Below are 115,343 nucleotides of genomic sequence, written 5' to 3' on the forward strand. Positions count from 1 at the left end.
ATTGGACCGCCCTGCGGCCGACGCCAGCCACGACCTGGACCTCGCCTCGCTCCCACGTGATCCGCCAGATACGCCCTGGGCGCTCACCCGACGGCGGTGACGGTCAGGGTGTTCCCGCGCGGGCAGAGCAGATAGCCGGACGCGCCCTGGCAGTTCTGCTCGGCGAGCCGATCGAGGAGGCCGAGGGCGGTCTGCCGGCCGTCGGCCAGGTCGAGGCGGGTCACGGCGGTGCGGTAGTCGGGCGTTCCCGTCGCGCGGAGCAGTATCAGCGAACCGGCCGGGCCGGCTACGAACGCCCCCGGGCCGCCGAGCGGACGGCCGATCGTGCGGCCGGTGCCCGAGTCGACCAGCTCGGTCGTGGCCGAGGCCAGATTGGCGGCAGCCGACAGCAGCAGGCGGTCGGCGCCGAGATCCCACACGAATCGCATGTCGTCGCGCTGCCAGATCAGGCGCCCGGTGGCCGGATCGCGGCCGGCCACTCCGCGCACGCCGGCCGTACAGATCAGCCGGCCGCAGCCGGTGACGGAGCCGATCAGCTCGTCGGACCGCCACAGCAGTCCTAGATCGGCCGCGCGGTGAACGGTGGCCGCGGTCTGGGCGGACGCCCTCCGGATCACCACGAGTTGGGCGCCGACCGCGAAGAACGTCGCGGAATACACCCCGTTCCAGGGGATACGGCCGCGATGACGCGCGGCGCCGTCGTCGTAGCCGTGGACGGTGGCCTCGCCGGTGGCGGTCACCGTGACGACCGAGGTCGGCCGGGCGCCCGCCGGGAGCACGGTCCACTCCTCGGCCGGGGCGATCGACCGTCGCCACACCTGGTGACCGTCCCGGAGCCCGACCAGGCGCAGGCCCGTGGTCGCCCCCGACGCGCCGGTCTCGCCCAGCAGCACCTGGCCGCTGACGGACGACGGCGAGGCGGCGCCGGCCGACTGCCAGAGTCGTGTGCCGGTCGCCGCGTCGAGCGCGACCGTGTGAGGTCCGGGCGAGAACGAGGCCGAGCCGACCGGTGACGGACCGGTGGTCACCAGCACGACACCCCCGACCGGCCGGACGTCGTACGCGTCGCCGGTCGGACTGCTCCAGCGCAGGCGACCGGTGGGCAGGTCGTAGGCGACAACTTCGGCCGGGCCGTCGGGACTGCTGCGATTCAGGTAGACCGCCCGGCCGTCCGTCGCCAGGGCGTCGCTCGGTTGCCACGCCGTCGTCCAGAGCGGCCGCACCAGGGCCGGCGGCGGCGGTGTCGAGGCGGTCATCGTGGCCAGACCCAGTGCGGTCAGAACGGCGAGCGCGAGCCGGCGCAGCCGCGTCAGGTTGACCGGAGCGGTCGGCGACGCGGCGGCAGTTCCAGCGGTATCGAGGTCGATCAGAGTCATCGTCAGCCGGCCACCGTCACCTCGAGTTTCGCATCCTGTAGGCAAGGTAGCTCGGCAACGCCTCGAGGGCGCGCCGACCGCCACGCGAGCACGACCGCTACGCGAGCACGACCGGCTCGCCGAGCCGGCCGCGAAGACCGCCTGTCCTCAAATCTTGTGAGCGCGTTCACGTCCGTCTATGGTCTGTCTAGCGGTTCAATAAGTCCACCAGGCGGACCAATGGTTCGATGGTCGGCAGTGCGGCAGTGCTACCGGCCGGTGATTCCGTCGATGGGCGCCATCGAAGGGACAAATCGAATGCAACGGGAATCCACTCCCCGGCGGGGGTCGCCGGCGTGACCAGTCACTGGCTCAAGACCGTGGCGCCCGTCGCGGCGCTCGCGCTGCTCGCGCCGGCCTCGGCTCTCGCGGTCACGAACGCGTCGAACGGGCAGCACCAGAAGCCCGGCGGCATCGATCCGGTCTACGGCGTTTGCCGTGGCGTCGATCCGGCTTGCTACAGCAACTGGGGCACCGAGCGCGACAACAAGGTGCTCGTCTACTCCCGCACCGCGGGGCCGCGGCACGCCAACCTCGGGCAGGTCCTCGACCCCGACAACGCGAGCCTCGAGGGCCTGGGGCTGCCCCGGCCGTACGTGATCACGCACGACCACAGCGACCCGGCGGCCTGGCCGAGACCGTTGAACAGTTCCAACGTGGCCCAGGCGGGCCTGGTCCGGATTCTGGAGGCCGATGGCATCGAGGTCCACGTCACCGAGGACGTGCAGGCCGTCGAGCGGCTGTCGTCGAGCTACCGGGCCGTGATTTTCATGAGCCCGACCCGTGACGCCCTGTGGAACCACGCCCGCGGCGCCGAGGGCGGCACCCGGCTCGACTGGGCGCGGGAGTCGCTGCGCAAGTACATCCAGGGCGGTGGCGGCTTTGTGGGCGTCCACAACGCCTTCGGCACCGAGTACGGCTGGCCCTGGTACGAGGGCCTGCTGGGCAAGGCCAACTACTACAACCACGGGCGCAACCAGCCGGGCGACGTCGTCGTGGTGAACAACCGTGACGTGTCGACGAAGGATCTGCCGCGCCGGTGGGCCTTCTCCGACGAGTGGTACAACCTCGTGCCCTACCCGACGAACGTGAACTTCCTGGCCACGGTGGACGAGCGGACGCTGGCCGACGGCGCCGGCGGCGAAGGGTCGCACCCGGGCCACGGCGACTTCCACCCGGTCACCTGGTGCCAGTACTACGACGGCGGCCGGTCCTGGGTCACGACGCTCGGGCACGACGCGGCCGCCTTCCAGGCGAACTCGGCCTTCCCCGGCGCCGCCCAGTTCCAGGCGCATCTGCGGCACGGCATCAAGTCGGCCATGGGCCTCGAGCCGTTCTGCACTCCGGCCAAGCGCAAGTAGCCAGGGGAGACCGATGAGACCACGAGTTCTTCTGCCGATCCTGCTCGCCGTCGCGGTCGCCGCCGGGCCGTCGGCCGCGCTGGCCGGGCCCGCCACGGACGGCCCGCAGCCCAACGGGGCCGACATGCCCAACGTCGGCGGCAACCTCGCCAACCAGCACTACTCGGCGCTGACCCAGATCAACCGGCGCAACCTCGACCGGCTCGCCCCGGCCTGGCGTACGCACGTCTCGGCGGTCCCTCCGGCCAGCGCCGACGTGGGCCAGCAGACCACACCCATCGTGGCCGACGGGGTCATCTACCTCGACACCCCGGGCGGCGAGGTGATCGCCGTCGACGGCGCCACCGGGGCGCCCAAGTGGAAGTGGGCGCCGGAGGGTTTCGACACGGCGGACACGCGCCGTGGTGTCTCCATCGGCGACGGCAAGGTCTACACGCTGGCCGGCGGGGATCGGATCGTCGCCCTCGACAAGAACACCGGTGCCCAGGTCTGGGCCGTGCAGCCGGCCGTGTCGGCCGGTGTCGACCTGGGCAGCCTGGACCGGGTGGCGACCGTCTACCACGACGGCATCGTCTATGCCCACGCCGCCAACGGCGACCGCGCCGCGGTCGTGGCCGTCCGAGCTAGTGACGGCGCGTACCTGTGGCATTTCTTCGGCGGTCCGTCCCCCGGCACGATCTACACCGACGTGAACGGCATCGCCGTGGACGCGAGTGCGACGTGGGGCCCCGGCGGCGCCCAGTGCGCAATGGAAGGCGGGGCCACACCGTGGATCCACGGCGCGGTCGACCCCGGCCTCGGCTTCTATTACATGACGTTCGGCAATCCCCGCAGCTGCCGGACGTCGCAGGACGGCTCGCAGCGGCCGGGCGACAACCTGTTCTCGACCACCATGGTCGCGGTCGACATGAAGACCGGCGCCTACAAGTGGCATTACCAGTCGATCCGGCACGACGTCTGGGACATGGACAACGTGCACCCGCCGACGCTGGCCGACATCAAGGTCAAGGGGCAGAAGCGCAAGGTGGTGTTCTACGGCAGCAAGTCCGGCCACCAGTTCGTGCTCGACCGCACCAACGGCAGGCCCGTGCTCCCGGTCGTCGACAAGCCGATGATTCAGGACTCGCGGCAGCACAACGCCGCGACCCAGCCGTTCCCGGCCGAGCGCCTGCTGCCGGAGTGCGTCGTGTGGCAGAAGCTCGACCCGCGTAACGTCCCGGGTGACCCGTGGCGGGCCGTGCCCAACTACAACGGCTACCAGCCGGACGCGAAGGGCAACCTGGTCTTCAACCCGGACAGCTACGTCGCGGCCGACGAGCCTTTCCTGACGTACCCGAAGAACTCCGCGGCCGGCCATCGCCGCGGCTGCATGTACGACCCGCAGTGGGACCTGCCGATCCTGTCGACCACGAGCCAGAACGGCGGCGGGGACTGGTCGAACGACTCCTACAGCCACAGCACGAACCTGGTCTACTTCCCCTACGGCGCCAACCCGGTGGCCCACTGGAACGGCGCCGCCGCCAACGGGCAACGGGCGATCGGGCAGTACCAGACCGGCGGCATCCTCGCCTACGACGCCTCGACCGGCGAGGTGCGCTGGCGCAACCACCTCGGCACCGACATGTCGCACGGCCAGGGCCCGATGACGACCGCCAGCGACCTGCTGTTCGCCGGTCAGATCGACGGTCGTCTGCTGGCGATGGACGCCCGTGACGGAAAGCTGCTGTGGCAGTTCCAGACCGGCTCGGGCATCGCCGGTGCGCCGATCACTTACACCGTGGACGGTCAGCAGTATGTCGCCGTCCTCGCCGCCGGATCCACCAACCCGTACGGCGGATCGGTGACCCAGGGCGACTCGCTGTGGGCGTTCAAGCTCGGCGGTGCCTACACCACCGAGTCGGGCAGCCAGGAGGGCCCGGACACGGCGCCACTGACGATCCGCCGTCCAGTGCAGGGCGATCCGGTCGAGGGCGCGACGGTCGGCAACACCGTGCTGCTGGGACGGGCCGACCGCACCACCGACACCGCCGCCGCCCGCGACAGCACCTCGCAACGCGGCATGGCCCCGACCCACCTGCGAGTGCCGGTGGGCTCGACCGTGACGTTCCTGAACCCGGGCGCGGAGACCTTCCCGAACTTCCCCAACCAGAAGGAGCACTGCGCGACCCAGTTCTTCGAGGGGCTGTTCAACCCTCGGCTGAACCCGGGGGAGCGGTCCACGTTCACCTTCGACCGGGCCGGTGAGTACTACTTCAACGACTGCACCGACCCGCGCCCGACCGGCAAGATCGAGGTGTACCCGACGTCCACGGATCTGCCGGGCGCGTTGCGGTTCCGCCCCTCGACGGTCGACCTCGGCTCGCGCACCGGAACGTTCACCGGAGTGGACGGCGTCGTCCTGGCCACCCTGCAGCTGCCGGCCGGCTATCGGCTCGACGGTGACGTCGTGCTGCGGACGCCGCTGTCGTCCACGCCGGTGAAGGCGCGGTCGGCCACGGTGATCGGCCGTACGCTGACCGTTCTGATCGACCGGGCCCGGCTCGACAACAACGTGCCGGAGGGCGCGGCCGTGCCGCTGACCCTGGTCGGCACCTTCCGCCATGACGGGAAGCAGGAGCAGCTCACCTCGACGGCCACGGTGCGGGTCGTCAAATAGCGAGGTACTTCCGGGTGGCCGTGATGGCCCGGCGGGCGTGCTCCTTGCCGCCCACCTGGGCCACCAGGGTCGCCCGGGGTATCTCCAGCGCGTACGGCAGCCCCGGCGGCAGGGCATCCAGGATCCCGTGCACGTCGATCCCGCCCTCGCCGGGGAAGAGCCGCTCGAAACGGGCGGTGTGGATGAGTCCCTCGTTGGTGGCCGGCACGACCGGTGGCGCGTCGCAGACGTGGGCGAAGTGGAACCACTCGGCCGGCAACTGCCGCAGGTCGGCCAGGCTAGAGCCGGACCGGGCGAAGTGCAGCAGGTCGACCAGGATGCCCGCGTTGGGCTGATCCGCCGCCCGCAGCACCCGGACCGCCGCGTTCAGATCAGGCGTCTCGGTCCACGACGGGAACTCCAGGTCGACGGTGAGGCCGAGCGGCCGGGCCATCTCGCACAGCCGCGCGAACCGGTCGATCTTGCGGTTGCGGTCGGGGTCGGGCAACTGGGCGATGACGTGGCGGGCGCCCAGTTCGGCGCCGACGTCGAGGAACCGTTGCAGGTCGCGCGGGTCGTCGTCCGGGCTGATCCGGGCCAGTTCGATGTCCAGCACTTCGATGCCGGTCGCGGCCAGCCGCAGCTGGGTGGTGCGCAGCAGGGCCGGGTCGGTGGCTAGCGGATAGTGCGGCTCCTGCGGCGTCACCCGGGTCAGGCGCAGACCCACGTAGCGATAGCCGGCCTCGGCCGCCGCGTCGACCAACTCCGGCGGGGACAGGCTGAGCGCGGTCAGGTGGGCGAGCGAGAAATCATGGCGTACGGGCGTCGATGCCGAGCTGTCCCGCAGCGTGACCAACCGGCGTTCGCGGTGGGCGGCCATCCGGACCGGCGCGCTGACCGGTCCGCCGTAGCCGGCGTACCCGTCGACGCGTTGCACCACGGCGAAGAACACCCGCGAGCCGAGCATCTCGGTGTAGAAGTGCAGGTACCCGCCGGTCTCGTCGCGGTCGTAGAGGACGGAGTGCGCGCGCAGGGCCGCGACGAACTCCGGGGCCAGATCGAGGCGTACGGCCAGATCGTCGTAGTAGTTGTCCGGGATCGCCAGCAGGGGGGCGCCGAGTGCCCGCATCGCCGCCGCACAAGCGAGCGCGTCGCCGGTTCGGAAGGCGACGTGTTGCGGGCTGGGAACGGCGGGTGCCCAGTCCCCGCGCCGCAGCGGCGCCGTGTTCAGCGTGATCCGCACCCGGTGACCGGGATCGGCTGCGGCCCGGGTGCGGATCAGCCCGAACGGCGCGGTGATCTCGGTCGTCGCACCGGCCCGCAGACCCAGCACGACCCGGTAGAACAGCGCCGCGTCGTCGAAGTCGTCGACCTCGTCGGTGAGCGACAGGTGGTCCGTCGCGGTGATTCCGGCCGTGCTGCCGTCCGGCGCGGCCACGGGCCGGAAGTCCTGGATCCAGCTCTCCCGCTCCGGCCCGGTGCGGACCAGGAAGACCGCGGTGCCGTCGGGGGCGGCGATGGAGGTCAGCTCGGCCTCCTCCGGCGCGCGCAGCCGGGGCAGCACCGGCGCGAGCAGCTGTTCGGCCCGGCGGGTCGACGCGTCCGGGTCGGCACTCTCCACCGCGAGCGCGCAGATCGACGCGGTGCCCGGGGTTACAGTTCGCTGGGCGGCGAAGTTCAACAGGATCCGGGCCTCGGCCTGCTGCCACAGCTGCACGGATTTCGACCGATGCTGGCCGGTGTGCACGAAGCCGAGCGCGGACAGGGCCCGGGCCACGGCGGGACCGGAGATCTCGTCCACCGCGATCTCGGTGAAGACGATACCGCCGAGTTCGGGCGCCGGCGGCAGGCCGCCCGACCGGAGCCGGGCCCGGGCCGGCGGCGGGGTCACGCCGGCCGCCGTCTCGCGCAGGGCGAGCAGCGACCGCATGCCGTCGATCGCGGTGTGCCGCGGGTCGGCCTGCCGGTAGACGTCGTTGAGCACGTCGAGCGACAGCGGCCCGTCGTAACCGGTGCTCAGCGTGTGCGCCAGGAACGTGGCGAGGTCGAACGAGCCGAGGCCGGGGAACAGCCGGTGGTGGCGGCCGCCCTCGAGCACGTCCATGGTCAGCCGGGGCGCGTCGGCCAGCTGCAGATGGAAGATCTTGTCGCCGGGGATGACCCGGATTCCGGCCGGCTCGTCACGGGCGAGCACGTGAAAACTGTCCAGACAGAGGCCCAGGGCTGGGTGCGCGGCGCGGCGGACGACCCGCCACGCGTGGGCGTACGTGGTCACGAACCGGCCCCAGGCCTGCGGTTCGTAGGCGATGCGCAGCCCGCGGCCGGCGGCTCGGGTGGCCAGCTCGTGCAACTGCTCGGCGGCCAGGTCGTCGTCGTCCACCGCGTCGGCCGCCATCGACGAGCCGACCAGCAGCGTACGGGCGCCGAGCTCTTCCAGGACGTCGAAGGTGCGCTCGGCCCGGCGCAGGTTCGCTGCGAAGATCTGCGGCGGCACCGCCTCCACGTCCGGGAACGGCTGGAAGGCGTCGATGGTCAGGCCGCGCCGGGCGCACTCCTGACGGATCCGGCCGGGGGACCAGGACGCGGCGACCAGGTCGCTCGCGGCGAGCTCGATGCCGTGGAACCGGGCCGCCGCCACCGCCGCCAGCTTGTCCTCGAGGGAGCCCGACAGGCACGACGTGGCGATGGACAGGCGGTAGAAGGAGGCCATGTGCATCACCCCAGATAGGTAGGCCGGATGGCGGGCGGGATCGGTCCCTTGTTGCGGCGGCCCTGCCCGGTCTCCTCCCAGGCGTGGGCGAGGATGCCGACACTGCGGCTGAGCACGAACAGGCCGCGGGCCAGGGGCGCGGGGAAGCCGAGCTCGGCGTAGATGATCGCTGTGGCGCCGTCGATGTTCATCGGGACCGGTGTGCTGCGGCCCCGGTTGAGAGCCGTCTCGACGGCCAGTGCGGCGCGCAGGTGGGCGCCGTCCACGACACCGGCCGCGACGGCCCGGTCGACCAGCGCCACCAGGGGATCCCGCCGCGGGTCACGGGTGTGGAAGCGGTGACCGAAGCCGGGCAGGTAACGGACGCCCCGGGCCCGCCACTCGGCCGTGACCGCGTCGGCCGCCTCGGGCAGCGGCTCGCCGGCCGCCGCCCGCTCGCGGATCTCGTCCAGCAGCAGCACGCATTCCTGGCCGGCGCCGCCGTGCGAGTCGCCGAGCGTGTTGATCGCGCTGGCCATCGCGTTGTTGAGCCCGATGCCGCACGTCGCGGCCATCCGGGCCACCGCGATCGACGGCGCGTGCGGGCCGTGGTCGACCCCGGCGACGAGTGCCGCCTCGAGCAGCGCCGCCTGTTCCGGGCTGGGCCGTTCACCCCGTAGGAGCAGCCAGATCATCGCCCCGAAGCCGATCGTGCCGATGAGCTCCTGCACCGGGGTGCCGCGCAGCTCCACGACGTTCGGCTCGATCCGGGACACCGCCGTGCCCCACCAGTCGGCCGCCAGCGAATCCGTCATGGCGTGACAGTAACTGTCGGTCCACTGTGCGGTCTACTGGTACCGCTCAGTGGTCTTGCTTGACATCGACAGGTCTGAGCGAGGACAACTAACGTACTGGTTCGTACAAACCGGTGGAGGTCAGGATGGCCGGTTCACAGTCGGGCGTCGGCCGCGCGCCAGCGGTGCAGCAGACCGGCCAGCTCCTCGTTGTGCTGGCCGAGCACCGGTGGAGGCGACGGGGGCGTCAGCGGCTCGCCGTCGAAGAGCACTCCGCTGCCGCTGACCCGCAGGGTGTCCCGGCCCGACCGGGCGATCGCGGCCGGCGGCGTCCCGGGCGGGAAGGGCACGTCGCTGAGGAAGCCCCGCCCGGCGATCTGGTCGGCCGCCACTGCCTGGGCGACTGTCAGGATGCGAGCGGCGGGCACCCCGGCGGCCGACAGGATGTGTTCCCATTCGGCGGCCGGGCGGTGCCGCAGCGCCTCGTTCAGCAGCCGGTTCAGCTCGGCCCGGTTCTGTTTGCGGGCCTCCCGGTCGGCGAACCGGGGGTCGTCGATCAGGCCGGCCCGCTCGACCAGGCGGCACAACGTCTCGTACTGCTCCTGGCGGTTGGCCGCGATGTTGAGCGGGCCGTCGGCCGTGTCGAAGGTGCCGGAGGGCGCGGCGGTGGCGTTCTGGTGGCCCATCGGCTGCGGCTCGACCCCGCTGACCAGATAGTTGGAGACGGCCCAGCCCATCGCCGACAGCGAAGCCTCCAGCATGGACACGTCGAGGAAGCGGCCCCGGCCGTCGATCCGGCGCCCGGCCAGGGCGGCGGTGATGGCGAGCGCCGCGCTGAGCCCGCCCACCGTGTCGGCGACCGGGAAGCCGACCCGCAGCGGGGCGGTCTCGGGCGTGCCGGTCACGCTCATCATCCCGGCCAGGCCCTGGATGATCTGGTCGTAGGCCGGGGCCTGGCTCATCGGCCCGGTCTGGCCGAAACCGCTGATGGCGCAGTAGACGAGGCCCGGGTTGAGCCCGCGCAGCCGCTCCCACGGGAAGCCGACCCGGGCCAGCACCCCGGCCCGGTAGTTCTCGACCAGCACGTCGGCGTGCGTTGCGAGGCCGGTGAACGCCGCCCGCCCGGCCTCCGACTTCAGGTCGAGCTCGACCGACTTCTTGCCGGCGTTCTGGGCCAGGAAGGACGCGCCCAGCCCGGACCGGTTGAGTTCCGGGTCGGGGCCGAGCCGCCGGGCCAGGTCGCCGCGGTCGGGCATCTCGACCTTGATCACTTCGGCGCCGAGGAGCATGAGGTGGTACGTGCAGTACGGGCCGGCGAGGACGTTGGTGAGGTCGAGGACGCGGACCCCTTCGAGCGGCCGGTCGGGCATGCGCGTTGCTCCTTTCGACACCGAGCGTCAGAACGACGACCCGAGGGGGTGGTCGAAGCCGCGCTCGTCCAGCTGGGCCGCGGCCGCGAGCAGGGCCTCGGTGAACTCGGTGACCCGGTCGTCGGTGAAGCGCACGGTCGGCCCGCTCAGGGTCAGCGCCGCCACCACCGAGCCGGACCGGCCGGTCAGCGGCACGGCCACGGCGGACAGCCCGGCCTCCCGTTCGCCGTGGCTGACGGCGAAGCCCTGCACGGCGGCCTCGTCGATCCACTCCCGCAGCCGGTCGACGTGCCCCTCGCCCCACGGCGAGGACCGGGCGATCCGGGTCAGCAGCTGGGGCGTGGCGTTGCGCAGCAACACTTTGGCCGAGGCGCCGGCCCACAATGGCAGCTCGTCGCCGACCTGCACGACGTGCCGCAGCGGCTGCGGGCTCTCCTGCTGGGCGATGCAGACCCGGACGGTGTCGCGCACGACGTAGAGGTTGACCGTCTCGCGTTCCCGGGCGGCGAGCTCGCGCATCAGGCGCTGGGTCTCGGGCGGCAGTTCCCAGCTGCGGCGGGCCAGGTGGGCCCAGCGCCACAGGCCGGGCCCGGCCATGTAGCCGGAGCTGGTCGCCCACAGCAGCCCGCTCTGCTCCAGCGTCTGGACGATCCGGATGACCGTCGTCTTGGCCAGGCCGGTCGCGGTGACGATGTCCCGCACGGCGATCAGCGGCCGTTCCTCGCTGAGCAGCGACAGGATGTCGAGCGCGCGCTGGATGCTGCGGACACCCCCGCTGTCGGACGTCTCTTCACCGGTGGCGCTGCGGCTGGTCGCGGATGGCACCGTGACTCACTTCCTCTCCTGGGCGGACACCCAAGATTCTGCCTTCCCGGCGCCGACGTCATCGGCTCGTAACTTTTCGACGTCCACCTATTGCCTTCGCCCGACGGCCAACCGTACGTTACACCAGAGTCCGCAGAGCGGTCCAGAACAACCATATTAGGTCCATTAGACGGACCGTGGGAGGTTGCTAATGCTGAAGGCGATCCTCGGGACGCCGGTCGGTGAGGTGACCCCGGCGCCCGCGCTGCTGGCCGGCTCCTGGATCGACGCGGGCACTCCGGCCGATCGGGTCGGCCCCTTCACCCGTACGGTCGTCAGCCGGGCCTCGACGGCCGGGTCCGGCGACGTCCGCGTCGCCGCCGGGTACGCACGGACGGCGGCCCGCTCGGTGGCGAGGCTGGCCCCGGCCACCCGCGCCACCATCCTCGACCGCGCGGCGGCGCTGGCCGCCGAGCACCGCGACGCGTTCGCCCGGCTCCTCGCGCTCGAACTCGGCAAGCCGGTCCGCGACGGCCGGGGCGAACTCGACCGGGTCGCCGACACCTTCGCCGTGTGCGCGGCCGAAGCCCGGCGGATCGGCGGCGATGTGCTGCCCGTGGCAGGCTGGGAGCGGGGCGTGGGCAACACCGCGCTGACCTATCGCGCCCCGGCCGGCGTGGCCCTGGCCATCACCCCGTTCAACGCCCCCGCCAACCTGCTGGCGCACAAGCTCGGCGCCTCGTTCGCGGCCGGTAACAGCACCATCGTCAAGTCCCCGCCGCAGGCCCCGGCGGTCTCGGCTGCTCTCGTGGCGCTGCTGCTCGAGGCGGGGACGCCGGTCGAGGCGGTGCAGCTGCTGCACGGCGACGGCCAGGTCGGCGCCGCCCTGTGCGCCGCACCCGAGGTGGCCGTCATCAGCTTCACCGGCAGCGCCGAGACCGGCGCGGCGGTGGCCCGCGCGGCCGGGGCCAAACGGCTGGTGCTCGAACTCGGCGGCAACGCGGCCACGATCGTCTGCGATGACGCCGACCTGGCCGAGGCGGCCCGGGTGTGCGCTCGTACGGGATACAGCAATTCCGGGCAGAGCTGCATCTCCGTGCAACGCGTCTACGTCCAGCGCGCCCGGTTCAACGAGTTCGTCGAGCTGTTGACGACTGAGGTCGCGGCCCTGCGGGTGGGCGATCCGCTCGACCCGTCGACCGATGTCGGGTCCATGGTGGACGAACAGGCGGCCGAGCGGGTGCTGGGCTGGGCGACGGCCGCGGTCGACTCGGGCGGGCGGATCACCGTGGGTGGTTCCCGCGACGGCGCCACGCTCACCCCGACCGTCGTGGCCGACCCGCCGGCCGACGCCGCCGTGGTCGTCCAGGAGGTCTTCGGCGCCCTGGTCAGCGTATTGCCGTTCGACGACTTCGACGCCGTTCTGGAGACGTGCAATGCCAGCCGGTTCGGGTTGCAGGCCGGGCTGTTCACCAGCGACATCGGCCGCGTCCTCACCGCCTGGCGCGAGCTCGAGGTCGGCGGCCTGGTGGTCAACGGGTCCTCCAACTTCCGGCTCGACCACGTGCCGTTCGGTGGGGTCAAGGATTCCGGCTTCGGTCGCGAGTCGCCGCGCTTCATGGTCGAGGACTACACGGTCGTCAAGACGCTGATCCTGCGCGGCCTGTCGATCTGGGGAGAAGACTGATGACTACGCCCACCGCTGCCGCCGCGCTCGTCGACCAACTTGTCGACTACGGCGTCGAGTACATCTTCGGCACCTGCGGCCACACCAATATCGCCCTGCTGGACGCGCTGGGTCGCAGCCCGATCGAGTTCGTCATCGCCCGGCACGAGCAGACCGCCGCGCACGCCGCCGACGGCTACGCCCGCGCCACCGGCAAGCCCGGCGTCGTCCTGATGCACGTCGGCCCCGGCATGATGAACGCGGTCACCGGCGTGGCCACCGCCGCCCTCGACTCCGTACCACTCATCGCGATCTCCGGCGACATTCCTTCCTACATGTACGGGCGTCACCCGCACCAAGAGGTCAACCTGCACGCCGACGCCGACCAGACCGCGATCTACCGGCCGTTCGTCAAGCGGGCCTGGCAGGTGCAGCGGGTGGAAGACCTGCCCCGCTTCACCGAGCGCGCGTTCTGGACCGCCACCTCCGGCCGCCCCGGCGCTGTCCTGCTCAACGTGCCGATGGATCTGTTCTCCCGGCCGATGCCGGCAACGGTTCCGGCCTACCCGTTGCCACAGTCGTCATCCCGGCCCGATTTGAGCCCGGCCGACGCCGACCGGATTGCCGCCGCGCTCGTCGTCGCCCAGCGCCCGCTGATCTACCTGGGCGGCGGACTGGGCGGGGCGGACGGCCGGCAGGCGCTGCGCGAGCTGGCCGAGCACCTGGACCTCCCGGTCGCCCACTCGCTGATGGCCAAGGGCGCCCTGCCCGACGACCACCCGCTGGTCATGGGCATGACCGGGTTCTGGGGCCTGGCCGAGACCAACGCCTACACCCGCGACGCCGACCTGGTGCTGGCCATCGGCACCCGGTTCGCCGAGACCGACGCCAGCTCGTGGAACCCGGAGCACACCTGGCGCTTCCCACCGGCCCGGCTGATCCAGATCGACATCGACCCGGCCGAGATCGGCCGCAACTTCCCGGTCGAGATCGGCGTGGTCGCCGACGCCGGTCCGGCCGTACGGAAGATCCTGGAATCCGTACGCCGCCACGAACCCCAGGTCCGGCCGGGGCTGCGCGAGCAGATCCGTACGGCTCGCTCCGAAATGTTCGCGGCCAGTGCCGAACGGGGCCGCAGCGACCAGTTCCCGCTGCGCCCCGAGCGCATCCTGGCCGACCTGCGGGCCGCCCTGCCGGCCGACGCGGTGCTGGTCACCGACGTCGGCTGGAACAAGAACGGGGTGGCTCAGTGCTACCCGCTGCCCGCGAGCGGCCGGTTCATCACCCCCGGCGGCGCCTCGACCATGGGCTTCGGCCCGGCGGCGGCGCTGGGCGTGCAGATCGCCGAGCCGGACCGGGTCGTCGTGGCCCTGATCGGCGACGGCGGAATGAGCGCCCAGCTGCCCGCGCTGCCCATGGCCGTCGAACGCGGCCTGCCCGTGATCTTCCTGGTGATGAACAACCGGGCCCACGGCACGATCTCCGACCTGCAGTCGAGCTTCTTCGGCCGCAGCTACGGGTGCGACTTCGTCGATCCGGACGGCAACCCGTACAGCCCCGACTTCGCCGCCCTCGGCCGCGCCTGCGGGGCCGACGGCTACGTCGTCGCCGAGCCGGGCGAGCTCAGCGCCGCCCTCAAGACAGCCGTCGAACGCCGCCGCCCCGCGGTGATCGACGTGCCGATGGTCAACGAACCGGTACCGACTCCCGGCCACTGGAACATCAAGGACATCTACCAGGGCCTTTTCGACTGATAGAGGTGAGACGCCAATGCTGCGATTCCGCGCCACCGCTGCCATTTTCTCCGTCGCTCTGATCGCTGCCGGATGCAGCGCTCCCGGTTCCGGCAACGAGGACTCGGGAAGCACCGACGGCCCCATCAAGATCGCCCTGGTCGACGCCCAGAGCGGCCAGCTCAGCTCCCTCGGCGCCTGGGAGCTCAAGGGGGCCCGGCTCGCCGTCGACGAGTGGAACGCCCAGGGCGGCGTCAACGGCCGCCAGATCCAGCTCGACGTGTTCGACGACCAGGGCGACCCCACGGTCGGCACCAACCTCGCCCGCAAGATCGACAGTGAGGGCTACATCGCCATGGTCGGCACGGCCGAGAGCGCCGTCACGATCGCCATGGCGCCCCTGCTCAAGCAGGCCGAGATCCCCAACATCACCTCCGGTCAGTCGCCCGGTCTGGTCGCCGTGGGCAGCGATTTCCTGTTCCTGAACGGCCCGACCAGCACCACCTACGACGAGACCCTGGCCAAGCACATCGTGGACGGCCAGGGCATCAAGAGCATCGCGATGATCACCAACAACGGCGGTTACGGCAAGGGTGAGCACGACGCCTTCCTCAAGGCGTTGCAGGCCCGCAACGTGACGCCGCTGGCCGACCAGGTCGTCACCACCGACCAGAAGGACTTCAGCGCGGTGCTCACCGGCATCCGGCAGAAGAACCCCAAGGTCATCTTCCTCGGGGCCGAAGAGGTCGAGTCCGGGCTGATCGTCAAGCAGGCCCGCGACCTGGGCATCACCGCCACCTTCGCCGGCGCTGCGCCGCAGGGCACACCCGTCTTCATCGACACCGCCGGCGCCAGGAACGCTGAGGGCACGATCGTCAGCTCCCCGTATCTGAGCAACGACATCAGCGAGGCGTCGAAGAAGTTCGCTGCCGCCTACAAGGCGAAGTTCAACGAGGAGGCCGAACTGCACGGGGCCAAGGCCTACGACGGCACCCAGATCCTGCTGACCGCGCTCAAGACCAGCAACGTCGCCACCGGCAAGCCGCTGGCCGACGCCATCCGGGCCACCAAGTACGAGGGACTGCTGGGCAGCTTCGCCTTCGACCGGACCGGCGTCGGCATCTTCGAGACGTCGATCGGCACGATCCAGGGCGGCCAGCTCGTCGCCGCCGGCAGCTGACATGCAGGTAACGCTGCAGACGATCATCGGCGGAGTGAGCCTCGGCGCCGTCTACGCCCTCGTGGCGCTGGGGTTCTCCCTGGTCTACCGGACCATGGGACTGGTCAACTTCGCGCACGGCAACGTGGTCACCGTCGGCGCCTACCTGGCGTCCACGTTCTATCTGTCCACCAGGCTGCCGTTCGCCCTGGCCATGATCGTCGCGATCGGCGTCACCGGCCTGATCGGCCTGGTCATCGAGCGGGTGCTGCGCCCGCTCGAGAACCGCGACTTCGACCTCATGCTGATCGGCACGATCGGGTTCGGCATCGTGCTCGACGCGCTGATCATCATGATCTGGGGCGCCACCGGCCGGGCCGTGCCCTCGCCGGTGCCGTCCCCGCCGATCGACCTGTTCGGGCTGCGCATCCGCACGTACGACCTGGTCGTACTGGCCATCGCCGCGGTCGCCACCGTGCTGCTGGTGCTGTTCCTCTCACGCACCAAACAGGGCGCGGCCATGCAGGCGGTGGCGATGGACCACGAGGCCGCCACCGCGGTCGGCATCCACGTCGGGCGCAGCAACGCGACCGCTTTCATGATCGGCGCCGGTCTGGCCGCGCTGGCCGGGGGACTGGTCGGTCCCTTGCTGTACGTCAGTCCGGCGCTCGGCGGCGCGCTCGGCATCAAGGGGTTCGCGGCGGCCATCCTGGGCGGCTTCGGCAGCATTCCCGGCGCGATCGTCGGCGGGCTGGCCATCGGCATCCTCGACTCGTTCACCGCCGGGCACTTCCAGGGCTACTCCGAACTGGTCACCTTCCTGGTCTTCACGGTGATCATCATGATTCGCCCGACCGGCGTCTTCGGCGAGCGGACGGTGAACCGGGCATGAGATACCGCATCGCCCTGATCGCCCTGGCCGGGGTGGCGGCCTGGTTCCTGCCGTACGGGCTCGACTCGTACGCCATCCACGTCGTCAACGTCATCCTCATCTTCGCGATCCTCGCCGTCGGCCTCGGCCTCTGCATGGGCGTCGGTGGCCAGGTCAACCTGGCCCAGGTCGCCTTCTTCGGGGTCGGCGCCTACGCCACCGCCATCCTCACCACCCGCGGCGGTCTCGGCTTCTGGGTGGCGGCGCTGCTGGCCGTCCTGGCCACCGTCGCGATCGGCCTGGTGGTCGGCACGCCCGCGCTGCGGGTGCAGTCGCACTACCTCGGCATCGTCACCCTCGGGCTCGCCCTGGCCTTCACCAACTGGGTCACCAACGCCGAGCTGAGCGGCGGCGCCGAGGGCATCCCCGGCATCCCGGTGCCGACCCTGCCCGGGATCGACCTGTCCAGCGAGTACCTCTACTACTACCTGGAACTGATCGTCTTCGCGGTGTCGCTCGGGTTCGGGCTGTTCGTGGTCCGCACCGGGCTGGGCCGCCGGATGCGGGCGATGCGTGACGACGCGCTGGCCGCGAGCGCGCTCGGGGCCGAGGTGCCGATGCTTCGGATGGTCGCGTTCCTGCTGGCCAGCGTGTACGGCGGGCTGGGCGGGGTGCTGTACGCCGGGCTCATCCGCTACGTCGCCCCGGAGTCGTTCGGCATCGCCAACATGTTCCTGCTGCTCGGCATGGTCATCATCGGCGGCCGGCAGAGCCTGATCGGCTGCGTGGTCGGCGCGGTCGGGCTGTCGCTGGTCCGCGAGACCCTGGTCGACCACCCCACCGTGGCCCAGATCGGCTATGGCGCCGTCGTCGTGCTGGTCGTGGTCTTCGCCCCCACCGGCCTGGCCGGGCTGCCGGCGCGGGTGCGCGCTTCGCCGGCGCGACGCCGCGGCCGGGCCGGCTCGGCGGCCCAGCTACAACCCTTCCACCCGTACGAGGTCGATCCGGCACCCGCGGCGGGCGGCGAGCCGGTGCTCGAGGTCGACCATGTGAGCAAGCAGTTCCGCGGTCTCAAGGCGCTCGACGACGTCAGCCTGACCGTGCCCGAGGGCGAGATCCGCGGCATCGTCGGGCCGAACGGCTCCGGCAAGACCACCCTGTTCAACGTGATCAGCGGCCTCTACCGCCCGACCCGCGGCCGGGTCCGGTTCCGCGGCCGCGACCTGACCGGCCGGGCGCCCTACCGGCTGGCCCGGGCCGGCATGTCCCGCACCTTCCAGAACCTGCGTTTGTTCGGCGACCTCACTGTCGAGGAGAACCTGCTGGTTGCTCTCGACCGCAGCGGCACCTCGCAGAGCTGGCGCTACCTGCTGCGGCCGCTGAGTGTGCTGCGCCGCGACCGCGACCTGCACCGCCGGGCCCGCGCGGTGTTGGAGCGCTACGGTCTGGCCGAGTTCGCCGCGCTTGCTCCCAAGGCGCTGCCGTACGGCATCCAGCGCCGCGTCGAGATCGCCCGCGCGGTCGCCGCCGAGCCGTCGCTGCTGCTGCTCGACGAGCCGGCCGCCGGCCTCAACGGCGAGGAGGTCCGGCAACTCGGCGAGATCGTCCGCTCCATCCGCGACAGCGGCCGCACGGTGATCATCATCGAGCACAACATGGGCCTGGTGATGTCTCTCTGCGAACGGGTCACCGTACTGGCCGGCGGCCGGGTCATCGCCGAGGGCACACCGGCCGAGGTGGCCGTGGCCCCGGCCGTGATCGAGGCCTACCTGGGCGACTCGATGAACGTCGACGATCTGCCGGTCGCCGACTCGCCCGTCGCCCCGCCTGTCGCGGACTCGTCCGTCGGCGGCTTTCCCGTCGGCGACCTTCCGGAGGAGGCGGCCAAGTGACCGGCACTCTCATCGTCGAGAGGCTCACCGTGCACTACGGCGGCGTCTCGGCCGTACGGGATCTGAGCTTCGAGGTCGCGGCGGGCGACGCCGTCGGGGTCATCGGCGCCAACGGGGCCGGCAAGACGTCGACCCTCAAGGCGGTGATGGGCCTGATCCCGCGCAAAGTCGGGGTGCTGCGGTTCGGCGACGTCGACCTGAGCGGGGTCAGCGCCCGCGACATGGTCCGGCACGGCATCGGCTACGTCCCCGAGGGCCGGCACATCTTCGCCGGCCTGCCGGTCGAGAAGAACCTGCTGCTCGGCGCGTACGCCCGCAAGTGGAACGCGGAGACCCGCACCACCCTGGACGAGGTGTACGAGCTGTTCCCGGTGCTGGCCGAGATGCGCGACCGGCTGGCTGGGGCCCTCTCCGGCGGGCAGCAGCAGATGCTCGCCATCGGCCGCGCCCTGATGTCGCGGCCCCAGCTGCTGCTGCTGGACGAGCCGTCCATGGGCCTCTCCCCGAAGCTGGTCGGGGACATCCTCGCGGTGCTGCTGCGGCTGCGCGCCGAGGGCCTCAGCCTGCTGCTGGTCGAACAGAACGCCAAGCTCACGTTCGAGGCGACCAGCAGTTGCCTGGTCGTCGAGAACGGCGAGGTGGCGATGACCGGCGCGTCGGAGCGGCTGCGGCACGACCCGCGGGTCCGCCGCATCTACCTGGGCCTGTGACCGGCCGGCTCGGCACACCGCTGCGCGTGGGCCGGCTCGTGCTGCGCAACCGGGTGGTCAGCGTGGCCCGGCCCGCACCGCACCGTCGTCCTCCCCGCGGCGACCGACGCCGCCGAAGCCATCCGGGTCGATCGGGTTCCTTGACAAAAACGCGGATCTGTCACCCTTCGTGGCCCGGCGCGATGTCCAAGATCACATCGACGCCCATGCGCACGCTCGCTAAGCTGCCAGGCGCTGAACAATCGGCAGATTTCAATGCTCTCCGAAAGCTGCCCCAGCCTGAGGAGCCCCCTGAGCCATGCGCCTCCGCCGCCTTGTCGCCACGTTCGCCCTGCTGCTCGTCGCGGGCACCGCCAACGCCGCCCCGGCCTGGAGCGCGACCGCGCCGGCAGCCTTGGCCGACGCCGCGCCGACGGATCTGCTGGCCCGGCTCGACAGTGGTCAATCCGCCGTCGTCACCCTGCTCGGCGACTCCACCGGCGACGAGGACGACGAGTGGTTCCACGCTCTCGCGGTCTGGTTGGCCCGCCTCAACCCTGGACATCACACCACCTATCAGGCGTGGTCCGACCGCGACAAGGCCTACGGCGACGCGGCCGATCTCGGCGGCAGCGCCGGGAGCGGACCCTCGCTGGCCATCTACAACGGCAGCGTGGCCGGCAAGAGCGCCGACTACGCCCTCGGTCAGCTCGCGAAGCTCACCGAGCAACCCAGCGACCTGTACGTGATCAACTACAGCCACAACAAGGGCGCCGTCGCCACCTACCCGGAGTACGCCACCCTCGCCGGCGAGCTGCGGGCCGAGCACCCCGCCGCCGGCATCGTCCCGGTGCTCCAGAACCCCGAGGACGGACCGGGCAAGACCGAGGAGCAGATCGCCGCGCACGCCCAGCGCATCCAGATCATCCGGACGCTGGCCGGCGACAACCGGTGGCCCGTCATCGACGCCTGGAACGCGTTCCGCGCCGACCCCCGCCCCCTGGACGAGCTGCTGCTCGACGGCATACACCCGACGCCGGCCGGACAATCCATCTGGTTGGCGGTCGCCCAGCGCGTGTTCCTGGACCAGTCGGCGCAGGGCAACTGGACCGACTGCCCGACCGGCACCCCGGCCACCGGCGGCTACCTCTGCCTGTGGGACAACACCAACTACGACAATGGTCATCTGCGGCGCAGCTACGAAACCCTCCGGAACACCCGTACGGCCGGCATTCTCGGCTGCTGGAATCTCACCGGCAGCTCGTACTCGAGCGGCTTTTCGGCCTATGACTCGGCGTCCTCCTGGGCGCTGCGGAAGAACCCGGACAGCGCCACCCGCTATCAGGTGCAGATCTTCGATTGGATCAACTGCAACACCGAAGGCAATTCCCGTACGTACGTCGTCGATCAGGACTACGCGGCGGCCGACCTCAGGACGATCGGCTGGAACAACACGGCCGCGTCCGTCCGGGTCACCCTCGCCCCGTGACAGCGGCGCGAGCTTCGGGCTGAAGTGGTGGCACGTCCTCTGTAGAATCCGGGCATCATGATCGGGTCGGCCTGTACCACCGAGGACTGGAGCCCCATCGGGTCGGCGGCCTCGCACTCGCAGTTGGCGGGGGTGGTCGCGGGTCTGGTGTTCGCGGGCATCGTCGTCATCCTCGAGCGGCAGGCGCCCGCCCAGCGGCGCCCGGCCGAAGCGCTGACGCTCTTCGTGGCCGGCTTCTTCACGTTCGCCCTCGACGCCTTCTTCTTCGGGGTCGTCGCCGGGGAACGGACCTGCGATCGTGCCTGGACCGAGACGATGGTGGCCGCCGGGCTGCTGGGGTTCGGCGCGCTGAGTCTGTTCGTGGGCCTCAGCTGGCTGCTCTACTCCCTGGACCGGACGAGTTCGACACCGTTCCGGGCCACCCGGGTCATCGTCTACGTTCGGCCTGCTGACAGTTGCCGAGACAGACCTCTGGACGCCCCGCACGCCACCGGCCGTCTTCGTCACCGCGACGCTGGTCTCAGTCATGCTGCCCACCGTCGTGGTCGTCGTGCACCTGCTCGCCCTGCCGTGGCCGGAGCCCCGCCGGCGCGCCGTCGCCGTGGAGGCGCCGACACCACCGCCGGTCCCATCGGCCGCCGAACGGCCGCGGGCGGGGAGGCTGGCCGGCGGTATCGCATTGGCGGTGCTCGGCTCCGGCGCGGTCATCGCGGTCCGGCGCCGGCGCCGCCGCGCTCGATGAAGGGCCCGGGACTCGCCTCGACGAGGCACTGAAGACGGCCCGAACGAGCACCGTCCACATCCGACCTTGCGTCCATCGATGGTTGTTGCTTAGATGACCTTCAATTCAGCTCTGAGCCACGGGGGACGCGGTGCTGTCGGACGAACGCGCGGAAATTTTCAGCCGGTGGAATGCCGGTCGGTGGTTGGTGGGGGTCCGGGTCATCTGCCTGGCCCTGATCGTGTTGCTGGTGGTGACCTCCAACGAGCTGCCGGCGGCGGCCGCCGTCACGCCGGTGGCGCAGGCCCCGGCGACGACACCGCGCTGTGTCGAGCATCGCGACGATATCGCGTCGGCCGCCGTCGCGGCGAAGCTGTGTGACGGGCGGGTCGAGGCGATCGGGCAGCGCACCGAGACGACCCAGGTGTTCGTCAATCCGGACGGCACCATCACCCAGGAGCAGGCGCTGGCGCCGGTGCGGGTGAAGTCGGGGGAGCGCTGGGAGGACGTCGATCTCACGCTGATCCCGGCCGCCGACGGGTCGGTCGAACCCCGCGTACACCCGCGCGATTTGAAGTTGACCGGGCCGCGCAGCGCGGCCGGTGAGCACGAGATCGTCAGCCTCGGGGCCGGAGCCCAGCGGACCAGCATCTCGTGGAAGGGCAAGCTGCCCGAGCCCGTGCTGGAGGGCAACACCGCGACCTACCCGGACGTCCTGCCCGGTGTCGACATTCAGGTGCGGGCCCAGACCACCGGGTACGAGCAGTACTTCATCGCCAAGGACCGGGCCGCTCTGCGCCGCATCGCGAAGCTGTCGCTGCCGATGAACACGGGCAAGCTCACCGTCGCGCCCGATCAGGCCGGTGGTCTGACGTTCAAGGACAGCAAGGGCAAGGCCGTCGGGCGGGCCCAGGCGCCGGAGATGTGGGACGCGGAGGTGTCCCCGGTGGCCGGCGTCCACGTGAACCGGGCCCGGGTCGGGCTGCGCACCGTGCCCGCGAAGGCCGGCCGGGCCACGATGGTGCTGACCGCCGACGCCGATTTCATGGCGCGCGACGACCTGAAGTTCCCGGTGACCATCGACCCGCCGGCCTCGCTGCCGGTGGCCTTCGACGCGTTCGTGCAGAACGACTACAGCAGCGACCAGTCGGGCACGAGCGAGCTGCGGCTGGGCCGGATCGTCGACGGCAGCTACGCCGCGACCGCCCGTTCCTACCTGCGGTTCAACACGTCCGGCATCTGGAGCAGCCGGATCATGTCGGCCAAGCTGCGGCTGTGGGGGACGCACTCGTGGTCGTGCGGCGCGGCGTCGTGGGAGGCCTGGCGCACCGACCGGGCCGACGCCTCGACCCGCTGGTCGGCCCAGCCCACGGCCCGCGAGAAGGTCGGCACCTCGACCGAGACCAAGGGCTACAACTCCTCCTGCGCCGACGGTTACGTCTACATCGAGGTCGGCAAGGCGCTGCAGTCGGCCGCCGACGGCAAGTGGAACGACGTCACGGTGATGCTCCGCGGCACCAGCGAGACCGACACCAAGGGCTGGAAGAAGTTCGACTCGTCCGAGGCGGGCCGGCCGCCGGTCGTCACGATCACGTACAACGCGGCGCCGGGCGTCCCGACCGCGCAAGCCGTATCGCCCTGCTACACCTCGTGTTCGGCTGATGCCCGTACGAGCAGCCTGCGCCCGACGCTGTCGGCCAAGCTGGCCGATGCCAACGCCGGGCAGGCCCTGCGCGCGTCGTTCGAGATCCGCAACAAGGCGACCGGCGCCGCCGTCGCCCAGTCCGGGGTGCTGACCGGCAATCCGGGCTGGACCAACGGATCCACCGCGAGCTGGCAGGTCGGCACGAACCTGGTCAACGGCACCGCGTACGAGTGGCGGGTCAACGGGGCCGACCCCTATCTCAGCGGCACGGCGACCGGGTGGACCACGCTGACGGTCGACACCGACAAGCCGGGCGTGCCGTTCGTCTCGGCCGCTCTCTACAAGGACGACGGCCAGCCGCACGGCGGGGCCGGCCAGTCCGACGTCTTCACGTTCAGCCCGGCCAGCGGCGTCACCGACCTGGCGGCGTACGTCTATCGGCTCGACACCGACGCCGCCGCGACCACCGTCGCCGCCACGGGCACGACCACGGTGACCCTGAGCCCGCGGGACGGTCTGCGGACGCTGACCGTGCAGGCCAAGGACCGGGCGGGCAACCTCTCGGCCGCCAACAGCTACGTCTTCTCGGCCGGCAACGCCGCGCTGGCCCAGCCGCTGCCCGGCGCGACCGTGGTCAAGCGGACCAAGCTGCAGATCACCACCCCGGTCGCCGGCTACACGCGGGCCTACTTCGAATACCGGCGCGGGCCGGGCGGGGTGGCGCTGCCGATCCCGTCGGCCAACCTGATGTCGGCCACCGGGGCGCCGATCACGGCCACGGCCGGCATCCCGGTCGCGCTGAACAGCCTGGGCGGGCACGCCATCTGGAACGCGGCCGACACGCTCGGTCTGGTCGGCGGCGTGGTCGAGGTCCGGGCCCGGATCTACACCGCCGGCTCGACCGCTCCCGTCTACGACACCGCGTGGGTGCGGGTCACCGTCGACTCCAACGGCGACGGCAGCGCCACCGAGGCGGCCGGTGTGGGCGAGGTCGACCTGCTCACCGGTGACCTCGGGATGAGCGCCACCGACGTCGACGAGCTCGACCTGTCGGTCACCCGCTCGGCCTCGTCGCGCGGACCGGCCGGTGGCTACCTGGCCATGCCCGAGAAGCTGACCGCCAACCAGCAGCAGGTCTCGGCCGACCTCAGCGGGTTCACCACCCCGGCCACCTCGACCGCGGTGCGCTCGACCGCCCGCGGGCAGGGCGATGTGACGCCGCTCGACTCGATCGAGGTCGGCCCGGCCACCTCGGGCACCAGCGTCGACACGTACGTGGCCCTGGGCGGAGACACCGGGGCCATGCGCCTCGGCATGCAGGCGGGACGGACGTACCGGGTGACCGGGTGGATCTACGTCCCGGCCGCGACCGGGCTGGCCCCGGCCAACGCGGGGCACGGCCTGCGGATCGTCGGCTGGTACAAGAACGGCACGGCCTACACCGCGGTGCCCTCGGCCATGGCCGCCTACACCGACGGCTGGCAGGAACTCTCGGTCGACATGACCGTGCCGACCGGCTCGACCGAGGCCCTGGTGCGGCTCTACAACGGTTTCGCCGCGGGCACCGGCAAGAGGGTCTTCTGGGACAACCTCTCGGTGACCGAGATCGTGGCCCCGTTCGGCCCGTCCTGGAACGGCGGCGCCACCGGCGGGTTCGCCGACACCGACTACACCACGCTCAGTCTGCCCTCGCCGTCGGTGGCTCAGGTCAACCTGATCGGCGGCGGCTGGATGACGTTCTCGCGCAACGCCGACGGCACCAGCTACACGCCCGAGCCCGGGAGTGAGGGACTGGTGCTGTCCAAGCCGGACAGCACGACCTTCCAGCTGACCGATCTCGAGGGCGTCACCGTCCAGTTCAAGCAGCAGAACGGGGTCTGGACGGTCACCTCCAGCTGGACCTCGGAGAACGACTCGACCACCCGCTACGTGTACGACACCACGGGCGGGCGGATGTTGCTCAAGCGCGTGGTCAACCCGGCCGAGCCGGGGGTCGACGACGCCAACGGCTGCACCGGCGCCACCCTGCCCCGCGGCTGCGTCGTCCTTGAGTACGTCTACGCCACCGCCACCACGGCCGGCCTGAGCCAGACGGTGTTCGGTGACCACCTCGACCGGGTCTCGACCGTCAAGGTGTGGAACTGGGACGAGGCGGCCGGCGCGGTCACCGCCGTCGACGTCGTCAAGTACGCGTACGACAACCTGGGCCGCCTGCGGGAGGCCTGGAACCCGCGGATCAGCCCGGTGCTGAAGACCGCGTACGAGTACGACGGCGCCGGCCGCGTGGCCAAGGTGACGCCGGCCGGTGAGCTGCCGTGGGCCTACGACTACGCCAACCCCGACGTGGACGCGGCCGCCCTGCGCTGGAACCTGGACGGCGCCGCCACCGACAGCTCAGGGGCCGGCCGCAACGGCACGGCCACCGGTGTGAGCTGGGGCGAGGCCAACGACCCGGCCAACCCGGGGGACCGGGCGGCCCTGTTCACCGGCAACGCCTCGGCCCAGATCACCGCGTCGGGCACGCCGCTGTCGAACACCTCGTCGTACACGGTGTCGGCCTGGGCCCGCATCACCGACACGTCGATGAACCGTACGGTGGTCTCCAAGGACGGCGCCCGCACCAGCGGCTTCTTCCTGAACTACGTGCAGGCCGAGAACAAGTGGGCCTTCTCGCGGGTGACGGCCGACAACGACAGCGCGACCCCGGTCCGGGCCACCTCGAACGTGCCGCCCGTGCTGGGTCAGTGGACGCACCTGGCCGGCGTCTACGACACCGCCGGCGGCCGGATGAAGTTGTACGTCAACGGCCGTCCGCAGACCACCACGGCCGCCACCGGCGGCTGGAACGCCGGTGGCAACTACGTGGTGGGCCGGGGCAAGTGGGCGGCGGCCAACGCCAACCCGTGGGCCGGCGGCATCGACGACGTCCGGGTCTACGGTTCGGCCCTGGGCGACGCCCAGATCGCCACCCTGGCCGGCGACGAGAACGCGGGCCGGCTGGTCCGGTCCCGCCAGGCCGCGCTCAAGCAGGGCAGCAAGACCGAGACCGACGGCGAGCTGACCACCACCCTGGTCTACAACGTGCCGCTGACCAAGGCGGCCGGCGGCCCGCACGACCTGAACGCGGCCACCATGGCCACCTGGGGTCAGAAGGACCTGCCGACCGACGCCACCGCCGTGTTCGGCCCGCGCGATCTGCCCGCCCGCAACCGGGCCGCGGTCGCCGTGCCCGGCAGCGGCGGCTACACCCACGCGAGCATCCACTACCTCAACGCCAACGGGCAGGAGGTGAACTCGGCCGAGCCCGGCGGATACATCGACACCGAGGAGTACGACCAGTTCGGCAACGTGGTCCGGGCGCTCGACTCGACCGACCGGGCGCTGGCCCTGGGCACCCTGCCCGGCGCCGCGGCCGCCCTCGACGAGCTGGGCCTGGCCGGCACCGACACGGCCAACCGGGCGCAGGCGCTGTCCACCATCAACCGGTACAGCAGCAACGGCCTGCAGCTGCTCGAGACGCTGGCCCCGCTGACCTCGATGGGCCTGACCAACGCGCTGGCCGACCCGGACGGGGCGGGCCCGCTGACCGAGCTCGCGGCCGGGGCGGTCGTGCTCGGGCGCACGCGCACCCTCAACACGTACGACGAGGGCAAGCCGGACGGCGCGGCCTATCAACTGCTGACCACGGAGCGGCAGGGCGTGCAGGTCGACGGCTACCCGCTGGCCGACGTGCGGGTCGAGAAGACCGGGTACGCGGCCGAGCACGGTGGCGCCTCGGGCTGGGTGCTGAAGGCGCCGACCAAGAGCGTCACCGACGTGGGCGGGCTCGACCAGACCACGTACACCGTGCACGACCAGGCGGGCCGGGTCACCAAGACGTGGGCTGTGTCCGCGGCCTCGGATGCTGTCGCAACCGAGAACGTCTACTACACGGCCGGCGCCAACTCGCTCGACGCCCAGTGCGGCAACCGGCCGGAATGGGCCGGGCGGATGTGCGTCTCGCGGCCCGGCGGCGCGGTCACCGGTCACGACGCCGACCGGATGGCCTCCGTGCTGCCCAGCCGCCGGATCACCGCGTACAGCCGGTTCGGCTCCGAGACCGAGGTGAGAGAAACAGTGGCCGGTAAGACCCGGACCATCACCACCGAGTACGACCTGGCCGGCCGTGAGACGTCGCAGGCCATCACCTCGGACCTGGGTAAGGCGGTGCCGGCCGTCGTCACCACGTACGACCCGGCCAACGGCAAGGCGGCCACGACCACGGCCGGCGGCGCCACGATCACCCGGGAGTACGACCGCCTGGGCCGGATCGCCCGCTACGTCGACGCCGACGGCGGAGCCACCGTCTACGAGTTCGACCGTTTCGGCAAGCCGTCCAAGACCACCGACCCCAGTGGTACGAGCACCTACTCGTTCGACCGGGCCGTGGACCCGCGCGAGATGCTGACCAGCGTCACCGACAGCGCGGCCGGCACGTTCACGGCCGAGTACGGTCCGGACGAGCAGCTCACCAAGCTCAAGTACCCGGGCGGGCTGACCCGGATCGACCGGCTCGACGCCAACCAGGACCCGGTCGAGCGGACCTACGTGCGGGACTCCGACGGCGAGGTCATCCACGGCGAGTCGATCGTGCAGAACAGTGCCGGCCAGTGGGTCGAGCACGAGTACACGGGCGGCAGCAAGGCGTTCGCGTACGACCGGATCGGGCGGCTGGCCAGCACCCGGCACGACAGCGCGACCACGGCCGGCTGCACGACCCGGGTCTACGAGTACGACTCCCGCAGCAACCGCAAGAGCCGGTCGCAGTATGGGCCGGCCGAGGACGGCGCCTGTCAGACGGCCACCGGCGCTCAGGTCGACCAGCACACGCACGACAGCGCCGACCGGCTCACCGACCCCGGCTACGTCTACGACGCGTTCGGCCGCACCACCGAGCTGCCGGGCGGCCTGACCATCAGCTACCACGTCAGCGACATGGTGCACGAGCAGCAGCTGGGCGACGCCAAACAGAACTGGGACCTCGACCCGAGCGGCCGCCTGCGTGCCAGCAGCGAGTACACCCTGGTCGACCAGACCTGGGAGACGTCGTCGGCCAAGGTCCTGCACTACGGCGACGACGAGGACTCGGCCCAGTGGATCGTCGAGGACGCCGCGGCCGGGGTCGTCACCCGCAACATCGCCGGACCGGACGGCGACCTGGTCGCCACCGCCACCACCGGTGAGGGCGTACGGCTGCAGCTGACCAACCTGCACGGCGACGTGGTCGGGACCATCGACCCCACGCTGACCGAGCCCGAGCTGTTCGACTACGACGAGTTCGGCGTGCCGATGGCGGCCCAGGCCGACCAGCGCTACGGCTGGCTCGGCGGCAAGCAGCGGTCGGGCGAGGCCCTGGGCGACGTGGTGCTGATGGGCGTACGCCTCTATTCGCCCGGAATCGGCCGCTTCCTCAGCGCCGACCCGGTGCAGGGCGGCTCGTCGACCGACTACGACTACGTCTACCAGGACCCGATCAACGTCACCGACCTCGACGGCCGGTGCCCGCCGTGCGTCATCGGCGGTGGCATCGCGGCCCGGATCCTGGCCCGGCAGATCGCCAAGCAGCTGGCCAAGAAGGCGGCCCGCCGGGCCGCGCACAACCGCAAGGTGGCCGGCCGCCCGCCGGCCCGGCCCAAGGGCCCGGCGTCGAGCAACCGCAACAGCAACCGCTACAAGGGACGCAGCTGGGGCTACCAGATCAACTACCGCACCAAGGCGCGCAACCACGAACGGGTCTACAAGTACGGCATCACCAGCGGCCCGTTCGGCTTCATCCGAGCCGCCGTGAGCCTGCGCATGTGCAAGAACAGCGGCCGGCGCAACTGTAGAATCACGAAGATCAAACCGTTCCGGGACAGGCACAGCGCCCGCATGTGGGAGTACCGCAGCTGCCTGAGCTACGTCCGCCGGTACGGCAAGCGCCCGCCGGGCATGCGCCGCAGCTGCCGTTAAGGAGTCGACATGGCGACGCACCAGCTGATCGTGGTCGCTCGGCCCGCCCGCCGTCCGGTGCCGGGCGGTGAGCGGTACGAGTCGGTCATCTACGACCTGACGATCGAGGTGGACACCGCGATCGGCCGGTGCGTCGCCGCCGCGGCCTGGCTCAAGCCCGCCTTCCCGGCCGGCTGCCTGGTCAACGTGCAGTTCCAGCCGCACGAGGGCGACGAGCTGCTGATCGAGAAGCCCCGGTCGAAGAACCGGGGCGGACCGAAAGAGATCATCTGCCCGGTCGGCGTCCCGGTCAGCTGGTTCGACGGCGGCGGCCACGGCGTGCCGGCGATCCGCTTGCTGCGGGCCGTGTTCCAGGTGCTGGCCCTGGTCGGCAAGAACTTCGGGGCCGGGCCGCCGCAGCTGCGCGGCCGGATCAGCGGCGGCAAGTCGGCGGCCGTCGACCCGTTCCGGCCGCCCGAGCCCCGGCCGTCGCCCTACGCGGCGGCGGGCGCCGAACTCGACCGGATGGCCCGCGACACCGAGCCGGGGCAACTGGTCGTGGCCGCGCTGGGTTCGCGGGGCGAGCGCCGGGCCGAGATCCTGGGCGCGCTGGGTACGACCGAGGCCGAATCGGTGCTGAACGGGCCGGGACGAGAGAAGGTACGGACATGGACCGTCCGCAGTCACCCCTGAGGCTGGACGCGGCGGGCGACTCGAAGGAGCTGGCGGAAGCCGTGGTGGCGGTCAACCGCTGCCTCGACGCCTGGCACGGCTTCGTCGGCGCGGCGGTCAGCCGCCCGGTCACCGTGTCGGTCCGGTTCGCCCCGGCGGCCGAGGTCAGCGCGACCACGATCGCCCTGCCGGAATCGCTGGCCGACAGCCCCGAACTGCCGTCGGCGCTGCTGATGGCCGCGCTGGACGCCGTCGAGGCGGCCGGCCGCGAGTGGCCGCACGAAAAGCCGCGCAAGCTGTGGCGCGGCAAGGCCCCGGCCGCCTCCGACGGCTACGCCACCGACCGGGCCCTCGAAGCGCTGTCAGCGGGCGAGCTGCTGCTGCTGGCCCGCCCCGACGACGACAACGGCGACACGATCGACGACTACCTCGAAGAGAAATTGGCCGACGCCGGCATCGCCGAGCCGACCGCCGCCGCCACCGGCCCCGGCTTCACCGCCTGGACGATCGTCCCGCTCGACTAAGACGCGCGGAACCGGCCCGGCGCCATTCCGTAGGCGCGCCGGAACGCGGCCGAGAAGGCGAACTCGGTCGAGTAGCCGACCTGCCGCGCGATCGCCGCCAGCGGCGCCGGGCTCTGCCGCAACAGCTGAGCGCCGAGGCTCATCCGCCGATCGACCAGGTACGTCATCGGGGGAGTGCCGGTCACCGCGGTGAAGCGCCGGTGGAACGTTGTGCGCGACATGCCGGCGACGGAGCTCAGTTGTTCCACCGTCCACGGCCGCTCGGGCCGGTCGTGGATCGCGTGCAGCGCGCCGGCGATGCCCGGATCGGTGACCTCCGGCCGGTCCGGCATTTGGCGCAGCATCTGCACCACCAGCAGGTCGATCAGGGCCGCGCGGGCGGCGTCGGTGCCCGGCTCGGGCCGGTCGAAGTCGGCCTGCAACATGGCGATCAGCGCCCGTAGCTCCGGCTGCTCGGCGTAGTCCGGCGTGATCAGGACGAGCCCCGGCAACTGCCGCAGCAGGGCGGGCACCCGGCCGTCCTCCAGCCGGTAGGCGCCGCAGAGGAACTCGAAATCGGCCGCCCCGGACGGCGCGGGCTCCTCGACCGTGAAGTCGGGCAGATCCTCGAGGGCGCAGGGCGCGTGGGACAACCCGTGCACGACTCCGGCCGCGGTGAAGATCACGTCCCCCGGGCGTACCCGCAGAGGTTCGATCTTCTCCTGGATGAGCCATCCCTCGCCGTGCAGCAGCGCGTGGAAGCCGAGCACGGCCATCGGGGGGAAGCGGAGCCCCCACGGACCCGACTCCGTGATGCGGCGCCCGCTCGCGCGCAGGGCCCGGACGCTGCCGAGCGCCGCAGTGATCATGTCCACGACGGCGATGGTACGTCCGCGTATGGCCTCGGGCCGCGCACGCATGGTCGCGCGGAGCCGGCGCTGGTTCGGTTGAGGACGTGACTTCACCACTCGTCGAGATCCTGTCCGCCCAGGCCGCGGAGACCGAGAAGCAGGGCCGCCCCACCGCGAAGAGCCTGCAGGCAGCCCGGGAGGCCGGCGCTTTCGCCCTGCCCGACCGCACCGCCACCGAGGCCGCCCAGCTGCTCACCGAGATGGCCCGTGGCTGCCCGTCCACCAGCTGGATCGCCGGCACCTCGCTCACCGGCAAGACCTTCAGCCGCCGGGCCCTCGGCGACGTGATCGGCCCGGACACGCTGGTCGCCGGTTCGGGCACGCCGGGCGGCCGCGGCGAAAGGGCCTTCGGCGGCGTACGGGTCACCGGTCGCTGGGCGAACGTCTCCGGCTGCGAGGACGCGGAGTGGGCCGGCCTGGCCGTGCTGATCGACGGGACGCTCTCGTGGGCCCTCTTTCCCCTGCGCGACCTGCGCGTCGAACACACCTGGTCGGCCGTCGGCATGCGCGGCACCGGCAGTCACACCCTGGTCGCCGAGGACGTCCTCGTGCCGGTCGAGCGGGAGGCGCCGCTCGACTTCGCCGAACTGGCCGGTGACATGGTGCTCTTCGGCCTGACCGCGCTCGCCCCGGTCGTCGGCGCCACCCTGGGTGCGCTGGATCTGATCACCGCGATGTTCGCCTCGGATCGCAAGCCCTACATGAGCGCGTACGCCTCCATGGGCGAGTCCCCGGCCGCGCGCACCTGGCGGGCCGAGGCCATCGCTCTCGCGCGGCGCGCCGAGCGCACCATGCTCGCCCTCGCGGCGGCGGGCCCGGGCGACCACGGCCTCGACATGTCCGGGGCGGCCCGGGACTGCCGCGCGGCCATGGACCTGATGCTCGACCTGCACGGCGCGAGCGGCTTCGCGGAGTCCAACCCGCTGCAGCGCCACTGGCGGGACGTCGCCGTGGCGAGCCGCCACCCCCACATCAACGCCTTCCTGGCGGTCAACCGGCTCTGACGTCGGCAGCGATAGGCGGCCGGGACGGCGGGGGTCTAGAGTGGACGCGTGCTGGGAGTCGTCGCGGCCGCGCTTGGCGGGCCTGAGGTGTTGCAGGTGACCGAACTGCCCGAGCCCGAGGCGGGGCCGGGGCAGGTGGTGGTCCGGGTCCGGGCGGTGTGTGTGCACCCGGCCGACGTGGCTTCCACCACGGGGGAGATTCCTCGTGGGCCGGTGCCGACGCCGTTCCTGCCGGGGTGGGACATCGCCGGCGAGGTGGTCTCGGTCGGCCCTGACACGGCGGAATTCGCGGTGGGCGACCGGGTGGCCGGGATGATCCCGTGGTACCTGACGCGGGGTGCGCCGGGCGGCTACGCCGAGTTGGTGGCGGCCGACGCCGAGTGGTTGGTGCCGTTGCCGGCCGAGCTCGACTTCGCGGCCGCGGCCACGGTGCCGCTCAACGCCCAGACCGCGCACCAGGGGCTGGCCCTGGTGTCGCTGGCCATGCTTCCGGCCGGCAGCAGCATTCTGGTCACCGGGGCCAGCGGTGGTGTCGGCGGTTTCGCCACCCAGCTGGCCGTGCAGAGCGGCTTCCGCGTCCTGGCCCAGGCCACCCACGACGATGAGGAGTGGGTGCGCGGCCTCGGCGCGCACGAGGTCGTTTCCCGTACGACCGATCTGTCCACGGTGGGGCCGGTGGCCGCGGTGTTCGACGCTGTGCCCGTCGGTGAAGCGGCCGCAGCCGCCGTCGAGGACAGGGGAATCGTGGTCGTGACCCGGCCCACGCCGGGCTTCGTTCCTTCCCGTGGGGTGCGCCAGGAGCTGCAGCTCATCCGGCTCGACCGCGAGCTGCTGGCCGACCTGGTGAAGCAGGCGGCGGCGGGGCGGCTGAGCACACGCGTGGCGGCAACTTTGCCGTTGACCGAGGCGGCCGACGCCCACCGGCGGGTGCTGGCCGGCGGGCTGCGCGGCAAGCTCGTGCTGACGGCGGACTGACTACCGATCCAGGTACGGATCGGCTTCGGCGCGCATCGTGAGACAGCTCGTGGGGATCGTGTCGACCAGCGTGCCGGCGCCGTACGGGGACCGGTAGCGGACCAGGGCCGCCCATTCGCAGGCGCTCTCGACCACACCGGCCCGGCGGGCGCCGCTGCGATGCACCCACACCGGGGCGCCCGGGCGGCACGCCACCGCGGGTTCCGAGGCGGCCGGCCCGTACGTCTCGGTGTGGTCGCCGTTCTCGGTGGCCACGACCCAGGTGATGCCGGACCGGCCGGCGGCGTTCGCCTGTCGCTTGGCGCTGAACATCGCCTGGTCCGCTCGGCGCAGCAGGTCGGGCAGGTCGTCCGAGCGGCCCGCCGGGACGACGCCGATCGAGGCCGTGACCGCCAGAGTGTGTCCCCGTACGTCCATCGGGGGTGCGATAGCCGCGCTCAGTGCGCCGGCCATCTCGTGCCACCACGTCTCGGGGACGTCGGCGTGCGGGGCGCGGGGCAGGGCGGCGAACTCGTCACCGCCGAGCCGGGCCACCAGATCGTCGCCGAGACCGGTGGCCATGCGCCGGGCGACGACGCGGAGGACCTCGTCGCCGGCATCGTGCCCGTACGTGTCGTTGATCGGCTTGAAGCCGTTGAGGTCGAGGATCACGACGGCCGCCGAGCAGTCGTGGTCGCGCAGCAGTTCCGGGGCGAGCGCCTGGAAGAGGCGACGGTTGGCGAGGCCGGTGAGCTCGTCGTGGCCGGCCATCCATCGGAGTGAGGCACGCTCGCGCTCCAGCCGCTGGACGTGGGCCGAGAGCTGATCGATGCGAGCTTGGAGGTGGGCGACCTCGGACCCTGTGCGCGGCTGAGCGTCCGCTGGCAGTGCACCGCCCGTGTCGGCGGTCGCAGGATCGAGGATCCGCATCGGCCGTCCTCTCAAGACTGCGGCGGACAAGATGGGGTTGTTGAGCGCCGCAAAGGAATCATGACAGTCGGTGCCGGGCCCGTGCAAGATTTCACGAAGACAGGTCTCACCATGACAGGATGCATCCGCACCGGTTTTCGGCTACTCTGAGTGCCGCCACTTTCGTGGTGAAAGAGTCGCGCGTACCCGTTAAAGCTGATTCTGCACGTCAAGCGGACGTCGGATGGGTGGCTCGCCGGTTACGCACAGCAAGCAACTCCAGGGGGAGGGGCGCTGATGAGCAGCGAAACCAGCTGGATTATTTCCAGCCGGTCGACGGGCAACGGCGGCAGTTGCGTCGAGGCCCGCCGCCAGGACGGCTTCATCGAGGTCCGCAACAGCAAGGCCCGTGAGGCCGGCACCGTGGTGTTCACGACCGAGGAGTGGGACTCATTCCTGTTCGGCGCCAAGCGCGGCGAGTTCGACCGGCTCCTGACCGACTGATCAGCGGAACTCCGCGACCGGCACGGAGGCCGTGTTGATCAGGTCGAAGACTCGCCGGTACTCGTCCACCTCGACCTGCTCCTCGAGGTAGAGCGCGCCGACGTGGGATTCTAGGTAGACCACGTCCGGATCGTCCGGGTCGTCGAACTCGAGGATCCGGAAGGCGCCCGCCATCGCCGCGTGCGCGCCGACCGAGAACGGCAGCACGCGGATGTCGACGGCGTCCTCCTCGGACAGCCGGCGCAGATGCTCGATCTGGCCCTTCATCACCTGCTCGCCGCCGACCGGGCGGGCCAGTGCGCCCTCGCCGAGCACCGTCACGAGGCGGACCGGCGGGTTACGCGAGAAGAGCGTCTTCTGCCGCTGCAGGCGGAGCTTGATGTGGCGCTCGGCGATCTCGATGTCGGCCGGTTGCTCGGCGCCGAAGATGGCTCGCGCGTACTCCGGGGTCTGCAGTTCGCCCGGGACGACCTCGCCGTCGTAGCCGAACATCCGGGACGCGGACGCCTCCAGCCCGACGTACAGCTTGAACCACTCGGGGATCACCGGGCTGGCGTCCCACCACTCCTGCTGCGAGGTGCCGAGCGCGAGGTCGGCCAGCGCGTCGGTGATGCTCTGGTCGGCGCCATAGAGCCAGCAGAGCGCGCGTACGTTGGCCCCCGTGACCGGAACTTTGCCGGTCTCGATGCGATGCAGCGTCGGTTCCGAGATGCCCAGCCGCGCTTCCACCACGTCCCGCCGGCTCATGCCGGACGCCGTGCGCAGCCGCGTCAACCGCCGCCCCAATGCCCGCCGCACGACGCGTTGGCCTGTGACCGGCACGCCTTACCTCCGATTGGCCAACCCCTGTGGACGGTGATCCAGACCACCGTACCTTCGATGCCGCCTTGTCAACAGGCAAGTCGTCGCTGCTCACCGGTCGAAGTGCCCGTTCGGCCCGGACCGGCGGCCGCACCCCGCCCGCGTGCGGCGGCCGTCGACTTCTGGATGACCTACGAGGGGCCGATTACCTGACCTTCCCGCCCATGCCTATGAGTTTTATCCTGTTGCCTAAAACATTTAGGCAAACGTAGCCTGGGTGACATGAAGCCACTGACCGAGCAAGAGATCCGGGCCGCGTTCGTCAATACCAGCAAAGGCGAGGCCAAGCGCCTGTACGTGCCTCGTGACCTGCACAAAGAGCCTTGGGAAGAACTCGACTATCTGGGCTGGCGAGATCCTCGCGCGCCCAACCGGGCCGCTCTCGTCTTCGGGGACCACGCCTTGATCCTGCGGGTGCCGAGCCCCGGCGCCGAGCGGATGCGGCGCAGCATGTGCTCGATCTGCTCGACCAGCCCACAGGGCGGCGTCTCGCTGATGGTCGCCCCGCGGGCCGGTAAGGCCGGCAAGCGCGGCGACTCGATCGGCAGCTATATCTGCAACGACTTCGGCTGCTCGCTCTACATCCGCGGCCTGCTCGACCCCGGCCCCGGCGGCCGCCTTCCCGAGACCATCCCCGTCGAGGACAAGATCGAACGCCTGGTCGCCAACCTCATCGGCTTCGTCAGCCGGGTCACCGCGCCGTGACGCGGACGCCAACGAACTCGCTGGGCCCGGGCCGATGTGTAGGGCGTGTGTAGCCGTCCACATCAGACTCCGCTGACACGAGCCGGGCGTGGTGTGCCACGCGGCGAGACAGGGAGTTCAATGAGTCACTATCGAAGTTGGCGTCGATCTTCGATCGCCTTCGGGACGAGCCTCGCAATCCTGGCCACCACCTTGGCCGGCGTCACTCCGGCCCAGGCGGTGACCGCGGAAGCGCCGCCGGTGGGGGTGGGGTCCGCGTTGACCGCTGAGCAAGCTCCTCGGGCCGACGTCCCGGGTGCGGTCCGCACGACACCGGGCATCGGTGGCGCGCCCAGCGGCCGATCGTGGAGGCCGGCCGTCACAGCCGCCGGGTCGGCCGCCGGCGTGACGGCCCGCTCCGGGGTGCGGCCGGTGTCCGGCGCCGGCAAGCCGGGCATCGGTATGCAGGAGTGGTACCCGGTCGAGTTGCGGCAACTCGCCGACCGCCTGCAACTGCTGGTCAACGTGGCCAACGGCAATGTCATGGTCCGGTACTTCGACCTGCGGATCAGCGGGATCGGGTTCGGCACCGACGTGTCGCACGTCTACAACAACCTGTCGGAGGGCTCGGGCTCGTTCGGCCGCGGATGGACCATGTCCACCGGTAAGGACGTCGGACTGGAGATCTCGAGCGACAAGATCGTTCTGCACGGTCCGACCGCGTTCACCAGCACGTTCACCAAGAACTCCAATGGCACGTACAAGGCCGGCAGCGGCATCAACGCCGAGCTGACCAAGAAGTCCGACGGGCAGTACGAGCTGGAGTGGGACGACTCCGAGGAAATCTGGACCTTCCACTCCAACGGCTCGCTGCGCGAGATGCGCAACAACAACGACATCAAGATCAAGCTGAACTACGACGCCGCGAACGCCGACCGGCTCGCGGCGATCTACGACCCGAACGGCCGGGTCACCACGATGAGCGAGTACGACGCGGCGAACCGGATCGTGCGGATGACCGACTGGACCGGCGGCGTGCACGGCCCGTTCACGTACGACGGGTCCGGCAACCTGACGAACTTCCCCGACCGGCTCGGCCACCAGATCCGCTTCGGCTACGACAGCAGTGGCAACCTCACCTCGATCGTCGACCCCCGCGGCAGCACCTACACGCTGGAGTACGACTCGTCGCGCCGGGTGAAGAAGATCAGCGAGCCCACCGGCGGCGAGCCCGCGGTGACCGAGTTCGCCTACCCGGCGTCCCGGAGGACCACGGAGAAGGACCCGCGCGGCAACACCTCGACCTACGAGTTCGACAGCGAGGGCCGCCAGACCAAGGCGACCGACCCGAACGGCAACGAACAGGACAAGGAGTGGACCGCCAACAGTGATGTCGCGTCCACCACCAACGGCCTGGGCAAGAGCATCACGTACGGCTTCGACGGTGCGAACAACCCGACCAGCGCCAGGCTGCCCACCGGCGCCCGCTCGGTGACCGGCTACACCGACGCCACCCACCCGTCCTTCCCGACGTCGATGACCGACCCGCAGGGCAACGAGGTCGAGCACACCTACGGCCCGACCGGCGACCTGTTGTCGGTCGAGTCGCAGGAGGGCGAGCGGGAGAAGTACGACTTCGACCACAACTCGCGCGGCCAGGTGACCAGGACGGAGGACCCGGAGGGGTTCATCACCACCTACCAGTACGACGGCGCGGGCCGGCTGACCACCGAGTTCCCGCCGGGCGCGCTGCAGGAACGCGGGTTCACCTACGACGACCGGGACCGGCTCGTCGAGACCCGCGACGGCAACGACCAGAAGATCCACTACCGGTACGACGCGCTCGACCGGCTCGTCGAGATCCAGCGGGTGGACGGCACCACGTTCACCCCGATCCAGTACAACAACTACGACGCCAACGGCAACCTGAAGAGCCGCTACCACGCCGACACCGGGGTGGAGTTCGTCTACAACCCGCGCAACCAGGTGACCGAGGCCCGCAACACCCGGGGCGGGTTTCGCTACAACGTCTATTACCGCTACGACCTGAACAACAACCTGACCGACATCGAGGACGACGGCGGCCGGGTCAAATACGAGTACGACAAGGCGAACCGGCTCACCTACCAGTCCGGCCCCAAGTCCGGCATGTGGGCGCAGTTCGAGTACGACGACGCGGACAACCGCACGCTCACCCGCTTCGCCGGCGACTTCCGGGTCAAGGCCACCTATGACGACTCCGACCGGCAGACCTCCCTGGTCGCCACCCGGCCCGACGGCACGAAGCCGATCGAGCGGTCCTACAAGTGGGACGACGCCGACGGCGACACCTCGCTGATGCAGTCGGAGAAGCGTGAGGGCGGAGTCACGATCGCCTACGAGTACGACGAGAGCAACCGGCTGACCAAGGCCGGCAGCCATGTGTACGACATGGACAAGGCGGCGAACCTGGAGAAGGCCGAGGGCCGGACCTTCACCATCAACTCGGCCGGGCAGGTCGCCACGTCGGACGGGGTCACCTACACCCACGACGGCAACGGCAACCTGACCACCGGCAGCAACGGCGAACTGGCCGCCACCTACAGCCCGACCAACCAGCTCCTGACGCTGGCCACGAAAAACGCACAGACCATCGGAATTACGTACGACACCACCGACCAGACACAGCGAGCGGTCATCCGCACCGGAACCCGCGAGCAGGTGCTCACCAACACGGCGATCGGCGTCACCGGAGTGGCCACGAACGGCGCCCGGTCCTCGTTCGTCCGCGACTCGGCGGGCACGCTGGTCGGCCAGGTCACCGAGGCCGGCGAGGTGCTGTTCGCGGTCACCGACTACCAGGGCTCGGTGCTGATGCTGGTCGACGGTCAGCACGCCGAGGCGGCGAAATACACCTACAAGCCGTACGGCACCACGGAGAAGACCGGTCGGGCGGCGGCCGGCAACCCGTTCCGCTGGAACGGCCACTGGCAACTCGACGACGCGCACGGCACCTACCTGGTCGGCCACCGCCAGATGGACCCGAAGCTGGCCCGCTGGACCCAGACCGACCCGTCCAACCAGGAGCTGAACCGCTACACCTACGGCAAGGCCAACCCGCTCACCAACACCGACCCGACCGGGCTGGCCGCTGAGGCAGTCGGTTGTGGCTTTTCCTATGTGGGAGGTCTGTTGGCTACCGGCCACCTGATTTTCGCCGTCGCCGCTCCGCCGGCGGCATTCGCTTTGGCCGCTTTCGAACTCATCATTGCCACGGGGGGTGTGGTGACATCCTGCTATTAAAGTGACTTGCGCCCTGGCTACCTGAGCCTCACCGACGTATCCCCCGCGCGGGTGTCATCACTCGCGGGGGATACGGCACGTCGGATCTGAACGACGGCCGACGGTCGTCTCCGCAGGATGCTCAAGCCCTCAACCTCGCGCTCACAGACGCTAGGATGCGAAGAGGCCATCGATTTCTGTGGATGTGAGCAAGGTGCATCGCGGCGTTGAAGGGCCCGCTGCGGCCACCTTTGGGCTACTGGGTCCGCTGGAGATTCGTGGGGATGACGGCACACCCACGTCACCACCCCGCCGGAAACAGCGGGTACTGCTCGCGCTTCTCTTGCTGCGCGCAGGTCAGGTCGTGACAACGGACGAGATCATCGACGCGCTCTGGGGTGAATCCCCGCCCGTGTCCGCACAAGCCAACCTGTACACGTACGTGTCCGGCCTGCGGCAACTGCTGGGCCGGGCGGCGGCCACCGGTGAACCCCGCCCACGGACGATGCCCGGCGGGTATCAGCTCGACCTGCGGCCCGGCGAGCGCGACGCCGACGTGTTCGAGAGCCTGGCCGGGGAGGGGCGCCGGGCCCTCGCCGACAGCCGGCCTGCGACCGCAGCGGAATGCCTGGAGCGGGCTCTGGGCCTGTGGCGCGGCGCGGTGCTCCAGGACATGGACCGCGCCGACTGGCTTCTGCCGTTCGCCGTACGGCTCGAGGAAGCCAAGCTCGCAGCCGTGGAGGACCGGATGACGGCGCGCCTCGAGCTCGGTCATCATGCGGATCTGACCAGCGAGCTGACCGAGTTGATCACCCGTCATCCGCTCCGCGAGCGGCTGTGGGGCCAGCTCATGACGGCGCAGCACCGGTCCGGCGCCCAGCAGCAGGCGATCGAGACGTACGGCCGGCTGCGCCGGCTGCTGAAGGCCGAACTCGGCGTGCGACCCGGCCCCCAGGTCCGCCAGATCTACGAAGCGATGGTCGACAGCGATGCCGCGTCGGACACACCCTCGAGCATCGACATCAAGCCGCCCGGCGTGCGACCGGCTCAGCTTCCCGCCGTGCCGGCGCCGTTCGTCGGCCGCGCCGAGCACCTGCGCCGGCTCGACACGCTGATCGAGCGGGCGCCCGAGGCCGACCCGGTCCAGGTGGTCACCTGCGTGATCTCGGGTCCGGCCGGGGTCGGCAAGAGCACCTTGGCGGCGTACTGGGCCCATCGGGTCGCCGACCGGTTCCCGGACGGTCAGCTCTACGTCAACCTGCGTGGGTTCGACCCGGCGGCCCAGGCCAAGACGCCGACCGAGGCCGTACGAGGATTTCTCGAGGCCCTGGATCTGTTGCCCGAGCACATTCCGGCCACCCTCGACGCCCAGGCCGCGCTGTATAGGAGCCGGCTGGCCGGTCGGCGGATCCTGGTCGTGCTGGACAACGCGCGCGACGCCGAACAGGTGCGGCCGCTGCTTCCCGGCAGCTCGACCGCGGCCGTGGTGATCACCAGCCGCAACCGGCTGACCCCGTTGCTGGCGGTCGGCGGCGCCCACCCGCTGACCCTCGACCTGTTCACCCGGGACGAGGCCCGGGCCCTGCTGACCCGTCGGCTGGGCGCGGACCGGACCGGGGCCGATCCCCACGCCACCGAGAAGATCATCACCGCCTGCGCGCGGTTGCCGCTCGCCCTGGGCATCGCCGCCGCCCGGGCCGACCACAGCGGTTCCTCGCTCGACGGCATCGCGGCCGAGCTGGGCGACGCCACCAGCCGCCTGGACGCGCTGAACGGTGGTGATGCCCTCAGCGAGGTCCGCGCGGTGTTCTCGTGGTCCTACATGGCGCTGACCCCACCCGCCGCGCGGCTGTTCCGGCTCCTGGGGCGGCACGCCGGCCCGGACATCTCCACCGCTGCGGCGGCCAGTCTGGCCGGCCGGCCCCTCGTACAGGTAAGGCAGTTGCTGGACGAACTCGTCCGTATCAACCTGGTCGTCCAGCACGTGCCGGGCCGGTACACGAGCCACGATCTGTTGCGGGCGTACGCCGCCGACCTCACGGACGGCACGAGCGGTGATCCCACCGGTGTGACCAGGCTGATGGATCACTACACCTGCACCGCGCACACTGCCGCCCGGCTCCTGCGTCCGCACCAGGATCCCATCCCGCTGCCGCTCGGCCCGGCCGCGGCGGGCACGATCGCGGAACGACCCGCGGATCTCAAAGCGGCGATGGCCTGGCTGACGGCCGAGCACGCCGTGCTGCTCGCCGCGGGCCGCCGGGCCGGCGCCACCGGTTTCGACCGCCACGCCTGGCAACTGGCCTGGTGTCTGGACACCTTCCTGACCCGGCAGGGGCATTGGGACGACCTCATCGACTCGTGGCGGGCCGCCCGCGACGCGGCCGCGCGGCTCGGCGATCTGGTGGCGCAAGCTCACGCGTACCGCAATCTCGCCCACGCCCAGGCGTTGCTCGGCCGCTACCCCGAAGCCCACGCCGATTACGACCGGGCCCTCGAGCTGTACGCCGAGGGCGGGAGCCCGGCCGGGCAGGCCCGCACCCACCTTCAGCTCGGCGTGGTGTGGGAACGGCAGGGACGTCACGACCTGGCGGTCCGGCACGACCAGCAGGCGTTGACGCTCTATCGGGCCGCCGGCCACTTGCGCGGCGAGGCCGACGCGCTCAACGCCGTCGGCTGGGACTTCGCGCAACTGGGCGACTACCTTCAGGCCCTCGTGCACTGCGAACAGGCCCTCGACGTGCACCTGCGGACGGGGAACCGGCACGGCGCCGCCCACACCTGGGACAGCGTGGGCTATGCCTACCACCACCTGGGTGAGCACGTGCGGGCCGTGGAGTGCTACCAGCATGCCGTCGACCTGTTCCGCGAGCTTCGCGACCGCTACAACGAAGCCGACGCCACCACCCACCTCGGCGACGCCTACGAGGCCGCCGGTGACCCGGTCGGTGCGAGGACCGCGTGGACGCTCGCCCGGAACATCCTCGAGGACCTCGAACACCCGGACGCCGAGCGCCTGCACGCCCGGCTCATGACGTAGCCGGCCGGCGCATGTGGATCAACTGCTCTTCGGCCAACGGCTACTTCGACTACGTTACGAGCCAGAGCAATGGATTCAAAATCTGGAGCAACCTGAACGACGGGTGGGACGACAGTATCGGTAGCGTCCAGATCTTCTTGCAGCCGCTCGGACATCTGCCACCCCTCGCCACGAAGGGCAGTGCTCCCCGGGAGCACTGCCCTTCGGCCGTAGTGAGGTCAGGTCATCGGCGGCCCGAGTTCAGTTGGGTCACCTGGTCGGCGGTCAGTTCGTAGCCGTACAACCGGAAGTCGTCGAGTGATCCGTCGAAGCGGGCGTCGCCCCAGCTGGTGCCGCCGAGGAAGTTGGCTGTGGTGTTGCCGCCCACGCCGACGTCGCCGATGGTGATGGGGAAATCACTGCGAACTCCTTGCTGTACGCCGTTGAAGTAGATTCTTGCGGTCGAGCCGTTCATGGTGAACGCGACATGCGTCCACTGGTTGAGGGGCAGGTCGCGGCCTGCTCCTAGGAGGAGCCGCTCCTGTGCGGCCACCCCCGGGGCCTTGAACGTGGCGCCGAAACCGGTGGTTCCGCCGTTGGTGGCCGATTGCAGGAGGAAGAACGTGTCGGTGCTGCTGCCTATCTGCAGCAGTGGCACCCAGCTCGGCAGTGCGTCCGGCCGCGCCCAGAACGACACGCTGAACTGGTTGGTCAGGCCGGCCTCGATGTTGTCCGGCAGGCGCACCTCGTTGCCCGAGGTGGCCGCGCCGCCGGGCAGCGACACCGCGTTGCCGAACCGGCCCGTCGTGGTCCAGGACGTCGTGCCCTGCAGCGTGGCGGCGCCGATCGCCGGCTTCGTCCCGCTGTTGCCGGCGGCGGTGCCGGTGTTCTCGTCGAAGGTGTACCGCACCGGGGCGCCTTCGGCGTACATCGCGGCCACCTCGGCCGCGTTCAGGGTGGACGTGTACATGCGCACGTCGTCCATCAGGCCGTCGAAGGGGGCGTCGCCGTATCCGTTGCGGCCCAGCCAGTTGTTGGTGGTCGGGCCGACGGCACTCATGTCGATCGTCAGGTTCGTACGGCTGGCGACCGCCACCCCGTTGAGATACAGCGTGCCCACCGGGCCCTGGCGGGTGAAGGCCACATGGTTCCACTGGCCGGCCGCCACGTCCTGGGCCGGGGTGGCGTAGACCCTCTCCTCGGGGCCGGTTTTCGCCTTGAAGGTGGCCGCGAGCCCCGTGCTGCCGCTCGCCTGGGTCTGCATCTGGATCTGGAAGTAGCTCCCGGCCGAGCCGAGCCCGTCCCCGATGTGGAACAGGCCGGTCCAATTGGCCTTGGTGTCGGGGCGTACCCAGAACCCGGTGGTGAAGTTGGCCGCGTTCTGCAGCAGGTTGTCCGGCAGGTCGACCGCGTTGGCGGTGCTGCCTCCGGGCAGGTTGACCGCCTTGCCGATGACACCGTTGGCCGACCACCCGGCGGTTCCGGTCAGGACGGCGGCGCCGGGCCCACCGGGAGCGCCGGTGTTGGCCGCCGACGTGCCCTGGCCCTCCTCGAACTCGTAGCGAACCGGGACACCGGTGGCGACCGGCGGATCGTCACCCACGACCACGAGGTCGTCGACCATCATGCCGGCGGTTCCGGTGCTGCGAAGGGTGAGTGTCGCGGAACTTGTGGTCGCCGTGAAGGTGCCGGCGTACGTGCCGTAGTTCGCTGTTGAAGGTTGGGAAGCCGTGACGGTGGCGTTGAGGCTGCCGACCGTCAGTGCTGCCGTCGCGGTCCCCGAGGCCGACCGGGCGTCACGGGCATGGCGCAGCGAAACCCGGTAGGTGGTCCCGGGAGTGAGGCTGCTGAGCGTACGGCTGATGTTGCCCGAGGTGCCGAGGCTGAGCTGGTAACCGGTGAGGCCGAGCCCGCCCTGGCCGGTGGCGGTGCCGCGCACCAGCTGGACCTGGTTCGCGACCGTCCACGGCGACATCCGGCTGTTGCCCGGGGCGACGTCGACGGTCGCCGGGGCGACGTTGTTACGCCAGTCGGCCGGCACGCGCGGGTACTCGAACTGGTCGACGACCCGCGGGTTCAGCTGGGTCATCTTCACCGCGGGGTCGATCTTCACGATCTTCGCGACCGACGGGGTGCCGGAGGCGTCCCACACGAACAGCATGTACGAACCGGGAGGCGCGTACGTGCCGTTGACCGGCGAGGTGATGTCGACCGTCCCACCGGACTGGGTGAACTGCAGGTCCTGGAAGTTCTGGTCGTTGTTGAAGCCGTGCGTCACCGACCCGTTGCGGACCAGCGTGACCCGGGAGACGGTGCCGGACGCGGTGACCGCGAAGTTGCCGTTGTAGCCAATCTTCGCGGGGGCGGTGGTGATCGTCGGGCGCGGGGCGAGCTGGTCGCCGTTGAACAGGTACGAGGGTGAGTAGTACTCGACGTCGGTGTAGTTGCGCGGGCCGGGAGTGCCACCGCCGCCGACCATCACGCGGCCGTCGGGCAGCAGCAGGGCCGCCGAGTGGTAGAGCCGGGCGTGCTGGTACGGCGCGGCGACCTCGGTCCAGGCCCGGGTGTCCGGGTCCCAGATCTCGGCGTTGGTGACGTACCCGCCGTTGCCGTTGTTCTCGCGGCCGCCGCCGGTCACGAGCACGTCGCCGTCGGGCAGCACGGTCGAGGTCGCCCAGTGGCGCTGGTGCTTCATCGGGGGAGTGTTCGCGATGACCGGGTTGGCCGTGCCGCCGGTGATGTCGACCGTGAAGCCGGCGCGCGCGCCGTCCGGGCCGCCGCCGTTGGCCCACCAGCCGCCGCCGACCTGCAGGATCTTGCCGGGGCGGTACATGGTGGCGGTGGAGGTGGCGCCGACCGGGTTGCCGTTGGCGCCCTGGTTGGCTGCGCTCGCGGGCAGCGTGCCGCGCAGCACCACCTGGCCGGTGCCGTTGTTGCCGGCCGGGTTGAGCTCGTACATCTGGGTGCCGGTGATGTTGAACAGGGTGCCGCTGCCCGGCGCCACGAACGCCCGGGGGTACCACCAGCGGTTCTCGTCGGCGCCGGCGTGGTCGGAGCCGCCGTCACCGTACGCCGCGGGGCTGCGGGCGCCGTCGAGCATCTTCCAGCCCGAGCCCGACTGCGGGGTGTAGATCTCCGGGGTCAGCACGCCGGGTCCGCCCGGACCGCCGCGGAGGCTGCCGCCCTGCACGACGATGTCGCCGTTGGGCATGGTGGTGCCGGTCGGGTACCAGCGGGGGACGTTCATGGGCGCCTTGGTCTGCAGCCCGTTGTTGGTCGAATAGCTGGTGACGCCGACGGAGCCGTCGTTCGGGGCGTTGCCGCCCATGTTGTCGTCACCGCCGACCGTCATCGTGGAGTGGTCGTGCGCGTTCTGCACCTGCATCGAGCAGAACAGGTCGGTGTAGGTGACGTTGGGGATGATGCCGGCGGTCACGTTGCCCAGGTTGCGGGCCGAGGCGGGATCCCAGATGTCGACCTCCATCTGGCCGCCCTGGGTGACCGAGGAGTTGCCGGACCAGTCGTACGGAGTCGTGTCGGTGCCCCAGCCGCCGACGCTGCCGAACGACTGCACCTTGCCGTCCGAGGTCAGCGCCATGTTGATCGGCACCAGGGGCCACGGCGTGACCGGGCTCCAGGCGCCGGCCCGGTCCTTCACCGGGGGCGAGCAGTCGGCCGCGAGCAGCCCGGCGGCGTACGCCAGACCGTTCTTCATCTGGGCCAGCATGTAGGACTCGGAGTAGGCGGTGCCCTCGTGGCCCATCGACGTGTACCAGGACCGGCCGGAGTCGATCGTCTGGCACCAGGTGACCGGGTGCGAGGTGCCGTTGTGGCCGCCGCCGTAGGAGGACTCGTCGGCCTCGATCAGGGTGCGGACGTTGGGCGCCGGGTTGACGACCCAGTCGTACCACTCGTCGCTGCGGGTGATCGAACCCGTCACGCCCTGCGTGAGCGGGTGACCGGTCTCCTTCACGAACACGCGACCGGGCCGGACGCCGGGGTTCTCCGGGTGTCCCTCGGAGACAGCGCCGACGAGGCGGGCATAGAACGGGTTGACGTCGTGCTCGCTCTCGCCGACCGACCAGGCGGCGTAGTGCAGGCCCATGTAGCCGCCGCCACCGCGGATGTAGGCCTCGAGCGCCGAGCGCTGCGACGCGTTGAACAGCACGCCGCCGGTCTGCGCGAAGACCACAGTGTCCTTGTTGGCCAGGTTCGCGGTGGTGAACGCGGCCGGGTCGTCGGTCTCCTGGATGTTCACGGGCTGGTTGTACTGCGTGCCGAGCTGGGTGGTCAGATCGCGCACGGCCTGCCGGGCCTGCACGTTCGAGGCGTGGAAGTTGGGTTTGTAGAACAGCAGGACGTTGAGCTGTCCATCGGGGACGGCGGCGGCCTGGGCCGGACTGGAGATGGCCGCGGCCGCCGCCAGTATCAGCGTGGCGAAGACGGCACGGGCAGACCTGCGGGGCACTTTCATGTGAGATCCCTCGCGGTTCGGGCTGAGGTGGCGACGAGGACGGAGCCGCCACCGGATGGCCTGAACGTAAGACATCTTGAAGAATTGTGTCTATATACATGAACAATAATGTTTGCAGTTCCTATATGAGAACTGACTCCAGATAAACGGGTAGGCCCGGAGGGGAAAGCCTCCGGGCCTAGGCGTTATCGACGCACGCGAGCGTTGCCGCCGGCGGCGAGCGCCCGGACCTCCTCCCGGGTCGCCATCGAGGTGTCGCCCGGCGTCGTCATGGCCAGCGCGCCGTGCGCCGCCCCGAGCTCCAGACAGGTCTGCAGGTCCTCGCCCTCGAGCAGGCCGTGGACCAGCCCGGAGGCGAAGCCGTCGCCCCCGCCGACCCGGTCGAAGATGGCCAGGTGGTCGCGCGCCACCGAGGTCAGCACGCCCGTCTCCGGCGACCAGGCGATCGCCTGCCAGTCGTTGTCGCCGGCCGAGTGGACCGTTCGCAACGTCGTGGCCACAACGGACAGCCAGGGCATCTTCTGAGCCACCGTGCCGACCATCGCCGCGAAGCTGTCCATCGGCAGCGTCCGCAGATCCTCGGTCACGTGCTCGACGTCGAACCCGAGGGCGGCGGTGAAGTCCTCCTCGTTGCCGATCATCACGTCGACGTGCTGGGCCAGCCGGGTGTTGACCTCGCGCGCCACCTCCGTACCGCCGATGCCGGCCCACAAACTGGGCCGGTAGTTGAGGTCGAACGAGACGACCGTGCCGTGGCGTTGCGCGGCGGCCATCGCCTCCTCGGCCACGGCGGCCGCATTCTCGGACAGGGCGGCGAAGATGCCGCCGGTGTGGAGCCAGCGGACCCCCCGCCGGCCGAACAGGTCGTCCCAGTCGATCGTGCCCGGCTTCAAGTTCGCGATGGCCGTGTGAGCCCGGTCGGACACCCCCACGGCGCCGCGTACGCCGAAACCGCGCTCGGTGAAGTTGAGCCCGTTGCGCACCGAGCGGCCGATGCCGTCGTACTTCTCCCAGCGGATCAGCGAGGTGTCGACCCCGCCCTGCATGATGAGGTTCTCGATCAGCCGGCCGATCTCGTTGTCCGCGAACGAGGTCACCACCCCGGCCCGGACCCCGAACACCTTGCGCATCCCGCGGGCGACGTTGTATTCGCCCCCGCCCTCCCACGCCTCGAACCGGCGGGCCGTACGGATCCGGGCCTCACCGGGATCGAGCCGCAGCATCACCTCGCCGAGCGCGACGATGTCGAACTCGCACTCGGCGGCCGGACGGATCTCGATCATTCGACCGCTCCTTTCACCGTGGCCGCACACCTGGCGGTGACCTCGTCCCATTTGCCGGCGGCCAGCAGATCGGGTGCCACCATCCAGCTCCCGCCCACGGCCGCGATCGCCGGGTGGGCGAGGTAGGCCGGCGCGCTCTCGGCCGTGATGCCCCCGGTCGGGACGAACCGCACCTGCGGGAACGCCGCGTACAGGGCCTTGATGGTGGGCAGCCCGCCGCTGGCCTCGGCCGGGAAGAACTTGACGGTGTCGAGCCCCAGGTCCAGCGCCGCCATGATCTCGGAGGCGGTGCTGACCCCGGGGATCACCGGCAGGCCGAGCGCCTGACAGCGGCGGACGACCTCGGCGCTCAGCCCGGGCGAGACCACGAACCGGGCGCCGGCCTCGTGGGCCCGGTCGACCTGCCGGGCCGTCAGGACAGTGCCGGCTCCCACGATCAAGTCTTCGCGCTGGGCCAGACGGCGCAGGACCAATGCCGCTTGCGGCGTACGGAACGTGGCCTCCGCCACCGGCAGGCCGCCCGCGACCAGAGCGGCGCCGAGGTCGTCGGCCGCCTCGGGATCGTCCAGGACGACGACCGGCACCACCCGGTGCCCGCGCAGGACGTCGTTCATCGCAGCTCGGCGATGACGGTCTTGAGCTCGGTGTAGTCGTCCAGGCCGAACGACCCGAGCTCGCGGCCCCAGCCGGACTGCTTGAAGCCACCCCGCGGCAGCGTGACGTCGTCGGCGTGCCACGTGTTGAGCCACACCGTGCCGGCCCGCAGGCGGGCGCCGACGCGGTGGGCCCGGCCGATGTTGTTCGACCAGACGCCGGCGGCCAGCCCGTACACCGTGTTGTTGGCCGCCGCGACGACCTCGTCCTCGGTGTCGAACGGGATCGCGGTCACGACCGGGCCGAAGATCTCGTCGGTCTGCACTGCCATCTGCTCGGTGACGCCGGTGATGAGCGTCGGCGCCACGAAGAAGCCGCGGTCGCCCACGGCGTCGGCGCTGCCCGCGTTCAGCGTGGCTCCGTCCTGCACAGCGCCCCGGATGTAGCCCAGCACCTTGTCGTACTGTTCCTGGGAGACCAGCGGGCCCATGTTCGAGGCCGGGTCGAAGCCGTCGCCCACCTTGATGGCGCGAGCGGCCGCCGCGACGCCCTCGACGACCTGGTCGAAGACACCGCGCTGGACGTACAGGCGCGAGCCGTTGACGCAGCACTGGCCCTCGTTGAAGTAGCCACCCAGCACGGCCCCGGCGATGGCGGCGTCGAGGTCGGCGTCGTCGAAGATGATGTTGGGGGCCTTGCCGCCCAGCTCGAGCGAGACCTTCTTGAGGTTGACCGAGGCGGCCGCGGCGATCTTCTTGCCGACCTCGGTGCTGCCGGTGAAGGCGACCTTGTCGACGCCGGGGTGGTCGACCAGGGCGGCCCCGGTCTCCCCGAAGCCGGGCAGGATGTTGACCACGCCGGCGGGCACGCCCGCGTCGAGCAGGAGCTGGCCCAGGCGCAGGGCGGTCAGCGGGGTCTGCTCGGCCGGCTTGAGGATGACGGTGTTGCCCGCGGTGATGGCCGGGACGATCTTGAAGCAGGCCATCAGCAGCGGGAAGTTCCAGGGCACGATGCCCGCGACGACGCCCACCGGCTCGCGGCGGGTGTACGCGTGGAACTCGCGACCCGGCACCGACATCGGGATCGAGGTGCCCTCCATCTTCGTCGCCCAGCCCGCGAAGTAGCGGAACAGTTCGGCCGCGGTGGCGATGTCCCCGTCGCGGGCCGCTTCCACGCGCTTGCCGTTGTCGAGCGCCTCCAGCTGGGCGAACTCGTCGGCGTGGGCCTCGATCAGGTCGCCGATGCGCCACAACAGGTGGGACCGGTCGCGCGGGGTCATCTTCGACCACGGCGATCCGGACTCGAACGCCGCGCGCGCCGCCACCACCGCGCGGTCCACGTCGACGGCCGACGCCTGCGCGACCTGAACGAGCACTTCCTCGGTCGACGGGTTGATGGTGGCGAACGTCTTGCCGTCCTTCGCGTCCACCCATTCGCCGTCGATGAGCAGTTGCTTGGGCGCGGACAGGAACGAGCGGACGGCGGGCAGCAGGTCAGACATTGTTGCCTTTCCAATCACTTGATGATCGACACTTTCGACTTGTCGAGCGTGAGGGCGACGGCGACGACGATGATCGCGCCGTACAGGATCTGCTCGTACGCGGACGGCACACCGACGATCGGCAGGCCAACCCGCAGCAGCGTCACCACGAGCGCGCCGGCGAGGCTCCGCCACACGCTGCCGTGACCACCGGTGATGGCGGTGCCGCCGACGACGATGGCCGCGACCGCCGGTAGCAGCAGGTTGTCGGCCATGGTGGGCCCGCCGCTGAACTGCCGCGACACCAGCATGACCGCGGCCAGCCCGGCACAGGCGCCGGAAACGGCGAACGCACCGATCTTGACCAGGTCGACCGGTGTCCCGGCCAGCCGCGCGGCCGACTCGGAGTACCCGGTGGCCGAGATCCAGCTCTGCAGGGGCGTGACCTTGAGGACGACGGCGATGAGGGCGACGACGATGACCGCCACCACGACCGACATCGGCACGTAGCCGGCGACGTAGAGGTCGAGCCACTGGACCGACGAGTCGTCCACGACCCGGACGGTGCCGGCGCCCGAAACGACCAGGGCGACCGCCGACAGGATGCTCATCCCGCCCAGGGTCACGATGAACGAGGGAATCCGCAGCAGCACGTGCGCCGCGCCCTGCACCACGCCGATCGTCGCCGCGACCAGGATGACCGCCGGCGTGGCCAGCCCGCCGAGGTTCGGTATCCACAGGGCCAGAAAGACCGTCGACAGCGAGGCCAGCGCCGCGATCGACAGATCGATGCCCCCGCAGAGGACGACCAGCGTCGCCCCCGCGGCGAGCACGATCAGCGGCGCCGCCGTCCGCGCGGCCGCGGTCAGGCTGCGCTGGGTCAGGAAGTCCGGGTCGGCGATCGTCAGGGCGGCGATGAGCGCGGCCAGAGCGATGAGCGGCATGAAGCCGGTCAGGCGCGTCCGCTCCTTGGCGGCGGCGGGTTCGCCCGGCGGCTTGATGGCAACGGAGGTACTCACACCATTTCCTTCACGAGGTCCAGCGGGCTCGGCTTGTCGCCGTTGGGGCAGGGAACCTCGGTCGCTACTCGGCCGTCGGCCATGACCAGGATGCGGTCGGCCATGCCGATGGCCTCCTCGAGGCTGTCGGCCAGCAGGACGGTGGCGACGCCGCTCGAGGCGAGCTCGCGCATCAGCCGGTACACCTCGGAGCGGGCGCCGATGTCCAGGCCGCGGGTCGGATGGTCCAGCAGGAGCAGCCGCACATCGCCGCCGACCAGCCAGCGGGCGAGGACGACCTTCTGCTGGTTGCCGCCGGACAGCCGGCCGATGGCGGTGTCGCGCCGCGGCGTACGGATGGAAAGCCGTTCGATCCAGCTGTCGACCAGGCCGGCCTGCTTCTTCGGGGCCACGAACGGCCCGGTCAACCGGGCCTTCTGCTTGGCCAGGGTCATGTTCTCGGCCACCGACATCGAGCCGACCATGCCCTCGGTCTTGCGTTCGGCCGGCACGTAGCCGATGCCGGCGGCGCACGCGGCCCGGGTGCTGGGCAGGTCGATCTTCGTGCCGTCCATCCGGATCTCGCCGGCCGTCGTCGGCTCGGCGCCGAACAGGGCGCGGCAGACGTCCTCGCGGCCGGATCCGTGGACGCCGACGATGGCCAGGATCTCGCCCGCCGCCACGTCCAGGTCGACGTCGCGGAACGACTTGCCGGACAGACCGCGTACGGAAAGCCGGGGTTGATCCGAAGCAACGGGCGTGGCGGCGTTCTCGTGATAGTGGTCGTCGGAGCCGGTCGACCCGATCATCATGCGGTGCAGCTCGCGCGGGACGGCGCCGGCCGTGGCGACCTCACCGACCGACTGGCCACCGCGGAGCACCGTCACGCGGTCGCAGACATCGAGCACCTCGTCGAGGCGGTGCGAGACGAAGACGACCGAGGCGAACTCGCGCAGCCGGCGGATCTGGGCGAAGAGCGTCTCGATCTCTTTCGACTCGAGCACCGAGGTCGGCTCGTCCAGGATGATGACCGGCGGGTGCTGGCTGCGCTGCTCGATCCGCAGCACCTTGGCGATCTCGACCATCTGCCGTTCGGCGAAGGTGAGCGAGTCCGTCCGGGCCAGCGGGTCGATGTGCGAGCCGATCTTGTCGAGCTGTTCCTGGGCCAGGCGGCGCATGACATCCCAGCGGTAGATGCCCCGGCGGACGCCGGCCCCCTCGCTGCCCAGCACGATGTTCTCGGCCGCGGTCAGGTTGGGCACCAGCGACTGCTCCTGGAAGACCATCCCGATGCCGTGGTTGGCGGCGTCGACGACGTTGCGCAGCTTGACGGACTCACCGCGTACGAGAATCTGGCCCTTGTCCGGGGTGACCAGCCCGACCAGCGCCTTGAGGAGCGTCGACTTGCCCGCGCCGTTCTCGCCGGCCAGGCCGAGGACCTCGTTCGGCCGGACCACCAGGTCGACGCCGTCGAGGGCCTTCACGCCCGGGTAATGCTTGACGAGTCCGCGGACCTCCAGCGCACTCATTTGACCACCTGGTTCCTTCGACGCTGAGGGATGACGGCGGCGGCGACCGCGGCCACGACGATGACGCCCTCGACCCCGCCCTGCCAGTACGGGCTGACCCCGATCTGCACGAGACCGTTGGTGAGCACCATGACGAGCAGGACACCGACGGCGGAGTGCAGGACGCCGCCCCGGCCCCCGGTGAGCAGGGTGCCGCCGACGACGGCGGCGGTGATGGCCGAGAAGTCGTAGCCGTTGCCGGCCTGGACCAGGCCGGCGCCGAGCTGGCTGGTCACCATGACCCCGCCCAGCCCGTAGAAGGCGCCGGCGAAGACGAAGACCGCTACCTTGTACGGCTTCACCTTGACCCCGGACAGCGTGAGCACCTCCTCGGCGCCGCCGATCGCGTAGGCGTACCGGCCGAGCCGGGTGTACCGCTGGATGAGCCAGCCGAGCAGGATGCACGCGGCGGCGATCCAGGCGAGGTACGAGAAGCCCAGGAACCGCTCGACGGCCCAGCTCTCGAGCATGGTGTCGGAGATGTTGGGTTGGACGCCGGCGAACATCAGGGTCGCCACACCCAGCCCGACGGCCGACACCCCCAGGGTGGCCATGAACGAGGGCACTTTGAGCAGGACCAGAGCGAGCCCGCTCAGGCCGCCGAACACGCAGCCCAGCAGGACGGCGGCCACGATGGCGAGAAACCCGAAGTCGTTGTCGTTGCGATTGTTGGCCACCAGGAGAGACACGGTCAGAGCGGATGCGCCCATCACACCGGCCGCGGAGAGGTCGATCGACCCCATCATCAGCACGAACGTGATTCCACAGGTCACGACGGCGAGCACGGCCGCTGAGTCCACGATGTTCTGGACGTTGGTGAGGCTGCGGAACTGCGGGCTCAACACCGCGAACAGGCCGAAGATGACGATCAACGCGACCGGTGGGCCGGCGTCTCGGAACGACACGCCTCGCCGAGGGCTGGTACGGCGAGGCGTTGTGGCGACCTCGGATGTCACTGTCACGTCAGGGGCCCGACCTTACGGTTGAAGACGTTGCCGCACTCGAAGTCGGCCGGGTCGGTCTTCGGCTGGGCGAACTCGGCCGCGTTCTCCTGGGTGATGAGGAACTGCTTGGCGAAGAACGCCCGGTTGTCGGCGGCGGTGTCGGCCACCTTCAGCTTGCCGGTGGCGTAGCAGAAACCGATGGCCAGGCCGATCGCGCCCTGCCAGGCGCCGTCGCTGGAGACGGTGGCGGTCATGTCGCCCTTCTGGATGGCCGCGACCGCGTCCGGGACCGCGTCGATGCCGGCCACCGCCACCTTGCCGGACTTGCCGGCCTGCTGGAGCGCCTCCAGAGCGCCGAGCGCCATGTCGTCGTTGGCGGCCCAGATTCCCTTGACCTTGTCGCCGTGCTTGGCCAGCAGGGTCTTGGTGACCGTCAGCGCCTCGGCCCGCGAGAAGTTGGCCGCCTGCTGGTCCAGCAGCTTCATGTCCGGGTTCTTGGCGAGTGACGCCTGGAGACCCTTGAACCGGTCCTTGGCCGCCGCCGTGTCGAGCACACCCTGGAGCGCGATGATGCCGCCGGAGCCGATCTTCTCGGCGAGGGCGTCACCGATCTGCTGGCCGGACTCCTCGCCGTTGTACGTGATGTGGCTGAGCCACGTCTTGTGGTCGGCCGGCTTGAGGTCGGCCGGCTTGTTCCACTGCGTGACCAGGTACGCCCCGGCCTGGTCGGCGCCCTTGACGATCGGCGCGGTGTCCGAGTCGCCGTTCGGCAGCACGTTCATGACCAGGCACTTGGTGTCGCCGGCCAGGATCTGGCTGATCTGCTCCTGCTGCTTGGTGGAGTCGCCGCCGTAGGTGAGGCGCTCCTGGGTCAGGCCGACCGACTTGGCGAAGGTGTCGCCGCCGTTCAGCCACGAGGCCTCGTACGGGTTCGACTCGTTGCGGACCTGACCGACCAGCCGGACCTTCGACGCCTCGCAGGCGCCATCGGCGGCTGCGGTGTCGCCGCCGCCACCGGCCTGCTCGGTGCTGCAGCCGGACAGAACGGCGGCGGCCAGGGACAACGACATTATGGCGGCGGCGGGACGGGTACTGATTCTCATGTCTATTCCTCAGTTCTCGGTGGCTTGAAAAAGGAAGAGGCGGTTGGTGGCGGCCCGGGTCAGCGGGCCATCCACCCCCCGTCGACGACCAGGACATGGCCGTTGACGTAGTCGGCGGCGGCCGAGCTCAGGAAGACAGCGGATCCGGCGACGTCGGAGGCGTCTCCCCAGCGGCCGGCGGGGATGCGTTCGAGGATCGAGCGGGACCGGTCGGGGTCGGCCCGGAGCGCGGTCGTGTTGTCGGTGGCGATGTAGCCGGGCGCGATGGCGTTGACCTGCACGCCGCGCGGGCCCCACTCGTTGGCCAGGGCCTTGGTGACACCGGCGACGCCGTGCTTGGCGGCGGCGTACGACGCCACCCGCAGGCCGCCCTGGAAGGAGAGCAGGCTGGCGACGTTGACGATCTTGCCGTGGCCCCGCTCGGCCATCGGGCCCCCGAAGGCCTGGCAGAGGAAGAACAGGCCGTTCAGGTTGATGTCGAGCACGCGGTTCCAGGACTGGCGGCTCACGTCGACCGAGTCCTCGCGCTCGATGATGCCGGCGTTGTTCACCAGGATGTCCACCTGACGGTTGCTGTTCACCTCGGCCGCGACCCGTTCGAGGGCCTCATGATCGCTGACGTCGAGGTCGACGACCTCCACCTCACGGCCGAGATCGGCCACCTGGCCCTCAGTCGATTTCTGAGCGCCTGGGCGACCCAGCAGGACGAGGTCGGCGCCGGCCCGGGCCAGCCCGAGCGCGATGGCCTGGCCCAGGCCGCGACCGGCGCCGGTCACCACGGCGCAGCGACCGTGCAGGTCGAACGGCGACTTCACAGGTCGTCCAGGGCTACCGGGCTCAGGTCCGTGTAGTCGTTGTTCTCGCCGCCCATGGCCCAGATGAAGGCGTACGGGCCGGTGCCGACGCCCGAGTGGATCGACCACGGCGGCGAGATGACGGCCTCGCGGTTGCGCACCGTGAGGTGACGGGCGGCGCCGGGCTTGCCCATCAGGTGGAAGATGCGGTCGTTGTCGTCGAGGTCGACGTACAGATACACCTCGGTACGCCGGTCGTGCAGGTGCGGCGGGAAGGTGTTCCAGACCGAGCCGTCGGCGATGACGGTCACGCCGAACTGCAGGACCGACGTCTGCAGCTCCTGCCCCCAGGCGTAGCGGTAGAGGCTGCGTTCGTTCGCGCCGGCCGGCGTGCCGAGCTTGACCGGCTCGATCTCCGTGTGGGTCAGCAGGGTGGTGGGGTAGGTCGCGTGGGCCGGAGCGGAGACGAAGTAGAACGCCGCGTCCTCGCCCGCGAAGACCACCTCGCTGCCCCGGCCGACGAACAGTCCGTCGAGGTGGCCGAGCTCGAACTTCTCGTTGTCGACGAGCACGTGGCCGGCCTGTCCGACGTTGATGATGCCCAGCTCCCGGCGGGCCAGGTGCGATTCCGTGCCGAGCACGTCCCAGGCCGGAAGCTCGAGCTGGCCGGCGCCGGGAATCGCGCCGCCGACGACCAGCCGGTCGTCGTGGGTGTAGACGCCGCGCACCTCGCCGGCGCGAAACAGGTCCTCCGCGAGGAAGTTCTTGCGCAGGTCCGCAGTCGTCGCCGTCTCCACGCTCGACGGCGATGCGGAGTACCTAACCTCGATCAAAACTTTCTCCTCGCTTGTGAACCACGTTCAGCTACGTGAACTGAGGGCGACCATACATATGGCTCCGATCACAGGTCAAGGGGTGGAAGTCCGTCCTTGTATGTGAACCGTGATGTAATGTGGTGCGATCCCCGAACGAACCCAGGAGGCCTCGGTGGACAACGGCAGCCCCGCCACCTCGCAGGTGAAATCCGCTGCGCGCGTCCTCGACGTCCTCGACGACATCGCTGCCAACGGCCCCGGCACCCAGCTGCAACTGGCCAAACGGCTCGGCATCCCGAAGAGCAGCCTGCATGCCCTTCTGCGCACCATGTGTGCCCGCGGATGGCTCGACACCGACCAGACCGGCAGCGTCTACCGGCTCGGCGTGCACACCCTGACGGTCAGTTCCGCCTATCTCGACGGCGACCCGGTGCTGTCGCGGGCCGGCGCCGTGATGGACGAGATCGCGGCCGCCACCGAAGAGACGGTGCACCTGGGCCGGATGGAAGGCGCGACGGTCATCTACACCGCCAAGCGCGAGTCGAAGCACCCGTTGCGCATGTATTCGGCGGTCGGCCGTCGTCTTCCCGCGTACACCACGGCGCTCGGGCGGGCGATGCTGGCCGAGATGCCCGACGAGGTGCGCGACCCGCTGGTTCCGCACGAGATCAAGGCGCTCACGTCGCAGACGATCACCGACCGGGACGAGCTGCTGGCGATCATCGACAAGGCGGCCCAGGTCGGCTACGCCGAGGAGAGCGAAGAGTCCTGCCTGGGGGTGCGCTGCTTCGGCGTGGCGCTGCCCTTCTCGCACCGCTCGGTCGACGCGCTGAGTGTCGCCGTCCCGATCAGCCGCCTCGACCAGGGCCGCGAGGACTTCATCATCGAGACGCTGCTGAGCGTCAAGGCCCGCTTGTCCGCGATGCGTGACAACCGCTTGGTGCGCTGACTTTTTCCCGTACGGGGTTCCGGGGCCGTTGCCGGCCCCGGAGCTCGCTGCTAGTCCATCGCGAACTTCGCCACCACGCCGGCGCGGCTGTCGTCCTCGCTGGCCAGCACCCCGCCGTTGGCCACCGTGTCCGGGGTGATCTCGGTGAAGACCATGCGGACGTCCTGCGGGCGGGCGCCCAGGATCTCGACGGCGTGATCGGTCACGGCGCGGGCGAAGGCCTTGCGCTGCTCGACGGTCCGGCCCGCGAGCAACTCGACGGTGATGTTAGGCATGGTGACCCGCTTTCTCGGATATCGTCCACGAACTGGACCCCAGTTCACTAGCGTGAACGAACCTACCGGCCACCCCAGGGTGTGGCAACGCCTACCAGATCTGAGTTCACATACTTGACATCCGGTTCGATATGTTGGTCGAATCTTGGCCATGCGGCGCGATCACGTTGTAACAGCCCGGGCTCTGGCCGCCATGGTGATCGTCGGCGTGGTCGGTTTTGCTTCCCCGGCGAGCGCCCACGTCACCGTGACCCCGTCGACGACCGCGGCCGGCGCCCACGCCGTCCTCCGGTTCAGCGTCGAGCACGGCTGCGAGGACTCACCGACCACCAAGATCGCCATTCAGATCCCGCCGCAGATCACCTCGGTGACGCCCACCCGGAGCGCGCTGTGGAAGGTCGAGAAGCGGACCGAGAAGGTCTCTGAGGGCGACAAGATCGTGGAACGGGTCGGCTCGGTCGCCTTCATGACGGACACGCCGCTCCCGGACGGCTACCGCGACGTCCTCGAACTTGCCGTCCAGTTGCCCGACGCCGACGGAACCACCTTGACGTTCCCCACCATCCAGACCTGCGAGCAGGGCGAATCGGCCTGGACCGAAGTTCCGCAGGACGGGCAGAGCGTCGGCGGCCTCGAGTTGCCCGCCCCCGCTTTCACCATCTCCGAGCCGGTCGCCGGCTCGTACCACCATGCAGCCATCAGCAAGCCGACGTCCCCTGCAGTGCCGGCGAAGGCCGACAATCTGACGCTCGCCGCACTGGTGGTAGGCCTCGTGGGCGCGGTCGTCGGTGGCATCGCGCTCTTCCGGCAGCGCCGCCCGACATGATCAGACGACTGCTGGTCCTGCTGCTGGCATCGGCGGTGATGCTGCTCGGTCTCTCCGAGCCGGCGTACGCCCACGCCAACCTCGTCAGTGCCGACCCGGCCGAAGGCGCTGTCCTGACCACCGCACCCGACCAGGTCGTGTTCACCTTCGACGAAGCGGTGCGGGGCGTCCCGGACGGTGTCCAGGTCTTCGACCCCCAGGGCGACCTGGTCGAAGCAACAGCGACCGTCGGAGGCGCGAAACTCGAAGTCGCGCTGCCGGACCAACTCGGCAACGGCACGACGGTGATCACGTGGCGGGTCGTCTCGGACGACGGGCATCCCGTCGGCGGCGCGCTGACCTTCTCCGTCGGCGCGCCCACCCCCGTCGTCACCCCGCCGGCGGCCGGCGTCCCGGAGGTCCCGTGGACGCTGACCCTGGCCCGGTGGCTGGGTTACGTCAGCCTCTTTCTCGCCTCCGGGCTCGTACTGTTCGTTGCCTTGTTCCTGCCCACCGGCGTGCCGCGGCGACGCTTGGTCACCGGCGCGCGGGTCGCCGCCGCAGTCGCGGCTGTGGCGTGGCTCGTCATGCTGCCGCTCACCCTGCTCTACCTGTACGGCCAGGTCTCGGCCTGGTCGTCACTGCCTCCGACCGAGTACGCCGTCACTGCCGCCGTCGTCGGCGGATCAGCCCTGGCTGTGGTTCTCCTCAATCGACGACGCGGCGCGGCGGTCAGCGCCGCCGCGATCGCAGTCATGGCCCCCGCGTTTGTCGGGCACACCCGCGCCGCCACCCCGGAAGTCCTGGTCATCGGGGCCGACATGCTGCACCTGCTCGCGGGCAGCGTCTGGCTCGGCGGACTCGTCGGCCTGGCGCTGACCCTGCCGGGCCTCTCGGGCCGGGGCGGCGCCGCGGCCGACGTCCTCGCCCGGTTCTCGACCGCCGCCGCCGGTGTCCTCGCGGCCCTGGTCGCGACCGGCTCGCTACTCGCCTGGCGGATCCTCGGCTCGTGGAGCGCGCTCGTCGACACCAGCTACGGGCAGCTGCTCCTGGTCAAGATCGGCATTGTGGCGGTCGCTCTCGCCATCGCCGGCTGGAACAGGTGGTCGCTCGTTCCCCGACGGCGACCGGTGCTCCGGGCCATCGCGGTCGAGGGCGCGATCCTCATCGTCGCCCTGCTGCTCACCGGCTTCCTGGTCGACACGAGCCCCGAGAGCACTTCGACGCCCGCGAGGGCGGCCGCCGAAGCCAACCCCGGCGTTCGTACGACGACCTTGGGCGACATCGAGGTGCAGGCAACCCTGGCACCCCTCCGGCGCGGTACCAACACCATCACCCTGAAGCTGAGCTCCGAGGGCGTCGCGCCGCCCGTGGTGCGCCTGACCTCCGACCGGGCGGGGCTCGGCGAGGTCCCCCTGAAGCAGGTGTCGGCCGGCAACTACACGGCCTCGGTCGTACTCCCGGCCCCCGGCACCTGGCGGATGCAGGTGTCCCTGCGAGTCAGCGAGTTCGCCAACCCCGTGGCCGAGTTGGACTTCGAAGTCAACGGCTGATTCCGCCGCACCGCCCGGGCGGTGCGGCCGGCAGCCCCGAGCGTGGCCGCCACCCGTACTGTGAATGGGGTTTGCCCTTCGGCGGGGGCGAGGTGGCCGAGGCGGAGGATCTGACCGCCGAGGTCTTCGCAGATCGCGTGGGGCAAGACCCGGCAGGGCGAGGTCCTCACGCCGGCCGGGCGGTTCCTGACTCACGGGCGTCTGCGGTGGGCCAGCTCCGCGGCGTCGGCGGGCGTGGTCGGGTAGATGTCGGCCTCGAAGAAACGGGCGAAGGGCAGGGTTTCCAGGGTCGCCGTCGCCTCTTTCTCATCGGCGGCGATGACCTCGATGAAGGTTGCCCGCCGGGCGGGGGAGATGTAGTGGGCGCCGACCCTGCCTTGCGTACGCAGCACCGCCAACTGCCTTTGCTCGTCCTCCCTCAGGGCGTTGAACTCCTCGGGATCCGTGTCGCCGCGGAGGGTCGCGAAGACCATGAACGTCTGGGTCCCGGCCGTGCTCGGAACGGGGATCTGAACCATGGAAGCCTCCTGATGTCGCGGCGTGACATCAACCGTAGCACTGATGTCGCGCCGTGACATCAAGCCCGCGGCGTGAGGGAGGCGAGCAGCGCCAGCACGGCTTCGGTGATGGTCCCGAGATCGGAGTCGTCATCGCTTCGCAGCCACCGCCGGTAGGCCGTACGGAAGACCGGGCCGGCCGTACTGGCCGCGAGGTCGGCGGTGTCGGCGTCGATTCCGCGCTGCCGCAGGGCGCCGCGGAACCCGTCAGCCAGTTGCTGCTGCTTGATCAGATCTCGCTCCAGCAGCCGGGGGTTGGCGGCGATCATCTCGTCCCGCCGGCGCAGGGACTCCCGGGATCCGAGTTTCTCCCAATCGTGAAGGGCCAGGGTCCGGGTCACCGCTCGCAGGGGCTCCGCGAGGTCCGCCGACCGCGAAAGCTCATCGACGAGCGCCTCGTTGAGCGCATTCGCGTCGGCGAAAAGGATCTCTTCCTTGTCCGGGAAGTACCGGAAGAAGGTACGGGTGGTCACGCCGGCCCGCTCGGCGATCTGGACGGCGCTGGTCGCCTCGAACCCCTGCTCGGCGAACAGGTCCATGGCGGCCTGCTTCAACCGCTCCTCGCTGCCGTGTTCCCACCGGGGCATGGCGCCAGGGTACCGGCTAGCGGGTCACGCCCAGGGCCGGCTTCACGTCGACGATCGGGGTGCCGTCGACCGCCTCGAGGTCGGCCACCCGCAGCCGCAGACCGTCGACCTCGAGCACCCGCACCCGGTGCAGGCCGACCGGATTGGGCCGGTCGGCCGACCGGGTGCTGAAGACGCCGGTCAACGGGTTGGCCGGATCGTCGCGCGGGTGGACGGCCAGCAGGGACCGGTCGGCGAGGTGCAGCCAGGTCAGCAGGAACAGGTCGTCGCCGACAGCCAGGTTCCGCAGACCCGCGGCCACGGCGGGCTCGAAGGACAGCCAGGCCTCGGGCCCCCCTTCCACCCCCTGTTTGGGCGCGTTCGCCGGATCGGTCAGGGTCGACTCGACCACGCCGATCGGCCGGATCTCATAGGACATGTCTTCATGATGGACCCGAGTCGAGCGTCAGGACGGGACGGGTCCGCTCGCCGGTCCAGGCGGCTTCGAGGACCGCGGTCAGGCCGGCCGTGTCGGTCGGGCCCGGGTGGTTCTGGATCAGGCGGGTGACGCCGCCGGCCATCTCGGCGAAGCGGGGGAGGTCGGCCCGGGCCACGCCGATGTCGGCCAGGGTGGCCGGGATGCCGATGTCGGCCAGGAGCCGGTCGAGCCAGGTGAGGAACGCGTCGGCCGCCTCGGCCTCGGAGGCGCCGGCCACGTCGAGCCCGCACACCCCGGCCAGGGTGGCCAGCCGGTCGCCGATCGCGTGCCGGGCCGCGTCCAGCGCGTACGGCAGGAGCAGCCCGACCCCCAGGCCGTGCGGCGTGTGCGTGGCCGCGCCGATGGGGTACTGCAGCGCGTGCGGCGCCGCGTTGCCCGCGTGCGAGAAGGCGATCCCCGCGAGCATGGACCCGTACGACATGTCCGCCCGGGCGTCCTTGTCCCCGCCGTCCAGGACAGCGCGGCGCAAGCTCCGGGCGATCCGTTCCGCGGCCCGCAGCGCGTAGTGGTCGGTGATCGGGTTGCGGCCGAGGAAGACCTGCTCCACCGGGTCGCGCGGACCGTGGGGCCGGGGCCGGGCGGTGTAACTCTCGACCGCGTGACAGAACGCGTCGATGCCGGAGTGGGCGGTGACGCCGGCCGGGCAGGTGTAGGTGAGCTCGGGGTCGACGATGGCGAAGTCGGGCACGATGTGCACGCTGGAGACGCCGACCTTCAGCTCGCGGTCGGGGTCGGTCAGCACCGAGACGGGGGTGAGCTCGGAGCCGGTGCCGGAAGTCGTCGGGACCGCGATGAGAGGAATCGTCGGCCCGGGCACCCTCGACTCGCCGTAGTAGTCGCGCGGGCTCCCGCCGTGGCGCCGGATGACGCCGACGATCTTGGCCAGGTCGATCACCGTGCCACCCCCGACGGCGAGGATCACGTCGGCGTCCACCGCCGCGGCGGCCGCGACGGCCAGGTCGACATCGGTGAGTGGCACGTCGGGAGTCGCGTCGGAGAACACCTCGACCCTTCCCCGTACGGCGGCCACGATCTCGGCCACGGCCGGCTGCCCCAGCAGCACCCGGTCGGTGACGATCAGGACCCGCGAGCCGCTCTCGGCCACCACCCGGGGGATGTTCTGGGCGACACCTTCGCCGACGATCAGCTGGCGTGGTCCGCGGACAGTCTCGAGCATGTCAGGGCCTCTCCGGGGTCACGGTAGGTCGATCGCGGCGTACGTGAGGTCGAGGTATTCACCGATGCCCTCGTGCGACCCCTCCTTGCCGAGGCCGGACTGCTTCACGCCGCCGAACGGGGCCGACGGATCGGAGATCAGGCCCCGGTTGATGCCGAGCATTCCCGTGTCCAGGCCCTCGGCGAATCGCAGCGCCCGTTGGAGGTCGCGGGTGAAGACGTACGCGACCAGGCCGTACTCGGTGTCGTTGGCCTGGGCCAGCACCTCGTCGTCGGCGGTGAACGAGATGATCGGCGCCACCGGCCCGAAGATCTCCGTCCGCAGCATCCGCGCCTCGCCGGGCACGTCGACGAGGACCGTGGGCGGGTAGAAGTGTCCCGGCCCGGCCGGACGCTCGCCGCCCACCAGGACGCGGGCGCCGCGAGCGACCGCATCGGCCACGAGCTCGTCGATCCGGGCGACCGCGGCCTTGTCGATCAGCGCTCCGACCTGCACACCGTCGTCGAGGCCATGGCCCATCGCGAGCGCGCCCATCCGCGCGGCGAAGCGGGCCGTGAACTCCTCGCGCACCGGCTCCTCGACGTAGATCCGGTTGGCCGCGATGCAGGACTCCCCGATGTTGCGCATCTTGGCCACCATGGCCCCGTCGACCGCCCCGTCCAGGTCGGCGTCGGCGCACACGATCAGGGCCGCGTTGCCGCCCAGCTCCATCGAGGCGCGCAACACGTTGTCCGCCGCCTGGCGCAGCAGCACCCGCCCGACCTCGGTCGACCCGGTGAACGAGAGCTTGCGGGTGCGGCGGTCGGCCAGCAGGGCCGAGACCACGTCGCCGGACCGCTTGGTGGTCACCACGTTGACGACGCCCGGGGGCACGCCCACCTCTTCCATGATGCGGGCCAGCAGCAGCATGGTCAGGGGCGTCTGGGCGGCCGGCTTGGTGATCGTCGTGCAACCCGCGGCCAATGCCGGAGCGATCTTGCGGGCGCCCATGGCCAGCGGGAAGTTCCACGGCGTCACGAAGACGCACGGCCCGACCGGCTTGGGCACGGTGAGGATGCGGTATCCGCCGTGGGGAGCCGTGTTGTAGCGCCCCTCGACGCGCACCGCCTCCTCGGCGAACCAGCGGAAGAACTCGGCGCCGTACGCCACCTCGGCCCGGGCCTCGGCCAGCGGCTTGCCCATCTCGAGGGTGATCAGCCGGGCCACCTCGTCGGCGCGCTCGGTCAGGGCCCGGTACGTCGCGGTCAGCAACTCCGATCGTTTCCGCGGCGGAGTCGCCGCCCACTGCGCCATCGCCGCGCTCGCCGCGTCCAGCGCGGCGAGCCCGTCGGCCACGCCGGCGTCCGCGACCTCGGCGATGGTCCTGCCGGTGGCCGGGTCCTCGACGGCGAAGGTGGCTCCGGTCGCGGCGTCGCGCCAGGCGTCGCCGATCCGGAGCCGGCAGTATTCGGGAAGCAGGACGTTCACGCGATCACCGCCCGGCCGCGGCGAGCGACAGCCCGGTGCCCGCGTCGAACAGGTGGGCCCGGTCCAGGTCGACCGAGACGACCAGCCGTTCGCCCGGCGTGCCGGTGACGGTCGGCCGGGCCTTGACCTTGAGGATCTCCGTGCCCACGCGGACGTCGACCACCGTCCGGTCACCGAGCGGTTCGAGCCCGTAGAGCTCGCCCGGCAGGGACGCGGCCCCCCGCTGCTCGACCGAGAGGTCCTCGGCGCGGACGCCCAGCAGCAGCGAGCGACCGTCCTCGGCCGTGGTCCAGCGCGGCCGCGGCAGCGACCAGCCCTCCGCGCCGACCAGACGGTCGCCCTCGGCACGGCAGGCGAGCAGGCTGATCGGCGGGCTTCCGACGAAGCTCGCGACCCACTGGTTGGCCGGGCGCTCGTACACCTCGGTCGGCGTTCCGACCTGTTGCACCCTTCCTTCCTTGAGAATGGCCACCTGGTCGGCCATGGACAGCGCCTCGACCTGGTCGTTGGTCACGTAGACGAAGGTCGCGCCGAGGCTGCGGTGGATGCGGGTGAGCTCGGTGCGCATCTCGACCCGGAGCTTGAGGTCGAGGTTGGTCAGCGGCTCGTCCATGAGGAACGCGCGCGGACTGCGGACCAGCGCCCGGGCCAGGGCCACCCGCTGCATCTCGCCGCCCGACAACTGCGCGGGACGGCGCTGCAGCAGCCGGTCGATGTGCAGCAGGCTCGAGACCCGTTCGACGGCCGCGGCGATCTCGCCCGGCGAGCAGCGGCGGGCCCGCAGCGGTGAGGCGATGTTCTCGTACGCCGTGCGGCGCGGGTAGAGGGCGTAGCTCTGGAAGACCATGGCCAGATCGCGCGCGGCCGGGGTGTCGCCGGTCGCGTCCCGGCCGTCCAGATGCACCGACCCGGCGTCCAGCTTCTCGAGGCCGGCGATCGCGCGCAGGGTGGTCGTCTTGCCGGCCCCGGACGGCCCGAGCACGACGAAGAACGAGCCGTCGGGCACGTCGAGGGTCACCCCGTCCAGGGCCTGGACCTTGCCGAAGGACTTGCTCAGCCCGTGTGCTGTCACGGTTCCCATCAGGCCACCAGCTCTTCCGTACGCACGTCGTAGACGGCCGGGGCCCGGCCGGTGTGCCGCAGCCCGACCCTGGCGTCGGTGTCGAACCGGACGGTCGCGGGCATCCGCACCCGGACGTCGCGCGCACCGCCGTGGTCGACCACGTAGATGATTTCGTCGCCCAGCCACTCGGCCGAGACGACGCGGGCCGGGACGGAGCTGTCCGCCCCCGGTTCCGCCACCTCCAGCGCCTCCGGCCGGACGCCCGCGACCAGGCGCCGGTCGCGGGGCAGGCCCGGTGGCGGCGCGAGGGCCAGTCCGCCCTGGCCGCGCAGCTTCCCGTCGGCCACCTCGACCTCGATCAGGTTCATCGGCGGGGAGCCGATGAACGCGGCGCAGAACAGGCTGGCCGGGCGGTCGTAGACCTCCAGCGGGGTGCCGACCTGCTCGACGCGCCCTTTGTTGAGGATGGCGATCCGGTGCCCGAGTGACATGGCCTCGACCTGGTCGTGGGTGACGTACACCATCGTCGTTCCCAGCTCGCCCTGCAGGTGTTTGATCTCGGTACGCATGTCCGCCCGCAGTTCCGCGTCCAGATTGGTGAGGGGTTCGTCCATGAGGAAGGCGCGCGGCCGTCGCACCAGGGCGCGGGCGAGGGCGACGCGCTGCTGCTCCCCGCCGGACAGCTGGCGCGGCCGCCGGTTCAGCAGCGGGGCCAGCCGCATCAGCCGGGCCGCCTCGTCGACCCGTTCCTGCACCTCCCGCTTGGGCAGTCCCTCGGCCCGGAGCGGAAAGGCCAGGTTGTCGCGGGTCCGCAGGTGCGGGTAGAGCGCGTAGAACTGGAACACCATGGCGATGTCGCGCTCGGCCGGCGGCAGATCGTTGACCAGCGTCTCGCCGATGCGGATGTCGCCCGTCGTCTGCCGCTCCAGGCCGGCGACGGCCCGCAGCGTGGTCGTCTTGCCGCACCCCGAGGGCCCGAGCATCACGAACAGCTCGCCGTCGGCGATGGACAGGTCGACGTGTTCGACCGCGACCGTGCCGTCCGGGTAGCGCTTGTGCAGCGCGGTGACCTCGATGCCGGCCATCAGCGTCGCACCGCCCCGAGGGTCACACCGGCGACGAGGTGCTTGCGCACCAGGTAGGCGAAGACGAGCACCGGCAGTGCGAACACCACCGACGAGGCCGCCACGAGTCCCCAGTCCACAGTGGTGCCACCGATGAGGCCGGCGATGGCCGGTGGGGCCGTCCGCACGTCGTCGCTGGAGGTGAGGAAGATGGCGAACACGAACTCGTTCCACGAGAAGATGAGGGCGAACACCGCGGTGGCGGCGATGCCGGGCACGAGCAGGGGCAGAGTGAACTTCCGGAACGCCTGCAAGCGGGTGTAGCCGTCGAGCATGGCGGCGTCCTCGTACTCCGCGGGCACCTCGTCGACGAAGCCCTTCATCATCCAGATCGTGAACGGGACGTTGAACGCGGTGTAGATGAGGATCAGGCCGAGCGCGCTGTCGATGAGCCCGACCTGGCGGTACATCAGGAAGATCGGGATCACGACGACCACGGGCGGCATGAAGCGGGTGGACAGGATGAAGAACAGCTGGTCCTTCTTGGCCTTCAGGGCGAAGCGCGAGTAGGCCCACGCCGCCGGGACGCCGAGCACGGTGGCCAGCACGGTGGAGACCCCGGCGACGATGACGGAGTTGAGGAACGAGGTGGACAGCGTCGAGCGGCCGCCGCCGGACGAGACGAACACGTCCCTGTAGTGGTCGAGGGTGATCTTGAAGTCGAGGAACTTGGCCGGTACGGCGTAGACGTCCCGGTTCTCCTTGAGCGACGTCTCGATCATCCACAGCACCGGGAAGAGCATCACGACGGCCAGCACGGTCAGCAGCACGATCTCCAGCGCCGAGCGGCCCCGGCGGGCGGACACGGCCATCAGTCCTCCTTGAGCTTGTTCAGGTACCGCAGGTAGAGCTGCGTGAGGACGATGACGACGAGGACCATGAGAATTCCGTACGCCGAGGCCGTCCCGGTGTTGAAGCCGAGGAACGCGACCTTGTAGACGTGGAACGACAACGTCTCGGTCGAGACCCCGGGACCACCGCTGGTGAGGATGTAGACGAGGTCGAACAGCCGGAACGCCTCGATGGCCCGGAACAGCACAGCGATGAGCAGCAGCGGCCACACCAGCGGCAGGGTGATGGTGCGGAACCGGAACCACTCGGACGCCCGGTCGATCGAGGCGGCCTCGTACAGGTACCTGGGCACCGCGGTCAGCCCGGCCAGGGCGATGAGCATGATGAACGGCGTCCACTGCCAGGTGTCGACCACGATCAGAGAGATCAACGCCGTCCGCTGCCGGGTCAGCCACTCCACCGGCTCCAGGCCGAGCGAGCCGAGCAGGCTGTTGACCACGCCGAACTGCGCGTCGAGCATGAAGCGCCAGAACAGCCCGACCACGACCGGCGACAGCATCATCGGCACCAGGAACAGGGTGGTCAGCAGCCCTCGCCCCCGCGTGCGCCGGGAGATCAGGTAGGCGATGGTGAAACCGAGCACGGTCTGCAGGCCGACCGCGCCGACCACGTAGATCAGCGTCGTCAGGGCCCGCTGGTGGACCTGGGCCGAGGTCAGGATGGCGGTGTAGTTCCCGAACCAGACGAACGCGGCCGGCCCGCCGCGGGTGGCCGAGTAGTCGGTGAAGGACAGGTACAGCGCCCACAGCAGCGGGAACACCGACATGGCCAGCAACAACAGCAGCGCGGGGGCGATGAAGAGGACCGCGAGCCGGCGGTCGGTCAACCGGGGGGACCGGCCCCGGGCAGGCGGCATCGGCGTTGCCACCTGCCCGGGACGGTCGGTCTTCAGGGCGACGGGGTCACTCACAGCCCGCCGCCGCCCTTGCGGCCGCTGGAGTCGAGCACGGCCTGCTGTTCCTTGGCGATGTCGTCGAGGGCCTGCTTCGGCTCCTTGGCCCCGTTGAGCGCCGCGTTGACGTTGGTGTTCTCGATATCGACGAGGCGCGCGTACTCCGGCACGTTCCACATGTCGCGCATCCGGGGCACCGAATCGGCGTACACCTTGTTGAACGGCCCGGCATTGAGGAACTCGGGCGACTGGATGGCGTCCGTCCGCGAGGGCACGCCGCCGGCCGCGGCCCACTTCTTCTGGATGTCGGCCTGCTCGAACCACTTCATGAAGTTCAGGGCCTCGGCCTGGTTCGCCGCGGGGGAGTACGCCGACACGTGCATCCCCATGCCGCCGAGCGGAACCAGATCCGTCTTCTGCTTGGGCAGGGTGGCGAAACCGAGCTTGTCGAGGATCTGCTCCCGCGATTTGCCGAGCGTCGACTGTTCCGGGTCGAGCAGGCCGCCGCTGGCGGCGATCCAGTTGAACGCGATGCAGGCCTTGCCCTGGGCCACCGCCGCGTTCACCTCGTCGATGAACCAGTTGCCGGAACCCTTCGCGGTCAACGGCTTCATCTTCTTGACCAGGACGTCCATCGCCTCCTGGCCGGCCGGGTCGTTGAGGACGCCCTCGATTTTCTTCGCCTTGGCGTCCCACAGGTTGCCGCCGTAGACGCCGTTGACCGTGTTGTAGGTGACGGCGGCGGCGTCGGAGCCGTTGGCCTGGTGGAAGGCGAGCCCGCTGACGCCCGGGTTCTCGGTCTGGCACTTCTCGGCGGCCGAGATCATCTCGTCCCAGGTCTGCGGCGGCTGGTCGCCGATCAGGTCCTTGCGGTAGATCATCGTCCAGGTGTCGCCGAGCAGCGGCAGCCCGTACAGGCTGGCGTTCTCGTCGCGCCGGCCGGTCTCGGCCTGAGGGAACTGACCATAGGCGGCCAGCAGGTACGGGTCGTAGGCCTCGACCTCGATGTTGTTCTTGACGAAGTCGGTGAGGTCGAGGATGTTGCCGTTCGTCACGGCCTCGCCGATGTGCTGCGAGTCCAGGATCGCGATGTCGAAGTCGGTCTTGCGGGCGGCGAACTGGGTGAACATCGCGTCGTGCCAGTTCGCGTTCGGCACGGTGTTGACCTTGATGGTCGCGTTCGGCCGGACCTTCTTGTACTCCTCGTTGGCGAAGGTCTCCAGCGCTTTCGCGGGTGGCCACTCGAACCAGACGAAGCTCAGGGTCAGCGGGTCCGCGCTGAGCTCGGGGATGGTGGCCGGCGCTTTGGGCGCGCCGGTCCGGGCGCCGTCGCCGCCGTCGTCGCCGCACGCCGCCATGGTCGTGGCCACCAGCAGCAGGGCCGCCGTCGCCAGCCGTATCTTCCGACCGGTGGTTCGCTTGGGATGCCGCATCTTGTTGCCTGCTTTCTGGACGGATACTTCGAGAGCCTCGCTATGTGCTCGCCCAGCAGTCACTGGGTTGTACAGGCGTGAGCCGGCGCTACGCGTAGGCCGTGATGTTCGAGGTCCGCACGCCGTGGAGAAGGATGTCGAGCATGCTTCGGGGAGCTTCAGTGATCGAGATAGAGCGTCGGCGGTGAGTTCCGCGGTGGCGGGGATCTGCCGCGTTTCCTATACGATCCGGGTGAGGGCGCCAGCATGACGCAGCGTTGTGACTGATGTCAACAGGTCGTGAGAACGCGAGAAAGGACCGCACGTCACGATGGACGACGAAGCGATGATCGCGAGGGGCGGCCGGGCCACGACGAGCGGAATGCCGCCGCCCCGGCCCGGTGGCCGGCTCGCCGACGACGTGTACGACACGCTGCTCGGACAGCTGATGTCGTTGCGGATCGAGCCCGGCTCCCGTGTCACGATCGACGTCCTGGCCCGTGAGCTGGGAGTTTCCCAGACGCCGATCCGGGACGCGTTGAACCGGATGGAGGCCGAGGGTCTGGTGGTCCGGGTGCCGCACGCCGGCTACCGCATTCCCCCGCAGATCACCCGGCAACGATTCGAGGACATGCTCGAGGTCCGCCTGCTCCTCGAGCCGGCGGCGGCCCGCCGATCGGCTGAACGGGCCTCGTTGGAGCAGGTCAGCGGCCTGCGCCGGATGCTGGTAGAGATGGCCGAGCTGGAGGGGGGCGCCGGGCTCATGGCCTACGGCGCCTTCGGGCTGCGCGATGCCGCATTCCACGATCTGGTCGCGCTGAGCGCGGAGAACCAGGTCATCCGGGAGACGCTCGCCCGCCTGCACAGCCACGTGCACCTGTTCCGGTTGCACCGTGACACCCAGGTCACCCACCTGGCCATGGCCGAGCACGAGGACGTGGTGGCCGCGATCGCCGCGCGCGACCCGGACGCCGCCGCCTACGCGATGCGCCGGCACATCCTGCGCTCGGGCCAGCGTTTCGGGCGGTTGTTCGACGAGATCGAGCGGGCCGGTGAGGTGCCGGTGGAGGCTTGACGGGCGGGTCGGGCCGAGCGATGCTGAGCCCCATCAGATCGGATCGGATCTGATTTGACACAGCCGCCATCGGATGCGAGGAGAAGCAGGTGCCCAGAGCGCTGCTCCTGACCGGCGACGCCGCCGAGGAGCTCGACACCATGTACCCCTACTACCGCGTGCAGGAGGGCGGCTGGGAGGTCGACGTCTCGTCCCGGACGATGCGTGACATCCAGCTGGTCATCCACGAGTTCGACCCGAACTCCGACGCCTACGTCGAGAAGAACGGCCGCAAGCTGCCGGTCGACGTGCCCTGGGCCGAGGTCGACGTCGAGCGCTACGACGCCCTGATCATTCCCGGCGGGCGGGCCCCCGAGTGGATCCGGGTCGACGCCGACGTCCGGCGCATCACCGAGCACTTCTTCGCGCGCAACCTTCCCATCGCGCTGGTGTGCCACGGTGCTCAGGTGCCGGCGGTGTACGGATTGCTGAAGGGCCGGAAGACGGCGTGCTTCCCGCCCATCACCGGTGACATGGAGAACGCGGGCGCGACCGTCATCGACGCGCCCGACGTCGTGGACGGCAACCTCGTCTCGTGCCGGGGCTGGCCCGACATGCCGCAGTTCGGCCGGGCGATGATGGAGGTCTTCTCGAAATCCGTCAACGCCGCGTGACGGTCACCGTCGACGGCTCCCCGGTCCACGTCCTGACCAGTGGCAGCGGCCCGGCGGTTCTGATGCTGCACGGTTCCGGGCCCGGCACGACCGGGTCCGGCGCGTGGGCGGCCACGGCCCAAGCGCTGGGCCCGGCCCGCCAGGTGGTGGCCCCGGACCAGGCCGGTTTCGGCCGCACGCCGGTCCCGGCGGGCGCTCGCGGCGGGCTCCGGTTGTGGACGGAGCAGGCCGCGGGCCTGATGGATGAGCTCGGCGTCGAGTCGTACGCCGTGGTGGGGCATTCCATGGGCGGCGCCGTCGCGCTGGCGCTGGCCGCCGCCCGGCCGGAGCAGGTCACCCGGGTCGTCGCGGTCTCGACGATGGGCGCCCCCGGGGCGCCGCTGTCGGCCGATCTCGACGCGCTCTGGGCCGCTCCCGCCGGCCCGGCCGGGGCCCGGGACATGTTGAGCCGCCTCTTCCTCGACCAGGCGCTCGTGACCGAGGCTGCCGTCGACGCCCGGGCGGCCGCCATGCGGGCGGGAGAGGCCGCCTTCGCATCGTTGTTCCCGCCGCCGAGGGCGCGGTGGGCCGAGGACCTCGCCCTCTCCGCGGCGGCACTGGCGGCGATCCGCGCTCCCGTGCTGCTCGTCCACGGCGCGCAGGACGCGGTGACTCCACTGGGGACCGCGGCCCTGCCCCTGCTCGACCATCTGGCCGACGTCCGGCTGCACGTGTTCGGGCGATGCGGGCACGTGCCGGCGATCGAGCACCCGCACGAGTTCCGGCGACTCCTGTCGTCCTTCCTCGGCCCGGACCGGGATCGATAGATCGCTGCCGCCGGCCGCGTGCCGGCGGCAGCGATCATGTGCTCAGCGGCGCGGGGCGCCCGAGGCGAGGGCCAGAGCCTGCTGCAACACCTCGTACTGTCCCTTGGGGTTCAGCTGCTCGTCGTAGATCAGGGCGGCGCCCTCCTGCGGGTCGGTGAACCAACCGGGCACCCACGAGTAGGAGTCGCCGAAGCCCCACGGCGTGAACGAGATGCAGGCCCGGACGGCCAGGCAGGCCTGGAGCGTGCGGGACCAGTAACTCTCCTGGGCGTACGGGGCGAGCGCGTTCACCGGCTCGTTCACCGCGTCCGGCTTGGTCTGCGTGCGCACGTCCACCTCGGTCAGCGCGACCTTCAGCCCCAGGGCGGCGAAGCGCTGCAGGTTGTTCGTCAGGTCGGGGTAGCCGTACTGGGTGGAGAGGTGGCCCTGGAACCCGACGCCGTGGATCGGGACGCGCTGCGCCTGCAGCGAGCGGACCATCGCGTACGCGGCGTCGCTCTTGACCCCCGGTGAACTCGAGGTTGTAGTCGTTGTAGAACAGCAGGGCCTTGGGGTCGGCCTGGTGCGCCCACCGGAAAGCGTCGGCGAGGTAGCCGGTGCCGCCCCACGCCTTGTACCAGATCGTCTGGCGGGGCTGACCGTTGTCGTCGAAGGCTTCGTTGACCACGTCCCACTGCCAGATGTCGCCCTTGAAGTGCCGCATCGTCTCGAAGATGTGCTTCTTCAGGGCCGCTTTCACCTCGTCGTTCGACAGGGTGGTCGTGGTGCCGTCGGACGACAGCCAGGCGGGCAGCTGGTTGTGCCACAGGAGCGTGTGGCCGCGGACCAGCTGCTTGTTCTTCTTCGCGAAGGCGACCATCTGGTCGGCCTTCTGCCAGGTGTAGTTGCCGCGTACGGCCTCCACCTCGGCCCACTTCATGGAGTTCTCCGCGGTGACCGAGGAGAACTGCTGCGCGGTGATCTGCGTGTAATTCTCGTTGGTGCCCAGCTGGTCGGCGTTCACGGCCGTGCCGATGCGCAGGCCGACGCGGTCGGCGAGCGCGCGGAGCGAATCGGCGGGGTAGGGCTGCGGTGGTTTCGGTCCCGGCGGCGTGGCATCGGCCGGGACCGAGCCGACGAAGGTCAGCAGCATCGCGGCGCTGACAACGGAAAGCGGAAGTCGAAGACGACCCACGGGAACTCCTTGCGCGAGAACGATGAGGACAGGGGAGCCGAAACTTCCGGAAACATCTCGGAAGTAACGACAGGAATCTATGCGTGCCGGTTCGGCTGGTCAAGGGCTCGGTTCCGGGCGAGGCCGGCGGCAGCACGGCGCGCGCTTTGCGCGCAGGGTGCGATTTTTCTCCGGCTGGAAAGTGTTACGCCAGGCATTCGCGCGAATCGCGGTCGATCCCGAATGGACCGTCTTCGTTTCCGCTGTGTGAACGACGAGTCAACTATTGACTGCCTTCTATCAACCGCTTAGCGTATGACGTCATACGAATCCCCCACATTCACTCGCCAGGCGAGCTCACAGCCGCCCATCTCACGTTGTTAACGTTCACCCGACTGTTCCGAGCGCCGGGTGCGTTCCGCGGTGGCGATGAGTCCACGTCGCCCGCCGACATGATTCAGCGGCCGGTCGGCCCATTGTTGTGCGGCCCGCCTCGAACACCGACGCCATTTCCGAATGCGAAGCCCGACGGCAAAGGTGACCAATTCATGAGAAGACGTGCTCTGACGGCGGCCGCGACCGCCGCACTCGTGACGGCCGGCTTGCTGGCCGCCGTGACCGGCCCGGTTTCACCGGCCTCCGCCCATCCGGTCAACGCGTCCGACTTCCAGCAGGTCGAGCTGGCCCGGGGCGTGGGCGAGCTGGGCGAGCCGATGTCGATGGCGGTGCTGCCCGACCGCTCGGTGCTGCACACGGCCCGCAGCGGCGTGCTGCGCCGGACCACCGCGGCCGGGGTCACCAGCGTGATCGGCACCCTGCCGGTCTACACGCACGACGAGGAGGGCCTGCAGGGCGTGGGGGTGGATCCCGGATTCTCGAGCAACCGGTACATCTACCTCTTCTACGCGCCCCCGTTGAACACGCCCAGCGGTGACGCGCCGGCCACCGGCTCGGACTTCTCGGTCTGGAACGGGGTCAACCGGCTGTCCCGGTTCACCCTCAACGCCGACAACACGCTCAACACGAGCAGCCAGGTGACCGTGCTCGACGTGCCGACGAACCGGGGCATGTGCTGCCACGTCGGCGGCGACATCGACTTCGACGCGGCCGGCAACCTCTATCTGTCCACCGGGGACGACTCGAACCCGTTCGACTCGGCCGGCTACACGCCGATCGACGAGCGCAGCAACCGCAACCCGGTGTACGACGCCCAGCGCAGCGCGGGCAATACCAACGACCTGCGGGGCAAGGTCCTGCGGATCAAGGTGAACGCGAACGGGTCGTACTCGATCCCGTCGGGCAACCTGTTCGCGCCGGGCACGGCCAATACCCGGCCCGAGATCTACGCGATGGGCCTGCGCAACCCGTTCCGGATCGGCGTCGACAAGGCGACCGGCGTGTTGTACGTCGGCGACTACGGGCCCGACGCCGGCACGAGCAGCTCGACCCGGGGGCCGGCCGGCCAGGTGGAGTTCAACCGCATCACCTCGGCCGGCAACTACGGCTGGCCCTACTGCACCGGATCGAACACGACGAACGAGACCTACGTGGACTACACGTTCCCGTCGGGCCCCTCGGGCAGCCGGTTCAACTGCGCCGCCCCGGTCAACAACTCGCCGCGCAACACGGGCCTGACCACCCTGCCCGCCGCGCGGCCGGCCTGGATCAAGTACGACAACTGCTCGCTGTCCGCGTTCGGCTGCGGCTCGGAGTCGCCGATGGGCGGCGCGGTCTACAACTACGACGCGGCCAACCCGTCCACGGTCAAGTTCCCGTCGCTGCTGAACGGCCACTTCTTCGCGATGGAGTTCGGCCGGCGCTGGATCAAGAGCATCGACGTCAACGCCGACGGGTCGGCCGGGCAGATCAGCGAGTTCCCGTGGCGCGGCACGCAGGTCATGGACAGCGCCTTCGGCCCCGACGGCGCCCTGTACGTGCTGGACTACGGCACCGGCTGGGGCAACGGCGACGCCAGTTCCGCCCTGTACCGCATCGAGTACCGGGGTGGCGGCACCAGCAACCAGGCGCCGATCGCCCGGGTGGCGGCCAATCCCTCGTCGGGCGCGGCCCCGCTGACCGTCAACTTCTCGTCGAGCGGCTCGTCGGACCCCGAGGGCGGAGCCCTGAGCTACGCCTGGAACTTCGGTGACGGCGGCACCTCGACGGCGGCCAACCCCACCCATACGTACACCGCGGCCGGCGAGCGCACGGTCTCCCTCACCGTGACCGATCCGGCCGGCCTCACCGCCTCTGCCTCGACGACGGTCACGGTCGGCAACACCGCACCCACGGTCGTGCTGAACACCCCGGCCGACGGCGGACTGTTCAACTTCGGCGACAGCGTGCCCTACACCATCACCGTGTCCGACCCCGAGGACGGCACGATCGATTGCAGCCGGGTCAAGCTGAGCTACCTGCTCGGCCACGACGACCACGCGCACCCGATCAGCTCGAGCACCGGATGCTCGGGGACGCTGCGGATCCCGGTGGACGGCGAGCACGACACGGCGGCCAACCTGTTCGCGGTGCTCGACGCGGAGTACACCGACAAGGGCGCCAACGGCCAACCCGCGCTGACCACCCGGGCCCAGAAGATCCTGCAGCCGCGGCACCGGCAGGCCGAGCACCGCAACACCCAGTCCGGCACGTCGCTCTACAGCAAGACGACGGCCGAGGGCGGGCAGACCGTTGGTGACATCCAGAACGGTGACTGGATCGCGTTCCAGCGGTACTCGCTCGCGGGCGAGACCCGGTTCACGGCCCGGGTGTCGTCCGGCGGCGCCGGCGGCACGATCTCGGTCCGCGCCGGCTCGGCCACGGGCACCGTGCTCGGCTCGGTCACCGTCCCGGTCACCGGCAGCTACGAGACCTTCACCGACGTGTCGACGACCCTGTCCAACGTGCCCTCCGGCACGACCACGCTGTACCTGACCTTCTCGGGCGGCTCCGGGACGCTGTTCGACGTCGACGCCTTCACCTTCGGCGGCACCTCGAGCGGCGGCGGAACGGGCCGGATCGTCGGCGCGAGCGGCTCGTGCGTCGACGTCAACGCCTCCGGCACCGCCGACGGCACGAAGATCCAGCTGTGGACGTGCGGCACCGGCGCCAACCAGCAGTGGACCCGCACCGGCAGCACCTGGCGGGCCCTGGGCAAGTGCATGGGCGTGGCCGGCGGCGCCACGGCCGACGGCAGCGCGGTGCAGCTGTCGACCTGTAACGGCTCGGCCGCGCAGAACTGGACCGCGGGCACCAACGGTTCGCTGGTCAACGGTCAGTCGAGCAAGTGCCTCGACGCCAACGGCGGCAGCTCGGCCAACGGCACCCAGCTGATCATCTGGACCTGCCACGGCGGCACCAACCAACGCTGGACCCTGCCATGAGAGGAACCCTGGCCATGCGACCACTCACGCGCGTTCTCGCCGCGGCCGCGGCGGCGCTGATCGCCTTCGCCGGCGTCGGCGGCACCCCGGCCAGTGCGGCCGACATCCCGTACGACGTCCTGGTCTTCTCGAAGACGGCGGGCTTCCGGCACGACGCCATTCCGGCCGGCATCCAGCTGATCCGCGATCTCGGGGCGGCCAACAGCTTCTCGGTGACCGCGACCGAGGACGCCGGCCAGTTCACCGCGAGCAACCTGGCCCAGTTCGAGGCCGTGGTCTTCCTCAACACCACCGGCGACGTGCTCAACCCGACCCAGCAGACCGCCTTCGAGAACTACATCCGGGCCGGTGGCGGCTACGTGGGCGTGCACGCGGCCTCGGACACCGAGTACGACTGGCCGTTCTATGGCGAGCTGGTCGGGGCGTACTTCGCCTCGCACCCGGCGATCCAGGCGGCGACCGTCCGGACCGAGAACCGGGCCCACGCGGCCACCGCCGGGCTGGCCCCGGCCGCGACCCGCACCGACGAGTGGTACAACTTCCGCAGCAACCCCCGCTCGACGGCCCGAGTGTTGTCCACCTTGGACGAATCCACCTACTCCGGTGGCTCGATGGGCGGCGACCACCCGCACACCTGGTGCAAGAGCTATCAGGGCGGGCGCTCGTTCTACACGGGCGCCGGGCACACCCAGGCCAGCTACACCGAGGCCGGGTTCCGGGCGCTGATCCTCGGCGGCATCCGGTACGCGGCCAACCGCACCAAGGCCGACTGCCGCCCCGAGACCGGCTACACCGCGCTCTACAACGGCTCCACCACCGGCTGGTCGCAGTCCGGGGCGGGCTCGTTCAGCAACAGCAACGCCACGCTCACCGCGTCCGGTGGGCCCGGCCTGCTCTCGTACAGCGCCAAGGAGTTCCGCTCGTACTCGCTGAAGCTCGACTGGATGACACCGGGCACCGACGACTCCGGCGTGCTGATCGGGTTCCCGGCCGGCAGCGATCCGAACGCGGCGGCCGCCAACGGACATGAGGTGCAGATCGGCGGCGGTACCACCGGGGCGGTGACCGGGTTCCAGCCGGCCGACACCGCCGCCCGCGACGCCGCGCTGAACCCGCCGGGCGAGTGGAACACCTACGAGCTGCTGGTCGAGGGGGAGCGGCTGCAAGTCTTCCTGAACGGCGTCCGGGTCAACGACTTCACGAACACGGACCCGGCGCGCTCCCTGACCTCCGGCTACCTCGGCCTGCAGAACAACGGCGCCGTCTCGTTCCGCCACGTCCGGGTCAAAGAGCTCGGCGGTACGACGCCCCGGGCCGGCCGGATCACCAGCTCCACCGGCAAATGCGTCGACGTGGCCGGGAACAGCTCGGCCGACAGCACCAAGATCCAGCTGTGGAGCTGCACCGGCGGCGCCAACCAGCAGTGGACGGTCAACGGGAGCACCCTGCGGTCGCTCGGCAAATGCATGAGCACCGCGAGCGGGGGTCAGGTTCAACTTTCCGCCTGCACCGGTGCGGCCACCCAGAACTGGACCGCCGGCGCCAACGGATCGCTGGTCAACGCCGCGTCGGGCCGATGCCTGGACGCCAACGGCGGCAGCACGGCCGACGGCACCCAACTGATCATCTGGAGCTGCCACGGCGGCACCAACCAGAGGTGGGTCCTTCCGTGACCGAAGTGACTCGCAGAAAACTGCTCGCGGCGGGGGCAGCCGGGGCCGGGGCGACCTTGCTGCCGACCGGCTGGACCGTGGCCGCGTCGGCCGGCGTGGCCGCGGCGGCCCCCGGTGACCTGGCGCTGCGCTACGACGAGGGGGCCGGAACGGACTGGCTGCGGGCGCTGCCCGTCGGCAACGGCCGGCTCGGTGCGATGGTGTTCGGCAACGTCGACACCGAACGGCTGCAGCTCAACGAGGACACCGTGTGGGCCGGCGGCCCGTACGACTCGGCCAACACCCAGGGCGCGGCCAACCTCGCCGAGATCCGGCGCCGGGTCTTCGCCGACCAGTGGGTTCCGGCCCAGGATCTGATCAACCAGACGATGCTCGGCAATCCGGCCGGGCAGCTGGCCTACCAGCCGGTGGGCAACCTCCGGCTGGCCTTCGGCAGCGCCAGTGGCGCGTCCCAGTACGTACGGACGCTGGATCTGACGACCGCCACCGTGACCACCTCGTACGTGCTGAACGGGGTGCGCTTCCAGCGAGAGGTGTTCGCGAGCGCGCCCGACCAGGTGGTGGCCGTGCGGCTGACCGCCGACCGGGCCAACGCCATCACGTTCAGCGCGACGTTCGACAGCCCGCAGCAGACGACCGTGTCCAGCCCCGACTCGGCGACGATCGGCCTCGACGGCATCTCCGGTTCGATGGAGGGCAAAGCGGGTTCGGTCCGGTTCCTCGCCCTGGCCGGCGCGAGCGTCACCGGGGGCACGGTCAGCAGCTCGGGTGGCACGCTGCGGGTCTCCGGGGCGACGAGCGTGACCGTGCTGGTGTCGATCGGCTCGAGCTATGTCAACTACCGCACGGTCAACGGCGACTACCAGGGCATCGCGCGGCGGCACCTGGCTGCGGCCCGCACGGTCGGCTTCGACCAGATGCGCGCCCGGCACGTGACCGACCATCAGGCACTGTTCAACCGGGTGACGATCGACCTGGGGCGCACGGCGGCGGCCGACCAGACCACCGACGTACGGATCGCTCAGCACGCGTCGCAGAACGACCCGCAGTTCGCCGCGCTGCTGTTCCAGTACGGCCGATATCTGCTGATCGCCTCGTCCCGGCCCGGCACCCAGCCGGCCAACCTGCAGGGCCTGTGGAACCAGGAGATGGCCCCGTCCTGGGACTCGAAATACACCATCAACGCCAACCTGCCGATGAACTACTGGCCGGCCGGCACCACCAACCTCGCCGACTGCCAGCTGCCCGTGTTCGACCTGATCAAGGACCTGGCCGTGACCGGCGCCCGGACCGCGAGCGTGCAGTACGGCGCCGGTGGCTGGGTCACCCACCACAACACGGACGCCTGGCGTGGCTCGTCGGTCGTCGACGGCGCGTTCTGGGGCATGTGGCAAACCGGTGGCGCCTGGCTGGCCACCCTGATCTGGGACCACTACCTGTTCACCGGTGACGTGGACTTCCTGCGGGCCAACTATTCCGCGCTGAAGGGCGCGGCCCAGTTCTTCCTCGACTCGCTGGTGACCCACCCGTCGCTGGGCTATCTGGTCACCAACCCGTCCAACTCCCCGGAGCTGGCCCACCACTCGAACGCCAGCGTGTGCGCGGGCCCGACCATGGACAACCAGATCCTGCGCGACCTGTTCACCGGCGTGGCCCGGGCCACCGAGGTGCTCGGGGTCGACGCCAGCTTCCGGACGCAGGCATTGGCCGCGCGCGACCGGCTGGCCCCGATGCGGGTCGGCTCGCGCGGCAACATCCAGGAGTGGCTGGCCGACTGGGTCGAGACCGAGCGCACCCACCGCCACGTCTCCCATCTGTACGGCCTGCACCCGAGCAACCAGATCACCCGGCGCGGGACCCCGCAGCTGTACCAGGCCGCGCGCCAGACCCTGGAGCTGCGGGGCGACGACGGGACCGGGTGGTCGCTGGCCTGGAAAATCAACTTCTGGGCCCGGCTGGAGGACGGCGGGCGCGCCCATAAGCTGCTGCGCGACCTGGTGCGCACGGACCGGCTCGCGCCCAACATGTTCGACCTGCACCCGCCGTTCCAGATCGACGGCAACTTCGGCGCCACCTCCGGGATCGCCGAGATGCTGCTGCAGAGCCACAACGGCGAGCTGCACGTGCTGCCCGCGCTGCCGTCGGCCTGGCCCATCGGCAGCGTCACCGGGCTGCGCGGCCGCGGCGGCTACACGGTCGGTGCGTCCTGGACCAGCACCAGCACCGAACTCACCGTGCGGCCGGACCGCGCCGGGACGATCCGGGTCCGCAGCCGGCTCTTCGCCGGCCCGTTCGAGATGCGCGACGAGGCGAGCGGGGCCACCGTGCAACCGACCCGGATCGAGTCCGACCTGATGGAATTCGTGGGTCAGGCCGGCCACACCTACCGGGCGTCGGCCGTACGGTCGTCGTCGGGCCCGGTCGAGGCCGGCGTCCACTACCGGCTGGTGGCCCAGCACAGCGGGAAGGCCGCCGACATCAACGCGGCGTCGACCAGCGCCGGCGCCGCGCTGATCCAGTGGCCGGTCGGCAGCGCCCTCAACCAGCAGTTCGACTTCCTGGCCGGCGACGGCGGCTACTACCGGATCCGGGCCCGGCACAGCGGTCTGGTGCTGCAGGTGTCCGGCACCGGCACCGGCGCCGATATCACCCAGCAGGCCGACACGAGCGCCACCAGTCAGCAGTGGCGGGTCGACGACCAGGGCAGCGGGGTGGTCCGGCTGATCAACCGGTTGAGCGGGATGGCGATGGACGTGTGGCAGGCGTCCACAGCCGACGGCGCCCGCATCTCCCAGTGGACCCCCGGCGCCGGCCTCAACCAGCGTTTTCAACTCGTGGTGGTGTCATGATGTCTTTCCTCAAATCGGCGCTGATCGCCGTCCTGCTCGTACTGGTCCCGGGAACCGTGGCCGAGGCCCGCGCGGCCGCGGCCACCCCCGGCTGCGGACGGGCGCCGACCCTGACCAGCGGGACGCACACCATCCAGAGCGGGGGCAAGAGCCGCTCGTTCATCCTCAGCGTCCCGGCCGGCTACGACAGCAACCGGCAGTACCGGTTGGTCTTTGGATTCCACTGGTGGGGCGGCACCGCCGAGGCGGTCGCCTCGGGCGGCAGCGACGGTGACGTCTACGCCCACTACGGGCTACGGCGGCTGGCCGGCGACAGCACGATCTTCGTGGCGCCCCAGGGCCTCGGCAACGGCTGGGCCAACACCGGGGGCGAGGACGTGACGTTCGTCGACGACATGGTCAGCCGGATCGGCGACGGCCTCTGCGTCGACACCACGCAACGTTTCGCGCTGGGCTTCAGCTACGGCGGCGCCATGAGCTACGCGCTGGCCTGCGCCCGGCCGGCCGTCTTCCGGGCAGTCGCCGCCATCGCCGCTCCGGGCCCGATCAGCGGGTGCAGCGGCGGCACCCAAGCGGTCGCCTACCTGGGGATCCACGGCAACGGTGACAACCCCGCGGCCGGGCGCGCGTTGCGGGACAGGTTCGTCCGGAACAACGGGTGCACCGCGCAGAACCCGCCCGAGCCGGCCGCGGGCAGCCGGACCCACATCACCACCGCCTATGCGGGCTGCCGGGCCGGCTACCCGGTGGCGTGGGCCGCCTTCGACGGCGGGCACCAGCAGGGGCCGGTGGACGGCTGCGCGGGCTGCGAGAGCGGCGCCCGCAGCTGGGTCAAGCAGGAGGTCTGGCAGTTCTTCACCGGTGGGACGAGCCCGAACCCCTCGTTCCGGCTGCGCAGCGAGTCGGCCGGGCGCTGCCTCGACGTCAACGGGGCCGGCTCGGCCAACGGCTCGCCGATGATCCTCTGGGACTGTCACGCCAACGCCAACCAGCAGTTCACCCTCACCGGTCAGACCCTGCGGGTGCTCGGCAAGTGCCTGGAGGTGCCCGCGACCTCGACGGCCAGCGCCCCGGCCCGGATCTGGGACTGCGCCGGAGGCCCGAACCAGCAGTGGAATCTCAACAGCAACGGCACCGTCAGCAACGTCCAGACGGGCCTGTGTCTCGACGTGAGCGGCGCCGGCACGGCCAACGGCACGGCCGTTGTCGTGTGGGGCTGCCACACCGCCGCCAACCAGCGCTGGAGCCGAACATGACCAACACGCGACAGAAGACGGCAGGCGCAGCCGCCGCGATGGTGGTCGGGGCGGCGGCCGCCCTGGCCGTCACCGGCCCCGCCCTCGCGGCCGACCAGACCCTCTACGCCGCTCCGTCCGGGTCCGGAACGACCTGCACCGCGGCCCAGCCCTGCTCGCTGTCCACGGCCCAGACGGTGGTGCGGTCGCTGACCGCCTCGATGTCCGGCAACGTCGTCGTCCAGCTGGCCGACGGGGTCTACCGGCAGTCGGCGCCGCTGCGGATGACCGCGGCCGACTCCGGCCGCAACGGCTATCGCGTGATCTGGCAGGCCGCCCCCTCGGCCCGTCCGGTGATCAGCGGCGCCCGGGCGGTGACCGGCTGGTCGCTGGCCGACTCGGGCCGCAACATCTGGCGGGCCGACGTCGGCGCCGGGCTCGACAGTCGCCAGCTCTACGTGGCCGGGGCGGTCGCGACCAGGGCCCGTACGCAAGTCAATCGTTCTGATTTCAGTGCCGACAGCGCCGGTCTGCGGTTCACCAACTCCTCGCTCTCCTATCTCAACAACCTCGGCAATCAGAGCCGGATCCAGCTGGAGAGCGTGGGTTCCTTCACCGACCGGTACGTGTCGGTGCAGCGGATCAGCGGCAACCAGATCACCATGCAGCAGCCCGGGTGGAGCAACAACAACTTCGGGTACGACACCTTCGCCCAGCCGCACCGGGCCGGGCCGCTCTATCTGACCAATGCGTACGAGTTCCTCGACGCGCCGGGGGAGTGGTACCTCGATCCGGCGACGGGTGCGTTGTCCTACATCCCGCTCAACGGGCAGAACATGAGCACAGTCAGCGTCGAGCTGCCCACCGTGCAGTCGCTGGTCCAGGTCGGTGGCACGTATGACGCGCCCGCGCACCACATCACCTTCAGCGGCATCACCTTCACCGGCACCAGCTGGCTCGGGCCGAACAGCAACCAGGGCTACGCCGATCAGCAGACCGGTGCGTACATCACCGGGAACTGGAGCTGGCCCACCTTCACCTCGTGCCACCAGGGCTGCCCGCGGTTCGAGGCGACCCGGCCCAACTGGCAGCAGTCGCCGGCCGCGGTGCAGGTCTCGGCGGCCGACACCATCACGTTCACCGACTCGCAGTTCGTCAACCTGGGGCAGACCGCGATCGGCATCGGCAACGACGCCAACGCGCACGGCAGCGGGGTCGGGCTCGGCGCCACCAATGTGACGGTGAACCGGTCGGAGATCGCGCGCAATGTGGCCGGCGGCATCGTCGTGGGCGGGGTCCGGGCCGACGCGCACCACCCGAGCGACTCGCGCATGGTCAACCGGAACATCACGGTCAGCAACAACCGGATCCACGACCTGGGGCTGGAGCACCGCGGCATCGTGTCGGTGCTGACGACGTACGTCAATAACGCCTCGATCTCGCACAACGAGGTCTACAACCTGCCGTACACCGGCATGTCCATCGGCTACGGCTGGGGCTCCAACGACGCCGGGGGCAGCAATCACTACGCCGACCGGGGCCTCTACAACTACCAGCCGCGGTACTCGACGGCCACCACCGCGTCGGGCAACCAGATGGTCGGCAACTACATCCACGACGTCATGCAGCAGATGACCGACGGCGGTTGCATCTACACCCTGTCGGCCAATCCGGGCTCGGTCATCAGCGACAACTACTGCCTGCGGTCCAACGGGTTCGGGCTCTACTTCGACGAGGGCTCGCGCTACTACACCGCGCGGAACAACGTCTTCTCGTCCACCGGAACCTGGGCCACCGCCAATTACTGGTACGCGGAGAACATGGGCAACTTCACCGTCACCGGCAACTGGTCGACCAACGGCAGCACCAACGTCACCAACGGCGACCGCGGGAACGTCGTCTCGGGCAACGTGACGGTGAGCGGTGGCAACTGGCCCTCGGGGGCTCAGGCCGTGATGGCCGCGGCCGGGCCGCAGAGCAGCGGGACCGACCAGGCCCGGCAGTTCGTGGGCGTCCAGTCGGGCCGCTGCCTCGAGGTCGCCGCCGCCACCAACAACAGCCCGGCTCAGCTCGGCAACTGCGTCACCAGCAGCAACCAGCGGTGGACCTACACGTCCGGCCGGCAACTTCGGCTCGACAGCAACAAGTGCCTCGACGCGTCCGGCCAGGGCACGGTAAACGGCACCGCGGTCATCGTCTGGGACTGCAGCGGCCAGGCCAACCAGCAGTGGACCGTCAACACCAACGGCACCATCACCGGTGTGCAGTCCGGGTTGTGTCTCGACGTCGTCGGCAACGGCACCGCCGCCGGCACCAGGATCAATTTGTGGGCCTGCCACGGCGGCGCCAACCAGCAGTGGCAATCGCGGGGAATCTGAGGTGAGCCGCGGGTCCGGCCGGCTCGCCCCGTAGCCGGACCCGCCGCCTTACCGAGTCCTTACGGCCGCGCCGGAGCCTGATCCGGGCCGCGGACGATGGCGTACCTCCCGCCGACACAACACTGCGTCGGAGGTACGCCGAATGCGTAGAAGAACCGGTATCACCATCCTGATCGCCTTGGTCACGGCCGCCGCCGCGGTCTCCACCGGGCTCGCCTCGGCCCACGAGAGGCCCTCCGGTCCGCCGCCGCTCGACGTCCGGGCCGAGGGCATGGTCCTGGTCCAGTCGAACGACCTCGCGCGGAACGCGATCCTGGCCTTCCGCCGGTACGCCGACGGCTCGTTGCGGGCCGCCGGGGAGTTCCCGACCGGCGGGCGCGGCGGCGCTCAGAAGGACAACCCGTTCGATCCCCTCGCCTCACAGGACTCGCTGGTCTTCGACCGCGCCCACCAGCTGGTCATCGCCGTGAACGCCGGGAGCAACTCGGTCACCTCGTTCCGGGTCCGCGGCGACCGCCTGACCGACCGGCGCACCGTTGGCTCCGGCGGGGATTTCCCGACGAGCATCGCGGTCTCCGGGAACACCGTGTACGTGCTGAACGCGGGCGGCCGGACGAATGTGACCGGGTTCCGGATCGGCTCGGACGGGTTGCGGCCGTTGAGCCGGTCCACCCGCGAGCTCGGCGTGACCAACGACAAGGTGCCGCTGTTCACCGATTCCCCGCCCCAGGTCGGGTTCAGCCCGGACGGACGGCAGCTGCTGGTCACCACGAAGAGCGCTGACACGATCGAGGTCTTCCCGGTCGGCCGGTCCGGTCGGCTGGCGGCGAAGCCGGTCGTCAACCGGTCGCTGGGCGACGTACCGTTCTCGTTCACCTTCGACCGCCGGGGACACCTGCTGATGACCGAGGCCGCTAAGTCCGGGGTCACCTCGTACCGGCTCGGGCGGGACGGCAAGCTGCGGGTCATCACCGGCTCGGTCGAGTCGGGTCAGCAGGTGCTGTGCTGGATCACCCGGGCCGGCCGGTTCTTCTACGGCACCAACCCGGGCAGCTCGACCCTCAGCCTCTACAAGGTCGACGACCGCGGCCGGGTGAGTCTCGGCGGCACCGGTGGGGTGATCGCCCCTGCGGGCGGCGGGAAGGCCTCGGACGACGATCCCGGCGCGGGGCCGATCGACATGGCCGCCACCGCCGACGGCAAGCTCCTCTACGTGCAGAACACCCTGGCCGGCAGCGTCGAGGGCTTCCGGGTCGGCCCCGACGGCTCGCTCACCCTCGTCACCACCCTGACCAAGGGCCTGCCGGTGTTCGCCGGGGGTTCGGGCATGGAAGGGATCGTGGCCTGGTGAACCGGTGACGGTCTGACCTTTACCGGCGCCAGTTCGAGCCGGCCCGGGAATGGCTGGCCGTCGCCTACGGCGCGCAGCTGACCGGGGAGTGCGTCTACGCCGGTTATGACTACCTGACCGCGGACGGGCCGCCGGACCCGTCCGCGGCCGACGTGTTCTATCTGACGGCTTCCGTGACCACCGTGGTCGCGTCCTGTTCGCGCTGGTCATCGTCGGTCTGCTGTTCCTGGCCATCGTGACCCGGCAGTACCTGTTCGTGGCCGACCGGGCGGCCCTGGCCGAGGAGCTGCACGAGGCGGTGCGGGAGCAGGAGCGGCGGGCGGTCACGGACGGGCTGACCGGCCTTCACAATCCTCGCTTCCTGACCGAGCGCATGACGGCCGAGCAGAGCGCCGGGCCGGGCCGGCCGCTGAGCCTGCTCGTGATCGACCTCGACCACTTCAAGACGGTCAACGACACGTGGGATCACCCGGTGGGCGACGTGGTGCTGCGCGAATGCGCCGACCGCATCACGGCCGTGTGCCGGGCCGGCGACGTCGTGGCCCGCTACGGGGGCAAGGAGTTCTTCGTCTGCTGCCCGGACACCGACGAACCGGACGCGCTGGCCCTGGCCGAACGGATCCGTGAGCGGATCGCCCGGACCCCGGTGGCGCACGACGGCCCGCCCATCCGGGTGACGGCCTCGGTCGGCGTGGTGGCCTCGCCAGTTGTGGACCGAGCCTGATGTGAACCTTCACCGCGTGGTGTCAAGAACCTCTTTTTTGTTTGAGTCTGTTTGTCGTAGTGCGAAGACTTGCCTATTCAATAACTGTTACGCGCGCGCGGTTCGAGCGACATGATCTTCTACGGATAGCTAAATGCGCGTTTATGTCGGCTTTTGCTCGGCGACTCGGCGCCGGAAGAGCTTTTCGGGAGCCGTCCATCAATCGATGAGTGTCATTGCCGCGTTAAGTAGTTATCGCTAACTTAACAATCCTCCATCTCTCCAGGCGGACGGCCGGCCGCGAGTTCCGCGCACCGGTCCCCGGGGACGTCGTTGCACAGCATCGGGAGGCGTCAGTGGCAATGACCGGCAAGATCAGAATGAGGAGACCGGACCGAGCCGCCCGGTCGGTTCGCCGGCGGTCGCGCGTGTGGACCGGCGCCGTCGCCTTCCTGACGGCGGTGGCGGCCGGCCTGATGGTGTCCCCGCAACCCGCGCAGGCGGCGACTGCGATCACGATCAACGGGTCGTCCGGCGGGCGGGTGTTCGACGGCGTGGGCGCGATCAGCGGCGGTGGGGGCAACAGCCGCCTCCTCGTCGACTACCCGGAACCGCAGCGCGGCGAGATCCTCGACTATCTGTTCAAGCCGGGCTACGGCGCGGCCATGCAGATGATGAAGGTGGAGATCGGCGGGGACACCAACTCGACCTCCGGGGCCGAACCCAGCCACCAGCACACCCGGGGCGCGGTGAACTGCAACCGCGGGTACGAGTGGTGGATGATGGAGCAGGCCAAGGCCCGCAACCCGAACATCAAGCTGGTCGGGCTCTCGTGGGGCGCCCCCGGCTGGATCGGCAACGGCAACTTCTGGTCGACCGACTCGATCGACTACCTGATCTCGTGGCTCGGCTGCGCCACCTCGCACGGCCTGACCATCGACTACCTGGGCGGCTGGAACGAGCGCGGCCGCGACCTCACCTGGTACAAGAACCTGCGGTCGGCGCTCAACTCTCGCGGGTACTCCAGCGTGCAGATCGTCGCGTCCGACGACTTCGGCTGGGGCTCGGCCGACGACGCGCTGCGCGACCCGGCCTTCGGTGCTGCGGTGTCGGTGTACGGCAGCCACTACGTGTGCGGCTACCGCAGCGCGCAGACGTCGTGCCCGAGCACGGCCAACGCGGTGAACTCGGGCAAGACGCTGTGGGCCAGCGAGAACGGCTCCGACGACTACAACGGCGGCGCGCCCGCGCTGGCCCGTGGCATCAACCGTGACTACATCGACGGCAAGATGACCGCATACCTGAACTGGCCGGTCATCGCGGCTGTCACGCCGAACGTGCCGTGGTCGACCACGGGCGTGGCGGTGGCGCCGCAACCGTGGTCCGGCTACTACTCGATCGGCCGCAGCACCTGGACGATGGCGCAGACGACCCAGTTCACCGCGCCCGGCTGGCGCTACCTGGACAGCTCCAGCGGCTACCTCGGCGGTAACCGCAACAACGGCAGCTTCGTCTCGCTGAAGTCCCCCGACAACCGCGACTACAGCACGATCATCGAGACGATCGACGCCGGCTCGGCCCAGGACCTGCAGTTCACCGTGGCCGGTGGTTTGTCGACCGGCACCGTACGGGTGTGGTCGACCGACCTGCGATCGAACAACCCGGCCGACCACTTCGTGCGGGGCGCCGACCTCACCCCGGCCAACGGCACGTTCTCGCTGACCGTGCAGCCCGGTCGTGTCTACAGCATCACCACCACGAGCGGGCAGGGTAAAGGCACCGCCACCAGTCCGGCCCAGGGCGGGCTGGCCCTGCCCTACAGCGACGACTTCGACGCGTACGCGACCGGCCGTGAGGCCAAGTACCTGTCGGACCACCAGGGCTCGTTCGAGGTGGCCGCGTGCGCCGCCGGGCGGACCGGTCGATGCATCCGGCAGATGTCGGAGCAGACGCCGATCTTCTGGACGACGGGTCACGCCGAGCCGTTCACGCTGCTCGGCGACGTCAACTGGCGCAACTACACGGTCTCGTCCGACGTGCTGCTCGAGAAGAGCGGCTACGCCCAGCTGGTCGGCCGGGCCGGCAACTACAACCACGACCAGCCGCAGAACCTCAACGCGTACTACCTGCGCGTCGCCGACAGCGGGGCCTGGTCGATCCGCAGCAACAGCACCAGCGGCGCCCAGCGGACGTTGACCAGCGGCACCGTGGCCGCGTTGGGCACCGGTCGCTGGCACAAGCTGGCCCTCACAATGAACGGCTCCACTCTGACCGCTGCCATCGACGGCGTCACCGTCGGCAGCGTCACGGACTCGGCCTGGGTGGCCGGCCAGATCGGGTACGCCACCGGGCAGGGCGTGACGGCGCAGTTCGACAACCTGTCGGTCACGCCGCTGGCCGGACCCACCCCGACCGGCGAGATCCGCGGCGCCGGCTCGAACCGCTGCCTGGACGTCAACGGACAGAGCCAGGCCGACGGCTCGGTCGTCCAGATCTGGGACTGCAACGGCGGCGCCAACCAGAACTGGACGGCGACCTCGAGCAACCAACTGACCGTGTACGGCTCCAAGTGTCTGTACGCCCCGAGCACGGCGGGCGGCACCCGGGTCCAGATCTCGACCTGTAACGGCAGCGGCGGCCAGCAGTGGCGGCTCAACGCCGACGGCACCATCGCCGGCATCCAGTCGGGCCTGTGTCTCGACGTCACCGGCCAGGGCACAGCCAACGGCACAGCTGTCGCCCTGTGGTCCTGCAACGGTGGCAGCAACCAACGGTGGATCCGCTCGTGAAGCCGGCCGCACCAGCATCCGGGGCGCCGCCTCGCGTCACCGGAGCAGCGGGTCGGCGCGCCACTCCTCGGCGGGCCAACGGCGTTGGTCGACGTCGCCGATGACGCCGGCGAAGGCGGCCACATGGTCGTCGAACTCGGTCACGGTGGGCAGGCTCCGCCGAAAGCCCAGCTGCGCGTTCCGCAGCCGCTGCTGCAACTGGTGCTCGGTCCAGGCGGCGGTGTAGCCGTGCATGGGGGACTCGGCCTCGGCCTGGCTGGTCACCATGGCCAGCAAGGTCCAGCACACCAGCTCGCCCACCACGGCGGCGTGCATGTGCTGGGCGGCGGCGTCGTCGGGGCGGTCGGCGCCGATCTCGGCGACCTGGTCGATCAACCTCAGCACGGTGGCGGCCGGGCGGGTCTGGTGCACGAGCTTGGCGAACTGGTCGGGGTGCCGGACCAGCGTGGTGCCCAGGTAGACCGTGATGGCCTCGGTGGATCCCTCGAATATTCTGAACAAACGGTAGTCGCGGAAATGCTGACCGACGGTATTGGTGTCGAGGAAGCCGCGGGCGCCCAAAACCTGCAGGGCCATGTCGATGGCCTTCCAGCCCAGTTCGCACCCCAGGATCTTCGCGCAGAAGTACCAGGCTTCGGGTACGTCCTGGCCTTCGTCCCGCCAGGTCGCGATGCGGGAAGTCAGCGTCTCCACCGCTTGAATGGCGGCGCCGGCCTCGGCCAGGACTTCGCGGATGCGACCGTTCTCGGCCAGCGAACCGGTGGCGACCTCGCGCCCCTTCGTGAATCTCTGGGCCAGCTCGAGGGACCGCATGGCCGCGCCCATCGTCATCGAGGCCAGCACGGCCCGGCCGCCCATGAACGCCGCCTTGGCGGTGGTGAGTCCGTCGCCCTCGGCGCCCAGCAGAGCGGACGGGGGCACCCGGAGGTTGTCGAAGGTGAGGTCGTACTGCGGCACCGCGCGCAGGCCGAGGGTCAGCATCTCCGGGCCGATGCCGAAACCCGGTGTGCGGCTGTCGACCAGGAAGCCGGTGATGCCCAGGGAGCGGCCGTGTTCGTCGCGCAGGCCGGCGAACACGTTGACGTATCGCGCGTCGCCGCCCAGCGAGATCCACTTCTTGACGCCCTTGATCGTGTACGAGCCGTCCGGGTGCCGGGTGGCCCGGGTGGTCATGCCGCGGACGTGCGAGCCGATGCCCGGTTCGCTGATGGCGCTGGTGGTCAGGGCCTGCCCGGTGGCCAGCCGGGGCAGCACGCAGCTCTTGACCTCGTCGGTGGCGGAGAACAGGATCGGCGCAATGCCGAGGGTGTTGTGCACCGCGCAGAAAATGGCGAGGTTGGCATCGATGGCCCCGAGCTGGGTGAACACCTGGTTCATGTCGGTGTGGGACAGATTCTGACCGCCGAGTTCCCGCGGCACCTGCAGGCCGAGCAGGCCGGCCTCGGCGAATTCCGAGATGAGGGCCGGCGGCAGGGAACGGCGCTCGTCCATGAGCCGGGAATTGAGGAAGTTCTGGGCGTAAGCGCGGAGGAATCGCAGCATCCCCGATGTCGATGGTGGTTCCGGCCTGTTTTCTTCAACTGCTCGGAAAACGGCCTCGTGAGGCCGGGCCGTAGTGTCCAACATGCGCTCCTCCGGGGATTACGACATTCGCCCGCCGTCTTTTCCGGCGTGGGCGAAGGCCGCCTGCGGGCGCCGGTGTGCGGCCTGGAGGAATAAGGGGGTGCGGCGCGCAGTAATCCGGTGCAACTTGCAGGTTTCTGAGGGTCTCGACCTGCTTTTCTCCTTATCTCGCCCGAACTTTACAACGGGCCGCCCGGTTGCTCAACGGGGTCGCGTCGTTACTAGTAGTAAGAAGCGCAAAGTGTCGTCCGCAAAGCGAACCGGACGACACGGCCCAACAGGGAGATGTGCCGTACCGGGCGGGTTCGCCCCTTTGCGCGGTGCGTGCGGGCTGACCTACGGGTCAGTTGCCTTCTCGGTCGTGGATCAGGGTGACCAACTCCGAGGCCAGCGCCTTGATCGTTTCGAGGCCGGGCCGCCCCCAGGGCCGCGGCTCGACGTCGACCACGCAGACCGTGCCCAGGGCGACGCCGGTCCGGTCGATCAGCGGCGCCCCCAGATAGGACCGGGTGCCGATCTCGTCCACCACCGGGTTCCCGGCGAACCGGGGATAGTCGCAGACGTCATCGAGGACCAGCGCCTTGCGCCGGACCACGACGTACGGGCAGTACCCGTGCTCACGCGAGAACGTGCGACCGGCCAGGCCGGCGCGCAGGGCGGCCGGAACCGAGTCGCCGGCGTGCAGGCCGCCCAGATACTGACGGTCCTCCTGGATGAAATTGACCATGGCCAGCGGCGCATCCGTGATGTCACCCACGCGACGCGCGAACTCGTCGAGGAGCGGATCCGCGTCGCCCCCCAGGCCGAGCTCCCGCAGGCGGCGCATGCGAACAGGAAGTTCCGGATCGGCCGGGGTGAGCAGGTGGCGTCCGGACAGGTCGTAGATCATCCCGGTGCTCCGTTCGGTCATCGGCAGGCTTGGTGGGCGAGGAGGTGCTGCATCAGGCTGATGAGCACGCCGGTGGCGGATCGCTGATCGCGTGCGTCGCAGCGCACGATCGGCGTGTCCGGCTTCACGTCGAGGGCGCTGCGCAGGTCGTCCGACTCGTACCGGCATGTCTTGTCGAATTCGTTGACCGCGACCAGAAAGCCGATGCCCCGCGACTCGAAGAAGTCGACGGCCGGGAAGCAGTCGTCGAGCCGGCGGGTGTCGGCCAGCACGACCGCGCCCATCGCGCCGCTGGACAACTCGTCCCACATGAACCAGAAGCGCTCCTGCCCGGGGGTGCCGAACAGATAAAGCACATGATTCCGGCTGATCGTGATCCGGCCGAAGTCCATCGCGACCGTGGTCGTCGACTTGCCTTCGACGCCGGTCAGCCGATCCGTGCCCACGCCGGCGGTGGTCAGCAGTTCCTCGGTGTGCAGCGGCTCGATCTCGCTGACGGCGCCGACGAAGGTCGTCTTGCCCACGCCGAAGCCGCCCGCGATCAACAGCTTGAGCGCGGACGGGAACCCGTCAGATTCGTCGTTCAAGGGCATCGAGGATGGCCTCCAATACCGTCAAGTTGGTGGAATCGGCCATCGGGTCGGGGGAGCGGGCATCCACCACTCCGAGATCCACCAGGTCGGACAGCAGGATCTTGGTGACGACCGCGGGCAGCCGCAGACGCGCCGCGACCTCGGCCACAGTGGTGACGGTGCCGCAGAGTCCGAGGGCCTGGGCGTGCTCCGGTCCGAGCTGACCCGGTGGCCGGTGACCGGTGGCGATCACCATCGACAGCAACTCCATCGGGGTGGTCGGCTCGGTCCGGCCGTCGCTCACCGTGTACGGCCGGATGAGGCGTCCCGCGGCGTCGTCGAACCAGTGCTCCTCGGTGTCCAGCCCGCTCACCGTCCGCGTACGCCCAGGAACTCGGGTTCTTGCCGAGCCGGTGTCGACAAGTACGGCCGTACGCTCTTGACCAGCTGGGCCATCTCGTAACCGAGCACGCCGGGGTCGGCCGCCTTGCCGGCGACCACCGCGAGCACCGCCCCGGAGCCGGCCGACGAGACGAACAGGAGCGCCTCCTCCAGTTCGGCCACCACCTGCCGGACGCCGTCGCTGCCGCCGAACCGGGTGCCGGCGCTGCGGGCCAGCGAGAACAGGCCCGAGGCGACCGCCGCCAGATGATCCGCGCCGTCGTCGTCGAGCCCGTGCGCGGCCTTGCGCAGCCCGTCGGACGACAGAAGCAGCGCGCTCTGGGTTTCCGGTACCCGGTCGACCAGACCGGCCAGCAACCAGACCAGGTCCTGGGACGTACGGGCGGGATCGGTGCGCGACATGGGAGCCGGGCCTTTCTGGGATCGGAACCACTGGTCAGTCATGACGGCCGGAGCCCGGTGGATCGGCCTCGCCCTGCGAGACGCCGCTCATGAACGAGGCCATCAGGCCCGGGTGATGGTCGCCGGCCGGCTCCGCGACCGGGTCCGGCGGGCCGAGTTGCAGTTGCGGGGCCATGTGGGTCTGCCGGCGGCGGCGCGGTAGCGGGGGCCGCGCGGGCGCGTCCGGAACCGGCGGCGCGGGAACAGCCGCCACGGCGATCGGCCGGGCCTCGGCGTGGCCGCGCCCGGCGTGCGGCAGCGACGAGGTCTCCGCAGCCTGATGATTGCCGAGTGTTTCCCGTACGGGAATGCGCTGTTGAAGTGGAACCCGGCGCTCCAGGGGAGGCCGCCCGGGTACCTCGAGCCGTTCCGGCGGCGGAGCCAGGCGCGGCATCTCCGGCGCCGCTTCGAGCGCCGAGCCGATCAGCGTGGGCGGCAGGATCATCACGGCCTGGATGCCGCCGTAGATGTTGGTCTGCAGCTGCACCACGACGCCGTGCTGCCGAGCGATCATCGAGACCACGTAGAGCCCGATCCGCCCGTCCCGCAGCAGGTCGTCGAGGTTGGTGTCGTCCGGGTTGACCAGCAGCTGGTTGACCCGGTGCAGATCGGCGGGCTGCATGCCGAGCCCCCGGTCCTCGACCTCGATCGCCAGGCCGGAGGCCACCGGCTGCGCGCGGAGCAGCACCTGCGTGTGCGGCGGGGCGAACATCGTCGCGTTCTCGATCAGTTCGGAGATCAGGTGGATGACGCTGGCCACGGCGTGCCCGGGCAGCGTGCCCTCGATGGGGGGCACCAGCTTGACCCGCGAGTAGTGCTCGACCTCGGCGATCGCCGAGCGGAGCACCTCGGTCAGCGCGACCGGCCGGCTCCACTGCCGGCGGGACACCGAACCGCCCAGCACCGCGAGGTTCTCGGCGTGCCGCCTGATCCGGGTGGCCAGGTGGTCGACCTGGAAGAGACCCTTGAGCAGGTCGGGATCCTCGACCTCGTTCTCCAGCGCGTCGAGCAGCTTGATCTCTCGATGCACCAGCGACTGCAGCCGCCGGGACAGGTTGACGAAGACCTCGACGTGCCGGCCCTGGGCATGCCGCGCCGGCTCCCGGGCGGTCGCCGCCGTACCCGCCTGCGCCTGCTGCAGCCGCGCGGTGAGCTGGTCGACCTCGGCGCGGGCCGCGGCCAGCGCCGATCGGGTGTCGGCGAGCTCGGATCGGGACTCGGCGGCCGGGGCCCGCCGTTCGCCGGGCCGGGCGCCGGTGTCCCGGCTGACCCGGACGGCGAACAGGGCCGCGCCGAGCACCGAGACCGCGGCGATCACATAAGGGAGGACGACCATGAGCATCCTTGACTTTGATGATGCGGCAATGTCCGGTCGGTGGAGAAGGCACTCACTGTAAATGCCGTCCGATGCCGGACCAAGGCCGGAATTGTGGACGTCATCGATTCAGTGAATTGTTGGAACTCGATGCGGATTCACCTCATCTGTTGGGGTGAATCGACCGTGACACCGGGTCGTCGGCAGGTTATGGTCCCCGCGGATCCCTAGGCGATCAATGACCTCATCGGCGGCTCCATTGCTGGTTCGCGGCGCCGGTGCAGGTCCACAGCAGGGTCAGGGCGCCGTTGGCGGTCTGGTTGTTGTTGACGTCCAGGCACAGGTCGGACTGATTGTTGCGGACCGTGCCGTTGGCCTGGAACGTCCACTGCTGGTTGCTGCCACCGTTGCAGGCCCAGATCTGCACCTTGCTCCCGGCGCTGGCGCTGGTCGGCGAGTCGAGGCACTTGCCCAGCGCCTGCAGGGTCTGGCCGGAGACGGTCCACCTCTGGTTGGCGGCGTTGTTGCAGTCCCAGATCACCGGCTGGGTGCCGTTGGTGGTGTTGCTGTTCGGCACGTCCAGGCAGCGCCCCGAGGCGGCGCTGACCAGCGCGGCCGAGGCCGGGGTCTGCGGATCGCCGGTGCTGCCGCCGCTGACCCGGTAGACGACCGTGCCGTGGGCGGGCACGCTCGCGCTGATCGAGCCGCTGGTGGCGGTGGTCGCCCCGGTCCAGGCGTCGACCAGGGCGTACGACGAGGCGCCGCTCTTGCCGATGGCCGCCGCCGTGGTCGAGATCGTCCGGGTGGCGTTGCTCTGGTTGAACAGAGCCACCGCCACGTCGCCGTTCGACAAGCGTTTCGCCAGTACGCGGTGATCGGCGTCACCCGCGACCTGTGCTCCCTGGCGGCCGAGGGTGTCCTGGTTGATGGCGATGAGCCGCGGATTCTTGAGGATCGTCTGGGTGGCGGCCGACATGGAGCGGATGTCGTTGCCCGCGATCAGCGGGGCGGCCATGACCGCCCACATCGCGAAGTGGGAACGCTGCTCGGTGTCGGTCAGCGTGCCCCGGCCGACCTCCATCATGTCCGGGTCGTTGAAACCGCCCGGTTCCGCGTACCCGGCCAGCGGCACGTTGACGTCGATGATGTTCTGCACGCCCATCGGATAGTCGTTGACCTGGTTGGTCTTCCACACGAGCTGGATGTCCTCGGTGGTGCGCCAGATGTTGGCCACGTCGCCCCAGTCGCGTTGCGGGCCGGTCTTGGCGTGGATGCTGTTCGAGTTGATGCTGTAGAGGATCGGGCGCCCGGTGGCGGCCAGCGCGTCGCGCATCTTGGCGAACGTGGCGACCTGTTCGTTGATGGTGCCGCTGGGCGAGCACCAGTCGTACTTCAGGTAGTCGACGCCCCAGGCGGCGAACTGCCGGGCGTCCTGGGTCTCGTGGCCCTGGCTGCCGGTCGCGCCCGGGTAGTTGCCGAAGTACTGCGCGCAGGTCTTGTCGAGCGGCGCCTGATAGATGCCGAACTTGAGGCCCTTGCCGTGGATGTAGTCGCCGAGCGCCTTCATGCCACTGGGGAAGCGGGTCGGGTCGGCCTGCAGGTTGCCGCTCGAGTCGCGGTTCGGGTTCATCCAGCAGTCGTCGACCACCACGTACTGGTAGCCGGCGTCGCGCATGCCGGTGCTGACGATGCTGTCGGCCATGCCGCGGATCAGCGACTCGTTGATGTTGCAGAAGAACGTGTTCCAGCTGTTCCAGCCCATCGGCGGGGTGCGGCCGACCCCGTTGTCCAGGGCCTGGGCCGGCGCGGCGGTTCCCGTCAGCAGAAGCAGGGCCGCCGCGAGCAGGGTTGTCAGTCGTCTCATGGTCATCGACCCGTCCAGACCTGGTTGGCGCCGGCGGTGCAGGTCCACAGCTGGACCAGGCTGCCGGCGGCGGTGGCGTTGGCCCTGACGTCCAGGCACAGGCCGGACGCGACGTTGCTGATGGTGCCGTTGGCGTTGCGGTTCCACCGTTGGTTGGCCGCCCCGGAGCAGTCCCAGATCTGCGCCTTGGTCCCCGCGGTGGCGTTGGTCGGCGAGTCGAGACACTTGCCCAGAGCCTGCAGGGTCTGACCGGAGGTGGTCCACCGCTGGTTGGCGCCGCCGTTGCAGTCCCAGATCATCGGCTGGGTGCCGTTGGTGGTATTACCACCCGGCACGTCCAGACACCGGCCGGAACCGGCGCCGACCAGGGCCCCGCCGGTCGGCGTGCCGGTGGGGTCGCCGATGGTGCCGGGGACCGAGCGCAGCGCCGAGTACCAGACCGCGGCCATCTTGTCGTAGCCGCCGGCGGTGGGGTGGACACCGTCGATCAGGTCGGCCGTGGTCAGGGCGGACTGCATGTCGACCAGACGGACCCGCTTGCCGCTGTTCACCTTGCTCTGCACGATCGCCGGCAGCGCGGCGTTGAAGGTGCGGGCGGCTGCCGCCTGGCCCGAGTTGGCGATCGGGATGATCGTGGCCACGAACACGTCCGCCGACGGTGCGGTGGCGGTGATCCGGTCGATCAGCGTGGAGAGCCGGCTCGGCGCGGACGAGACGCTGTAGTTCTGCAGGATGTCGTTCGTGCCGATGTGCAGCAGCACCGTGCGCGGGGTGGTGGCCTGCAGCCAGCGGACGATGTTGGCGTCGATCTGGTCGATCCGCCAGCCCGGATGGCCCTCGTGGTCGTGATCGCCGAGGGCGGCCGGCCCGTTGTACTGGGACCCGACGAAGTCGACCCGGTAGCCGCCGCCGGCCAACCGCGACCAGAGCCCGTTGCGGTAACCGCCGGGAATCTGGGTGCCCTCGGTGATCGAGTCGCCCAGCGGCATGACCCGGACCCCGCCGTTCGATTCCGCGGCGACCGCGGGGGCCGGTGCGACCGCACCGGTGAGCAGGAGTCCCAGGGTCAGAGCGGCTGCGCTGACCAGGCTTCTTCGTTTACGCACGAATGCTCCTCGGCTGCTAGTGAACGTTAACAGCATATTCCAGGCACGTTGCCAGAATGGCTTCTGACATTCAAGTGCGAGAATGCCTCTGCTTTTCGGAAATGAGCGGAAAACGGATGCCGCAAAACTGTTACGCGGCCGGGCCGTGGATGGTCCTGGACGGGTCCACATCGTCTCGCCGAATCGTTACAGTGCCGGGAACTGTTGTCGGACGTCGACAGGGGACAGTGTGACCGGGTCCGATCCGACCGCGCCGGCATCCGGGCCAACCGCGCCGTTCTGCGCCGGATGACCGAGTTCCTCGCGACGAGGCCGGCGTCCGGCAGTTCCTGGACATCGGCACCGGCCTGCCGACGGCCGGCAACACGCACGAGGTGGCGCAGCGGGCCGTGCCGGCGCCCCGGGTCCTTCACCGTCGACTTCATGCCGCCCGAGGAGCAGGCGCACTACCAGCAACTGCTCGGCGCGGGCATCAGCGACATCTGGCCGCGCGACCGGGCAGCTTTCGCCGCCCTGTTCGACGGTCTCGAGCTGGTCGAGCCCGGCGTCGAGCTGATCAGCCGGTGGCGGCCGGGTACCCAGGCCGACCGCACGGACCCCAGCCGCATCAGCATCTGGGGCGCCGTCGCCCGCAAACCCTGAACTGACGGCCGGCCCACCCTGGGGGGTCTCAGGTCCCGGTGCAGGCGACGGTGATTCCGCTGCCGCTACCGGTGCCCTGGAAACCGAAGGTGGCGCTCTGACCGGCGTTGAGCCGTCCGTTGTAGCTCTGGTTGGTGACCGTTACGGACCCGCTGGAGCCGCTGGCGACGCCGTTCCACAGCGAGCTGATCGAGGCGCCGCCGGGCAGGCCGAGCATAACGCGCCAGCCGTTCAACGGGGCCGAGCCGGCGGTGACGGTGACGCCGGCGACGAAGCCCCCGTTCCACTGGTCCTGCACTGCGAAGGTGGCCGAACAGCTCGCACCCGGCTCCTCGGTCGGCGGTGGGTCGCCGCCGCCCAGCGTCAGGTTCTTCTGCTGGACCTGCCACTGGCTGCGGCACAGGCCGCAGTCGGAGCCGGCGAAGTTGGCGCCGGCGGTCGTGTCGCCCTTGAGCCGCCACTTGAGATAGAGCACCGCCACCCGGCCGAACTCGCCGCCGTTGGCCTGGTCGTAGGTGCCGCCGTGGCCCACGTTGAGGTTGCCCATGAAGGCGGGCAGCCCGGACGGGAGCTTGCCCCAGTCGTCCATGGCGTTCGGGTAAGCGATGTCGCCGGTCCCGCCGATGAAGTAGGCGATCGGCTTGGTCAACCGGCGCAGCTGGTAGTCGTCGGCGTCGTTGAGCAGTCCGCTGCTGAAGATCGTGGTCGTGGTGACCCGCGAGTCGTTGGAGACGGCGTACGCCTCGAGGCCTCCGCAGGAGAAGCCGCCGACGGCGATTTTGCTGGTGTCGAGCTTGCCGTAGTACTTGCTGCCGCTGCGGGAGTTCTCGGCCACGGCCCAGTCGATCGACTGCGTGAGCATCTGGGCGCTGGTCGAGCCGCCGGCGTTCGGGCCGCCGCTGGCGATGGCCAGGAAGCCGTGGGAGGCGATCTCCCGCAGGAAGTTCTGCTGGGACAGGCCGTTGGCCGAGCAGCCGCCGTTGCCCCACACGAAGATGGGGAGACGCTCGCTGGGCAGGGTCTGCGGCCGGTAGATGGTGTGGTTGGACAGGCTGCCCGAGGTCTCGTAGTCGGCCGGGTAGGGGCCGGAGCCGCCGACCGCGGCCACGGCCGGCGCCGCGCCGAGGACGACCGCCCCGACGGCGGCCGCCAGCGCCGCGCCGATTCTCGCTCTTCTCATCTCGGTCCCTTCCCTAGCGCTGACGGGTGAGCAGGCCCGGTCGCCACGGCAGGTTGTTGTAGTCGCCACCGGCGCTGGGGTTCTTGCCCTGATAGAGCAGTTGCAGGTTGCAGGCGTCGACGGTCTTGGTCTGGTCCGGGTTGCTGCGTACCAGGTCGCCGTGGCTGATGTCGTTGGTCCAGGTGGCGCCGCTGTTGGCCTTGCCCGCGAACGGGTTGCTCTCGGTGGCCGCCTGCGGGGTCCACGAGCCGTTCAGGCTGGTCGCGGTGAACGAGCGGAAGTAGCGGCCCTGGCTGCCGATGGCCTCGACGAGCATCAGGTACTGGTTCTGACCCGCGACCTTGTAGACCTCGACCCCCTCGAACAGGTTGTCCCGGGAGTCGCTCATGATCGTGGTGTAGGACGCGCCGAAGCTGCCGGGGAAGTTGCCGATCGGCATGCTCGCGCGGTAGATCTTGCCGTTGTCACCGGCAAAGAACAGGTACATGTTCTGGCTGTCGCCGATGAGCGTCTGGTCGATGACCCCGTACGGAGCGTCGGAGATCGTCCCGGTGAACAGCGTCTGGGCGCTCGACCAGCCGTTGGCGTCGGTGGGGTCGGTGGAGGTCTTGTAGCTGAACGAGGTCGGGCCCCACTGGTAGGCCAGCACCCAGATGTTCTTCGGCGCGAAATAGAACAGGGTCGGCGCCACGGTGCCCTGGCTCATGGCGTTCTGGCTGGCCGAGCCCATGTCGGACCAGTTGGTGAACAGACTGAAGTTCATCGACCCGTACGAGCCGTTGGACACTCGCGACGCGTACACCAGGTGCCGGCCGTTGTAGACGACGTTGGTGAAGTCCTTCAGCGACGTCCAGCCGTTCTTCGGTTCGGTCAGCGCACCGGTCGACGTCCAGCGGTAGCTCGACGGCAGGGTGCAGGTACCGCCCGGATCCGACGGCGGCGGGGACGTCGGCGGTGTGGTCGGCGGTGTCGTCGGTACGGTGCCGCCCGTGCAGGTCACGCCGTTGAGCGCGAAGCCGGCCGGAACCGGGTTGCTGCCGGTCCACGACCCGTTGAAACCGAACGACGCCGTGCCGTTGGTCGCGATCGACCCGTTGTAGCCGGCGTTCGTCGCGGTCACGGCCGAGCCGCTCTGGGTCACCGTAGCGTTCCACGCCTGCGTCACCTGCTGCCCGGCGCCGTACGACCACGTCAGCGTCCAGCCGGACACCGCGTCGCCCAGGTTGGTGATCGTGACACTGGCGTTGAAGCCGCCCGGCCACTGCGACGACACGGCGTAGTTCACCGAGCAGCCGGCCGCGGCGGCGCCGGCGGGGCGGGCCGCGACGACGGCGATCGAAGCCAGCAGGGTCAGGCCGGCCGACACCACGGCGACCTTGCTGGATCTCGACAGGTTCATGAGGCTTCTCCCGAGAAAGAATGGGCGTGACCGGGTCCGCCGGCGGGCTTTTCCGCATGCTACGGGAGCGCTCCCATTCGTCTCAATGGATGCGTACGGAGATCGGAAATGTGTTTCTCGTAAACGTGCAAAAATTTACCGACTTAAATGTGTTATGGCGCGTTCCGGCACTGCTGCAGCCGACGAGTCCGTTCCCTCCGGCCGGAGGATGCATCCGCCACCGGACCAGGTCAGCGTGTCCGGGTGACCTCGGGGAACGCGAGGGGCGGCCCGTCCAGCAGGAACGACACGTCGGCGGCGCGGCCTCGCACCACCTGCGGCAGCACCCCGCTCAGTTCGCAGGCCAGGCATCCGGCCACCCGGCCGTCGGGGAACTCGACGCCCCGGGCCTCGTACGGGTGGTCCACACCGGCCACCACGTAGCCGCGGGAAGCCAGCTCCTCGGCCGGCCCGGTGAGAGACTCGCGGCTCAGGCTGAACCCGGGCGACAGCACCACCTGCGGTCAGCCCCGGCCGGTGGGCGGACCGGCCCGTCCCGCCGGGCGTAGGTGGCGACGGTGGTCAGCCCGTCCGGCGGGAGGGGTAGCCCTTCGGCGGCGACGATCCGGGCCGAGACGGCAGCCGTCGTGCAGGGAGCGGGCGTGCCCGGCCCGGGTCGCGACGGGTACCACAGCGACACCATCAACTCGCGTCGGACATCCGGCCGCCACGGGTCGGCCCGGCCGGCGTCGGTCAGATGCAGCCCGGTGGTGCCGACGCTGTACGGGCCGGTGGGCCGGGGCAGGCTGAGAGCGGGGGTAGGGTCAGCGGCGGCGCCGATCGGCAGGGTCGCCACCACGATGGACAGGGCGGCCAGGGTGCGGCCGAGGATCGCAGTCATGCGCCGCACGGTAGGCAAACTCCCGGACGGTCCGGCACTGCCGGAAGTCAGGAGCCGGGCCTGACCGGAGTCACCTGGTGGCGGGGGCGGCGCGTTCGAAGCGGACCCGGCTCAGGAATCCCGGCAGGTCGCTCAGAACGTACAGTTCGCCCTGCGCGTCGGCGGCGAACGCGGTCGGCTGGGTGGGGAAGGAGCCGATCGTGGCCGACTCGTAGACGCCGGGGCGGGGGCGCACGGCGAACGCGTTGGTGTTGCAATAGTCGCTCGCGATGTAGACGCCCCGCGCCTCAGGCGTCCGGGATCCCCGGTACACCACCCCGCCGGTGACCGAGCAGCCCTCGGTCATGAAGTGCTCGTACTCGAAGACCGGGTCGACGTACCGCACGCCCGGCCGGCACTGCTCCGGGTCGAACACCGGGGTGCCCTCCTTGCAGGACCACCCCAGGTTCGAACCACCCTGGTGGGACCGGACGTGGTTGACCTCCTCGACCAGGCCCTGGCCGACGTCACCGATCCACAGCGAGTTGTCGACGTCGATGGAGAATCGCCACGGGTTGCGCAGCCCGTAGAGCCAGATCTCGGGCCGGGCGCCCGGCGTACGGACGAATGGGTTGCCCGCCGGTACGCAGTAGGGCTTGGCCCCGCAGGAGCGGCTGACGTCGATCCGGACGATCTTGCCGAGCAGGGTGCCGAGGTTCTGGCCGGCCTTGTACGGGTCGTTCGCGTGGCCGCCGTCGCCGGTGGACCAGTAGAGGTAGCCGTCACGGCCGAACGCCACCTGTCCACCGTTGTGGTTGCCGTACTCGGCGTGTTCCTGGGTGAGCAGCACCTGCAGGCGTTCCGGGGCGCCGATCGGCAGCCGGGCCACCGTCAGCGCCCCGGCCGGCCGGCTCGTGTACGACACGTACAGCATGCCGGTCCGCGCGAAGTCCGGCGCCGGCGTGATGCCGAGCAGCCCGCGCTCGTTGTCGGAGTTGTCGACCCGGGCGGTCAGGTCGAGCACCGGGTCGGCCGCCAGCCCGGTGTCGGGGTGGTAGGAGCGAACAGTGCCGTCCTTCTCCGCGATCAGCATCCGCCCGTCGGGCAGCCCGGTGATCGCGATCGGACGCCGCAGCCCATAGGCCACCTGCTCGGACACCACGGTCAGTTCGGCCAGCGGCACCGGCCGGCCGCGCGACTGGCCGGACGCCGGGGCCGGGCTCGACAGCGGCGCGGACATGACCAGTACGAGCAGGCCGGCGAGCATGCCGACCGTGCGACTGTGCCTTTGTGTCATGGTGGCTCCTCCAGCGGGGGACGGGCGGTTCGGGAGCGCTCCCACAATATATCGACAGGCGGCGATGAAAGAAGGCCCTGCACCCGTTCGAGGAGTGGAGCGGTGCGACGCTGGCCACCCGGTGGAGCGGCTTCGATCAGCTGGTCTCGCCCGGCTACGGCCTCTACTACGGCCGCACCCCGGCCGGCGCCATGTACCACTACTTCGACCACAACCCGTACGACCTCAACGGCAGCGATCTGCAGTACTTCACGAACGACCCGGTCGACACCCGCGGCTGGACCCAGAAACTGCTCTCGGCCCAACCGCTGAGCAGCTGACCGTCACCGCGAAGGCCCCGCTCCGCCCGATCCGGGAAGCGGGGCCCTGGTGTGCCCGAAGACACCTGTTCTGCACGAGGGCGCCGGACGGGCCGAACCGTGCGGCCGGGGCTGCGTACCGTGCAATTCATTGGTTTTGATCTGCGCCCCGGCTGTCCGGTCTCGGCGCATTCGGGGTGCTGGCATTCGACGGGGGAAGGTGCCCAGCATGGTCAAACGAGTGACAACTGCCTTACTGCTTCTCACGATGGCGGTCGCGAGCACGGTCACGGCCGGTCCGCCCGCGCAGGCGAGGACGGTGACCGCCGAGCAGGCCCAGGCGGCCGAGCTGTTCCGGATCAGGAACGTGAAGTCCGGGCTGTATCTGCAGAACGCCATCGGCAGTATCAGCAACGGCGTCGCGGTCGCGCAGTATCCGCGCAGCACCGACGGCTATCAGTATTTCCAAGAGGTCGTGGACGGCCAGTACCGCAGCTTCATGCACGTCAAGTCGGGCCGCAACATCGGCATCAACATCGGCAACCCGCTGCCCGGGGCCAAGGCGATCCTGGCCAACGGCAGCGCCGCCTACAACCAGGACTGGCTGATGGTCACCCGTAGCGGCACCATCGTGGAGTTGCGGAACCGCAACAGCGGCCTCTGCCTGGGGATCTACGACGCGAGCACCCAGCCCGCCGCGGTCGCCGCCCAGTTCGCCTGCGACGGCGGCGCCAACCAGGGCTGGCAGAAGATCTTCGTGGTCTGATGCCGGACGGGCCCGGGGCGAAGTGCCGCCCCGGGCCCGTTGCTCAGCTGCTCAGCGCCGCCACTTCTGGTTGGCGCCGCCGTGGCACTCCCAGAGCACCAGCGTGGCGCCGTCGTTCGGGTTCCAGGCCTCGATGTCGGCGCACTTGTTGGCCTGGGGGTTCACCAGGTCGCCGGCGGCCGACAGGACCCACTGCTGGGCCGGGTTGCCCGAGCAGCCCACGATCTGCAGGATCGCGCCGTTGGCGGTCGAGCCCCACGCCACGTCCAGGCACTTGTTGTTGCCCGTGCGCAGGGTGCCGTTGACCGACTCCCACTTCTGGGCGGCCGAGTTGTTGCAGTTCCACATCTGGACCCGTACGCCGTCGGCGAAGTTGCCGTTGGGCACGTCGAGGCAACGGCCGTTCAGCGCGCTGATCAAGGCGCCGCCCGCGCTGCCGCCGCCGGTGGTGACCAGGGCGATGCCCCAGCGCGACAGGATGGGGTTGACCGGCTGGAACCAGGTCTGCGGGTTGGCCGAGCCGCAGCCACCGGCGATGCCGGAGGTGACGCCCTGGGCCTGGTTGCCGGCGATCACCGAACCGCCCGAGTCGCCGGGGTTGGCGCAGGCGCTCATCCGGCTCATGCCGTACACCGGGCCGTTCGAGTAGTTGATCGTCTCGCCGCGGCCCTGCAGGGTGCCGCAGGTCCACGAGGACGTGCGACCGGACCGGCAGATCGACGAGCCGATCGCGGCGTCGTTGGAGCCGGCCACGGTCACGTTGCCGCCGGAGTAGTTGTTGACCCACGGCTGCGGGGTCCAGTTGCCGTTGACGCCCACGTAGGCCATGTCGGTGTTCGGGAACTCCGACTCCTGGAAGCTGCCCATGTCGACGTTGTTGAAGCCGCGGGTCGGGGCGCCCCGGCCGCCGCAGTGGCCGGCTGTCACGAAACCGGGCGCGCCGCCGCGGCGGGCCGCGAAGCCGACCGAGCACAGCGTGTTGCCGTTGATCACGTACTGGTCGCCGCCGCGGACGTCGTACACCGGCTCGGGCGCGACCGACGAGGTCTCGACGGTGATCTTCGTGACGCCGCTGTCCTGGGCGAACTTGCGGGCCTGAGCCTCGGCGCCCGGCTTGACGGTGACGACGACGGTGTTGGTCGCCGGGTCGACGCGCCACGAGCGGATGGTGTCGGCCGCCTTCGCGCCGCGCTTGTCGAGCTTCGCGCGGTCCGAGGCGAGAGCGCTCTCACTGCGGGCCACGACTTTCGCCTCGGCTCCCTCCGCGCGCACCTCCCGCGCGGCGGCCTCGGACGTGACGGCCACGGTGAGCCGCTGGTCGCCCTTCTTGATCCAGGCGCCGCCGTACGCCGGACCCAGCTTGGCCTTGAGGCGCTTCTGGACGACCGGGGCCGCGGCCTCGGTGCGCAGGCGCTCGGCGATCTGGTCGTCGGTGAGGTTCAGGTCGCGCTTCATGGCCGCGACGACGCCGGCCGGCAGATCGAGGGTCGGCGCCACGTCGACGCGCGGGGAGGGGTCGGGGGTGTCGGCGAAACTCACGAGGGGAGTCAGGCCGACCGCTGTCACCGCAGCTGCGGCAACCGCGATCCATCGGTACGGACGAGCCATGGGGGAGCTCCTCGGACGGGGACATGGGGGAAACGTGAACGGATCTCTCCGCCCACTCGCATTGAAGTTTGCTAATCAATAAACAAAGTGTCAAGAAAATGCGATGCTCTGCCCTTTTGTCGGCCGTGAGGCTCCCTGAAGCACTTTTACTACCGAGGTCGATGGCCGGCCCGGGCCACCATCCCGACGAGACGGGACTGGTCCGAGCGTCTCGGTGCGGTGGTTTCGGGCGGTGCTTCGCCGGTGGGGACCGTCATGGCCGCGGGGAGGGTGACCACCGCGCGCAGGCCGCCCCCGGCCACGGGCCCGAGGGTGACCGCGACGCCGTGCTGGGCCGCGAGAGTCGCGACCACGTACAGGCCGAGGCGGGCGCTGTCGGAGGGGTCGAGCCCGGGTGGCAGGGCCAGCCTCTTGTTCGTCTCCTCGATCGCGGTGCGCGACATCCCGATCCCGTGGTCCTCGATCTCCACCACGGTCCCGTCCGGGCCCGGCTGGGTCGACATGCGGATCGGTGTGCCGGGCGCGGAAAAGGTCACGGCGTTGGCCAGCAGCTCGCCGATCAGATGGCCCAGATCGTTGACGGCGTGCTCGGGCACCCGGACGTCCGCCACCGGTCCGATCGCGATCCGTTCGGACTGCTCCATCTCACCCGCGACCCGGGTCAGGACGGTGCTCAGCGACTCGGCCCCGTGGCCGCGCCGGCTGCGGGCCGAACCGGCCAGGATCACCAGGTGCTCGGCGTGGCGGCGCATCCGGACCGCCAGCCGGTAGGCGTCGGCGTCGCCCGGCCCGAGCGCCTCGATCTGGCGGTCCAGCAACGACTGGTTGCGGCGAGCGATGTTGACCAGGACCTTGTTCATGCCGGTGCGCATGGATGCCTCGGCCGCGGCCGACTCCACGGCGCTCCGGTGCACGTCGGACAGCGCCGCGCCCACCTCGGCGATCTCGTCGTCGCCCAGGCTCAGGCGTAACGTCGCGCCGTCGACGTCGATGCGTTCACCGCCCCGCAGGCGCCGGACCAGCTCGGGCAGTCGCCGGCGGGCGAGGTCGGTGGCCGCCGTTCGCAGCTCGGCCAGCCGCCGGACGACCGAGCCGCCGATGTGCACGGCCATCACCAGCGACACCACGATCGCGATCAGGCCGAGCAGACCGGTCAGACCGAAGCGGGTCACGATCCGGTCGCGCGCGTCCTGGGCGAATTCGACGGCGTGGTCGTAGCCGTCGGCCATGAAGGCGTACAGCTGACTCACGGCCAGGTTCGAGGTCGCCCGCCATTCTTCCCGGCTGATCCCCACCTGCTCGCCGGCGCGTCCCCGGTCGATGATCCGGTCCTCGGCCGACCGCAGCTCGACGAAGGCGGAACCGCTGAGCATGCCCTTGAACCGTGCCTGGTCGGGCCCGGGCAGGGCCGTGCCGACGATGGGGATCTGGAACCGCAACGCGCCGATGAGTTGGATCAGCTGCGAGTACTCGCCGTCGCCGAAGCGCTTGGCTTTGGTGACGCCGGTGAGCAGGGCGTCCTCCTGGTGGAGCAGCTCGCCGGCCCGGCGCATGGCCACGATGGTGCGCATGACCCGTTCCACCAGCGGCTCGCTGGAGGCCGCGGCCGCGTTGGACACGCTGAACGACGTCTGGATGATGCCGGCGTAGTCGCTGAGGACCGAGATCGAGGTGGCGTCGCGGACATCGATCTTGGCTCGGATCAAATTCAGCGTGTAGAGGCTGGTGGTCATGTCGGCGAAACGGGCCCGGGTGATGTCGGCCGAGAACCCGCTTCCCTGCCAGCTGCGGGACGACTGGCGGAACTGGGCGACCGCGGCATCGGTCGCCGCCCGGCGGAGACGCAGGGCGCCCACGTCGCCGTCGGGCGTGGCCAGGAACTCCACCGACCGGGTGCGCTCGGCCTGCAGCGCCTCCACCATCCGGTCGCCGGGCAGGATCACGTTGTCCCGCGTGTTGTAGATGTCCCGCAGGGCGGTCGCGTCGGCGATCGACGCCTTGACGTCGATCACCCACAGCCCGGTCAGGGCGACGACCGGCACCAGCAGGGCGAGAACGATCTTCAGGCGAATGGATCTCGGGTTTCCTCGCATGTGACCTCGATCGGGCAGCTGACGGCGAACGCTCCGGAATATCCGATGTGGAGTACGGCCGGGTTTCTTGACCGGTTCAGCTGACCGGCTGGTTTCCACTCCTCGGGACGAGACGCAGATCCTTGAGCTGCCGGCGCGAGGTGATGCCGAGCTTGCGGAAGATCTTGCGCAGATGGGACTCGATGGTGCGCGGGCTCAGGAACAGCTGGGCCGCGACCTCCTGCGAGGTGGCCCCGGTGGCCACCAGTTGCGCGATGTGCAGCTCGTGGGCCGTGAGGTCGTCGGCCGGGCCGGCGGTCCGTCGGCGGGGGTGCTCACCGGTGGCGCGCAGCTCGCGGGCCGCGCGTTCGGCGAACGCCTCGGCGCCCAGGCCCGACAACAGTTCGTGGGCGAGGCGCAGTTGCTCGCGGGCGTCGTGGCGGCGGCCCTCGCGGCGCAGCCATTCGCCGTACACCAGACGGGCGCGGGCCAGGTCGATGGCCACCCGGCAGTGCTCGAGGTGGTCGACGGCCTCGCGGTAGTGCTTCTCGGCGGCCGGGCCGCTGGTGAGCAGGGCCCGGGAGCGTGCCTCCAGCCCCAGCGCCCACGGGGTGCCGCTGGCCCGGGCCCGCAGGCTGAGTTGTTCCAGCGCTGCGGCGGCGCGCTCGTGCTGTCCGGCGCGGACTGCCGCCTCGATCAGTTCGGGCAGGGCGAGGCTGCCGTCCGCCGATCCGTCGTGCTCGTACGGTGGGATCGCGGCGGCCGGCATGACCTCAGCCAGGGCGTGGATCGCTTCGTCGTCCCACAGCATCAGCGCGATGTGGCCGGCCAGCCCCAGCCAGCGGCGGTCGCCGTCCATCCGCAGCATCTCCAGCGCCTTCCGCAGCGGAGGAACGGCGGCCACGTAACCCTGGAGGAATCTCGTAGTGAGACCGTCCAGCAGCAGGTCGGCCGCCCGCGGCGACCCGGGCGGCGGGGGTGCGGTCCGGGCCGCGGCCAGCCAGCCGTGGTCATCGGCGAGGCGACCGGACTCGACGGACGCCTCGAACGCCTGCAGGTAGGTCTCGCGAGCCAGCGCGGGGTCCAGCGGGCCCAGCGTCCGGGCCGCGTCGAGCAGCATCCCCGTCGCCTCGCGGCCGCGGTTCAGCTGCGCCTCGAGCTGGGCCCGCAGCAGCTCGAGGCGGGCCCGCGCCAGGGCGTCGAGCGGTCCGGCGGCCGCGGTCGTCAGCAGCTCCCGGGCCGCCTCGAACGCACCGGTCTCGTGCTTGGCGTGCGCCGCCGCCAGGGCCCGGCGCGCCCGCTGGGTCGGCTCGGGAGTCAGCTCGGCCGCCTGCTGCAGGAACGCCGCCGCGGCGGCCGACCCGCCGCGAGCGCAGGCCCGGCCGGCCGAGCGCTCCAGTTCGGCCGCGACCTGTTCATCGGCGCCGAGGACGGCCTGCGCCCGATGCCAGGCCCGCCGGTCCGGGTCGGCGTGCGGATCGGTGGCCGCGGCCAGGGCGCCGTGGGCGCGGCGGCGGTCCGGCCACGAAGCGGCCCGGTAGACCGCCGACCGGACCAGCGGATGACGGAACAGCACCCGCCGGCCGATCTCCAGCAGACCGGCGGCCTCGGCGGGGTCCGCGGCCGCCCGGTCGAGGCCCAGTTCGGCCGCCGCGCGCCACAACAGGGCCACGTCGCCGGTCGGCTCGGCCGCCGCGGTCAGCAGCAGCAGTTGCGTCCCGGCCGGCAGGCAGCCCGAACGACTCTGGAAGCTGCTCTCGACGCGCCGCGGAACGCTCACGACGTCGGGCCGCTCGAACCCACCGGCCAGCCGGGCCGGCGGGACGTTGCGGGGCAGCTCCAGCAGCGCCAGCGGGTTGCCCCGGGCCTCGTCGACGATCCGGTCGCGCACCCGGTCGTCGAGCGGCGCGTTCACCGCGGAGTTCAGCAGAGTCCGCGCGTCGGCCTCGCCGAGCCCGTCCAGGTGCAGCTCGGGCAACCCGGCGCAGGGTTCGCGCTGCGTGAACACGAGTGCCAGCCGCTCGGCCGTGACCCGCCGCGCCACGAACGTCAGAACCTGGGCCGAGGCCGGGTCCAGCCAATGCGCGTCGTCGACGAGGCACAGCAGGGGGCCCTCCTCGGCCACCGTCGCCAGCAGGCTGAGAGTGGCCAGCCCGACCAGGAACCGGTCGGGTGCGGCGCCGCTCCGCCGTCCGAACGCCACCTCGAGGGCGGTCCGCTGAGGTTCCGGCAGAGCGGCCGTACGGTCGAGCAGCGGCTCACACAGCTGGTGCAGACCGGCGTACGCGAACTGGGTCTCCGCCTCCACCCCGGTCGCGGACTCCACGCGGAAGCCCGATCCGGTCGCGAGGCCGCGGGCGAGGTCCAGCAACGCGGTCTTGCCGATGCCGGCCTCGCCGCGCACCACGACGGCCCCGCTGCGTCCCCCTCGCGCAGCGGTCAGCAGCCGTTCCAGCGCGTCGCGTTCCGCGCGCCGGCCCACCAGTCCGGATGCCGCCGGGGTCGGTTGCGCCATGGTGGTCTCCTCGAGCGAAGCGTGTCGAGCTGACCAGTACGCTGCCGTCCGCGGCCCCGCCGGCACATCTGGCGGCGGCGTGAAATCGGCCTTGCGACCTCCGACGGAAGCGCCTCCGTCGCAGGTAGGAACTTCGCCTCGCGAGTGCCCCAGTGGGCCGGGTCCCGTGGGTAGCATCGGGGCGGGCCGACCGTCGGGAGCGCGAATGGTGAGCGGCAATGGATGAACCGCGCGGGCCGGCTGACCGGCCACGGCGCGACTGGGACAGCCGGCTCGACGCGCTGGGGCTGACGACACCGTTGCGGCGCGACAGCGCGCTCGCGATCCTCGTCGCCGCGGTCATGGCCGTGCCCTTCTTCGTGCCCGGCATCTCGGCCACGGTGGCAGTTCTGCTGGTGGCCCAGGCGGCGGCGTTGTGTCTGCGCCGGATCCGGCCGCTGTGGTGCCTCGGCGCGGTCCTGGCCCTGCAGGTGGCCCTGGCCGTGGCGGCCGACCCCGGGGAGGGCGTCCGCGGCGCGGCCCTCGCCGTCGCTGTCTACACCTGCGGCACGTTGATGCCGAAGCGCCGGGCGCTCCTGGTCGCCGGGCTCGCCGCGTTCACCGAGACGGCCAGCTTCGTGGTGCTGAGCGCGATCCCGGCCGCCCTCGACTCGACCCTCACCGCGTCACCGCCGCTGATCTCCCGCATTCTCGTGCAGATCGTTTTCTCGGCGATCCTCTACGGTGGCGCGGCGGCGCTGGGCCGCAACACCACGATCCGCCACCGGTACACCGAGATGGTCGAGCTCCGCGCGGCCGAGGCGGCCGAGAACCTGCGCGTCCGCACCGATGCCGCGCTGACCGCCGAACGCACCCGGATGGCCCGGGAACTGCACGACGTGGCCGCCCATCACCTCACCACCCTCATCGTGCAAGCGACAGTGGTGGAGCGCATGATCGACCGTGATCCGGAGGCGGCCCGCCAGGGCGCCGCCACCATCCGTACGGAAGGAAAAAGCGCTCTGCAGAACCTGCGTCTGGTCGTCGGCGCCCTGCGCGAGGCCGGGCCGGCCGAACCGGGACTGCCCGACGGCGGCGGGCCCGTGCCCGGCCTGGTGATGATCGAGAACCTGGTCGCGGGGCACGCGGACACGCAGGTCCGGCCCAAGCTGGTCGTGTCCGGCCGGCCCGGTGAGTTCTCGGCGGCGGCCGACCTGACCCTGTATCGCGTGACGCAGGAGGCGCTGTCCAACGCCCGCGACCACGCGCCCGGCGCCGCGGTCACTATCAAGATCGATCACCGTACGGAGGACAGCGTGCTCGAGGTCCACAACGGCCCGCCCTCCGCACGGGAGGCTCGGGCCGACCGACGTCATCGCGGCTTCGGCCTCATCGGCATGCGCGAGCGTGCCGGGCTCATCGGGGCGTCCCTGTCCGCGGGCCCGACCCCGGACGGCGGCTGGTCGGTCCGGCTGACCATTCCCCGTACGGCGGGCCGATGATCACTGTGCTCCTGGTCGACGACCAGCCGTTGCTGCGGGCCGGATTCCGCTCGCTGATCGAGCTGGCCGAGGACATCCAGATCGTCGGCGAGGCGTCCAGCGGCCCGGACGCGGTGGCGCTGGCCCGGCGGCTGCACCCCGACGTCGTCTGCATGGACGTCCGCATGCCCGGCGGCAACGGCCTCGACGCGACCCGGGTCATCGTCAGCGAGATCGACCCGCCGCCCGCCGTCCTGGTGCTGACCACCTTCGAGCTCGACGAGTACGTGTTCGGGGCGCTCGAGGCCGGCGCGAGCGGTTTCCTGCTCAAGGACGCCGACATGGACGACCTCATCGAGGCGATCCGCCGCCTGGCCGCGGGGGAGGGGATGGTCGACCAGACGGTCACGCGCCGGGTGATCGCCGAGTTCGCGCGGCGGCGCCCGGCGCTGCCCGCCTCCGCCGAGGGCCCGGCCGTCGATCAGCTGCTGACCTCACGCGAGGCCGAGATCGTACGGCTGCTGGCCGACGGGCTGTCCAATGCCGAGATCGCGGCCGAGCTCGTCGTCGAGGTCAGCACCGTGAAGAGCCACCTGAGCCGGGCCATGGCCAAGATCGGGGCTCGCGACCGCGTCCAGACCGTCATCTGGGCCTATCGCCACGGCGTGGCGTCGGTGCATCCACCCCGTCCTTGACCTGAAGGTGCTGCTGGGCGAGGGAGGCGGCTCGGGTCAGCACATCGAGCTGGGCCGGGTTGTACAGCGCGACCACCGCGTCGACGAACGTCTGCCGGCTGACGTGTTTGCCCGGGGACAGATGCCGGGCCGGGTCGTTCAGCCAGGGGTGGTCGAGCAGGTGCCGCGCGAGGGCCGGCGCCAGCCTCTCGGCCAGGCTCTGCCGGGTCCGCTCGTCGGCGTCCGGCGGCAGGGCGTCGATCTCGGCGCTGATCGGATCGGTGTCGGCCTCCACCATGCGCTGCAGGTCGTTCATGGTGCTCTCGTCGTACAGCTGGGCGAAGACGTGGATGAGCGAATGGTCGGAGGCCGACAGGCGCGGCGCGACGGACTCGAAACCCGCGGGCGCGTCGGCCGGTGCGCCGTCACGCAGGATGACGGCGATGTCGGCCCGGGCCCGCACCAGACGGTCGACCTGGGTGGCGAGGTCGGCGTCGATCTGCCGCAGCAGGTCCGGGCCGAAGTCGCTGTCCGAACCGATCTGGGCCAGCGGAACGCCCAGATCCGTGAGGCGCCGGATGCGCAGCAGACTGATCAGATGCCGTACCTCGTACTGCTTGTACCCGTTGTATCGCCGCTCGGGTTCCTCGATCAGGCCGAGCCGGTGGTAGTGCCGGATGGTGTTGACCGTCGTGCCGGACAGCTCGGCCAGTTCACGGGTGCTCCAGGTCACGTCAGCCCCGCGGTTTTCCGGGTCCGGTCGCTCGGAACCGGCGCCGAGCCGGCGTCGGCCGGCTGATCCGGTCGCGGATCAGCCGTTCCGATCAGTCTGATGGCCAGCAGCAGCACCGGAACTGAGCCCGACCGTGTTCGAACGCCGGACGAGGTTCTCGGCTCATCCATGGCTTCCTCCGAGAGTTCAGCGGATGTTGGCCCGGACGGCCGTGGTTATCGGCGTCGAGCCTTGATTCAGTTCGAGGATCTGCCGGCGGATCCGCGGTTCGTGCAGCAGTTCCGCCAGCGTCGCGGCGACGTCGTCGCGCGCGATCTCGTCGCACGGCTGGGCCGCGCCGAGCGCGATCGCACCGGACCCGGCCCGATCGACGAGCAGGGACGGGCGGAGGATCAGCCAGTCGAGCAGGGACTCGCTGACCGTGACCTCGACCAGCTTCTTGACCGCGTAGTAGGACTCCCGGGCTCGGCCGAGGCGCTCCCCGCGCCCCGCCTCCGGAAGCACGGACACCAGCGCGAAGCGACGGCCCCCGGCCAGCCCTGTCGCCTCCAGAGCCTTGAGCACGCCGTCACCGTCGATGGCGGTGGTGACCTTCCAGTCACCCCCGTTGGACCCGGCGGTGTAGACCACGGCATCACAACCGCGGACCATGACGGCCAGGGCGTCGGCGGTCAGATCGGCGAGCTCACCGACGTACGCGCCGGCGCCTTCGGTCTCGAGCTCGGCCCGCTGTTCGTCACGGCGGACCAGGCCGCCGACCTCGTCACCGCGCTCGACCAGTTTCCGCGCCAGCAGCCGGCCGACGGCTCCGCTGATCCCGAAGATGAACACCTTCAGCGGACTCTCCCCTCACCCCGGCCTTCCGTCGCACTCAGCCTCACATCGGGGCCAACGCCTTCGCGTCGGTAGAACACCCTTACTCCGGTACGGAGGGACCACCGCGACGGGTGACGCCGACCACCCGCCACCCGCGCCGGACGGTCCGGCCCGGGTCGGAATTCGCATACTTGTCGGCATGAACAAGGAAGTCCGGCGCCTGATCATGGGTGCCCTGGTTCTCGTGCTGATGAGCGCCTGCGCCTCGCCGACCAGCCCGTCGCCGTCGTCGTCGCCGAGCCGGACGCCGGCAGTCGTCGATGTCCGACCGTTCCAGGCGCTCGAGCGTCGGTTCGGGGCGCGTCTGGGGGTGCACGCGATCGACACGGGCACTGGTCGCACGGTGGCGTACCGCGCGGACGAGCGATTCGCGCACGCGTCGACCTTCAAGGCTCTGCTGGCCGGTGTGCTGCTGCGCCGGCTGTCCGACGCCGAGTTGCGCCGTGTCGTCAAGTACAGCCGGGCGGATCTGCTGGAGTGGGCGCCCGTCACCTCGCGCCACGTGGCCACGGGGATGCGGGTCGATGCCTTGATTGCGGCCACGGTGCAGCACAGCGACAACACGGCCGCCAACCTGCTGCTCGAGCTGGTCGACGGGCCGAAGGGGTTGCAGGAGGAACTGCGGGAGATCGACGACAAGACCACTGATCTGAGCCGGAACGAGCCGGCCCTCAACACCGCTGTTCCGGGTGACCGGCGGGACACGAGCACGCCGCGGGCGCTCGGCGCCGACCTGCGGCAGTTCGTCCTCGGCGAGGTGCTGCCCGCGCCCCGGCGGCAGAAGATGGTCGACCTGCTGCTCGGCAACACGACCGGCGACGCGTACATCCGCGCGGGTGTGCCTTCGGGCTGGACGGTCGGTGACAAGACGGGCAGCGGCGGTTACGGCACCCGCAATGACATCGCCGTCGTGTGGCCGCCCACCGGTGACCCGCTCGTCGTCGCCATCCAGTCGGATCGCGGCGAGCCGGACGCGTCCTCGGACGACGCCCTGATCGCCGAGGCGACCAAGATCGTCGTCTCCGGCCTGCGACGCTAGTCAGGTGAGGACGGCGGTGGCTTCGATCTCGACCACGAAGTCGGGTGTGAACAGGGCCTGGACGCCGATGATACTGATGGGCGGGGCCGGGTCGGGCAGCCCCTCCTCCTGCTGGACGCGGGCGATGGCGGCCAGCACGTCGTCCCACTTCTCGACCGACCAGTCCACGACGTAGAAGGTCAGCCGGGCCAGATCGCCGACGTCCCCGCCCGCACCGCGCACGCCGACGATGATGTTG

Annotated in this window: 88 protein-coding genes and 1 pseudogene (1 of these 89 running past the window's edge); 39 read left to right on the forward strand and 50 right to left on the reverse strand. The window is 70.4% G+C overall.

Going from position 1 to position 115,343, the window contains the following annotated elements; genetic code table 11:
- Positions 1 to 83: 83 nt before the first annotated feature.
- Entirely contained in the window at positions 84 to 1,376 is a 1,293-nt protein-coding gene (locus M1L60_RS36760; RefSeq protein ID WP_253242180.1) for an outer membrane protein assembly factor BamB family protein, read from the reverse strand.
- Positions 1,377 to 1,711: 335 nt separating this feature from the next.
- On the opposite strand from M1L60_RS36760, the gene M1L60_RS36765 reads away from it, so the two are divergent.
- A complete protein-coding gene (locus M1L60_RS36765) occupies positions 1,712 to 2,776 on the forward strand; it encodes a ThuA domain-containing protein (protein WP_253242181.1) in 1,065 nt (354 codons plus the stop codon).
- Positions 2,777 to 2,789: 13 nt separating this feature from the next.
- Positions 2,790 to 5,432 carry an outer membrane protein assembly factor BamB family protein gene (locus M1L60_RS36770; RefSeq protein WP_253242182.1) on the forward strand — a complete coding sequence of 881 codons (2,643 nt, stop codon included), beginning with the start codon at positions 2,790 to 2,792 and terminating at the stop codon, positions 5,430 to 5,432.
- Here the strand turns inward: M1L60_RS36770 and M1L60_RS36775 are convergent.
- The 4 genes from M1L60_RS36775 to M1L60_RS48075 all read right to left on the reverse strand — a co-directional run bounded on the left by M1L60_RS36775 (position 5,425) and on the right by M1L60_RS48075 (position 11,089).
- Positions 5,425 to 8,121: a TIM barrel protein gene (locus M1L60_RS36775; protein WP_253242183.1), complete on the reverse strand. Its 2,697-nt coding sequence runs from the start codon at positions 8,119 to 8,121 to the stop codon at positions 5,425 to 5,427. The two genes, M1L60_RS36770 and M1L60_RS36775, sit on opposite strands and share 8 nt — an antisense overlap.
- Positions 8,122 to 8,126: 5 nt before the next feature.
- Positions 8,127 to 8,915, reverse strand: a complete 789-nt coding sequence (locus M1L60_RS36780; protein ID WP_253242184.1) for a citryl-CoA lyase — start codon at positions 8,913 to 8,915, stop codon at positions 8,127 to 8,129.
- 134 nt (positions 8,916 to 9,049) lie between these two features.
- Positions 9,050 to 10,264 carry a CaiB/BaiF CoA transferase family protein gene (locus M1L60_RS36785; RefSeq protein ID WP_253242185.1) on the reverse strand — a complete coding sequence of 405 codons (1,215 nt, stop codon included), beginning with the start codon at positions 10,262 to 10,264 and terminating at the stop codon, positions 9,050 to 9,052.
- 27 nt (positions 10,265 to 10,291) lie between these two features.
- Positions 10,292 to 11,089, reverse strand: coding sequence for an IclR family transcriptional regulator (locus tag M1L60_RS48075; protein ID WP_253242186.1), 798 nt, complete (start codon positions 11,087 to 11,089; stop codon positions 10,292 to 10,294).
- A gap of 190 nt (positions 11,090 to 11,279) precedes the next feature.
- Here M1L60_RS48075 and M1L60_RS36795 point away from each other — a divergent pair, with 190 nt between their 5' ends.
- The 11 genes from M1L60_RS36795 (at position 11,280) to M1L60_RS36845 (ending at position 30,099) form a co-directional block, all read left to right on the forward strand.
- Complete coding sequence (locus tag M1L60_RS36795) at positions 11,280 to 12,755, forward strand: aldehyde dehydrogenase family protein (protein ID WP_253242187.1); 1,476 nt, start codon at positions 11,280 to 11,282, stop codon at positions 12,753 to 12,755.
- A complete protein-coding gene (locus M1L60_RS36800; protein ID WP_253242188.1) occupies positions 12,755 to 14,488 on the forward strand; it encodes a thiamine pyrophosphate-binding protein in 1,734 nt (577 codons plus the stop codon). Before M1L60_RS36795 ends, M1L60_RS36800 begins: the two co-directional genes overlap by 1 nt.
- Positions 14,489 to 14,504: 16 nt before the next feature.
- Positions 14,505 to 15,647 (forward strand): ABC transporter substrate-binding protein, encoded by a 1,143-nt coding sequence (locus M1L60_RS36805; protein WP_253242189.1) that lies wholly within the window; start codon positions 14,505 to 14,507, stop codon positions 15,645 to 15,647.
- Between the two features lies 1 nt (position 15,648).
- Positions 15,649 to 16,518, forward strand: coding sequence for a branched-chain amino acid ABC transporter permease (locus M1L60_RS36810; protein ID WP_253242190.1), 870 nt, complete (start codon positions 15,649 to 15,651; stop codon positions 16,516 to 16,518).
- Positions 16,515 to 18,389: a branched-chain amino acid ABC transporter ATP-binding protein/permease gene (locus tag M1L60_RS36815; RefSeq protein ID WP_253242191.1), complete on the forward strand. Its 1,875-nt coding sequence runs from the start codon at positions 16,515 to 16,517 to the stop codon at positions 18,387 to 18,389. Before M1L60_RS36810 ends, M1L60_RS36815 begins: the two co-directional genes overlap by 4 nt.
- Positions 18,386 to 19,099, forward strand: a complete 714-nt coding sequence (locus tag M1L60_RS36820) for an ABC transporter ATP-binding protein (protein WP_253242192.1) — start codon at positions 18,386 to 18,388, stop codon at positions 19,097 to 19,099. The genes M1L60_RS36815 and M1L60_RS36820 overlap by 4 nt, the downstream gene beginning before the upstream one ends.
- A 298-nt stretch (positions 19,100 to 19,397) precedes the next feature.
- The gene (locus M1L60_RS36825; RefSeq protein WP_253242193.1) at positions 19,398 to 20,567 is read left to right on the forward strand and encodes a GDSL-type esterase/lipase family protein; all 1,170 of its coding nucleotides are present in this window, start codon (positions 19,398 to 19,400) and stop codon (positions 20,565 to 20,567) included.
- A gap of 57 nt (positions 20,568 to 20,624) precedes the next feature.
- Positions 20,625 to 21,341, forward strand: coding sequence for a hypothetical protein (locus M1L60_RS36830; RefSeq protein WP_253242194.1), 717 nt, complete (start codon positions 20,625 to 20,627; stop codon positions 21,339 to 21,341).
- Positions 21,342 to 21,496: 155 nt separating this feature from the next.
- Positions 21,497 to 28,924 carry a LamG-like jellyroll fold domain-containing protein gene (locus tag M1L60_RS36835; RefSeq protein ID WP_253242195.1) on the forward strand — a complete coding sequence of 2,476 codons (7,428 nt, stop codon included), beginning with the start codon at positions 21,497 to 21,499 and terminating at the stop codon, positions 28,922 to 28,924.
- Positions 28,925 to 28,933: 9 nt separating this feature from the next.
- The gene (locus M1L60_RS36840) at positions 28,934 to 29,596 is read left to right on the forward strand and encodes a hypothetical protein (protein WP_253242196.1); all 663 of its coding nucleotides are present in this window, start codon (positions 28,934 to 28,936) and stop codon (positions 29,594 to 29,596) included.
- Positions 29,572 to 30,099: a hypothetical protein gene (locus M1L60_RS36845; RefSeq protein ID WP_253242197.1), complete on the forward strand. Its 528-nt coding sequence runs from the start codon at positions 29,572 to 29,574 to the stop codon at positions 30,097 to 30,099. The genes M1L60_RS36840 and M1L60_RS36845 overlap by 25 nt, the downstream gene beginning before the upstream one ends.
- Here M1L60_RS36845 and M1L60_RS36850 read toward each other — a convergent pair.
- Complete coding sequence (locus tag M1L60_RS36850) at positions 30,096 to 30,947, reverse strand: AraC family transcriptional regulator (protein WP_253242304.1); 852 nt, start codon at positions 30,945 to 30,947, stop codon at positions 30,096 to 30,098. The two genes, M1L60_RS36845 and M1L60_RS36850, sit on opposite strands and share 4 nt — an antisense overlap.
- 86 nt (positions 30,948 to 31,033) lie before the next feature.
- Here M1L60_RS36850 and M1L60_RS36855 point away from each other — a divergent pair, with 86 nt between their 5' ends.
- Positions 31,034 to 31,993 carry an acyl-CoA dehydrogenase family protein gene (locus M1L60_RS36855; RefSeq protein WP_253242198.1) on the forward strand — a complete coding sequence of 320 codons (960 nt, stop codon included), beginning with the start codon at positions 31,034 to 31,036 and terminating at the stop codon, positions 31,991 to 31,993.
- A 48-nt stretch (positions 31,994 to 32,041) separates the two neighbouring features.
- Positions 32,042 to 32,968 (forward strand): NADP-dependent oxidoreductase, encoded by a 927-nt coding sequence (locus M1L60_RS36860; protein WP_253242199.1) that lies wholly within the window; start codon positions 32,042 to 32,044, stop codon positions 32,966 to 32,968.
- Here M1L60_RS36860 and M1L60_RS36865 read toward each other — a convergent pair whose 3' ends face one another.
- Entirely contained in the window at positions 32,969 to 33,718 is a 750-nt protein-coding gene (locus tag M1L60_RS36865) for a GGDEF domain-containing protein (RefSeq protein WP_253242200.1), read from the reverse strand.
- A gap of 435 nt (positions 33,719 to 34,153) precedes the next feature.
- Between M1L60_RS36865 and M1L60_RS36870 the strand changes: the two genes are divergently transcribed.
- Complete coding sequence (locus M1L60_RS36870) at positions 34,154 to 34,360, forward strand: DUF397 domain-containing protein (protein ID WP_253242201.1); 207 nt, start codon at positions 34,154 to 34,156, stop codon at positions 34,358 to 34,360.
- On the opposite strand, the gene M1L60_RS36875 is transcribed toward M1L60_RS36870, so the two are convergent.
- Positions 34,361 to 35,182, reverse strand: a complete 822-nt coding sequence (locus M1L60_RS36875; RefSeq protein ID WP_308208591.1) for a helix-turn-helix domain-containing protein — start codon at positions 35,180 to 35,182, stop codon at positions 34,361 to 34,363. It abuts the gene before it with no gap.
- 261 nt (positions 35,183 to 35,443) lie between these two features.
- Here M1L60_RS36875 and M1L60_RS36880 point away from each other — a divergent pair, with 261 nt between their 5' ends.
- The 3 genes from M1L60_RS36880 (at position 35,444) to M1L60_RS36890 (ending at position 42,206) form a co-directional block, all read left to right on the forward strand.
- Positions 35,444 to 35,926, forward strand: a complete 483-nt coding sequence (locus M1L60_RS36880; protein ID WP_253242203.1) for an FBP domain-containing protein — start codon at positions 35,444 to 35,446, stop codon at positions 35,924 to 35,926.
- Between the two features lie 120 nt (positions 35,927 to 36,046).
- Positions 36,047 to 39,187 (forward strand): RHS repeat-associated core domain-containing protein, encoded by a 3,141-nt coding sequence (locus tag M1L60_RS36885; RefSeq protein WP_253242204.1) that lies wholly within the window; start codon positions 36,047 to 36,049, stop codon positions 39,185 to 39,187.
- Between the two features lie 193 nt (positions 39,188 to 39,380).
- Positions 39,381 to 42,206 carry an AfsR/SARP family transcriptional regulator gene (locus tag M1L60_RS36890; RefSeq protein WP_308208596.1) on the forward strand — a complete coding sequence of 942 codons (2,826 nt, stop codon included), beginning with the start codon at positions 39,381 to 39,383 and terminating at the stop codon, positions 42,204 to 42,206.
- A 223-nt stretch (positions 42,207 to 42,429) separates the two neighbouring features.
- On the opposite strand, the gene M1L60_RS36895 is transcribed toward M1L60_RS36890, so the two are convergent.
- The 10 genes from M1L60_RS36895 to kduI all read right to left on the reverse strand — a co-directional run bounded on the left by M1L60_RS36895 (position 42,430) and on the right by kduI (position 56,220).
- Entirely contained in the window at positions 42,430 to 46,659 is a 4,230-nt protein-coding gene (locus tag M1L60_RS36895) for a LamG-like jellyroll fold domain-containing protein (RefSeq protein WP_253242206.1), read from the reverse strand.
- A 185-nt stretch (positions 46,660 to 46,844) separates the two neighbouring features.
- Positions 46,845 to 47,942 carry a sugar kinase gene (locus tag M1L60_RS36900; protein WP_253242207.1) on the reverse strand — a complete coding sequence of 366 codons (1,098 nt, stop codon included), beginning with the start codon at positions 47,940 to 47,942 and terminating at the stop codon, positions 46,845 to 46,847.
- Positions 47,939 to 48,556, reverse strand: coding sequence for a bifunctional 4-hydroxy-2-oxoglutarate aldolase/2-dehydro-3-deoxy-phosphogluconate aldolase (gene eda, locus M1L60_RS36905; protein ID WP_253242208.1), 618 nt, complete (start codon positions 48,554 to 48,556; stop codon positions 47,939 to 47,941). The genes M1L60_RS36900 and eda overlap by 4 nt, the downstream gene beginning before the upstream one ends.
- Complete coding sequence (locus M1L60_RS36910) at positions 48,553 to 50,037, reverse strand: aldehyde dehydrogenase family protein (RefSeq protein WP_253242209.1); 1,485 nt, start codon at positions 50,035 to 50,037, stop codon at positions 48,553 to 48,555. The genes eda and M1L60_RS36910 overlap by 4 nt, the downstream gene beginning before the upstream one ends.
- A 14-nt stretch (positions 50,038 to 50,051) precedes the next feature.
- Complete coding sequence (locus tag M1L60_RS36915) at positions 50,052 to 51,035, reverse strand: ABC transporter permease (protein WP_253242210.1); 984 nt, start codon at positions 51,033 to 51,035, stop codon at positions 50,052 to 50,054.
- A complete protein-coding gene (locus M1L60_RS36920) occupies positions 51,032 to 52,543 on the reverse strand; it encodes a sugar ABC transporter ATP-binding protein (RefSeq protein ID WP_253242211.1) in 1,512 nt (503 codons plus the stop codon). Before M1L60_RS36920 ends, M1L60_RS36915 begins: the two co-directional genes overlap by 4 nt.
- Positions 52,540 to 53,487, reverse strand: coding sequence for an ABC transporter permease (locus M1L60_RS36925; RefSeq protein ID WP_253242212.1), 948 nt, complete (start codon positions 53,485 to 53,487; stop codon positions 52,540 to 52,542). The genes M1L60_RS36920 and M1L60_RS36925 overlap by 4 nt, the downstream gene beginning before the upstream one ends.
- A 53-nt stretch (positions 53,488 to 53,540) precedes the next feature.
- Positions 53,541 to 54,629, reverse strand: coding sequence for a sugar ABC transporter substrate-binding protein (locus M1L60_RS36930; RefSeq protein WP_253242213.1), 1,089 nt, complete (start codon positions 54,627 to 54,629; stop codon positions 53,541 to 53,543).
- Positions 54,630 to 54,688: 59 nt separating this feature from the next.
- Complete coding sequence (gene kduD, locus M1L60_RS36935) at positions 54,689 to 55,444, reverse strand: 2-dehydro-3-deoxy-D-gluconate 5-dehydrogenase KduD (protein ID WP_253242214.1); 756 nt, start codon at positions 55,442 to 55,444, stop codon at positions 54,689 to 54,691.
- Positions 55,441 to 56,220 carry a 5-dehydro-4-deoxy-D-glucuronate isomerase gene (kduI, locus tag M1L60_RS36940; RefSeq protein WP_253242215.1) on the reverse strand — a complete coding sequence of 260 codons (780 nt, stop codon included), beginning with the start codon at positions 56,218 to 56,220 and terminating at the stop codon, positions 55,441 to 55,443. Before kduI ends, kduD begins: the two co-directional genes overlap by 4 nt.
- Before the next feature lie 190 nt (positions 56,221 to 56,410).
- Here kduI and M1L60_RS48080 point away from each other — a divergent pair, with 190 nt between their 5' ends.
- Complete coding sequence (locus M1L60_RS48080) at positions 56,411 to 57,187, forward strand: IclR family transcriptional regulator (protein ID WP_253242216.1); 777 nt, start codon at positions 56,411 to 56,413, stop codon at positions 57,185 to 57,187.
- A 50-nt stretch (positions 57,188 to 57,237) separates the two neighbouring features.
- On the opposite strand, the gene M1L60_RS36950 is transcribed toward M1L60_RS48080, so the two are convergent.
- Positions 57,238 to 57,462, reverse strand: a complete 225-nt coding sequence (locus M1L60_RS36950) for a tautomerase family protein (protein ID WP_253242217.1) — start codon at positions 57,460 to 57,462, stop codon at positions 57,238 to 57,240.
- 151 nt (positions 57,463 to 57,613) lie between these two features.
- Here M1L60_RS36950 and M1L60_RS36955 point away from each other — a divergent pair, with 151 nt between their 5' ends.
- A complete protein-coding gene (locus M1L60_RS36955) occupies positions 57,614 to 58,288 on the forward strand; it encodes a YcnI family copper-binding membrane protein (protein WP_253242218.1) in 675 nt (224 codons plus the stop codon).
- The gene (locus tag M1L60_RS36960; protein ID WP_253242219.1) at positions 58,285 to 59,820 is read left to right on the forward strand and encodes a copper resistance CopC/CopD family protein; all 1,536 of its coding nucleotides are present in this window, start codon (positions 58,285 to 58,287) and stop codon (positions 59,818 to 59,820) included. Before M1L60_RS36955 ends, M1L60_RS36960 begins: the two co-directional genes overlap by 4 nt.
- Positions 59,821 to 60,011: 191 nt before the next feature.
- Here M1L60_RS36960 and M1L60_RS36965 read toward each other — a convergent pair whose 3' ends face one another.
- From M1L60_RS36965 to M1L60_RS37010, 10 genes are all read right to left on the reverse strand, one after another.
- Positions 60,012 to 60,338 carry a muconolactone Delta-isomerase family protein gene (locus M1L60_RS36965; RefSeq protein WP_253242220.1) on the reverse strand — a complete coding sequence of 109 codons (327 nt, stop codon included), beginning with the start codon at positions 60,336 to 60,338 and terminating at the stop codon, positions 60,012 to 60,014.
- Between the two features lie 59 nt (positions 60,339 to 60,397).
- The gene (locus M1L60_RS36970; protein WP_253242221.1) at positions 60,398 to 60,916 is read right to left on the reverse strand and encodes a TetR family transcriptional regulator; all 519 of its coding nucleotides are present in this window, start codon (positions 60,914 to 60,916) and stop codon (positions 60,398 to 60,400) included.
- Positions 60,917 to 60,980: 64 nt separating this feature from the next.
- A complete protein-coding gene (gene tsaA / locus M1L60_RS36975; protein WP_253242222.1) occupies positions 60,981 to 61,382 on the reverse strand; it encodes a tRNA (N6-threonylcarbamoyladenosine(37)-N6)-methyltransferase TrmO in 402 nt (133 codons plus the stop codon).
- A gap of 4 nt (positions 61,383 to 61,386) precedes the next feature.
- On the reverse strand, positions 61,387 to 62,619 hold the full coding sequence (locus M1L60_RS36980) for an iron-containing alcohol dehydrogenase (protein ID WP_253242223.1): 1,233 nt from the start codon (positions 62,617 to 62,619) through the stop codon (positions 61,387 to 61,389).
- An 18-nt stretch (positions 62,620 to 62,637) separates the two neighbouring features.
- Positions 62,638 to 64,077: an NAD-dependent succinate-semialdehyde dehydrogenase gene (locus M1L60_RS36985; RefSeq protein WP_253242305.1), complete on the reverse strand. Its 1,440-nt coding sequence runs from the start codon at positions 64,075 to 64,077 to the stop codon at positions 62,638 to 62,640.
- A 13-nt stretch (positions 64,078 to 64,090) separates the two neighbouring features.
- A complete protein-coding gene (locus M1L60_RS36990; protein WP_253242224.1) occupies positions 64,091 to 65,167 on the reverse strand; it encodes an ABC transporter ATP-binding protein in 1,077 nt (358 codons plus the stop codon).
- Positions 65,167 to 66,234, reverse strand: coding sequence for an ABC transporter ATP-binding protein (locus M1L60_RS36995; protein WP_253242225.1), 1,068 nt, complete (start codon positions 66,232 to 66,234; stop codon positions 65,167 to 65,169). Before M1L60_RS36995 ends, M1L60_RS36990 begins: the two co-directional genes overlap by 1 nt.
- A complete protein-coding gene (locus M1L60_RS37000; protein ID WP_253242226.1) occupies positions 66,234 to 67,085 on the reverse strand; it encodes a carbohydrate ABC transporter permease in 852 nt (283 codons plus the stop codon). Before M1L60_RS37000 ends, M1L60_RS36995 begins: the two co-directional genes overlap by 1 nt.
- Positions 67,085 to 68,035 carry a carbohydrate ABC transporter permease gene (locus M1L60_RS37005; RefSeq protein ID WP_253242227.1) on the reverse strand — a complete coding sequence of 317 codons (951 nt, stop codon included), beginning with the start codon at positions 68,033 to 68,035 and terminating at the stop codon, positions 67,085 to 67,087. The genes M1L60_RS37000 and M1L60_RS37005 overlap by 1 nt, the downstream gene beginning before the upstream one ends.
- Entirely contained in the window at positions 68,032 to 69,450 is a 1,419-nt protein-coding gene (locus tag M1L60_RS37010; RefSeq protein ID WP_253242228.1) for an extracellular solute-binding protein, read from the reverse strand. Before M1L60_RS37010 ends, M1L60_RS37005 begins: the two co-directional genes overlap by 4 nt.
- A gap of 310 nt (positions 69,451 to 69,760) precedes the next feature.
- Here M1L60_RS37010 and M1L60_RS37015 point away from each other — a divergent pair, with 310 nt between their 5' ends.
- The 3 genes from M1L60_RS37015 (at position 69,761) to M1L60_RS37025 (ending at position 71,963) form a co-directional block, all read left to right on the forward strand.
- On the forward strand, positions 69,761 to 70,504 hold the full coding sequence (locus M1L60_RS37015) for a GntR family transcriptional regulator (RefSeq protein WP_253242229.1): 744 nt from the start codon (positions 69,761 to 69,763) through the stop codon (positions 70,502 to 70,504).
- Between the two features lie 89 nt (positions 70,505 to 70,593).
- A complete protein-coding gene (locus M1L60_RS37020) occupies positions 70,594 to 71,157 on the forward strand; it encodes a DJ-1/PfpI family protein (RefSeq protein WP_253242230.1) in 564 nt (187 codons plus the stop codon).
- Positions 71,154 to 71,963: an alpha/beta fold hydrolase gene (locus M1L60_RS37025; protein ID WP_253242231.1), complete on the forward strand. Its 810-nt coding sequence runs from the start codon at positions 71,154 to 71,156 to the stop codon at positions 71,961 to 71,963. Before M1L60_RS37020 ends, M1L60_RS37025 begins: the two co-directional genes overlap by 4 nt.
- Before the next feature lie 42 nt (positions 71,964 to 72,005).
- On the opposite strand, the gene M1L60_RS37030 is transcribed toward M1L60_RS37025, so the two are convergent.
- Entirely contained in the window at positions 72,006 to 72,443 is a 438-nt protein-coding gene (locus tag M1L60_RS37030) for an endo-1,4-beta-xylanase (RefSeq protein WP_253242232.1), read from the reverse strand.
- 88 nt (positions 72,444 to 72,531) lie between these two features.
- Positions 72,532 to 73,095: pseudogene (locus tag M1L60_RS48395) on the reverse strand (endo-1,4-beta-xylanase); the annotation flags it as partial.
- A 569-nt stretch (positions 73,096 to 73,664) separates the two neighbouring features.
- On the opposite strand from M1L60_RS48395, the gene M1L60_RS37040 reads away from it, so the two are divergent.
- The 8 genes from M1L60_RS37040 to M1L60_RS37075 all read left to right on the forward strand — a co-directional run bounded on the left by M1L60_RS37040 (position 73,665) and on the right by M1L60_RS37075 (position 89,474).
- Positions 73,665 to 76,496, forward strand: a complete 2,832-nt coding sequence (locus tag M1L60_RS37040) for a PQQ-dependent sugar dehydrogenase (protein WP_253242234.1) — start codon at positions 73,665 to 73,667, stop codon at positions 76,494 to 76,496.
- Positions 76,497 to 76,510: 14 nt separating this feature from the next.
- The gene (locus M1L60_RS37045) at positions 76,511 to 78,169 is read left to right on the forward strand and encodes a ThuA domain-containing protein (protein WP_253242235.1); all 1,659 of its coding nucleotides are present in this window, start codon (positions 76,511 to 76,513) and stop codon (positions 78,167 to 78,169) included.
- Positions 78,166 to 81,018: a glycosyl hydrolase family 95 catalytic domain-containing protein gene (locus M1L60_RS37050; protein ID WP_253242236.1), complete on the forward strand. Its 2,853-nt coding sequence runs from the start codon at positions 78,166 to 78,168 to the stop codon at positions 81,016 to 81,018. The genes M1L60_RS37045 and M1L60_RS37050 overlap by 4 nt, the downstream gene beginning before the upstream one ends.
- Positions 81,015 to 82,274 carry a ricin-type beta-trefoil lectin domain protein gene (locus tag M1L60_RS37055; protein WP_253242237.1) on the forward strand — a complete coding sequence of 420 codons (1,260 nt, stop codon included), beginning with the start codon at positions 81,015 to 81,017 and terminating at the stop codon, positions 82,272 to 82,274. The genes M1L60_RS37050 and M1L60_RS37055 overlap by 4 nt, the downstream gene beginning before the upstream one ends.
- Complete coding sequence (locus M1L60_RS37060; protein WP_253242238.1) at positions 82,271 to 84,631, forward strand: RICIN domain-containing protein; 2,361 nt, start codon at positions 82,271 to 82,273, stop codon at positions 84,629 to 84,631. The genes M1L60_RS37055 and M1L60_RS37060 overlap by 4 nt, the downstream gene beginning before the upstream one ends.
- 142 nt (positions 84,632 to 84,773) lie before the next feature.
- The gene (locus M1L60_RS37065; RefSeq protein WP_253242239.1) at positions 84,774 to 85,982 is read left to right on the forward strand and encodes a lactonase family protein; all 1,209 of its coding nucleotides are present in this window, start codon (positions 84,774 to 84,776) and stop codon (positions 85,980 to 85,982) included.
- Between the two features lie 235 nt (positions 85,983 to 86,217).
- A complete protein-coding gene (locus M1L60_RS37070) occupies positions 86,218 to 86,706 on the forward strand; it encodes a GGDEF domain-containing protein (RefSeq protein ID WP_253242240.1) in 489 nt (162 codons plus the stop codon).
- A 359-nt stretch (positions 86,707 to 87,065) separates the two neighbouring features.
- Positions 87,066 to 89,474, forward strand: a complete 2,409-nt coding sequence (locus tag M1L60_RS37075) for a ricin-type beta-trefoil lectin domain protein (protein WP_438862198.1) — start codon at positions 87,066 to 87,068, stop codon at positions 89,472 to 89,474.
- A 36-nt stretch (positions 89,475 to 89,510) separates the two neighbouring features.
- On the opposite strand, the gene M1L60_RS37080 is transcribed toward M1L60_RS37075, so the two are convergent.
- The 8 genes from M1L60_RS37080 to M1L60_RS37115 form a co-directional block, all read right to left on the reverse strand.
- Entirely contained in the window at positions 89,511 to 91,016 is a 1,506-nt protein-coding gene (locus tag M1L60_RS37080; RefSeq protein WP_253242241.1) for an acyl-CoA dehydrogenase family protein, read from the reverse strand.
- A 424-nt stretch (positions 91,017 to 91,440) separates the two neighbouring features.
- Positions 91,441 to 92,007 (reverse strand): GAF domain-containing protein, encoded by a 567-nt coding sequence (locus M1L60_RS37085; protein ID WP_253242242.1) that lies wholly within the window; start codon positions 92,005 to 92,007, stop codon positions 91,441 to 91,443.
- Positions 92,004 to 92,579: a GTP-binding protein gene (locus tag M1L60_RS37090; protein ID WP_253242243.1), complete on the reverse strand. Its 576-nt coding sequence runs from the start codon at positions 92,577 to 92,579 to the stop codon at positions 92,004 to 92,006. Before M1L60_RS37090 ends, M1L60_RS37085 begins: the two co-directional genes overlap by 4 nt.
- Positions 92,557 to 92,931, reverse strand: a complete 375-nt coding sequence (locus M1L60_RS37095; RefSeq protein ID WP_253242244.1) for a DUF742 domain-containing protein — start codon at positions 92,929 to 92,931, stop codon at positions 92,557 to 92,559. The genes M1L60_RS37090 and M1L60_RS37095 overlap by 23 nt, the downstream gene beginning before the upstream one ends.
- Entirely contained in the window at positions 92,928 to 93,362 is a 435-nt protein-coding gene (locus M1L60_RS37100; protein ID WP_253242245.1) for a roadblock/LC7 domain-containing protein, read from the reverse strand. The genes M1L60_RS37095 and M1L60_RS37100 overlap by 4 nt, the downstream gene beginning before the upstream one ends.
- 34 nt (positions 93,363 to 93,396) lie before the next feature.
- Positions 93,397 to 94,737 carry a sensor histidine kinase gene (locus M1L60_RS37105; protein ID WP_253242246.1) on the reverse strand — a complete coding sequence of 447 codons (1,341 nt, stop codon included), beginning with the start codon at positions 94,735 to 94,737 and terminating at the stop codon, positions 93,397 to 93,399.
- Positions 94,738 to 94,960: 223 nt separating this feature from the next.
- Positions 94,961 to 96,580: a glycoside hydrolase family 27 protein gene (locus M1L60_RS37110; RefSeq protein ID WP_253242247.1), complete on the reverse strand. Its 1,620-nt coding sequence runs from the start codon at positions 96,578 to 96,580 to the stop codon at positions 94,961 to 94,963.
- A gap of 2 nt (positions 96,581 to 96,582) precedes the next feature.
- Positions 96,583 to 97,686 carry a ricin-type beta-trefoil lectin domain protein gene (locus M1L60_RS37115; protein WP_253242248.1) on the reverse strand — a complete coding sequence of 368 codons (1,104 nt, stop codon included), beginning with the start codon at positions 97,684 to 97,686 and terminating at the stop codon, positions 96,583 to 96,585.
- Positions 97,687 to 98,109: 423 nt separating this feature from the next.
- Here M1L60_RS37115 and M1L60_RS37120 point away from each other — a divergent pair, with 423 nt between their 5' ends.
- Positions 98,110 to 98,328, forward strand: a complete 219-nt coding sequence (locus M1L60_RS37120; protein ID WP_253242249.1) for an SAM-dependent methyltransferase — start codon at positions 98,110 to 98,112, stop codon at positions 98,326 to 98,328.
- A gap of 28 nt (positions 98,329 to 98,356) precedes the next feature.
- Here the strand turns inward: M1L60_RS37120 and M1L60_RS37125 are convergent, their stop codons facing one another.
- The 5 genes from M1L60_RS37125 to M1L60_RS37145 all read right to left on the reverse strand — a co-directional run bounded on the left by M1L60_RS37125 (position 98,357) and on the right by M1L60_RS37145 (position 103,063).
- On the reverse strand, positions 98,357 to 99,508 hold the full coding sequence (locus M1L60_RS37125) for a cellulose binding domain-containing protein (protein ID WP_253242250.1): 1,152 nt from the start codon (positions 99,506 to 99,508) through the stop codon (positions 98,357 to 98,359).
- 13 nt (positions 99,509 to 99,521) lie between these two features.
- Positions 99,522 to 100,907, reverse strand: coding sequence for a non-reducing end alpha-L-arabinofuranosidase family hydrolase (locus M1L60_RS37130; protein ID WP_253242251.1), 1,386 nt, complete (start codon positions 100,905 to 100,907; stop codon positions 99,522 to 99,524).
- A 230-nt stretch (positions 100,908 to 101,137) separates the two neighbouring features.
- Complete coding sequence (locus tag M1L60_RS37135; protein ID WP_253242252.1) at positions 101,138 to 101,404, reverse strand: alpha/beta hydrolase; 267 nt, start codon at positions 101,402 to 101,404, stop codon at positions 101,138 to 101,140.
- The gene (locus M1L60_RS37140) at positions 101,377 to 101,787 is read right to left on the reverse strand and encodes a hypothetical protein (protein WP_253242253.1); all 411 of its coding nucleotides are present in this window, start codon (positions 101,785 to 101,787) and stop codon (positions 101,377 to 101,379) included. Before M1L60_RS37140 ends, M1L60_RS37135 begins: the two co-directional genes overlap by 28 nt.
- 70 nt (positions 101,788 to 101,857) lie before the next feature.
- Entirely contained in the window at positions 101,858 to 103,063 is a 1,206-nt protein-coding gene (locus tag M1L60_RS37145) for a PQQ-dependent sugar dehydrogenase (protein WP_253242254.1), read from the reverse strand.
- A gap of 191 nt (positions 103,064 to 103,254) precedes the next feature.
- Here M1L60_RS37145 and M1L60_RS47360 point away from each other — a divergent pair, with 191 nt between their 5' ends.
- Both M1L60_RS47360 and M1L60_RS37150 read left to right on the forward strand, forming a co-directional pair.
- Entirely contained in the window at positions 103,255 to 103,383 is a 129-nt protein-coding gene (locus M1L60_RS47360) for a hypothetical protein (RefSeq protein WP_256517961.1), read from the forward strand.
- Positions 103,384 to 103,591: 208 nt separating this feature from the next.
- Positions 103,592 to 104,128, forward strand: a complete 537-nt coding sequence (locus M1L60_RS37150; RefSeq protein ID WP_253242255.1) for an RICIN domain-containing protein — start codon at positions 103,592 to 103,594, stop codon at positions 104,126 to 104,128.
- A 51-nt stretch (positions 104,129 to 104,179) separates the two neighbouring features.
- Here the strand turns inward: M1L60_RS37150 and M1L60_RS37155 are convergent, their stop codons facing one another.
- From M1L60_RS37155 to M1L60_RS37165, 3 genes are all read right to left on the reverse strand, one after another.
- Positions 104,180 to 105,736 carry a ricin-type beta-trefoil lectin domain protein gene (locus tag M1L60_RS37155; RefSeq protein WP_253242256.1) on the reverse strand — a complete coding sequence of 519 codons (1,557 nt, stop codon included), beginning with the start codon at positions 105,734 to 105,736 and terminating at the stop codon, positions 104,180 to 104,182.
- A gap of 149 nt (positions 105,737 to 105,885) precedes the next feature.
- Positions 105,886 to 107,829: a sensor histidine kinase gene (locus M1L60_RS37160; RefSeq protein ID WP_253242257.1), complete on the reverse strand. Its 1,944-nt coding sequence runs from the start codon at positions 107,827 to 107,829 to the stop codon at positions 105,886 to 105,888.
- A gap of 76 nt (positions 107,830 to 107,905) precedes the next feature.
- On the reverse strand, positions 107,906 to 110,323 hold the full coding sequence (locus M1L60_RS37165; protein WP_253242258.1) for an ATP-binding protein: 2,418 nt from the start codon (positions 110,321 to 110,323) through the stop codon (positions 107,906 to 107,908).
- A 218-nt stretch (positions 110,324 to 110,541) separates the two neighbouring features.
- Between M1L60_RS37165 and M1L60_RS37170 the strand changes: the two genes are divergently transcribed.
- Together M1L60_RS37170 and M1L60_RS37175 are read left to right on the forward strand one after the other, a co-directional pair.
- A complete protein-coding gene (locus tag M1L60_RS37170) occupies positions 110,542 to 111,804 on the forward strand; it encodes a sensor histidine kinase (RefSeq protein WP_253242259.1) in 1,263 nt (420 codons plus the stop codon).
- Positions 111,801 to 112,478 (forward strand): response regulator, encoded by a 678-nt coding sequence (locus M1L60_RS37175; RefSeq protein WP_253242260.1) that lies wholly within the window; start codon positions 111,801 to 111,803, stop codon positions 112,476 to 112,478. The genes M1L60_RS37170 and M1L60_RS37175 overlap by 4 nt, the downstream gene beginning before the upstream one ends.
- On the opposite strand, the gene M1L60_RS37180 is transcribed toward M1L60_RS37175, so the two are convergent.
- Both M1L60_RS37180 and M1L60_RS37185 read right to left on the reverse strand, forming a co-directional pair.
- Positions 112,426 to 113,190, reverse strand: a complete 765-nt coding sequence (locus tag M1L60_RS37180; protein ID WP_253242261.1) for a MerR family transcriptional regulator — start codon at positions 113,188 to 113,190, stop codon at positions 112,426 to 112,428. The two genes, M1L60_RS37175 and M1L60_RS37180, sit on opposite strands and share 53 nt — an antisense overlap.
- 186 nt (positions 113,191 to 113,376) lie before the next feature.
- A complete protein-coding gene (locus tag M1L60_RS37185; RefSeq protein ID WP_253242262.1) occupies positions 113,377 to 114,021 on the reverse strand; it encodes an NAD(P)H-binding protein in 645 nt (214 codons plus the stop codon).
- Positions 114,022 to 114,205: 184 nt separating this feature from the next.
- On the opposite strand from M1L60_RS37185, the gene bla reads away from it, so the two are divergent.
- Entirely contained in the window at positions 114,206 to 115,105 is a 900-nt protein-coding gene (gene bla, locus M1L60_RS37190) for a class A beta-lactamase (protein ID WP_253242263.1), read from the forward strand.
- Here the strand turns inward: bla and M1L60_RS37195 are convergent, their stop codons facing one another.
- A protein-coding gene (locus M1L60_RS37195) for a RidA family protein (RefSeq protein ID WP_253242264.1) crosses the window boundary here: on the reverse strand, positions 115,106 to 115,343 show its 3' portion. 170 nt of this gene lie beyond the right edge of the window; only the last 238 of its 408 coding nucleotides appear in the window; the start codon falls outside the window, past its right edge; the stop codon is at positions 115,106 to 115,108.

Origin of the sequence: Paractinoplanes aksuensis, from assembly GCF_024137025.1 — a bacterium.
GTDB classification, from domain to species: Bacteria; Actinomycetota; Actinomycetes; order Mycobacteriales; family Micromonosporaceae; genus Actinoplanes; species Actinoplanes aksuensis.

Excerpts from the sequence above, each read along its gene's own strand:
- M1L60_RS36795 (WP_253242187.1), top strand. The coding sequence starts at position 11,280 with ATGCTGAAGGCGATCCTCGGGACGCCGGTCGGTGAGGTGACCCCGGCG.
- M1L60_RS36805 (WP_253242189.1), top strand. The coding sequence starts at position 14,505 with ATGCTGCGATTCCGCGCCACCGCTGCCATTTTCTCCGTCGCTCTGATC.
- M1L60_RS36955 (WP_253242218.1), top strand. The coding sequence starts at position 57,614 with ATGCGGCGCGATCACGTTGTAACAGCCCGGGCTCTGGCCGCCATGGTG.
- M1L60_RS36770 (WP_253242182.1), top strand. The coding sequence starts at position 2,790 with ATGAGACCACGAGTTCTTCTGCCGATCCTGCTCGCCGTCGCGGTCGCC.
- M1L60_RS36990 (WP_253242224.1), bottom strand. The coding sequence starts at position 65,167 with ATGGGAACCGTGACAGCACACGGGCTGAGCAAGTCCTTCGGCAAGGTC.
- M1L60_RS36895 (WP_253242206.1), bottom strand. The coding sequence starts at position 46,659 with ATGAAAGTGCCCCGCAGGTCTGCCCGTGCCGTCTTCGCCACGCTGATA.
- M1L60_RS36810 (WP_253242190.1), top strand. The coding sequence starts at position 15,649 with ATGCAGGTAACGCTGCAGACGATCATCGGCGGAGTGAGCCTCGGCGCC.
- M1L60_RS37060 (WP_253242238.1), top strand. The coding sequence starts at position 82,271 with ATGACCAACACGCGACAGAAGACGGCAGGCGCAGCCGCCGCGATGGTG.
- M1L60_RS37075 (WP_438862198.1), top strand. The coding sequence starts at position 87,066 with ATGAGGAGACCGGACCGAGCCGCCCGGTCGGTTCGCCGGCGGTCGCGC.
- M1L60_RS37130 (WP_253242251.1), bottom strand. The coding sequence starts at position 100,907 with ATGAACCTGTCGAGATCCAGCAAGGTCGCCGTGGTGTCGGCCGGCCTG.
- M1L60_RS36815 (WP_253242191.1), top strand. The coding sequence starts at position 16,515 with ATGAGATACCGCATCGCCCTGATCGCCCTGGCCGGGGTGGCGGCCTGG.
- M1L60_RS37100 (WP_253242245.1), bottom strand. The coding sequence starts at position 93,362 with ATGTCGCGCACCGATCCCGCCCGTACGTCCCAGGACCTGGTCTGGTTG.
- M1L60_RS36840 (WP_253242196.1), top strand. The coding sequence starts at position 28,934 with ATGGCGACGCACCAGCTGATCGTGGTCGCTCGGCCCGCCCGCCGTCCG.
- M1L60_RS37110 (WP_253242247.1), bottom strand. The coding sequence starts at position 96,580 with ATGAGACGACTGACAACCCTGCTCGCGGCGGCCCTGCTTCTGCTGACG.
- M1L60_RS37105 (WP_253242246.1), bottom strand. The coding sequence starts at position 94,737 with ATGGTCGTCCTCCCTTATGTGATCGCCGCGGTCTCGGTGCTCGGCGCG.
- M1L60_RS36830 (WP_253242194.1), top strand. The coding sequence starts at position 20,625 with ATGATCGGGTCGGCCTGTACCACCGAGGACTGGAGCCCCATCGGGTCG.
- M1L60_RS37030 (WP_253242232.1), bottom strand. The coding sequence starts at position 72,443 with ATGGTCCGCTCGCTGCAGGCGCAGCGCGTCCCGATCCACGGCGTCGGG.
- M1L60_RS37010 (WP_253242228.1), bottom strand. The coding sequence starts at position 69,450 with ATGCGGCATCCCAAGCGAACCACCGGTCGGAAGATACGGCTGGCGACG.
- M1L60_RS37055 (WP_253242237.1), top strand. The coding sequence starts at position 81,015 with ATGATGTCTTTCCTCAAATCGGCGCTGATCGCCGTCCTGCTCGTACTG.
- M1L60_RS47360 (WP_256517961.1), top strand. The coding sequence starts at position 103,255 with ATGTACCACTACTTCGACCACAACCCGTACGACCTCAACGGCAGCGAT.
- M1L60_RS36865 (WP_253242200.1), bottom strand. The coding sequence starts at position 33,718 with ATGGCCGGCCACGACGAGCTCACCGGCCTCGCCAACCGTCGCCTCTTC.
- tsaA (WP_253242222.1), bottom strand. The coding sequence starts at position 61,382 with ATGTCCTATGAGATCCGGCCGATCGGCGTGGTCGAGTCGACCCTGACC.
- M1L60_RS36950 (WP_253242217.1), bottom strand. The coding sequence starts at position 57,462 with ATGCCTAACATCACCGTCGAGTTGCTCGCGGGCCGGACCGTCGAGCAG.
- M1L60_RS36785 (WP_253242185.1), bottom strand. The coding sequence starts at position 10,264 with ATGCCCGACCGGCCGCTCGAAGGGGTCCGCGTCCTCGACCTCACCAAC.
- M1L60_RS36880 (WP_253242203.1), top strand. The coding sequence starts at position 35,444 with ATGAAGCCACTGACCGAGCAAGAGATCCGGGCCGCGTTCGTCAATACC.
- M1L60_RS37015 (WP_253242229.1), top strand. The coding sequence starts at position 69,761 with ATGGACGACGAAGCGATGATCGCGAGGGGCGGCCGGGCCACGACGAGC.
- M1L60_RS37040 (WP_253242234.1), top strand. The coding sequence starts at position 73,665 with ATGAGAAGACGTGCTCTGACGGCGGCCGCGACCGCCGCACTCGTGACG.
- M1L60_RS36960 (WP_253242219.1), top strand. The coding sequence starts at position 58,285 with ATGATCAGACGACTGCTGGTCCTGCTGCTGGCATCGGCGGTGATGCTG.
- M1L60_RS37160 (WP_253242257.1), bottom strand. The coding sequence starts at position 107,829 with ATGCGAGGAAACCCGAGATCCATTCGCCTGAAGATCGTTCTCGCCCTG.
- M1L60_RS37175 (WP_253242260.1), top strand. The coding sequence starts at position 111,801 with ATGATCACTGTGCTCCTGGTCGACGACCAGCCGTTGCTGCGGGCCGGA.
- M1L60_RS36930 (WP_253242213.1), bottom strand. The coding sequence starts at position 54,629 with ATGAGAATCAGTACCCGTCCCGCCGCCGCCATAATGTCGTTGTCCCTG.
- M1L60_RS37140 (WP_253242253.1), bottom strand. The coding sequence starts at position 101,787 with ATGACTGCGATCCTCGGCCGCACCCTGGCCGCCCTGTCCATCGTGGTG.
- M1L60_RS37150 (WP_253242255.1), top strand. The coding sequence starts at position 103,592 with ATGGTCAAACGAGTGACAACTGCCTTACTGCTTCTCACGATGGCGGTC.
- M1L60_RS36995 (WP_253242225.1), bottom strand. The coding sequence starts at position 66,234 with ATGGCCGGCATCGAGGTCACCGCGCTGCACAAGCGCTACCCGGACGGC.
- M1L60_RS36970 (WP_253242221.1), bottom strand. The coding sequence starts at position 60,916 with ATGGACCTGTTCGCCGAGCAGGGGTTCGAGGCGACCAGCGCCGTCCAG.
- M1L60_RS36800 (WP_253242188.1), top strand. The coding sequence starts at position 12,755 with ATGACTACGCCCACCGCTGCCGCCGCGCTCGTCGACCAACTTGTCGAC.
- M1L60_RS36885 (WP_253242204.1), top strand. The coding sequence starts at position 36,047 with ATGAGTCACTATCGAAGTTGGCGTCGATCTTCGATCGCCTTCGGGACG.
- M1L60_RS37085 (WP_253242242.1), bottom strand. The coding sequence starts at position 92,007 with ATGACCGAACGGAGCACCGGGATGATCTACGACCTGTCCGGACGCCAC.
- M1L60_RS36965 (WP_253242220.1), bottom strand. The coding sequence starts at position 60,338 with ATGGTTCAGATCCCCGTTCCGAGCACGGCCGGGACCCAGACGTTCATG.
- bla (WP_253242263.1), top strand. The coding sequence starts at position 114,206 with ATGAACAAGGAAGTCCGGCGCCTGATCATGGGTGCCCTGGTTCTCGTG.
- M1L60_RS36845 (WP_253242197.1), top strand. The coding sequence starts at position 29,572 with ATGGACCGTCCGCAGTCACCCCTGAGGCTGGACGCGGCGGGCGACTCG.
- M1L60_RS37170 (WP_253242259.1), top strand. The coding sequence starts at position 110,542 with ATGGATGAACCGCGCGGGCCGGCTGACCGGCCACGGCGCGACTGGGAC.
- eda (WP_253242208.1), bottom strand. The coding sequence starts at position 48,556 with ATGAACGACGTCCTGCGCGGGCACCGGGTGGTGCCGGTCGTCGTCCTG.
- M1L60_RS36870 (WP_253242201.1), top strand. The coding sequence starts at position 34,154 with ATGAGCAGCGAAACCAGCTGGATTATTTCCAGCCGGTCGACGGGCAAC.
- M1L60_RS36910 (WP_253242209.1), bottom strand. The coding sequence starts at position 50,037 with ATGTCTGACCTGCTGCCCGCCGTCCGCTCGTTCCTGTCCGCGCCCAAG.
- M1L60_RS36920 (WP_253242211.1), bottom strand. The coding sequence starts at position 52,543 with ATGAGTGCGCTGGAGGTCCGCGGACTCGTCAAGCATTACCCGGGCGTG.
- M1L60_RS37065 (WP_253242239.1), top strand. The coding sequence starts at position 84,774 with ATGCGTAGAAGAACCGGTATCACCATCCTGATCGCCTTGGTCACGGCC.
- M1L60_RS37080 (WP_253242241.1), bottom strand. The coding sequence starts at position 91,016 with ATGCTGCGATTCCTCCGCGCTTACGCCCAGAACTTCCTCAATTCCCGG.
- M1L60_RS36780 (WP_253242184.1), bottom strand. The coding sequence starts at position 8,915 with ATGACGGATTCGCTGGCGGCCGACTGGTGGGGCACGGCGGTGTCCCGG.
- M1L60_RS37145 (WP_253242254.1), bottom strand. The coding sequence starts at position 103,063 with ATGACACAAAGGCACAGTCGCACGGTCGGCATGCTCGCCGGCCTGCTC.
- M1L60_RS36825 (WP_253242193.1), top strand. The coding sequence starts at position 19,398 with ATGCGCCTCCGCCGCCTTGTCGCCACGTTCGCCCTGCTGCTCGTCGCG.
- M1L60_RS37125 (WP_253242250.1), bottom strand. The coding sequence starts at position 99,508 with ATGAGAAGAGCGAGAATCGGCGCGGCGCTGGCGGCCGCCGTCGGGGCG.
- M1L60_RS36900 (WP_253242207.1), bottom strand. The coding sequence starts at position 47,942 with ATGATCGAGATCCGTCCGGCCGCCGAGTGCGAGTTCGACATCGTCGCG.
- M1L60_RS36775 (WP_253242183.1), bottom strand. The coding sequence starts at position 8,121 with ATGGCCTCCTTCTACCGCCTGTCCATCGCCACGTCGTGCCTGTCGGGC.
- M1L60_RS37165 (WP_253242258.1), bottom strand. The coding sequence starts at position 110,323 with ATGGCGCAACCGACCCCGGCGGCATCCGGACTGGTGGGCCGGCGCGCG.
- M1L60_RS37155 (WP_253242256.1), bottom strand. The coding sequence starts at position 105,736 with ATGGCTCGTCCGTACCGATGGATCGCGGTTGCCGCAGCTGCGGTGACA.
- M1L60_RS37090 (WP_253242243.1), bottom strand. The coding sequence starts at position 92,579 with ATGCCCTTGAACGACGAATCTGACGGGTTCCCGTCCGCGCTCAAGCTG.
- M1L60_RS36980 (WP_253242223.1), bottom strand. The coding sequence starts at position 62,619 with ATGCTCGAGACTGTCCGCGGACCACGCCAGCTGATCGTCGGCGAAGGT.
- M1L60_RS37120 (WP_253242249.1), top strand. The coding sequence starts at position 98,110 with ATGCCGCCCGAGGAGCAGGCGCACTACCAGCAACTGCTCGGCGCGGGC.
- M1L60_RS36850 (WP_253242304.1), bottom strand. The coding sequence starts at position 30,947 with ATGATCACTGCGGCGCTCGGCAGCGTCCGGGCCCTGCGCGCGAGCGGG.
- M1L60_RS36760 (WP_253242180.1), bottom strand. The coding sequence starts at position 1,376 with ATGACTCTGATCGACCTCGATACCGCTGGAACTGCCGCCGCGTCGCCG.
- M1L60_RS37000 (WP_253242226.1), bottom strand. The coding sequence starts at position 67,085 with ATGGCCGTGTCCGCCCGCCGGGGCCGCTCGGCGCTGGAGATCGTGCTG.
- M1L60_RS37045 (WP_253242235.1), top strand. The coding sequence starts at position 76,511 with ATGCGACCACTCACGCGCGTTCTCGCCGCGGCCGCGGCGGCGCTGATC.